Raw genomic sequence first — 114,394 nt, 5'->3', positions numbered from 1 at the left:
CCGACGGCGGTGCGGCCGAGCCGGGCAGCGAGAGGCCGAGGGCCTCGGCGACGGAGGCCATCGTGTTGGCCGTGTACATGCCGCCGCAGGCGCCCTCACCCGGCGCGATGGCGCACTCGATGCGCTTGAGGTCGGCTTCGCTCATCTTGCCGGCGAGGCAGGCGCCCACCGCCTCGAAGGAGTCGATGATCGTGACGTCCTTCTCGGTGCCGTCGCTGAGCTTGACCCAGCCCGGAGCGATCGAGCCGGCGTAGAGGAAGACGCTCGACAGGTCGAGCCGCGCCGATGCCATGAGCATCCCGGGAATGGACTTGTCGCACCCCGCGAGGAGCACCGAGCCGTCGAGGCGCTCGGCCATCATGACCGTCTCGACGGAGTCCGCGATGACCTCGCGGCTCACGAGCGAGAAGTGCATGCCCTCGTGGCCCATCGAGATCCCGTCGGAGACCGAGATCGTGCCGAACTGCAGGGGGTAGCCGCCGCCCGCGTGCACGCCCTCCTTCGCACCCTGCGCGAGCCGGTCGAGGCTCAGGTTGCACGGCGTGATCTCATTCCAGCTCGATGCGATGCCGATCTGGGGCTTGTCCCAGTCCTCGTCGCCCATGCCGACGGCACGGAGCATGCCGCGCGACGTCGTGGCCTCGATGCCGTCCGTGACGACTCGGCTGCGGGGTTTGATGTCGATCGCGTTCTCGTGCTCTGCAGACGGCTGGGGCATGATCTGCAGTCTATTCCCGCGGCGCAGACCGCCGACGCGCCAGCTCGGCGAGGAACGCCGCCATCGCCGGGATGTCCTTCACGAGCGCGCGAGCCGCCGTCGGGCCGGTTCCGACGTGCACCCCGACGTCCCGGGGCCCGAGGCTGCGCAGCGCGTCCTCGTCGGTGACGTCGTCGCCTGCGAACAGCACGGCGGTCGCGCCGGTGCGCTCCCGCAGCTCCCTCACCGCCGAGTCCTTGCCCTCGTGGCGGAAGGAGTACTCGACGATGTTGTGCCCTGTCCGGCGGCGCCAATGAGGGGCGTGGGCGGCGACGATCCGATCGACCCGGCGGTTCGCGGCGTCGGCGGACTCGGCATCCGATCGTCGCGTATGCACCCCGAAGCCGAAGGTCTTCGGCTCGATCCAGACGCCCTCCAGGTCGCTCGTCGCCTGCTCGGCCTCGCTGCGCAGGCGGTCGCGGAGCGCGACGTCGGCGGGGTCGTCTGCGGGTTCGACGGCGCCCTCGCCGGGGATCCAGAACTCGGCGCCGTGCGAGCCCGCGAGCCAGATGCGCGAGTCGTCGCCGTGCTCGGCGATGACCCGCAGGTCACTGAGGCTCCGTCCGGAGACGAGGGCGACGAAGGTCTCGGGGGTCCCGACCAGGGCCTCGACCGCATCCCGCGCCGCCGGCAGCATGCGCGCGTCCATCGGCTCGTTCTCGAGCGGCGACAGCGTGCCGTCGAAGTCCAGCGCAGTGAGAAGGACGGGCGTGCGCGCGAGCTCGTCGAGTGCGGCGCCCGAGGCATCCGTCATCCCGACGCCTCTTCCTTCGCGCGGCGCACCTCGTCGAGCGAGGCGAGGAACGAGCGGGACCAGGCCGCGATGTCGTTCTCGGTGACCTTGCGACGGAGGGCGCGCATGCGACGGCCCTGCTCGGCGGCAGGCATCTCGACAGCGCGCATCATCGCGTCCTTGAGCCCGCCGATGTCGTGCGGGTTGATCCGGATGGCGCTGCCGAGCTCGTCTGCCGCGCCCGCGAACTCGCTCAGGATCAGCACGCCGCGGTTGTCGATGCGACTGGCGACGTACTCCTTCGCGACGAGGTTCATGCCGTCGCGGAGAGCCGTGATGAGCATGACGTCGGCCGCGAGGAAGAAGGCCACCATCTCCTCACGCGGGTACGCCTGGTGGAGGTAGCGGATCGCCGTGTGGCCCACGGTGTCGTAGTCGCCGTTGATCCGCCCCACGGTCAGTTCGATCTCGTCCCGGAGCTGGATGTAGGCCTCGACGCGCTCGCGGCTCGGGCTGGCCACCTGTACGAGCGTCGCGTCCTCGACCGTCAGCCGGCCGTCCGCGAGCAGCTCGCCGAACGCCTTGAGGCGATGCTGGATGCCCTTCGTGTAGTCGAGGCGGTCGACGCCGAGGAAGACCGTCTTGGGGTTGCCGAGCCCCTCGCGGATCTCCGCCGCGCGCGCCCGGATGTCTGCTCGCGCCGCCAGCTCCGCGTACGACGAGGCGTCTATCGAGATCGGGAAGGCCTTCGCGAGCGCGAGCCGCGTCGATCCGTCGTCCTGCGGCACGCGGATGCCGGAGGCCCGGGTCTCGTAGCGCAGCTGGCGCCTGACGGCACGGGCGAAGTTCGAGGCATCCGTCACCCGCTGGAAGCCGATGACGTCGGCGCCCAGCAGCCCCTCGAGCACCTGCTTGCGCCACGGGAGCTGCGAGTACAGCCCGTATGCGGGGAAGGGGATGTGGTGGAAGTAGCCGATCGTGAGGTCGGGGCGCGCTTCGCGCAGCAGCTGCGGGACGAGCTGCAGCTGGTAGTCCTGCACCCAGACGGTGGCGCCTTCGGCGGCGACGGATGCCGCGGCCTCCGCGAAGCGTCGGTTGACGCGCACGTACGCGTCCCACCACACGCGGCGATAGCGCGGCACGGCGATGACGTCGTGGTACAGCGGCCAGATCGTGTCGTTGGAGAAGCCCTCGTAGTAGTCCTCGACGTCCTCCGCGCTCAGTGCGACGGGGACGAGGTGCGTCCCCCTCGAACTCGAACGGCTCGACTTCGATGCCGGGTTTGCCGGGCCATCCGACCCACGCGCCGTCGGCGCGGCGCATGACCGGTTCCAACGCCGTGACGAGGCCTCCCGGCGACCGTCGCCATTCCTCGTCGCCGTTGCCGGACTCGGAGACACGGTCTACGGGAAGCCGGTTTGCGACGACGACGAGATCAGCCAATGACACATTCGCTCCGGTTCCGTATGAGTGGACCCAGGCTAACAGCGGGCCCAGGAGCCGTTCGGGGCATGTCGCGGGAGGCCCGCATATGCTAGGCCACCGCCCGTCCCGGGTGAAGGGCCGAGGGGCTTCGTGCGCAGTGCCCGCCCGGCCCGCTACCGTGGACGCCATGCGCAAGTACCTGTTCGGCACGGGCCTTCTGGGCGCCATCACGGGCGGTGTCACGCTGCTGCGCGCCCTCCGCAACGACGCTCCCTTTACGTGGCGGGTGGCCCTCGCCTGGCTGTCGTGGGGCATCTCGCTCGCGCTCGCCATCGGGGCGATCATCGACGTGCGCCGGGCCGGTCAAGGCCAGATCGTGGCGCAGGACTCGCCCATCCACGGGCGCGAGGAGAAGATCCTCCGCAAGCGCGTCAACCGCTGACGCGCCCGCGCCGCCTCACCGGCCGAGCGGGATCTCGTAGTGCACGAATCCCGTCCCCGTCGCGACCCGGTCGTAGAGCGCGCGAGCGGCGGTGTTCGTCTCATGGGTGAGCCAGTAGACCTTGCGGCTGCCGGCGGCCTCAGCCCACGCGCGGACGTGCTCGATGAGCGACCGTCCCACTCCCCCGCCGCGCGTACCGGGTGAGACGAAGAGGTCTTCCAGGTAGGTGTAGGTCGAGGTCGTCCACGTCGCCGGGTGCGTGAGCCAGTGCACGATGCCGACCGCGCGGCCCTCGTCGTCGCGTGCGATCGCGCCGTGCAGGTCGTCGTCGGCGACGATGCGCGCGAACGTCGACTCGGTCACGGATCGCGAGACGGATGCCTCGTAGAACTCGAGGTAGCCGTGCCAGAGGGTGAGCCACTCGTCGTGGTCGGCGGCGGTGAGGGGCGCGATGATCGTCACGGCGACGACGCTACCGCGCCCCTCTGCCGTCTCGTCAGCGGGTGAGGATCAGCGCGTCGCCCTGACCGCCGCCGCCGCACAGCGCGACGGCCGCCGTCCCGGAGCCGCGGCGGACGAGCTCGTGCACGGCGTGCACGACGAGCCGGTTGCCGGAGGCGCCGATGGGGTGGCCGATCGCGATGCCGCCGCCGTGGATGTTGACGACATCGTCCGAGAGCCCGAGCTCAGCCTGCGAGCGTGCGACGACGGCGCCGAAGGCCTCGTTGATCTCGACGAAGTCGAGCTCGCGGGTCGAGATGCCCTGTTTCGCCACGGCCTTCTCGATCGCGCGCGCGGGCTGGGCGTGCAGCGAGTTGTCGGGCCCGGCGACCTGGCCCGCAGCGCCGACGACTGCGAGCACCCGCCAGCCCCTCTCATCGGCGTGCGAGCGGGTGGTGAGCACGACGGCGGATGCCCCGTCCGAGATCTGCGACGAGTTGCCGGCCGTGATCGAGCCGCCCTCGGCGAAGGCGGGACGGAGGCCCGCGAGAGTGTCGACCGTGGTATCGGGCCGGATTCCCTCGTCCTTCGTCAGCACGACAGGATCGCCCTTGCGCTGGGGAATCGTGACGGGCACGATCTCTCCGTCGAAGACGCCGTCGTTCTGGGCGGCGGCGGCGCGCTGGTGCGACCTCGCGGCCACGGCATCCTGAGCCTCGCGGGTGATCTCGAAGCGGTCGTTGTGCCGCTCCGTCGACGCACCCATACTCTCGCGGTCGTAGGCGTCGGTCAGGCCGTCATAGGCCATGTGGTCGAGCACCTCGATCGAGCCGTAGGCCCAGCCGTCGCGGGAGCCCATCATGAGGTGCGGAGAGCGGGTCATCGACTCCATGCCCGCCGCGACGACGACCGTCGCATCGCCCAGCTTGAGCATGCGGGCGCCGTCGATCACCGCGGTGAGGCCCGAGAGGCACACCTTGTTGACCGACGAGGAGTGCACGTCCCACCCGATCCCGGCGCCGACGGCGGCCTGACGGGCGGGGTTCTGACCTGCGCCGGCGGGCAGGACCTGACCCACGAGCACGGCGTCGACCGCCTCGGCCGGGATGCCGCCCTGTTCGAGCGCTCCTTTGATCGCGATGGAGCCGAGCTGCACCGCCGTGAGCGGAGCGAGCTGGCCCTTGAGTCGTCCCTGCGGCGTGCGCGCCGCGGCGACGATGACGACGTCGTCCTGGTTCATGCGTCCATCCTCTCTCCCACGCGCACGAGGAGCTCCGGCTCCGTCGCCGCGATGACCTCGTCGACCGTCACCCCGGGTGCGAGCTCCACGAGCACGAGCCCTTCATCGGTCACGTCGATGACGGCGAGGTCGGTGATGATGCGGTCGACGACGCCCTTGCCCGTGAGCGGCAGCGAGCACTCGTCGACGATCTTGGCGGTGCCGTCCTTGGCGACGTGCTCCATGAGGACGATGACGCGGGATGCCCCGTGCACGAGGTCCATCGCACCCCCGGGTCCCTTCACCATCTTTCCCGGGATCATCCAGTTCGCCAGGTCGCCCGACTTCGACACCTGCATGGCGCCGAGGATCGCGGCGTCGATCTTGCCGCCCCGGATCATGCCGAAGCTCGTGGCCGAGTCGAAGAACGCGGCACCCGGAAGCGTCGTGACGGTCTCCTTGCCGGCGTTGATCAGGTCCGGATCGACGTGCTCCTCCGTCGGGTACGGGCCGACGCCCAGGATGCCGTTCTCGGACTGGAGGACGACCGTCACGCCGTCGGGCACGTAGTTCGGGACGAGCGTCGGAAGCCCGATGCCCAGGTTGACGTACGCGCCGTCGCCGAGCTCCTGAGCCGCGCGGGCGGCCATCTCGTTGCGGGTGAGGGCCATGGTCATGCTCCTTCGGGAATGTCGCGGCTCATCGCTTCGGAGACCGACACCGTCCTGCGCTCGATGCGCTTCTCGATCCCGGTGCCGACCTCGACGATGCGGTGGACGTAGATGCCGGGGAGGTGGATGCCGTCGGGGTCGAGTTCGCCGGGTTCGACGAGCTCCTCCACCTGGGCGATGCACACCCGGCCCGCCATCGCCGCGAGGGGGTTGAAGTTGCGCGCCGACTTGTTGAAGACGAGGTTCCCGTGGCGGTCGCCCTTCAGGGCGTGCACGAGGGCGAAGTCCGTGACGATGGACTCCTCGAGCACGAACTCCCTCGGCTCACCGTGCAGGTCGAACGTGCGGACATCCTTCTTGGGCGAGGCGATCGCGATGCCGCCCTGGCCGTCGTACTTGCGCGGGAGGCCGCCCTCCGACACCTGCGTGCCCACACCGGTCTGCGTGTAGAACGCCGCGATGCCCGAGCCGCCCGCGCGCAGCTTCTCGGCGAGCGTGCCCTGCGGCGTCAGCTCGAGCTCGAGCTCGCCGGACAGGAACTGCCGCTCGAACTCCTTGTTCTCGCCCACGTACGACGATGTCATCTTGCGGATGCGCTTCGCGTTGAGGAGCACGCCGAGTCCCCAGTCGTCCACGCCGCAGTTGTTGCTCACGATGCTGAGATCGGTCGTCCCCTGCGCGAGCAGCGCCTCGATGAGAGCGATGGGGTTGCCCGAGAGGCCGAAGCCTCCGACGGCGAGGCTCGCGCCATCCGGGATGTCTGCGACGGCCTCCGCCGCAGACTCGACGGTCTTGTCGATCACGTGTCACTCCTTCGTCGCGCGTGCGCGCCCGCCGCTGCGCGGGGCTCCCTCCATCCTCCTCTGCGGTGCCCGTGAGGGGCTCCCAGCCGCTTGCGATGTGGATGCCGCGACGCCTAGTGTCCATATCGTGGACACCGCGAAGAACCGCAGTGTGCCGGGCGCGCAATCCGTCGCCCGCGCCGCCCGCGTCCTGCGGCTCGTGACCTCGGCGGGCGACGAGGGGCTCTCGGTCGCCGATCTCGCTCGGCGTGCCGAGCTGACCCGCCCGACGGCTCATCGACTGCTGACGGCGCTCCGCCACGAAGGCCTCGTCGATCAGGACGAGCGGACCGGACGGTGGATGCCTGGGCCCGAGCTGTACCTCATGGGGACGGTCGCGGCATCCCGATACGACATCACCGCGATCGCGCGCGACATCGTGCGCTCGCTCGCCGTGCGCACCGAGGAGAGCGCATTTCTCTCGGTCCGCCGCGGCGACGAGACGGTGTGCCTGCTGCGCGAGGAGGGGAGCTTCCCCATCCGCTCCTTCGTGCTGTCGGAGGGGGTGCGCTTCCCGCTCGGCGTGGCGTCTGCGGGACTCGCGATCCTCGCGTTCCTGCCCCCTCACGATGTGGACGCCTATTTCGAGCGGCATCCTGAGCTCGGCGCCGAGTGGGGCGCCGCGCACGCGGAGTCGCGGCTGCGCGTGCGCCTTCGCGAGACGCAGGCGCGCGGATACGCGCTGAACCCCGGGCTGATCGTGGAAGGGAGCTTCGGGCTGGGAGCCGCCGTATTCACACGGGAAGGCCATCCGCAGTGGGCGTTGAGCCTCACGGGCGTGGAGTTCCGCTTCGGTCCCGATCGCCTCGCCGACCTCGGACGAACGCTTCTGGCGCACGCGCACCAGCTCACGACCCGCGTCGCCGCGACCGCCCGCTAGACCGGTGTCGGTCGCAGGCTCGGCGCGTTTCGTCTCGCTCCGCTCGCTCAACGACCGGTGGGTAGACATCGGTCGTTGAGCGAGGGAGCGCAGCGACCGAGACGAAACGGCCCGGACCTACGAGACCGGCCGGCTGTCGACCTCGGCCCCGGCGGCGGCGAGCTCGCGGAGGATGAGCGGGGCGACGGCATCGGCTCCCTGCTCGGACATGACGATCGTGTAGTGGTTCCGATCCTCGACGCGGACGTGCTCCACGTTCGGGTGAGCTGCCAGCAGGCCTGCGAGGTGCTCGGGCGAGTAAAGCCCGGGAGGCTCGTTGCGGAGACCTCGGGGCGCCGTCACGAGAAGGGTCGGATGCCGCAGCCCCGCGAGCGCGTCGGGCAGCGTCGTGCCGGTGTTCATGTCGATCGTGTCGTCGAGGGTGGTCTGATAGCTCGTCGCGGGCCGGAGCGCACCGCCGTCGGGGACGAGGTCGTACTCGATGTAGTGCTCGAGCTCGGGCGTCCAGTCGGTGCGGAACGCGGGGTGCTCGTGCCAGAAGTCGCGGTACTCCCCCACGTCCGCGAAGCGCATGGAGAGGCGGGCGGCTGTGGGTCCGAGGATCCGGGAGACCAGCTCGTCGGGGTCGAGGCCCGCGGGCACGTCGAGAGGAAGGCCGCCGTCGATCAGGACGAGCCGTGCGACGCGGTCCGGGTGGAGGCTCGCGAACACGACCGAGACGAAGGCGCCCATCGAGTGGCCGACGACCACGATCCGGTCGATGTCGAGCGCGTCGAGCACGGCCGCGAGATCGGCGGCGTGTGCCGCCATCCCTGCGGGCCCCGCGAGCTCGTTGCTGCGTCCGCGACCGCGCAGGTCCGGGGCGATGACGCGGACGCCCGGCAGCCGGTCGACGAGGAACGGCCACGCGAGGTGGGGAGGCGGTGACGCCGTGCACGACGAGCACGTCGGCCGAGGCATCCGTCTCGGGATCCCACACGCCCACGCGCAGGTCGCCGCCCGCGACGGGCACGTCGAGAGTCCGGTACGTGTGTCCGCTCATCGCGCCGTCCATCCGCCGTCGATCGTGTACGAGGCGCCCGTGACCATGCCCGACTTGTCGGAGACGAGCCAGCCGGCGAGCGATGCGACCTCGTCGGCCTCGACGAGCCGCTTCACCGCGGTCTCGGTCAGCATGATCTTCTCGACGACCTCGCTCTCGGGGATGCCGTGCAGCTCCGCCTGATCGGCGATCTGCTTCTCGACGAGCGGCGTGCGCACGTAGGCCGGATTGATGCAGTTGCTCGTGACGCCGTGCGGTGCGCCTTCGAGCGCCGTCACCTTCGACAGCCCCTCGAGCCCGTGCTTGGCCGCGACATACGCCGATTTGAAGGCGCTCGCGCGGAGGCCATGAGCGCTCGAGATGTTGATCACGCGACCCCAGCCACGCTCGTACATCGTCGGCAGAGCCGCGCGGATGAGCAGGAAGGGCGACTCCAGCATGAGGCGCAGGATGAAGCGGAAGATGTCGGGGTCGTACTCGTGGATCGGTGCGACCTTCTGGATCCCGGCGTTGTTCACGAGGATGTCGGCGTCCAGGCTCAGGCTCTCGAGCCCCGCGGTATCGGCGAGGTCGACGACCCAGGCCTCGCCGCCGACTTCGGATGCCGCGGCCTGGGCGGCATCTCCGTTGAGGTCGGCGATCACGACGTGCGCGCCGCGGCGGGCGAACTCGTGCGCGCACGCGAGGCCGATGCCGCTCGCGCCGCCGGTCACGACGGCGCGCTTGCCGGCCAGATCCTGTTCCGTCACGACGGATCCCCTTCCTTCTCGCGGCGGGGCGCGAGTGCGTTGTCGATGAACCGCGCCATCGCGTCGAACACGGCTGGGTCGAGCTGCGCCGGCGGCCGGCCCTCGGCATCCCGTTCCCACAGGAGGAACCGCATGCCGATGAGCTCGCCCATCCCCATGAGCGCCCATGCCGCGACCTCCGGGTCGAGGCGGGGGTCGACGTCGCCGGACTGCTGCGCCGCCCGCAGGCCCGCCTCGTACCCCTCGACGATGCGGGTGTAGTGCAGGCGCAGGGTCTCGGGCGAGACGAACTCCGCCTCGCGCACGACGCGGTAGAGCGCGGGGTGCTCCGCGGTGAAGCCGAAGAACCCGGCGAAGCCGGCCCGCTCCGCCTCCAGACGCGTCGACGCACCGGCCATCGCCTCGGACATCGAGTGCCGCACCCGGCGGTTGAGATCGATCACGAGCGCCTCGAAGATCGTCTGCTTGCTGTCGAAGTAGAGGTAGAACGTGCCGAGGCCGATCCCCGCCCGCTCGGTGATCTTGACGATGGATGCCTCGTGATACCCCTGCTCGGCGAACACCGCCTCGGCGGCCTCGAGCAGTCGTCGGCGGGTCGCCTCGCCGCGCTTGGTGAGCGGGCGGCCCGTCGCCGGCGACACCAGTTCCGCCTGCTCGTCGAGCAGGTCACCGGGAACGCTCATGGTCCCCTCCTTCCCCCAGGTGGTGGAGCGCGCGTTCGCGCAGACGCGAGCGCGCGAGCTTCTCGATCGTGGATCGCGGCAGCGAGCGGACGAACTCCACGCGCGCCGGAATCTTGAAGGCCGCGAGATTGCGGCGGGCGTGCGCGAGCACCTCGTCCTCCGACAGCACTGCGCCCTCGGCGCGAACGACGAACGCGAAACCGCGCTCCCCCCACACCGGGTCGGGCACGCCGACGACCGCCGCCGCCTCGATGAGCGGGTGGAGTGTCAGCGCATGCTCGACCTCGGCCGGGGCGACGTTCTCCCCTCCCGAGATGAAGATGTCCTTCAGGCGGTCGACGATGCGGAACATGCCGTCGGCACCGCGGTGCACGAGGTCGCCGGTGCGCAGCCACTCCCCCGACATCGCCCGGGAGGAGGCATCCGGATCGTCCAGGTACCCCGCGAAGACGCTCGGGCCGCGCACCCACAGCTCGCCCGTCGCCTCGCCGTCGAGGGGAAGTCCCGTCTCGGGGTCGACGACGCTCACGGAGACGTGCGGATACGGGCGGCCGACGGATCCGGGATGTTCGGACGCCTCGCTCGCAGGAAGATGCAGGACGTTCGGCGCGGCCTCGGTGAGACCGTAGCCCTGGGTCAGCGGCACCCCCATCGCGGCCCACTGCTCCTGCAGCGCCACCGGCATCGTGGCGCCACCGACGAGGGCGAGGCGCAGGCTCGTGACGTCGGAGTGCGCCCACTCCCTCTCGCAGGCGAGCAGCGCGTACTGCGTCGGCACTCCCATCATCGCGGTGACACACCGCTCACGGATGAGCTGGAGCGCGCGGGAAGGCTGGAACGACCGTTCGAGCACGACCGTCGCACCCACCCACCACGCCAGCAGAGGCTGGCAGTTCCACGCCGCGATGTGGAACTGCGGCAGCATCGCGAGCACGACGTCGTCGTCGGTGAGTGGCAGCGCCCGTGCGAGCGCGAGGTTCGTCCAGAAGCAGTTCGCGTGGGTGAGGACGACTCCCTTCGGAGCCGCCTCGCTCCCCGACGTGAAGATGACCAGCAAGGGATCGTCGTCACGGACGTGGCGCACTCCGACGGGCTCTCGCGCGAGAGGCACCGACGCCTCGACCCCCGTCGTGCCGAGCGTGGCGACGGGCGGGGCGACGGCGATGGCGCGCAGCGCTTCGCTCGCGAGCGTGGCGTACTCGTCTTCGACGAGGAGGAGTGCCGGCTCGGAGCGCTCCAGCACGTCGGCGAGCTCCCGCGGCGTGAGCCGCCACGACAGCGGCACGAGCGCGACGCCCGCGAGGGCGCAGGCGAAGAACGCCACGACGTGGTCGGTCGAGTTGCCGGTCAGCGTCGCAAGGCGCCTGCCGGGTCCGTACCCCGCAGCGCGCAGCCCCGCGGCGAGGTCGACCGCGCGGGCCGAGAGCGTCGCGTAGTCGGTCGTGACGCCGCGGTCGTCGATGGCGATCCGGGTCGGCGATTGCGCCGCGCGATCGGTCAGCCACCGCCCGATCGTGTGCGGCTCGTCCTCGAGCAGGTGCTCCCACGTCATACGCGCACCTGGAGCTCGCTGTCGGCCGGGGCATCCGATTCCGCATCGTCCATCCCCCGGAGGGCGACCCTCGCGCGCTCTCCGCGGCGGCGGCGGAACCAGGCGTCGATCGTGCCCGCGATGCCCCCGGGAAGGAACATCACGACGAGGATGAAGAGCACGCCGAGGAGGAACAGCGGCTCGGACAGCGGGATGCGCAGGAAGTCCGGGAGGCCGGCGATGGCCTCGGAACCGGCGAGGACGGTCAGCCGCTGGTCGAGCAGCGTGTACAGCACACCGCCCACAATGGCACCCCACCGGAATCCCACGCCACCGAGCACGACCATGACGAGGATCGTGATGGTGAGGTCCGCCGAGACGGCCCTGGGCACGGTGCCCGACTGCAGCAGCATGTACGCGACGCCGGCGAGGCTCGCGAGCACCGCGGCGATGACGAAGACGACGAGCTTCGCCCGGTACGGCTGCAGTCCGAGCACCCGCACGCGCTGCTCGTTCTCGCGGGTCGCCCGAACGAGGTGCCCGAGGCGGGACGTGTCGACCCACAGCGTGACGAGGTACACGATGACGAGCACGGCGAGGGCGAACCAGTAGAGGTTCCGCGTGTTCACGACGCCGACGAGGAAGTCGGGCACCTGGTCGGTGTCGAGGCTCAGGCCCTCCTCCCCGCCCGTGACGGCGGAGTTGCGGCGCACGAGCACCGAGCCCGCCTGCGCGAAGGCGAGGGTGACCATCGCGAACGGGATGCCCGAGACCCGCATCGAGACGGCGCCCGTCAGGACGGCGATGACCATGCCGCCGATGAGGGCGACGAAGATGCCGGGCCACAGCGGCACGCCGAACCGCTCGAGGGCGATGCCGAGGCCGTAGGCGCCGGCACCGAAGTACAGGGCGTGGCCGAAGGACAGCATCCCGGCGCTTCCGAGCAGGAGGCTGTATGAGAGCGCCAGCGCGGCGAACACCATGCACAGCGACAGCAGCGCGAGCGTGCCCGGCATGTAGGTCGGCGTCGGGAGGATGCCGGGCAATGAGAGGTTCAGGAGCGGCAGGATCGCCATGAAGACGACCAGCACGGCGCCCACGAGCGCGGGGATGAACCTTGCCCATCCCGAAGGGTGTCGACCGGTCATGCCTTCCTCCCGAGGAGCCCCGAGGGCCGGACGAGCAGCACGACGGCGAGCAGGATGACGACGATGAAGTCGCCCGTGCCACCGAGGTAGAAGTTGGCGAACTGCTGCAGGACGGCGACGAGGACGGATGCGACGGCAGCCCCCGTGAGAGAGCCGAGCCCCCCGACGACCGTGACGATGAACGCGAAGATCAGGAGCGTCGACCCGAGATGGGCAGACACGAACGTCGAGTAGTGCATCGCGAGGACTCCGCCGATGCCGGCCGCGGCTCCGCCGATCGCGAAGACGACCGTGAACGACTTGCGCACATCGATCCCGAGCGCCATCACCATCGAGCGGTTCTCGACGCCGGCGCGGATGATCATGCCGTAGCGGGTCTTCTGGAGGAACAGCACGAGGGCGAGCAGCACGAGGGCCGCGGCGATCATGAGCACCCAGTATGTGTTCGGGATGCGCGCCCCGAGGACGTCCGTCGTCTGCTTCAGCCAGCCGGGCCCGGACACCTGGATCGGGTCGGTCCCCCAGATGCCTTCGAAGAGTGCCACGGCGGCGAAGGAGAGGCCCACCGTCACGAGCACCTGCTCGATGTGCCGCTCGTACAGCGGGCGGATGAGCACGAGCTCGGTCAGTGTCGCGAAGACCGCCCCGACCACCGCGCCGGCGGCGATGGAGGCGAGGAACGCCCACCAGGAGTCGGTGCCGAGAGCTTGCGCCACGATCCAGCCCAGGAACGCACTGAGCGTCAGGAACGCGCCGTGCGCGAAGTTGAGCACGTGCATCAGCCCGTAGATGAGACTCAGGCCGCTCGCGACCAGGAAGTACAGGGCGCCGAGGCCGACGCCCGTGATGAGGGTCAGAACCAGCGTGCTCACGAGTGCACCTCCGCGTGGACGCCGAGGAGCCGGCGGGTCAGCTCGTCGTCGTCGAGGATCGCCGTCGCGCGGCCGGTGTGCACGACGCGGCCTCCGCCGATGACGATGGCGTCGCCCGCGAGCCGGCGCACGACCTCGAGGTTCTGCTCGACGAGCAGGATCGGGACGGTCTTCGAAGCCTCTTCGAGCGCGTCGGCGACCTCGGTCACGATCTTCGGCGCGAGGCCCTTCGTCGGCTCGTCGACGAGGAGGATCCTGTTGTCGTTGAGGAGCGCCCGGGCCACCGACACCATCTGCTGCTGGCCGCCCGAGAGCGTTCCGGCCTGCTGGTCACGCCGTGCGACGAGGTCGGGGAACAGCGCATCGACCAGCTCACGGCGCGGGTTGCGTCCGCGCTCGGCGAGGGCGAGGTTCTCGGCGACGGTGAGCTTCGAGAAGACCTCGCGGTCCTCGGGCACGTAGCCGACGCCGCGGCGGACGATCCTGTGGGTCGGAAGCCCGTCGATCCGGTCGCCGGCGAGTCGCACCTCGCCGCGGCGATGGATGAGACCGAGGATGCCGCGGAGAGTCGACGTCTTGCCCGCGCCGTTGCGGCCGAGGATCGCCGTGATCCCCGTCGACGCGACGGAGAACGAGACGTCCTCGACGACCTGCTGTCCGGCGATCGAGCAGCGGAGGTTCGACACTTCCAGGATGCCCATCAGGCGGCGGTCCCCAGATACGCGCTCTGCACGGTCGGGTTCGCCATGACATTCTGCGGAGTGTCGAAGGCGATGATCGTGCCGAAGTACATCACGGCGACCTTGTCGACGAGGCCCATGAGCACGTCGATGTGATGCTCGACCATGAGCACGGTGCAGCCCTTCTCGCGCTGCATCTCGCGGATGCTCTCGACAAGACCAGAGACATCTCCGGACGCGACCCCGGCCATCGGCTCGTCGAGCAGCACGAGGCTCGCCTCGGTGGCCAGGAGCACGGCGATCTCGAGCTTGCGCTTGTCGCCGTGCGAGATGTCGCCCGCCAAGGCGTCGGCCTTGTGGCCGAGCCCGACGGCCTCGAGCTTCTCGCGGGCCAGGCGGGTTGCGGCATCCGTCCTCTGCGGGAAGCGGAAGAGCGAATAGTCGCCGCCGATGGAGACCTGGGCCGCGAGGCGAACGTTCTCGAGCACGGTGAGCTTCGGGAACAGGCTCGACGTCTGGAAGGTGCGCCCCAGTCCCGCCCGCGCTCGCGCCGGCACCGACGCCGACGTGACGTCACGGTCGTCCAGCAGGATGCGACCCGAGGTCGGCTTCACGAGGCCCGAGATCACGTTGAAGAGCGTGGTCTTGCCGGCGCCGTTCGGCCCGATGACGCCGACGAGCGAACCCGCGGCGACATCGAGGTCGACGTCCTGGAGGATGGTCGCTCCGCCGATCTGCAGGCCGAGTCCTTCGACCCGGAGTGCAGATCCGCGCGGCGCGGACGGGTGGGGTGCGTTCATGATGCGGTGATCCTGCGCCCGGTCACTCGGCTTCGGCGGGAGCGACGTCGTCGGCCGAGACAGTGTCGACGAGCTCCGGCGTGAAGCTGCCGCCGTCGGCGACGAGCTTGACCTGGTACATCTCCTGGAGGAGGGCGTGATCGCTCTCGCGCACCGTCATCTTGCCCTTCGGACCGTCGAACTCGAAGCCCTCGAGGGCGGCGACCATGGCGTCGACGTCACCCTTGCCCTCCTTGATCGCGTGCACGATCATGATCGCCGCGTTGAAGCCGTCGGGGCTGAACAGATCGGCGGTGCCGCCCTCGTCCTCGATGGCCTTGACCATCGCGTCGTTGACGTCGTTGTCGGGTCCCCCCGGGAAGTAGTGGTTCAGGAAGCTGATCTTCTCGGACGCCTCGCCGTAGGCGCCGAAGGTCGCCGAGTCGCCGAGACCCGTCACGACGGGGATCGCATCGAGCACACCCTGCTGGCTCATCGCCTGCCACATGGCTCCCGACGTGGCACCGGCCCACGCGACGAAGACCAGATCCGGGTTCCCCGCCAGCACCTGCTGCGCGAAGGGCGTGAACTCCGTCGCGTCCTCGGGGACGAGGACCGAGTTCACGGTCGCGCCCTTGGCGCCGAGGATCGCCTTGACGGCCGCCTCGTTGCCCGTGCCGAAGGCGTTGTTCTGGGCGAACACCGTGATGGTCTTGCCGTCGAGCTCGTCGAGGAACGTTCCGGCGGTCGCGACATCCTGCGCGCTCTGGCGTCCCGAGCGGAACGTGTAGTCGTTGATGCCGGTGATCGCGTCCGCCGCAGCGGGTCCCGAGATGTAGAGGACCTTGTTCTGCTCGGCCTGCTCGGCGACGGCGAGGGCGACGCCGGACGATGCCGTCCCCCCGATGATCTGGACGCCCGATCCGATGAGCTCCTTGACGGCGGTGACGGCCTTGTCGGGGTCGCCCGCGTCGTCGCGGTACTCGACGGCGATCTTCGTGCCGTCGACTTCGTTCGATCCGTCCGTCGCGTAGTCGAGGCCGGCCTTGAACGCGTCGAGGTACTGCTTGCCGTAGCCGGCGAGCGGTCCGGACTCGCTCGTGACGATGCCGACGGTGACCTCGGCCGGTCCGGCCTCGCCGCTCGCCGAGGGATCGCCACCCGCACCGGTCGTCGGCGCGCAGGCCGCGAGGACGAGGGCGGCCGTGGCGGCCACGGAGCCCAGGAGCAACTTCTTTGTAACCCGCATGTGCGTGCCTTTCACCATTGGAAGGAGAGGGTCTGGTGCTTATGCACCTGAAAACTGATTCAGGTATTTGCAATCTAGGAAATCCGCGTCGGTGTTGCAAGTCGGGCGGTGCCCTGGTCTACGGGTCGTTATGGAGTTGGGATGCGCGCGTACTCGTATACCGGCGGTATATACCGTAGGTATACTTATGGATGTGACCCATGACCACGACATCGAGACCCTGATCGTCGCGGCGCACGCACTCACGCGCGTGGCCGCCCTCGAGACCCGCAGCGAGACACCCTCCGCCCAGTGGCGGACCCTGACGATCCTCCGCGACCGCGGCCCGCTCCGCGTCGGCGAGCTGGCTCGGCTCAGCCGCGTGACTCAGCCCGGCATGACGCGCCTCGCCGGGCAGATGGCCGAGCTCGGCCTCATCGATCGGTCGACGGATGCCTCGGACTCCCGCGTGACGGTCGTGAGCGTCACTCCCCTCGGTCTCGAGGCCCTCGACACGTGGCTCCTGCAGCTGACCGCCGCTCTCGCACCGCACTTCGACGACCTCACCGAGGCGGAGTGGGACGCGCTCCGCACGACCGCCGCCATCCTCGCGCGCAAGACAGCTGCCGTCGAGGTGGCTCGATGAGCGCCGGCGCGGGAGTCACCGTCTGGCGGCAGCCCAAGCCGGTGTGGGCGGTCGCGTTCGCCTGTGTCGTCGCGTTCATGGGCATCGGACTGGTCGACCCGATCCTTCCCGCGATCGCCGAGTCGCTTCAGGCGAGCCCCGTGCAGACGGAGCTCCTCTTCACGAGCTACCTCCTCGTCACGGGCCTCGCGATGCTCGTCACGAGCTGGATCTCGAGTCGGATCGGTGCGAAGGCCACGCTTCTCACGGGACTCGCGCTCATCGTCGTGTTCTCGCTCCTGTGCGCTCTGAGCGGCAGCGTCGACGCGATCATCGGGTTCCGCGCGGGCTGGGGCCTCGGCAACGCCCTCTTCATCTCGACGGCGCTCGCGACCATCGTCGGCGCGGCCTCCGGCGGGAGCGGTGCGGCGATCGTGCTCTACGAGGCGGCGCTGGGGCTCGGCATCGCGATCGGGCCGCTGCTCGGCGGAATCCTCGGCGAGGTGAGCTGGCGTGGGCCCTTCTTCGGCGTCGTCGTTCTCATGGCCATCGCCTTCGTCGCGGTGCTCATCCTGCTCCGGGGCGGCGATGAGAAGCGCACGCCCGTCAAGCTGTCGGCTCCCTTCACGGCGCTTCGCCGGCCGGCGCTCGCGATCCTCGCGATCACCGCCCTCTTCTACAACATCGGCTTCTTCGTCCTCCTCGCCTTCTCGCCCTTCCCGCTCGGCTTCGGCGCGCTCGGCATCGGACTGACGTTCTTCGGCTGGGGTGTCGCCCTGGCGATCACGAGCGTCTGGGTCGCGCCGCTCCTCCTGCGCCGGTTCCGGCGCACGAGCGTCATGCTCGTGGTGCTGCCGCTCCTCGCCGTCGATCTGCTCGCGGCAGCCGTCTTCGTCGGCACAGCGGGCGCTCTCGTCGCGGCCATCATCGTCGGCGGACTCCTCCTCGGAATCATGAACACCGTCCTCACCGAGTCCGTCATGGAGGCGACGGACCTCCCCCGCTCCGTCGCCTCGTCGGCCTATTCGGCGGTCCGGTTCCTCGGCGGGGCCGCGGCTCCCCCGATCGCGGCGCTCCTGTGGCACGCCTTCGGCGCACCCGTGCCGTACGTATTCGCCGCGGCATCCGTCCTCGTCGCGACCGCGACCCTCGCGATCGGCCGGCGCGCGCTGCGGCACATCGACGCGATCGAAGCGGATGCTGCAGACGAGGCCGCCGCGGTGCTCGTCGGAGACGCCGCCTGAGGCTCCGGCACCGCCGCGAAACGCAGAAGAGCCCCGCGGAATGCGGGGCTCTTCTGCTTTGGTGCGCCCTCTCGGGCTCGAACCGAGGACCCACTGATTAAGAGTCAGTTGCTCTACCGACTGAGCTAAAGGCGCATGGTTCACACGGGGCGAACCGGAGGTCAACACTACCATCACGATCCGGTGACACGGAAATCGAGGCATCCCCCGGCCACGTATCCTTGACGACGTGACCTCCCCCGCTTCCACGACGCGATTCGACGCGCCCTTCGACGGGGATCTCAGCGCCGATCTCGCCTTCGCGCTGAGGCTCGCGGATGCCGCGGATCGCACCGCGATGGCGCGGTTCGATGCGCCCGACCTCGACGTCCGGCTGAAGGCAGATGCCTCGCACGTGACCGAGGCCGACCTCGCCACCGAGCGTGCGATGCGCACGATGATCGAGGCGGAGCGCCCCGGCGACGGCATCTTCGGCGAAGAGTACGGCTCGTCCGGCGACACAGCCCGGCAGTGGATCCTCGATCCCATCGACGGCACCGCGAACTACCTCAAGGGCATCCCGATGTGGTCGACGCTCATCGCCCTGAGCATCGACGGCGTGCCGCGGGTCGGTGTCGTGAGCCAGCCGTCCATCGGCCGACGCTGGTGGGGCGCGACGCGCCTCGGCGCCTGGACGAACACCCCGGACGGCAGCGCCCGCAGACTCGCGGTCTCGGCGGTCGACTCGATCGCCGACTCGAGTGTGAGCTTTCAGAGCATCGGCCAGTGGCGCGATGTCGGCGAGCTCGAGGCGCTCGAGCGCCTGACGTCATCCGTCTGGCGCGACCGCGGGTACGGCGACGCCTGGCCCTACATGCTGCTCGCCGAGGGCCGTCTGGAGTTCGTCGGCGAGTTCGGCGTCAAGGAGTACGACCTCGCCTCCCACGTCGCGATCATCACGGAGGCCGGCGGACGCGTGACGTCCTACGCCGGCGACGACTCGATCAGCGATCGCTCCGTCGTCGCGACGAACGGCATCCTCCACGAGGCCTTCCTCGACCTCCTCCATCCCCCCGCCCCCACGGAGAACCCCGAATGACCCGACCCCTCACGCGGATCGTCGCGACCATCGCCGTCGCCGCGACCGCGGCTCTCGTGACCGCCTGCGCACCCGCGACCGCCGAGTCCGAGCCCGAGCCGACGAAGACCGTCGCGATCGAGCCGTCGACGCCTGCGCCCCAGCCGGAAGCGTCCGCATCGTCGGATCCCGACGTCGAAGAGCCGACCTGCGACACGATCATCTCGCCGACGACGGTGAAGGACTTCGAGTCGCTGGGCTGGACGTCGCTCGCGGACAAGTTCCTCGTCGGAAGCATCGAGATCCCGGACGGCGTCCAGTGCATCTGGGGCGACTTCTCGACCGCCACCGATCACGTGCAGCTCTTCGGCTGGGCGCCGATCTCGGCGGACCAGGCCGAGTCGGCACAAACCGAGCTGGTGGCCCAGGGATGGCGCCGGGAGGATTCGCCCGAGGGCGTCTACGTCACCGAGAGCGCCGAGACGGCGAGCTCGGTCGACGAAGAGGGCTACGGTCTGACCTACCTCTTCGGCGACGGCTGGGTGAAGTACGCCGACACCAAGCAGGGCATCCTGCTCGTGGAGTGGCCCCAGACCTGACCCGCGTTACGACCGGGTAAAACCGCCCCGTCACCTCTCGCGTGTGCTCGAAGACCCGCCTATCGTCGGGCGTGCAGGGCACGTGTGCGCCCGACCGCGCTTCCGCAAGGCGGAGGGCGACCGCGGCCATCGGAAGTTCCACCGATGAAAGCAGGGGCACATCATGAACACCCGTACGCGCACCCGCCGGAGGGTCGTCCTCGCGGTCGCCGTCGCCGCGACGGCAGTCGCAGCCGGCATCGCGGCGACGGCACCGGCCGCCGCCGCGCCTGCCGGCGCAGCCGGCTACATCGTCATGCTGAAGTCGGGCACGACGGTCGATGCCGCGATCGGCAGGCTGGCCGACGTGCTGCCCGATGCCGCGGTCACCTACGCCTACACGGCGCTCGGCGGGTTCGCGGCGAACCTCACGCCCGCCCAGCTCGCCGTCGTGGAGCGCAGCGCGTTCGTCGAGGTGGTCGAGAAGGACTCGGTCGTCACCACCCAGGAGACGTGGGGACTCGACCGGATCGATCAGCCCAGCCTGCCGCTCGACGGCAGCTACACGCCGGGCCGAACCGGCGCAGGCGTTCGTGCGTACATCATCGACACAGGCATCCAGAAGGCCCACCCCGCCTTCGCGGGACGCGTCTCGAGCGGCTACTCGGCGATCGCCGACGGTCGCGGCACAGAGGACTGCAACGGGCACGGCACCCACGTCGCGGGGACGGTCGGCAGCACGACATACGGGGTTGCGAAGTCCGTCTCACTGATCGCCGTGCGGGTGCTCGGCTGCGACGGGTCGGGGTCGAACTCGGGTGTCATCGCGGGAATGGACTGGGTCGCCAAGAACGCCGTGCGACCCGCCGTCGCGAACATGAGCCTCGGCGGTGTCTACAGCTCGGCGACGAATGCGGCGGTCAAGCGCATGACGGACAGAGGCATCACGGTCGCGGTCGCGGCCGGCAACGACAGCCTGTCGGCGTGCTACTTCTCACCGGCGTCGGCGGGCAGCGCCCTCACGGTGGCAGCCACCACACGCACCGACAAGCGGGCATCGTTCTCGAACTACGGCGGCTGCGTCGACCTCTTCGCCCCGGGTCAGGACATCACCTCGACGTGGCTGGGCGGCGGGACGAACACGATCTCGGGCACCTCGATGGCCTCGCCTCATGTCGCGGGCATCGCGGCCCTCGTGCTCCAGGCGAGTCCCACCGCCAGTCCTTCCGCGGTTGCGAGCATCATCAAGGGCGACGCCGTCCGCGGCAAGGTGACGAGCGCCGGCGGCGCCTCTCCCAACCTCCTGGCGCAGGTCCCGTAGCCGGCGACCCCCCACCGTGTGCGGGCATGCGGACGTCTCGCGCGCCACACGTCAAGGGGTTCGGCCCGACGCCCGCCGATGCGTAGCGTCGGGTCATGACCGACGACGAGAAGAACCGCATCCGTGCCGACCGCGACGAGCCGGCATCGCCGCCCGCGGGCTCGGGTCTGTCCGAAGGCGATGCCGTTCGCAAGGACATGAGCTACAGCCCCGCCAGCGAGACCGAGACCGAGGCCAAGCAGGCTGACCCCCTGCCCGACACGATCGACGACGACATCGACGCCGACCATATCCTCGTCACGCCCGGCACGGGCGGGCCGGATGACGCCGGCGACGTCGAGGTGGATCCCGGCGAGCTCAACCTGCCCGGCCGTTCCTGACGCGCACCGTCAGCCGGGTCAGGCCGGCGCCCTCTGCCACGGCTCCGGCGACAGATCCGGGAGCGCGCGGGTGCCGAACTCGTGGCGCAGGGCGCTCTGCGCGGCGTACCAGCCTCCGAGGCCGTGCACGCCGGGGCCGGGAGCGACGGAGGCCGAGGCGAGATAGACGCCCGGGATCGGCGTCCGCCACGGGTCGGCGCTGATCACCGGCCGCCGCACCAGCTGCCACAGCGAGGGTGCTCCCGCCGCGATATCGCCTCCCGGGTAGTTCGGGTTGTGGCGCTCGACGTCGACGGCCGTCCGCGAGTGGGTGGCGAGGATCGTGTCGCGGAAGCCCGGCGCGAACCGCTCGATCTGCCGCACCACCGCGTCCTGCCGATCGGCGGTGCTCCCCGGCGGAACGTGGGTGTACGTCCAGAGGGTGTGCTGCCCGTCCGGCGCCCGCGATGCGTCGAACAGCGTCGGCTGCGACACGAGGACGTACGGCCGCTCGGGCAGGCGGCCGGCGTTCACCTCGTTCTCGGAATACGCGACCTCGTCGCGCGTGCCGCCGACGTGGACCGTTCCCGCGTGGCGGATCTCGGGGTTCGCCCACGGCACCGGCTCGCGCAGCGCGAAGTCGATCTTGGCGACCGCGCCGCCGTAGCGGAACGACTCGAGCGCCCGACGGTAGCGCGAGGGAATGCGCCCCTTGGCCATCCTGAGCAGGCCGCGTGGCGTCACGTCGAGGAGCGTCGCACGAGCGCGCGGAAGCTCGTCGAGGTCGGCGATCTCCTGGCCGAGCACGAGCTCGCCGCCGTGCGCCTCCAGATCGGCGACCATCGCATCGATGATCGTCTGGCTTCCGCCCACGGGAATCGGCCACCCGCGAGCGTGGGCGTACGTGCCGAGCGCGAGACCCGCGGCAGCGGCTGCGAGGCTCGGCTGCGGAAGGATCGTGTGCGCCGCGACTCCCGTGAGGAGGGCCGGCGCGGCATCCTCCCGGAACCTCGCGTCCCAGGCGACGCTTCCCTGCTCGAGAGCGCGCAGGCCGAACCCGAGCGGAGTGCGGATGCTGCGCGGCACGCGCACGAGCGACGAGCCCGTGAACTCCGCGACCTCGCCGACCCGTTCGACGAGAGGACGCATGAGCTGCTCGTACGCGCGGCCGTCGGCACCCAGTCCGTCGCGGGTCCGCGCGAGGTCGCGGTAGGCCAGCGCCGCGCGCCCGTCATCGAGGGGCTGAGCGAAGGACAGCTCCGGCGTCACGAAGGGGATGCGCTGGGCGAGCCCGAACTCCCGGAAGAAGCGCGACTCGAAGGCGAGGGGATGGACGGCCGAGCAGACGTCGTGGAGGAATCCCGGCAGAGTCAGCTCGCGTGTCGCGGCTCCGCCGCCGGCCTGATCGGCGCGCTCGTAGACCCGGACCGCAAGCCCCGCCCGGGCCAGGGTCACCGCCGCGGCGAGGCCGTTCGGGCCTGCGCCCACGACGACGGCATCGAGGTCTGCCGCGCGGGACCGCGCATCGTCGCTCACGTGTCGGCCGCTCCGTCGTCTCCGACCCCGACGCCCTCGCGTTCGGCGGTCGCGCCGGGTGAATGCCGTGCGGCTATGCCCTCCGCGAGGTACGCGAGCCGATGAAGGGTCTCCGCATTCCGCCACCGGAGCAGGATGTCCATGAGCGGCGCCGGCACGAACCTGCCCGGGCCGGAGACCGCCTCCTCCTGGATGCGCACGACACACGCCTCTCCACGATCCTTGACGTCGATCGTCACACGGGCCTCGCCGATCGGCCACCCCCGCGCGCGCATCACCATATGGCGTGGCGGGCGCCACTCCTCGACGATCGTCGCATCGTCGATCAGGACCGGCCACACTCCGAACGAGTGGTGGAGCGCCGACCCGGCCTGCGGCCAGTCGTCGCCTACCTCTCGCATTCGGGACGCGCCGACGACCCACGACGGGTAGAGCCATCCGTCGCCGAGTACGCGGAAGACGTCTTCCGGAGTGCACTGCAGCTCTCTCACGTTCCGTGACATCGTCGCCCCTCGCTCGTCCGGCCCTGCTTCCTGCGACGCTATGACGAATGGATGCCGCGGCCGAAGCGGTTGCGTCGACCGATCGAGTGTGATCCACCCGTCGACCGGTGTCGGGGTGGGTGGGTACCGTGCCTTCATGACGATCGACGCTCCGCTGCTCGACTGGCTCCTGGACTCCGACCCCGCCCTGCGGTGGCAGGTCGAGCGCGATATCGCGGGAGTCCCGCCCGAGGCGTGGCAGGCGACGCGGGCCCGTGTGGCCGAGGAGGGCTTCGGCGCGCAGCTCCTCTCGCACCAGGATCCGGACGGGCAATGGGCGGGCGGGGCCTTCTTCCCCGCCGGCTTCTTCGACAGCCCCGAGAAGGAACTGCCCGGGCAGCCCTGGGTGGCGACCACGTGGTCGCTGAAAGACCTTCGCGAGTGGGGCACCGACGCCGATCGCCTGGCCGGCACGGCCGAGAAGCTCGCCGCGAACAGTCGGTGGGAGTACGACGACATGCCTTACTGGGGCGGCGAGGTCGACGTCTGCATCAACTCCTACACGCTGGCGAGCGGCGCCTGGCTCGGCGCCGACGTCTCACGGCTCGTGACCTGGTTCCCCGAGCACCGCCTGGCCGACGGGGGCTGGAACTGCGAGGCCGAGGAGGGCGACTCGGTGCGATCCTCCTTCCATTCGACGCTCAACGCCGTGCGGGGCATGCTCGCGTACGAGCGCATCACCGGCGACACGTCGCTGCGCGACGCGCGCCACGACGGCGAGGAGTACCTGCTCAGCCGTCGGCTGATGTACCGCGCGTCGACCGGCGAGCTGGTCGGCGAGTTCGTCACGCGGTTCGTGTACCCCAACCGGCACCGATACAGCGCGTTGGCGGCACTCGACCACTTCCGCGACGCTTCGCAGCTCGAAGGCACCGCGCCCGATCCTCGTCTCGCCGATGCGGTCGACGCAGTGCGGGCCGCGCGCCGGTCCGACGGCACCTGGCTCCAGACGACACCGCTCCCCGGGCGGACATGGTTCGACGTCGACGAGCCCGAGGGCCGGCCGTCGAAATGGCTCACGCTTCTCGGCACACGGGTTCTCGACTGGTGGGATGCCGCGCACTGACCCGCTGAGCGGCACACGCCCGCCGGGGGTGGCCCGGAGGCGGACTAACCTGGAAGAGGACGCCGGTCGCGGCATCCACTCCCCCACCCACCGACGGACAGGATCCGGTTTGTCGCGCACGCCCGCCCTCGCAGCGCCCGGCTGGCGCACGTGGACGGTGTGGAGCATCGGGGTGCTCGCCTACGTCGTCGCGATCGTGAACCGCACGTCGCTGTCTTCGGTCGGCGTCGATGCGCAGGTGCGGTTCGACGCGGATGCGTCGGCGCTCTCGATGTTCGCCGTGATCCAGCTCGCGATCTACGGCATCATGCAGATCCCGGTCGGTCTGCTGCTCGACAGGTTCGGCGCGCGGCCGATCATCGCGATCGGCATGGTGCTCATGGCGATCGGCCAGGGCGTCATGGCGTTCGCCGATGTCGTCGGCATCGGCATCCTCGCTCGCGTCCTCATCGGCGCAGGTGACGCCGCGGTGTTCCCGAGCGTGCTGCGGGTGATCGCGACGTGGTTCCCGGAGCAGCGCGCCCCGCTGCTCGTGCAGCTGACGGGGATCATCGGGCAGCTGGGGCAGATCGTCGCCGTCATCCCGCTCGCCGCCCTCCTGCACGCGACGTCATGGAGCGTCGCCTTCGGAAGCCTCGCGGGGCTGGCGATGCTCTTCGCCGTGCTGACGTACGCCGTCATCCGCAACCGACCGCCCGAGCGTGCCGCCGACCCGGTCGACGTGTCGGTCAACACCGACACCGGCGCCGTGCGCGTCGTCAGATCGTCGGCCGACCTGCGTGAGGGCTTCCGCGAGTCGTGGGGTCACCCCGCGACACGGCTCGGGTTCTGGTCGCACTTCACCACGCCGTTCGCCGGCACGGCGTTCATGCTGCTGTGGGGCTTCCCGTTCCTGACGGCCGGCGAGGGGCTCACTCCAGCGGCCGCCTCGCTCGTCATGACGTCGCTCGTGATCTTCGGCATCCTCAGCGGACCCGTGATCGGCACCCTCTCGAGCCGCCATCCCACTCGCCGCTCGCGCTGGCTCGTGCTGCCGACCGTGGCCTTCCAGGCGCTCATGTGGCTCGCCGTGATCCTGTGGCCGGGCCCGGCGCCGGTGTGGCTGCTCGTCATCCTCATGTTCGCGCTCGCGACGGGCGGCCCGGCCTCGATGATCGCGTTCGACCACGCTCGCACCTTCAATCCGAGTCACCGCCTGAGTACCGCGACCGGCATCGTCAACGGTGGCGGGTTCCTCGCGGCGCTCATCGCCATCCTCCTGATCGGCCTCGCGCTCGATCTGCAGGGTGCCGGAACGCCGGAGACCTACTCGCTCGACGCCTTCCGCATGGCGTTCCTCACCCAGTTCCCGCTCTGGATCGTCGGATCGATCGCGATCATCGTCGAGCGTCGCCGCACCGTCCGCCACATCGGCGGCGTCGGCAACTTCCCGCACCGCCGCCGATAGGCTCGTTCGCTATGGCTATCGGCGCGACCATCCACACGTTCACGGTGCAGCTGGCCGACGTCGACCGGGGAGTCTACGAGGAGCTGTCGCTGCGTGTCGCGCGGCATCCTTCCGAGACGGATGCCTTCATGCTGACGCGCATCCTCGCCTACTGCCTGGAATACGACGAGGGCATCGCGTTCAGCGAAGGCGTGTCGGCGACGGACGAGCCGGCCGTGTATGTGCGAGACATGACCGGCAAGCTGGTCGCCTGGATCGAGGTCGGCGCTCCGGATGCCGCCCGCCTGCACACCGGGAGCCTGCAGGCCGAGCGGGTCTCGGTCTACACACACCGCGATCCCGCCAAGGTGTCGGCGCCGTGGTCGGGCAAGAAGATCCACCGCGCCGACCAGATCCACCTTCACAGCTTCGATCCGGGCTTCGTCGATGCGGCCACCGCCGTGTTGGAGCGTCGCAACACGATGACGCTCTCGATCACGGAGCGGCGAGCCTACCTCGACCTCAACGGCACGATGTTCGAGACGGACGTCCACGAGCAGACCGTCGCCTAGCGACGGCTGAAGGCAGGGACGGCGTCAGCCGAGCGGGTCGGTCGGCTCCCTGCTCACGCAGACATCGCGGTTCCCCACCTGTTCGAGGAGGTCGCCGAGTGTCGACCACGTGTCGTCGGCTGTCGAGCAGGCCTGCTGGCTGAGATCCATCGCATCGTCGAGCGACTCCCGGCTCGCGCTCGAGAGCGTCCACCCCAGGGGCGCCGCGATCGTCGGCGAGGTGCTCGACGAGACGATGGCGATCGGCCGGCGGCAGAGGCCGATCGAGCATCCGGCGGGCGGCTCGATCGTCTCCAGCTGGTCGGAGATCCGCTGCAGCCAGGCCTTCTCGGTGTTCTGCTGCGACGACGCCTTGACCCCGGCGAGCGGAACCAGGGCCTCGGCGGTGAGCTTCTCCACGCTCGCATCGACCTCGAAGCCGCGGTCGTTCTTGAGGTACACGACGACGGGAACGATGGGCTCGTCCCCAGCAGCGCAGTTCGCGCCGCCGCCCTTGGGACCCGAGAGGCATTCGTTGTGGGCGGCGACCAGGGTCAGCACCTCGGGGAGCAGGTCGCTGAGAGCGCCGAGCCCGGACCCCTCCGCGTAGCCGCCGTCGACCAGTTGCGCCTCAGGACCTCCGGCGCATCCCCCACCGCCTGGAACCGGCATCCGTCCGCCCGGTGTGACGAACGGGAAACGTGCGGACAGCAAGGCGACCGTCGACCACTGCAGATTCGCCGAGCACCCCGGCCATGCGGTGTCGAAGTCGATCGTGGCGCCGGCGCCCGTCGTGGGCGAGCCGCAATCGTCGAGCGACAGCGGATCCGACCCCTTCTTCGGCTCGGCACCACCCATGGGCAGCTGGATGATGGAGACCCGGCAGCCGGATACGGCGTCGGCGGAGTTCAGCAGCAGGAAGGGCCCGGTGGTGTGCTTCGTCGAGTACGGCGCGTCGAGCACCGCAGCCTGCTCCTCCCAGCCGAGCTCGAGGAGAGCCGCGCGATCCGCCCACTCTCCATCCACCGCGGGCACGCGGACCCCGGCTCCGCCCGCCACGAGGTCGCCCGCCATCATGCCCGTGACGACGCTCGCCAGCGGATCAGGTCCCGTCATGCAGGTGACGGCGGTGAGCGCCGTGCTCTCGGTCTCGCCCTCTGCCGGCTGAGCGGTCGCGCACGCGGACTCGGCATCGGCCGCGCCAGCGCTGAGCTGGTCGACCACGAGGCCGACGCTTCCCCCGCTGATGCCGCTCGCGACGAAGAGGGCCTCATCGAGGCATCCCTTCTCGGGATCGGCACGAAGTCGCGACATCCCGTCGACCGTCCAGTAGGCGGCGCGACCACCCCCTCCCTCGGCCGCCAGGAGCACGAGCGGCCACTCGTCGGATCCGGAGGTGCACCCGGCCATCCGCTTCTTCCAATCGGCGAACTCCTTGCGGAGAGCGGCGGTGAACCGATCGTCGGCGGTCGCCCGCTCAACGGCCTGCGCAGCGGATGCAATCCCGGGCGCCGCGCGGACGGCGTGCAGTGCGGCGGGATTGATGAACCACGACGTGATCAGCAGCAGACCGAGCGTCAGAGTGAGGACCGGGGTGCTGCGGAATCCGAGCTGCACGAAGACCGGAAGCGGTCGGCGCCGCTGCAACGAGAGGATGAGTCCGCCGAGGATGCCTCCCCATGCCGTCATCAGGACGACGGCGACGGCAGCGGGTCCGAGGGACGCGCCGAACGCCTGCGGGATCACGAGTGCCAGGGTCACGACGAGCGCCCAGAAGCCGACGAGGCCGACATCGACGCGACTCACCAGAGGGTCGTCGACGGGCACGCTCACGCGCGGGTCGTAGAACCTCCGGAACGCGGATGCCCCTTCCGGCGCCAGCGGCCGGATGCGAGAGCCGTGGGGTGCGAGCTGGACAACGGCGTTCCATCGCAAGAGGGCCGCAGCCGCGAGCGGCACCGCGAGCGCCGCGACACACGCGAGCACGAACACGGCGACGATGGCGGGGAGCCGGGTGCTCGGCTCTCCCACGGTCGGAAGGAGCGCTTGAGCGATCGGCCCCACGAGCGACCGGATGAGGCCCAGCGGGGCGAGCGCGAGCACGAGGACCGCGATCGCGTCGCCGACGAGCCACGTCGTCCTCACGATGCGGGTCGGCCATCCGACATCGCCGTCGCCCTCACTCGAGGCGCTCCGCACGTCCAGGAGCCAGCGGGTCATGAGCGCCGGCCGCGTGGGGACGACCCACGGCGAGGACCGCTCGGGCCTCCGCATGTAGACCACGATCTGCGACGCCAGGACGAAGAGAAGCGACGATCCGGCCACAAGCCAGAAGTAGCCCTGACTCATGTAGCGGCTCGCGCCAAAGATCAGGGCCAGAATGGCGATGACAGCGAGCACGCCGAGCGCCGCGACGAACCACCAGAAGCGTGCGGTGGTGCTGTCGTGCCTGGCCGCTCGATCTGCCAGATGCGTCGCCGCGTAGACGCCGGCTGCGCCGACGACGACCGCGAGGATCACGGTCCACGCCCCGGCGGTCGGCACCCAGCTCGCTCCCGCGGCGATGAGGGCGACGGCGAGGATCGCGCCCGGCCACGCCACCCACCACCCCAGAAGCGAATGGTCGGGCACCCACATCTCGCCCAGGGAGTGGGCGAACATGCGCTCGGTGCGCCGGCGCCCGAGGTACCAGAACAGCACGGCGGTCACGATCACGGCGATGGTCGCCCAGACGGCCTGCGTCCACGCTCCGTCGTCGAACCATTGCCGCTGGATGTCGGGCAGCTGGTCATTGACGCCCGCGACGGGCGCGAGGGCCAGGAATCCGAAGCCGATGAGGAAGAGGAACGAGAGCCGGTGCGTCCCGAGGGCGATGCCTGCCCGGATCGAACGCCGGAAGAGTCGTCCGCGGGACGCGTGGGATCCGAGGGCCCAGGCGACGGCGAGGATGAGCATGGCCCACTTCACACACGACGCGATCATGACCGCCGTCGCCCACGCCTCGGCGTGGGGAAGAGACGAGGCCGCCGTGACGAGCAGCGCGTCCTCGTACAGATCCGCGAGCACCGCGATCGCCACGAGCCCCTGCGCAACTCGGGACCCCGCGAAGAGGATCACGAACAGGCCGCCGTAGCCGATCATGAAGGCGAGGTCGGCGCCGAAGTACAGCTTCAGGAGGGGCGCGAGACCGGCCGCGAAGTCGCTCGACGCCCACACCTGCCACGCGTCCGTGTGCGCCCAGGGGGTGATGCCGGTGACGGCGCCGACCGAGGCCGTCTCGCCTCCATGAGGCTCCTGCCCGACGATCGATCCGACGAGCCGGTCGACCTCGCGCAGGGCGAGCAGACCGGCTGTCGCGAGCACGAGCAGCGTCGGGATGAGGGCGCGCTCCCACCAGCGTGCAGCGACCGGATCGGCCGGCCCCGTGAAGGGCGGATGCGCATTGACGACGACAGGCGGTAGTGGACCGACCATCGGTGCCCCCCGTTTCGAGCGCAGCGGCGGAACTGTGCTCGAGGAGGTCGCCCCCAGGCATCCTTCTCAGCCGCTTAGGAAATGGGTACCACTCGCGGGGCCGCCGGGGAAGGGCCTCCATCGCGCAGTGCGCCACGAGCCGCCCAGCGGACTCCGCCCGCGTGCACGACGGATGCCTCCGCCGGGCCGGTGCCGTGCCTTCGCCCGCCCTGCCGACCGATAGCGTCGGAGGAGCGGGCGAGAAGCGCCCGACGAGGAGCGTCGCGATGGAGCAGTTCGACACGATCGTGGTCGGGGCGGGTGTGGCCGGCCTGACCGCTGCGCGCCTCCTGGCGCAGCAGGGCCACCGAGTCGTCGTGCTCGAGGCGCGTGACCGTGTCGGCGGGCGGGTGTGGACGGTCCGCCACGAAGGCCACGTGACCGACCTCGGAGCCTCCTGGATCCACGGCATCACCGACAGCCCGGTCGCGGCCGCCGCCGAGGCGTTCGGGATGCCCACCTACGAGTTCACGGTCGGCGGCTATCAGCCCGACAGCCGGCCCATCGCGTACTACGGCCCCGAGGGGAATCGATTGACGGATGCCGCGACCCGTGCGTTCATCGACGACATCCACACCGTCGACGCAGCGCTGCAGGCCGCGGTCGCCGAGTCGGCGGCGGATGCCTCGTACCGCGACGTCACCGAGACGGCCCTGTCGGCGCAGGACTGGGACGCCGAGCGCACGCAGCGGGTGCGTGAATACCTCGAGCATCGCTCCGAGGAGCAGTACGGCGCGTGGATCGAAGACCTCGCCGCGCACGGACTCGACGACGACTCGATCGAAGGGGATGAGGTCGTCTTCCCCGACGGCTACGACCGCCTGACCGCGAGGCTCGCGGAGGGGCTCGCGGTGCGTCTCAAGCACGAGGTGGAGCGCGTCGCATGGTCGCCCGACGGGGTGTCCGTCACCACCGAGTACGGCGTGTTCTCGGCGGCTGCAGCCATACTGACGGTGCCGGTCGGAGTTCTGCAGGCGCCGGAGTTCGTCATCGAGCCCCCGCTTCCGGAGCCCGTCGCCGGCGCTCTCGGCCGACTGCGCATGAATGCGTTCGAGAAGGTCGTCCTGCGGTTCGCCACCAAGTTCTGGGACGACGGCGTGTATGCGATCCGGCAACAGGGACCGGAGGGCCGATGGTGGCACTCCTGGTACGACCTCACCGCCCTCCACGGCACGCCGACCCTCCTGACATTTGCGGCCGGGCCGGCCGCGGTCGAGACCCGCGACTGGGACGAGGAGCGCATCGCGGAGTCGGTCCTGGTGCAGCTCCGCCGGCTGTACGGCGACCGTGTCGAGGCTCCGACGCACATCCTCGTGTCGGATTGGCAGGACGACCCCTACTCGCACGGCTCCTACGCCTACATGACCGTCGGCTCGACGACCTCGGACCACGACGACCTCGCCACGCCGGTCGGCGGCGTCCTGCATCTCGCGGGTGAGGCGACGTGGACCGACGACCCCGCCACCGTACCCGCGGCGATGCTGTCGGGTCACCGTGCGGCGACGAACATCCTCGGTCGCGACATCCCGATCGAAGACCTCTGGGCTCGCGGCTGACCCGACCCGTCCCCTGCTTCGAAGCTGCGCGACTCCCCGCTACTTCGCGGGCTGCACGACCAGGGCCGTTCCTCCTCCGCGTCGCACCGGTTCCGCCACCGCGGTCAGCAGGCCGTTCTTGCCGACCTCGATCGCCGCGACCGCGCCGATCTCGGCGGAGGTCGTGAACGTATGACCGAACGGGGTCAGCAGCGCCTCATAGGCCGCTCGGAAGGCCGGCTCCGCCGCGACGGATGCCGTGTTCCGCTGCGACGCCCGGGGCGCGGCGACGGCCTCCGCCAGCGTCATCCCGAGATCGAGGCGGTTGATGAGCACCTGGGTGACCGTCGTGATGATCATCGAGCCGCCGGGCGACCCGACGACGTATCGCACGTCGCCGTCGTCCAGCACGATCGTGGGCGACATCGACGACCGCGGACGCTTGCCCGGTGCGGGAAGATTCGGATCGGTCGGGGTCGCCGGTGCGAAGTTGAAGTCCGTCAGCTCGTTGTTGAGCAGGAAGCCGCGCCCGGGCACCGTCATGCCCGATCCGCCGGTCTGCTCGATCGTGAGCGTGTAGGCGACGGCGTTCCCCCACTTGTCGACCACCGAGAGATGGGTCGTCGAGATGTTCTCCGAGTCGGGCGCCTCGGCCGCGGCAGCGGCAGCGCAGCCCGCGGCGGTGAGGGGTGCCGGTGCCACAGGCTTCACCGAAGCGTGATCCGGATCGATGACGCACGCGCGGGCATCGGCGAACTCCTGGCTGAGGAGCGTCTCTGTCGGCACGTCGACGAACGCCGGGTCGCCGACGTAGGCCCCGCGGTCCGCGAACGCATGCGCCGTCGCCTCGAAGTACAGGTGCAGGCTCTCCGGCATGTCGGCGGCGGAGAGGTCGAAGTTCTCGAGGATGTTGAGCGATTCGCCCACGGTGGTCCCGCCCGAGGAGGACGGCGCCATGCCGTACACGTCGAGGCCGTGGTAGTCGATGTGGGTCGGCGCCTGCTCGACGACGGAGTACCCCGCGATGTCCGCGGCCGTCATCGTCCCGGGGTACGCGGGGAGGACCGCGTCGGGCGTCGTCTCGGGATGCTGCACGACGTCCGCAATCTCGTTCGCGATGGCGCCGTGGTAGAACGCGTCGGTGCCCCGCAGCGCGATCTCGCGGAGCGTCCTGGCCAGGTCCGGGTTCTTGAACGTCGAGCCGACCGTCGGCGGCGCTCCGTTCGGCAGGAAGAGCTCCGCCGTCGCCGGGAACTGTGCGAACCGGGCCTGATTCGCCGCGGTCTGGTCCGCGAAGGTCTGATCGACGCGGAATCCCCGCGTCGCGACGAGGATGGCGGGCTTCAGCATCTCCTTGAGGGACTGCGTGCCGAACCGCTCGAGCGCGGTCTCCCAGGTGGCGAGCGTGCCCGGCACGCCGACGGAGAGCCCCGACGACACGGCGTCGTTGAAGGCGTAGGGCTTGCCCGTGGCCGGATCGATGAACGAGGTGGACGTCATTCCCGCGGGAGCCGTCTCGCGCCCGTCGATCGTCGACACCTGTCCCGTGGCCGCATCGAAGTAGACGAAGTATCCGCCGCCGCCGATACCGGCGCTGTAGGGCTCGGTGACGCCCAGCGCGGCGGCGGTGGCCACTGCAGCGTCGGCTGCGTTGCCGCCCTTGCGGAGCACTTCGAGGCCCGCGGCGCTCGCTTCCGCGTCGACGGATGCCACGGCACCGCCGTAGCCGGTCGAGGTCGACGGATTGGGCGGCGCGGGTCGACCGGCCGGCGCGATCGCGGTCGGCTGCGCCCCGGATGCCGGCGCCGCGAGCGCAAGGCCGCCGAGTGCGAGGACTGCGCCGAGCCCGAGGCTCAGAGCGGCGCGGACGGGACGACGTGTGACTTCGGACATGGCAAACCCCCGGACCTGGGTGGCGAGGGTCGACGCCCCTCACGGTAGCGGGAGTGCCCCCGACCGGCAACGGGGCCGGCCGGCGGGTACGTCCGGTGGGTCGGCCGGCGGGCGCCTCGGGTGCGCACGAAAGAGGGCTCGACCTCCGCACGGATGTGCGGCGGTCGAGCCCTCTTCGGTGACAACGGCTTGGTGGAGATGGGGGGAATCGAACCCCCGTCCATCGCTGAGTAACGGCGGATTCTCCGGGCGCAGTCTGTGCGAGCGTTCTGCTCGGCCCCGACCTTTGTCACAGACACCTAAGTCGACAGGCCCAGCCTGAAAAAAGTCCCGCGTGACGCTCAGGCGTCGTCACGCAGCAAGATCCCTAAATGACGCCAAGGACCGTGACGGGATCAGTCACGGATTGACGGAGTCGGGCTCGCTGCTTAGGCAGCGAGGGCGAACTCGGACTGCTTGTGTTCGGCAGTTATTGGTTTGCAGGGGGCGTTCACGAGATAACCCTGCATCCTCGGCCCGCTTCTCGCAGATTCGCAGGCGATGTCGAAACCGATCATCCCCTTGTCCTCGAATCGAGGGGTGTGCTTCTTTCGAAGCGGCCGTTGTCACGCTGTGGAGTTTTCACTGACGGATGCCGAGGCATCCGGAGCACACCAGGATACAACGGAACCGCGACATCCCGCATTCCCCGGCCGGCTGGGCTCGCCGTTACCCTGGGCGGATGGGCAGACGGGGCTGGGCCATCCTCATCGGCGTCGTCGCGATCGCCCTCGTCGGCGGATTCGTGCTCTGGGCGTTCGCGAACAGCTCCCCGCAGTCGGAGACGGCCCCTTCGGGGCATCCGACCGCTTCGGCAGCTCCCTCCTCCCCCTCCGACGGCCGCCTCCGCCTCGCTCACACCGCTCGAGCCGGTCTCCGCAGTGACGTGCGAGACGATCTCCACGGCCGAGTTCCAAGCGATGATGGCCGGCAACGGCTGGGTGTCGTGGGAGACGCAGGACCAGCAGATCGGCGCAAGGCCGTTCGACCGGTTCCCGGATGGATCTCCCGCCGGCTCGATCGTCTGCCGCTGGGGAGCGGCACCCGAGGCCGCGACGGACAACGTGATCGACCTCGCGTGGGCTCACCTTTCGTCGGCCGCCGCGGCAAGCGCGCAGGAAGCCCTCGCTGCCGAGGGCTTCGAGCGCATCGAGGCGCCGGAGGGCGTCTACCTGGCGATCAAGCCGGGCGCAGGCGACCGGGTGGACGGCGAAGGGTTCGGCGAGACCTACCTCTTCACTGCTGACGACGTCCGCTGGGCGCGCACCAAGGAGGACGTCGGCTACGTCAAAGCGCCGGACGAAGAGGGGTAGCCGCGAGCGGCTGCCGAGGCTCAGCGAATGCGAAGGCTCCGGCCGGGGTGGCTCGCGTAGAGTCGCGAGCATGAGCGACGTCGTCATCACCGTCCGTGGCGAGCACGAGGCTCGCGTATCGCCCCAGGAAGGGGTAGTACGGCTCTCCGTCCGCGCCGAGGGACCCGAGCGCGGCGGTGTCGTCGAGCGCATCTCCGCCCTCGCAGAGCCGCTGCGAACGGATCTCGCCAGCCGGCAGAAGCAGGGCGGCGTCCGCGAGTGGTCCAGCCAGCGCGTCGCCGTCTGGGCGAATCGTCCGTGGAACAGCGAGGGCAAGCAGCTCGCCCTCGTTCACTACGCATCGGTCGAGTTCACCGCGGCGTTCACCGATTTCGCCGCGCTGTCGTGGTGGGTCACCGACATCGCCGAGCGCGACGGCATCCAGGTCGACGGGATCGACTGGCAGCTCACGCGCGTGACGGCCAAGCAGGCGGAGGCGGATGTCGCGGCCGAGGCCGTGCGCGTCGCCCTCGACCGCGCGACGGCCTACGCTCAGGCGATCGGCCTGTCGTCGGTGACGCCCGTAGAGATCGCCGACGTCGGGCTGCTGAACCACAACGATCCGGCGCCGGGCCCGATGGCCCGGATGATGAAGGCCTCGTTCGCGGCCGACGCCGGCGGCGCGCCGACGGTCGAACTGCAGCCCGAGGACATCATCGTGACCGCCGCTGTCGAGGGGCGCTTCACCGCTCGCTGAGTCGTCCGGCCCCTTGCGATCCCCGACTCAGCTCCTGATTCCGCCGAGCAGCGCGCGCGCGACGAAGCGGCCACCTCCGCGCTCGTGTCGGCGTTCCTCTCCGGCCGCGCCCATCGCGCTGCTCAGGAAGCGGACGAGATCCGCACCCTCGCCGCAGCCGCCGCGCTCGGGGCCATGGCCGACGGCCAGATCGACGGCGTGATCCTCGACGACCGCACGCTGGAGCAGCTCCGCGTCGACATCTTCACCGATCTTCTGCTCACCGGGAGCCCGCAGTCGTGCTCCGCTGGTGATGGCATGGATGCGATCACCGCCCGCGTCCAGATCACGGTGCCCGTCCTCACCGCGATCGGGTCGGGTCACGAATCAGCTCTGCTCGCCGGCTACGGGCCCATCGACCCCGTTACCGCCCGTCGCCTCGCGGCAATCTGGCGCACCTGTGCAAACGGCACCACATCCTCAAGCACGAGACGTCCTGGACGGTCCGCCAGCTGGCGGGCGGCAAGCTCGAATGGACGAGCCCGACGGGGCGCGTCTACCTCGACCTCTCCGAGCCGGTCCTGCGATTCATCCCAACGCCCGACCCGGCGCGGATAGGCTTCCGCGATCCGGCGACGTGGATCCGATCGGATGAGGAAGATCCGCCCGGCTTCTGAGACGCGCGGATCACCGTGGGATGCTCCAGACCGGCGGTGGCTCGGCGAAGCGCCGCGCCGCATGGTCGTGCCGCGGCATCCGTCGCCTGTCAGGTCTATTCGCCGAGGCGGTTGCGCGAGCGCATCGCGCGCTCGGCCTCACGCTTGTCTTCGCGCTCGCGGATCGTCTGGCGCTTCTCGAACTCGCGCTTGCCCTTGGCGACCGCGATCTCGACCTTGGCGCGGCCATCCGAGAAGTAGAGCTTCAGCGGGACGAGGGTATAGCCGCCGGCCGAGATCGCGTGAGACAGCTTGACGATCTCCTCCTTGTGGAGCAGCAGCTTGCGAGTGCGCTTGGCCGAGTGATTCGTCCAGTGCCCCTGCGAGTACTCGGGGATGTTCACGGCGTCGAGGAACGCCTCTCCCCCATCGATGTACGCGTACCCGTCCGACAGGTTGGCCCGCCCCTCGCGAAGGGACTTCACCTCGGTGCCCGTGAGCACGAGACCCGCCTCGTACGTCTTCTCGATGGCGTACTCGTGGCGCGCGCGACGGTTGGTCGCGACGACCTTCTCACCGCGTTCCCTGGGCATGGCGTAATCCTGTGCTTCCTGAGGTTGTCGAAGGATGGCTGGACGGCCCGCCAGTCTATCTCAGGCCCGCAGCCACCGGCGGATCGCGAACCCCGCCGACACGGCGGCGAGTGCGATCCCGATCAGGATGAGGATCGGGATGACGGTCCAGGCATCGCCGATCCCCACCCACGTCGTGACGAAGTCGACGCGGTTGCGGAGGTACTGGTTGACGCCGAAATGCACGCCGAGCAGAACAGCGCCGCTCGCGAGGATGGACCCGATGAGTGCCGCGAACACGCCCTCGAGGATGAAGGGGGTCTGGATGAAGCCATTGGATGCCCCGACCAGGCGCATGATGCCGAGCTCACGCCTTCTCGCATACGCCGACAATCGGATGGTCGTCGCGATGAGCAGCACTGCGGCGACGAGCATGAGCGCCGCGATGCCGACCGCGATGTAGGTTGCGACTGTCAGAGCCGAGAACAGCGGTTCGAGGTACTGCAGCTGGTCCTTGACCTCTTCGACGCCGTTCATGCCGCGGAAGGCCTCGATGATCACGGCGGACTGCCGTTGGTCGACGAGGTTCACGCGGAACGTCTGATTGACCTGATCGGGCGTCACGACGCTCGCCGCCTCCTCGCCGACGAGGTCGAGAAGCTCCTGGTACGCCTGGTCGTGGTCGACGAAGTCGTACGTACGGATGAGCGGGGCGAGAGCCGCTCCATCGAGGCGGGCGCGCACCTCGTTGAGCTGGTCCTCGGTCGCCGCGCCCTCCGTGCAGGTGGCGGTCTGCGAGACAGAGGTGCACATGTAGATCGCGACCTGGGCGCGGTCGACCCAGAAGTCGCGCATCGTGCCGATCTGCATCTGCATGAGGATCGCCGCACCGACGAACGTCAGCGAGACGAACGTCACGAGCACGACCGAGATGACCATCGAGACATTGCGTCGAAGGCCGTTGAGCGCTTCGCCGAGGACGAGCCGGAGCCTCACGAGGTCGGCCCCACTTCGTCGTCGGGATCCACTTCGCCGAGTCCGAGGCGATCGGCGAGCCCCAGTTCGGCGACATCGAGCTCGAGCTCCTCGACGGTCGGAATGGGCGCCGTGCGCGGGCGCGCCGGCTCGTCGGCGGCAGTCGTCGCATCCTCCGACCTGAGCGCCGCGGTGTCGTCGATCACCAGCGGGTCCGGCATGACGATCGGAGGCGCCTCGTCGACCTTCGCCTCGGCGAGTGCCTCAGCGGCCTCCTCGATCGCCAGCTCGTTCGCGATCACCGTGTCGTCCTCGACGGCGAGCTCGGCCGACGCGGCCGCCGCCGCGACCGCGGCATCCACCGCCTCGGACTCGACCGTGCCCGTCTCGACGATCTCGCGGTGCAACTCGAGGACTGCGGTGAGCGCAGCCACCGCGGCCGCACCCTTCTCGGGCTCCGGAGCGAGGCTCGGGATGCCGGACGTGTCGCCGTAGCCGCCGTGCCGCTCATCGCGGATCATCTCGCCGTTGGCGAGCTCGATGACGCGGCGCTGCATCTGGTCGACGAAGCCCGCCTCGTGGGTCGCCATGACCACCGTCGTCCCGCCGGCATTGATGCGGGCGAGAAGCTGCATGATGTCGACGGATGTCGCGGGATCGAGGTTTCCGGTCGGCTCATCGGCGAGGAGCACCTGCGGACGGTTGACGAGCGCGCGGGCGATCGCCACGCGCTGCTGCTCGCCGCCCGAGAGCTCGTGCGGGAACCGCTTCTCCTTGCCCTTCAGGCCGACGAGCGCGAGCACCTCGGGAACGGCCTGCTGCACGAACGCGTGCGACGAGCCGATCACCTGCAGCGTGAAAGCGACGTTCTGGAAGACCGTCTTCGTCGGCAGGAGCCGGAAATCCTGGAAGACAGCGCCGATGTGGCGGCGCAGGTAGGGCACCTTCCGGTTGGGCAGCGTCTTGAGATCGCGCCCCAGCACGACGACCCTGCCGTCCGACGGCGTCTCCTCGCGGAGGATCAGCCGCAGGCACGACGACTTCCCCGAGCCCGAGGGACCGACGAGGAACAGGAACTCACCCCGGGTCACCTCGAAATCGATGTCGTGGAGGGCGGGTTTCGCGGTGCCGCGAAAGCGCTTCGTGACGTTCTCGAACCGGATCATGGCTCATCGAGCCTAAGCGCGCCGGACGAGGACCGTCCCAGCGACACCCATGGCCGCGGCATCCGTCTCCGCCCGCGCTCGCTGTGTCAGGCTGATCCCATGCAGGGGCGCAGGCGGCCGCGAGGCGGGCTCTCGTGAAGCCCCGCGCGATCGTCGTCGGGGCCGGCAGCGCGGGATCGGTGCTCGCCGCCGGTATCGCCGACCGGTTCGATGTGACGGTCCTCGAAGCCGGGCGACGGATGCCGCGCCCCCACCGCGAACAGACTGCAGACCCCGACGAGCTCGCGGTCTCCCCCGCCGTGCGGTGGGCGCTCCCCGCTCACCTCACGAGCGGCCGGCAGTGGACGGCGTCGCCCGGCCGGGTCGTCGGCGGGTCGTCCGTACCGAACGGCGGATACTTCGCCGCACCCGTCGATGAGGACCTGAAGAGATGGCACTCCGCCGGCGGCGAGGCGTGGGAGCCGGCGCGCGTCCGCGCAGCCATCGACCGCGTTGCTCGTGAACTCGGCGCCCATCCTGCACCGCAGACGCATCCCATCGCTCGGGCCTTCGCGGAGGCTTCGGCCGCAGCGGGTCGGAGCGCCGGGCTCCTCCGTCTCGACACTGTCGTGCACGACGGGTTCCCCCGCAACGTCGCCGACGTCTACCTCGACCGCGCATCCGTCGACCTGCGGACAGGCAGCCGCGCGCTGACCGTCGTCATCGAGGGAGAAAGGGTGGCCGGGGTCGATGTCGCGCACGACGACGGCTCACGGGAGGTGCTGCCCGCCGAGCAGGTCATCCTGTGCGCCGGCGGATTCGGCACGGCGCGACTGCTCCTCGCGTCGGGGATCGGGCCGGCGGCCCGTCTGGAGCGCTGCGGCATCCCCCCAAGAGTCGACCTGCCCGGAGTGGGAGCCGCCTTCAGCGATCACCCGACGGTGTGGGTGGAGTGGCGTCCGACGCCCGCGCTCGGCGGGCGGAGCGCTCGGCCGGAGTGGGAGGACGGCGCCTTCCCGGTCGCGCTCTCCGTTGGGGCCGACGGCGGACCGGGCGACGACCTCGAGATCCTGGCGTGCATCCGGCCGCCGGCCATGCCCGCCGATGACGCATCGCCGTACGGGGTCATCGTCGGGCTGCAGCGCCCGCTCTCCCGCGGAACCGTGGATGCGTCATCCGCCCACCCTTTCGCCCCGCTGCGCATCGACTACCGCTACCTCGACGACCCGCGCGATCGGGCCGCCCTGCGAACCGGCGTCCGGACGGCGGCCGCCCTCCTGACCTCGACCCAGTTCGCCCCTCTCGTCGAGAGCCTCGTCGCCCTCGACGACGGCACTCTCACGCACGACGACCTGCTCGACGACTGGATCAGGCGTCGGCTGGGCAGCGCGTCGCACACGTGCGGCACGGCCCCGATGGGGCAGACGGACGACCCGCTCGCCGTCGTCGACGGCGCCGGTCGCGTGCCGGGACTCGCCGGCCTTCGCATCGCCGACACCTCGGTGCTTCCAGCGGTGCCGTCGCGGGCACCCGGCACGATCGCGTGCGCGATCGGCGCGATCATCGCCCAGCAGCTCTGAATCGGTTCTGAACCGGGCTAGGACGCCTCGGGCTCAGTCGTCGTCTTTGCGCTTGCGCCAGCGGATGCCGGCAGCGATGAAGCCGTCGAGGTCGCCGTCGAAGACCGGCGCGGGGTTGCCGACTTCGTACCCGGTGCGGAGGTCCTTCACGAGCTGCTGCCCGTATAGGAAGTACGAGCGCATCTGGTCGCCCCAGCTCGCGGTGATCGTGCCCGCGAGCTCCTTCTTCTTCGCCGCCTCTTCCTCGCGCTTGAGGAGGAGCAGGCGCGTCTGGAGGACGCGCATGGCGGCCGCACGGTTCTGGATCTGCGACTTCTCGTTCTGCATCGAGACGACGATGCCGGTCGGCAGGTGGGTCAGCCGCACGGCGGAGTCGGTCGTGTTGACGGACTGACCACCCGGGCCCGACGAGCGGAAGACGTCGACGCGCAGATCACCCTCGGGGATGTCGACCTCGACGGCCTCCTCCATGACGGGGATGACCTCGACCGCGGCGAACGACGTCTGGCGCTTGTCGGCGGAGCCGAAGGGGCTGATGCGAGCGAGGCGGTGGGTTCCGGCCTCGACCGACAGCGTGCCGTAGGCGTACGGGGCATCGACCTCGAACGTGGCCGACTTGATGCCGGCGCCCTCGGCGAAGGAGGTGTCCATCACCTTCACCGGATACTTGTGACGCTCGGCCCAGCGCAGATACATGCGCATGAGCATCTCGGCGAAGTCGGTGGCGTCGTCGCCGCCCGCGCCCGAGCGGATGGTCACGACCGCCGAGCGGTCGTCGTACTCGCCATCCAGGAGGGTCTGCACCTCGAGCTGGCCGACGATGTCTTCGAGCTCGGCGAGCTCGCGGCGCGCCTCCTCGGCGGAGTCCTCGTCGTCCATCTCGTTCGCGAGCTCGACGAGGACGTCGAGGTCGTCGAGACGCTGCTCGATGTCGGTGATGCGCTTGAGGTCGGCTTGACGGTGGCTGAGCGCGCTCGTCACCTTCTGCGCCTTCTCGACGTCGTCCCAGAGATCGGGCGCGCCGGCCTCTTCGCTGAGCCGAGCGATGTCGGAGTTGAGCGCGTCGACGTCCACGACGGCCTTGATATCGGCGAACGTGGAACGGAGCGCTTCGATGTCGGCGGAGAGATCGAGTTCGAGCATGACACTCCAGACTAACGTGGAAGCGATGACCGACAGCGCCGAGCCGACCCGCGCGCGAGAGGTGCTCTGGCGATTCGGGCCCATGATCTACGGCCCGACCGTCCTGTTCGCGCTCGGCGAGGGCGCCGTCATCCCCCTCATCCCGGTCATCGCCGCCCGATTGGGCGCGGATGTCGCGGCCGCCGCGCTCGTCGCCTCGGCGCTCGTCGTCGGTCAGTTGTGCGGCAACATCCCCGCCGGCTGGGCCGTGGCCCGCATCGGGGAACGCCTCACGATGGCGATCGCCGGCGGCATCGCGCTGATTGGCGTGATCGCCCTCGCCTTCGCGCCCGTGCTCGGCGTGTTCGCGGCATCCGTCTTCCTCATCGGATTCTGTGCGGCGGCCTTCGGCCTGGCCCGCCACTCCTTCATGACGACGCGCGTTCCGCTCTTCTTCCGGGCGCGCGCCCTGTCGCTGCTGGGCGGGACGTTCCGACTCGGCATGTTCATCGGCCCGTTCGTCGCCGCGGCCCTGCTCGCGATCTTCGGCGACGAGCACGCCACGATCTGGTTCTTCGGCGGATGCCTCGTGGCCTGCGTCCTGCTCGTGCTTCTCGGGCCCGACCCCGAGAAGCAGGTCGCCGCCCTCGACGAGCCGCTCGTGCGCGAGGACACCGGCGAGGCGGTGTCGGGTTCGATCCCGACAGCCGAGCGCGCCGGCGTCTTCCGCACGATGTGGCGGTACCGACGCGTCCTCGGACGGCTCGGTGTGGCGGCGGCGACGCTCGCCGCCGTGCGCTCCGCGCGGCAGGTCGTCCTGCCGCTGTGGGGCGTCTCGATCGGACTCGATGCACAGACGATCGCGCTCGTCGTGGGCGTCTCCGGCGCGATCGACTTCGCGCTGTTCTACGCGAGCGGCCAGGTGATGGACCGCTTCGGGCGACTGTGGGCGGCACTGCCCGCGATGATCCTGATGGGGTCGGGCTTCGTCGCGCTGGCGTTCACGCATGATCTCGACTCGTCGGCGATCTGGTTCGCCATGTTCGCCGCCGTCCTCGGCGTCGGGAACGGGCTCTCGAGCGGCATCCTCCTCACCCTGGGCGCCGACATCGCGCCCAAGGCCGATCCGGCGCCGTTCCTCGGTTCGTGGCGGACGCTCACGGACGCGGGCGGAGCCGTCGCACCCCTCCTCGTCTCGGCCATCGCGGCCGTCTCGACGCTCGCCCTCGCGACGGGTCTGATCGGCCTCGTCGGGTTCATCGGAGCCGGCCTCTTCGCGGTCTACGTGCCGAGGTTCGTCCCGCACACGCGCCGCTCGTAGGTCACGCGTGACGCTGCCTCACACGAGCCCGAACTCGCTCGCGGAGCGCATCACCTCGCGGCGGCTGGAGAGCCCGAGCTTCGACAGCACCGCCGAGACGTGGTGGTCGGCCGTCTTCGGCGAGATATAGAGCCGCTCGGCCAGCTCGCCGTTCGTCAACCCCTGCGCGACGAGGCGTGCCACGTCGAGCTGACGGTTGGTGAGACCGGCGGGGTTGGCACGGGTGGTCCGCCGCGGCTGAACGGGAAGGGAACGGATGCCTCGCTCCGCGAGCAGCGCGCGCGCCCGCGCCGCCGTTCCGTCGACGTCGAGCTGCTGCAGCCGGGCGAGTGCCGCGATCGCCACCTCGGGGTCGGCCGCGTGCACACCGGCGATCGCGGCGTCGAACGGCGTGCCGAGTGTCAGCCAGAGGTCAGAGGCATCCGCGTGGCGACCCTCGAGCTCCAGGCGATACGGCTCGGCGACCTGGCTCGCAGTCAGCGACATCCCGGTCCGCCGGAGCCAGACGAGCAGCTCCCCGATGGCCCACGCGTTGCCCGGGATCGCTTCGGCACGCTTCACCTCTGCCTCCGCTTCGTCGAGCACGGGATGCCGCTCCCCCGTGTGCCAGGCGCGCTCGGCGTAGGCCGAGAGCACCGCGAGGAGCAGCGGCGACTCGCCGAGCTCACGGGCGTGCTCCCAGGCGAGCTGCAGGTGACGGTCGATCGGGTCGGGATCGCCGCCCTGCCGGAGCGCGAGGAGGGCGGAGAGCACGTGCGGCCAGATGAGGGCGAGCGGCGCGCCGTGATCGTCGATGACGGTCGCGGCATCCTCCCCCGACGCCGTCCACCGACCGCGCAGGAAGTGCAGGCGCGCGCGCATCCCCGTCTGCCACTGCCGGCAGATGGGGATGTCGCGCTCGATCGTCAGCGGGATCGACTCGGCGAGCACCGCCTCGGCCTCGGGCAGTCGCCGGTTCTCGATGTCGAGCGCGGACAGGTTCGAGTAGGCGGTCGTGCCGATCTCGTCGAGCGAGACGTCGATCGCCGCCGACGCCTGCAGGAGGAGCCGCACACGGCTCGCCGTGCTCCCCTCGACGAGGTCGGCGGCCGCCTCGGTGATCGCGAGGCGGCGGCGCGCGGCATCCGTCTTCTCATCCGGAGCAGTCCCGGCGATCTCGCGCGCGACCGCGGCGATGGCGCGCGCGGAGTCCAAATCCTGCCGGCGATAAGCGAGGTACGCCCGCGTCGCCTCGGCCGAGGCGGAGGCAGCGGGGCTCGCGCCTGCGTGCGCGGCGAGGTCCGCCTGCTCCTCGGCATCCCGGCGACGCGCCGAGTAGTACTCGATGACGGCCTGGCGGTCATGGGCCGCGGCGACACCGTCCGGGTCGCCCAGCCGCTCGCGGATGAGGAGCGCGGCGCGCGCCGACTCGCGCGCCTCGTCGAGTCGGCTGACCATGTACTGCTCGGTGCTCAAGAGTTCGAGGAGCTCCGCGCGCTCGGCGCCCGGCGCCGTCAGTCGGTCGAGGGCAAGGGTGAGGAAGGCGACGGACTCCGAGTGGGATCCGGTGCGCGCAGCCTCCTGGGCGGCCAGCCGTGCATAGCGGACGATCCGCCCGCCGTCGTCGGCACCCACCGCGTGGTGGGTGAGCACGGCGTGATCGGTCGAGGCCATCGACTCGAAGGCGTCGAGGATCGCCGCGTGATGCTCCTGGTCGACCCCGGGCGGCGTCCCGTCCGCGATCGCCAGCCTCGCGAGCTCGTGCCGGAAGGCGACACCGCGACGGGTCCGCAGGAGCAAGCCCGTCGACTCGAGGCGCCGCAGCGTCGGCACGTCGATGTGCAGTCGGGGCAGCAGACGATCGTCGAGCGCGTCGGGGGCAGCCGCGATCAGCTGGAGCAGCCGGATGTCCTCAGGCGCGAGGCCGGAGGTGCTCGCAACCACGGCGTCGCGAACGGTCGGCGGCAGTCGCTCGCCCGGATGCCGCGCGATCTCCGTGACGAAGAAGGGATTGCCGCCGGTCAGCTCGTGCACGCGCTGCGCGTCGAGTCCCGCATCGCCGACGATCCCGCGGACCGCCTGAACCGACAGCGGGGCGAGTGCGAGGTGGGTCGCGTGCTCGCTGCGCGCGATCTCGCCGAGGAGCGGGAGGAGTGCGTGGCCGAGCCCGACGTCGCCGTCGCGGTAGGTGACAACGAGCAGGACGGGAAGCCTCTCGATGCGGCGCACCAGGAACCGCAGCACCTCCACCGAGGCCGCATCGATCCACTGGGCATCCTCGACGACGAGGACGGTCGGCTCCTGGCCGAGAAGGTCGACCAGCCGGGTCTCGACGTCCCCGCCCACCGACCCGAGCACATCGCGGATGGGACCGAGGGGGCGCGGCGTTCCGAGCGGGTCGCAGAGCCCTCGCAGGACGCGCGGCCCGATCGCGGGCAGAGAGTCGGCGGACAGTCCGGTCTGCTCGCTCCCGAGGACGGCGGCGACCAGCGCCGTCTTCCCGGACCCGGCGTCGCCGGTCACGGTGACGGTGCGACCACCCTCTCCCAGGCTCTCGAGCTCGGCGCGGAGCTTCGCCGCCTCGAGCTCGCGCTCGAACAGCCCCATGGCGACATGGTAGGCGCCATGGGGCTGTTCGGCGCGGGTCGCGGAGCGAGTCCGCACGTCAGACGGCCGGCCTTCCGGCGAGCAGCCGCGTGCGCTCGGCCCGCGCGCTCAGAAGGTCGCGTGCTCGCTGGGCCTCGCGCGAGACCGAGACCGCCTCGTGGGTCAGCCGTCGGCGGTCCCGGCGGAAGCGCTCGAGGCGCTCGCGCAGCACCCGCCCGAGGCCGTCGGTGAGGCGTCCGATTCCGCCCAGGTAGTGCTCGGCCTGCGCCCCCGGTGATGCGAATGTCGTCAGGGTCGCGGTGCTCATGCCGCCTCCTGCGCCGTCTGAGGCCCGAACTCGGCGACGACCTCGCTGACGAGGTTGGCGGGGAAGCCGCCGCGCCGCGCGTGCTCGCGCACGCTCTCGGGGCTGTCGGTCTGGTGCAGGCAGTAGAGCTTGTCGCCCGCGACGTAGGTGGTGACCCACGTATACGGGATGCCGAGCGAGTCGACCGCTGCGTTCGACGTCTTGGCGATCTCCGCGAGCTCTGCGTGGCTGAGCTTCGAGGCGCCCGGGACTTCGCGTTCGATGAGGAAGGTCTTCATGATGGATCCGTTCTGGGAAGGACCGGTGTTCACCGGAGTGGATCCATGGTCGTTTCCGACCCCCGCCCCTCACATCGGGGGCGGTTCCCCATATTCGCCTCGCTGACCTCCCTACGTGGGTGGGCTGGTCAGCGCAGTGCGGTGCGGCTGGTCGCGGTCGCCTGCAGCGCGACGCCGTCCGGGACGAAGACGGTGAGGACGGGTGGATGCCACGTCCCCGCGACCGTGACGCGCGCCGAGACGCCGTCGGGCGTCGAGGCCGAGAGCAGAGCCGCACCAGCGCCCACGTCGCCGACGAGCTCCAGCGCCTGCGCGCGCACCTGATCGGAGGTGAGCTCGGCTCGCGGCTCCCCGCCCACCACCGACAGCGTGAAGCCGTCCGCGCCGGCGAGGGCGGCGGCATCCGCGAGTGCGTCAAGGCGCTTCTGCGCCAGATACAGGCTCGTCGCATCGACGCAGATCAGCACGGCGACGAGAGCGAGGATCGCGTAGCCGAGCGTCAGCAGCAGGACGCTGCCCTCGTCGTCCGCGGCGTCCGCACGCCGAACCGCCCTCGCCCACCGCCGAGTCACTCGGACCCCCAGAAGCGTGAGACCTTCTGCGCCGCGGTGGCTTCGACGGGGATGCTGGCGAGGTCGTCGAGCCCGAGGACAGGTGGGATGAGCGGCAGCGCCACGCGGGTGCGCAGCGTCACGATGAGCGTGGCGCCGGGTTCGGGGCAGGGGGCTCCCGCGGGCACACACGTGAGAGAGAGGTCGACGGATGCCTCGTCCATCGCGTACTCCTCGATGACCGCCGCGAGGATCCGGTCGGCCCTTCCTCGCGCCTCGTCCGCGCCGTCCGCGGTGGAGATCGCGCGCGCCACGTGCCGCGCCCCTGCCTCGGCGCCGAGCGCCTGCCCCTGGATCAGGCCCAGAGCCACGACGAGATACACGAGCGGCACCAGCATCAGGAGGCCGACGAGGATGAACTCGAGCGGAGCCGATCCGCGCTCCGGATCGTCGACCGCCGGCGGCTCACTCGAAGGACTCGAGCGGTGCATCGGCGCTCACCTCCAGCATCCGCGGCGCTCCGAGCAGTCCGACGAGCGGGAACGGGCAGCGCACGGTGATCCGGACCGATGGATGCCCCAGCACCGCCGTCTCATCGACCTCGACCTCGGAGGCGTACTCATCGCCGACCGTGCGACTGACGATCTCGGCCGTTCGACGCGCGCCCTCCGCCGGCGAGACGTCGGCGAGGGCGGCGTGGTACGCGCCTTCGACGGCGGCGTCGTGGACGACGTTGCGGACGTAGATCGCAAGTCCGAGCTGCAGCACGCCCAGAGTGAGAACGGTCAGGAGGGTGCCGACCAGCACGAACTCGACGGGGCTGGCGCCGGTCTCGTCGTCGAGGACGGCATCCAGCCGCTCTCGAACGCGAACGACCCGGCGCACGGCGTCAGAAGCCCGAGACGCGCTCGATCGCCTGCTGGAACAGGTCGGCGAGAGCCGGGCCGGCGAGCGCCCAGATCACGACGACCAGTCCCGCGGTCATGAGCGTGATGAGCACCCACCCGGGGACGTCGCCGCGCTCGTCGTCGATCGTGACGGCGAGCCGCGCGCGGAGGCGATGGGCGAGGGAGCGGAACATGGGTTTCTCCTTCCGGCTGGGTCAGCCGATTCCGAGTCGAAGCATGAAGATCCCGGGGAAGACGGCGAAGAGCACGCTCAACGGGAGGATGAGGAAGACGAGCGGAACGAGCATGAAGATCTCCTTGCGACCCGCACGCTCGATGAGGCGCCGCTTGGCGTCCTCGCGGGCGTCGAGCGCCTGCGAGTGCAGCACGTGGACGAGCGGCGCACCGCGGTCGAGCGCAGCGACGAGCTGATCCACTGCGCGGGCCAGTGCCGGGATCTCCAGCCGGGCCGAGAGCCGTGCGAGCGACTCGGACAGCGACGACCCCGTGCCGACGGCGACGACCACCCCTCGCAATTCGCCGGTCAGTTCGCCCGCGCCGACCTCGGATACGCGACGCACGGAGTCGAGGATGTTCTCGCCCGCCGACAGGCAGAGCGCGAGGAACTCGAGCACTGTCGGAAGCTCCTCCTCGATGCGTCCGACCCGGGCGGCGGCGGCGCGCGTGAGCGCGAAGTCGTACAGGCTCGCCGCCGCGAACGCGGCGACCGGCGGCAGAATCGCGAGCCCACCCGAGCCGCGTCCGAGGAGCACCAGCACGACGACCACCCCGCCGCCGACCGCGACGCCGAAGACCGCCCACGCGAGCTGACGAGCGCGGAAGGAGGCGGCATCCGTCGTCCTTCCCGTCTGACGCAAGCGGCGCTCGACGGACTCGGAGCCGCCCATCGCCCGCGCGGCGCGATCGATGCCGGCCCGGGACAGGCCGCGCAGGTCGGTGACCGGGATGCCGGACGCCGGCGTGAGTCCTCGCGGGTCGGTCACGTCCCGGATGTACGGAGCGATCCGCCGCGCGAGCGTCGGAGCGCCCCAGCGCGGTGCGAGCGAGAGGATGAAGCACACGCCGAGCCCGAAAGCGGCGCCGAGCACGACCGCCAGGGCCGCGTCGGTCGTGAACAGAGTCATCCGAACCACCGCCGCGGCTCGGGAAGCCGGCCCAGCCGGAGCATGATGCGGTAAGCCACGAACGACACGGCCGCACCGGCGACGACGAGCGCGATGCCCTCGGGGCTCGCGTACGCCTCGGCGCCTTCCGGCCGCATGGCGAGCATCGCGAGGATGACCCAGGGCGCTGCGACGCCGAGGACGGCGGCTCCGCGGATCCACGACTGCCGCGCCTCGACCTCTGCGCGGAGCGTCGCATCCGCGCGGACCGACGCCGCGAGCGCGCGGAGGACCGGCGTCAGCTCAGTACCCCCGACCTGGCGGGCCATCCGGAGAGTCTCGACGATGCGGTCGGCCACGGGATCGCCGAGGGTGGTCTTGAGTCGCCGGATGCTCGAGTCGAAGTGGCCCGATGCGGCGAGGTCGCGGCTGAACGACGCGAAGGCGGGCCGCAGCGGCGACGGCGCCGAGTCGGCCAGCGCGGCGACCGAGTCCGGCAGCGACATCCCGGCCCGGACGGATGCGATCAGCAGGTCGCAGACATCCGGCCACAGCGCGCGCCGGCTGCGGACGAGCCGAGCCCTGCGCGCGCGCAGCCATACGAACGGCGCGAGGGCTCCCGCGCTCGCCGCGACGGCGACGATGGCCGCAACCGGCACCACGAGCCACGCGACTGCGGCCGCGAGCACTGCCACGCCGGCCGACGCCCCGACGACGATGCCGGGGGCGACGTGTGCGAGGCCCGCCTCCTCGAGCAGCCGCGCGAGCGCGCCGGTCGCCCGCGACGGGCGTCCGCCGTGACGCGCGGGCCAGACCCACGGCGAGATCGCGAGCAGGATGCCGGCCGCGAGCACCGCGCCCCACACGACGGTCACGCCGGCGCTCCGCGGTAGAGGGTGCGCGCCTCGATGCCCGACGGTCCGATGGTCGTCGGCTCGACGATCTCGACGACGCGCCGGCGGCCCGAGGCGTCGCGCTGACAGTGGGCCACGAGATGGACGGATGCAGCGACCGCCGGCTGCACGAAGCCCGCGTCGATGTTGCGCCCCGCCAGGAGCGGCAGCGCGGCGAGCTTGCCGAGCGCTTCGCGCGCGGAGTTGGCATGGATCGTCGCGGCGCCTGGCACGCCGGTGTTGAGCGCGAGCAGCAGGTCGAGCGCCTCGGCATCACGGACCTCGCCCACCACGAGGCGGTCGGGGCGCATGCGGAGCGCTTCCTTCACGAGGCGACGGAGCGTCACCTCGCCCGTTCCTTCGAGGCTCGGCTGGCGGCCTTGCAGGGCGACGAGGTCGGGCGCGTCGACCGCCAGTTCGAACGTCTCCTCCACCGTCACGATGCGGTGGTCGCGCGGCGCGGCGGCGATGAGCGCGGCCAGCAGGGTCGTCTTCCCCGCATGCGTCGCGCCGGACACCAGGATGCTGCGGCCCTCCCCCATCGCGCGACGGAGGAGATCGGCACCCTCCGGCGCGATCGACCCGGCCCGGACGAGGTTGTCCAGGTCGCGGTAGGCGGGAAGGAACTTGCGGATGTTGACGGCCCAGTGCCGTCGGGTGATGTCGGGGATGACGACGTGGAGGCGGCTGCCGTCGGGAAGCGATGCGTCGACGAACGGCTGACTGAGGTCGACGCGGCGGCCGGTGGCGTGCAGCATCCGCTCGACGAGGTCGCGTACCTGCGTGTCGGTCAGTGCGAGCGGCACGCGTTCGGAGACGCCGCCGCGTGCGATGAAGATCCGATCCGGCGCGTTGAGCCAGACCTCTTCGACCGTCGGGTCGTCGAGGTAGGCCTGCAGCGGGCCGTAGCCCGCGACCGTCGCGAGCACCTCGCGCACGCAGGCGGCTTCGTCGTCGACAGGTGCGAGGCCTCGGGCGAGGGCGAAGTCGTTGTGCCGCCGCACTTCGGCGCGCACCACCTGCGCCGCGAATTCCGGGTCCCGCGCGGGGTCGGCGCGCTCGGCCCGGAGCCGCTCGCGCACCCGCTCGGCCACGACCGCGGCGGGAGCGGTCGCGACGGGGAGAGGCACCGAAGCATCCTCGCAAGCGCCGCCCGCGGCATCCCGAAGTTATCCACAGCGCACACCGATCCGCTGTGGCGCAACCCATGACACTCCCGCCGGAGGAGTGACACGATGGGGACAACCGCGGAAGGACCAGCCATGACCTCTTACACGAAGAACCTCGCCACTCCTTCGCCCCGCCCCGAGCCGGGAACCCGCACCGAGCCCGGCACCCGCTTGGCGCAGGGCGCCGGCGCCCTCACGTCCGTGAAGGTTGCGGCCATCCCACTCCGCGTCGGCGGCGTGATCCTCGGGCTCGTGCAGTTCGCCTTCGCCTTCCTCGCCGCCTGGGACCTCGCCCAGCGCGATGCCGACGACGTGCGTGGACCCAAGCTCGCGTGGGTGCCGGCGCTCTTCATCAACTGGATCGGTCCTGCCGCCTACTTCCTGTTCGGCATCCGCCACAGCAGGCGCTGAGCACGCGCACCAGGGCTACTCGGCCGACAGTCCGAGCACGGGATACATGACGCGGAACCCGATCTCAAGGCCGCCGGGCAGCGCCGGCCCGACGTGCCCGGCCCCGGGGATCGTCTCGTAGGTCACCGCCATGCCCGCGGCCTTCGCGGCGTCGGACACGGTCTGCGCAGCCTGAACGTACGTCGGGTCGTCCGCGCCGGCCGTGAACACCGCCGTCATGCCGTCGTACGCACCGGGGTGGGCCTTCATGATGTTGACGGGCTTGGATGCCTCGAACGCGGCCTGATCGCCGCCGTAGACGGTCTTCGTCACGGCGTCGGGATCTTCGGAGCCGGGGAACGGCTCGCCCGAGACGTCGATGATGTTCTTCCACATGTCGGGGAAGCTCGTGCCGTACTTGATGGCGCAGCCTCCGCCGTTCGAGTAGCCGGCGATGACCCACCATCGGGGGTCGTCGATGATGGGCAGGTTCTGGCGCGCCCAATCCACGACGTCCTTCGTGATGTAGGTCTCGGCCTTGCCGTACGCCGCGGAATCGGCGCACGCCGGGTCGTTGCCGGATGCGCCGATCTGGTCCGCGACGATGACGATCGGCGCCAGCCCGTTGTTCTTGGCGGCATAGCCGTCGAGCACGGATGCGATGTACGACGGGTCGGGATCGCCGGGGAAGCCCATCATCATGATGACGAGCGGGAGGTCCGGGGCATCCTTCGTCAAGGCGGCCGGCGGGAGGTACAGACCCGCCGGACGCGCATCGAAGCCGGACTGGGCCGTCGGGATGACCTGGGTGCCGACCTTTCCCTGCGTGGGCATGCCGGCGGGAGGCTTCCACGTCTCATACAGCGGCTTCGCCGGAGCCTTCCCCGTCGCCGTCGCGGTGGGAACCGCGATCGGGTGGCTGCCCGAGACGCCGAACACGTCGCCGAGGGTGGGGTCGAGGCCGTAGAACGCGTTGATGCCGATCGCGGCGGTGAGGGGGGAACACGACGATCCCGACGACCGCGACGACCTTCCGCCACACCTTGGGCTCCCAGAGACTCGCGATCGCGAGGCCCGTCGCGGCGAGGCCCGCCATCGCCCACCACAGCACCTCCAGGGGAAGCGGATCCCCGAAGGCGCTCGTCGCATTCGCGACGAGGAAGATCGCCAAGGCCGCAACGGCGCCCGCGAGGGCTCCGATGAGGATCCGCACGATCCAGCGCCCGGTGGGCCTGCGGACGAGCAGGGCGATCAAGGTGCCGAGCGAGAGGATGCCGAGGATCCACGGCACCGGCCCGTCGATGACGGGCAGGTCGAGCAGAGCGTCCACGTGGTCCTCCCACGGCGTCGTCGACGAGGGCGGCGCCCCCCGCGCATGCCGTCACTGTAACCCGAGGACGATTCGAGCGGGAGGACCTCCCTGAGAGCGGGGGCTGTCCCCCTCAGCCCGCGTACAGATCGCTCAGTAGACTGAGTCCACTTGCGGGAGTGGTGGAATTGGCAGACACGCAGGATTTAGGTTCCTGTGCCTCCGGGCGTGTGGGTTCAAGTCCCACCTTCCGCACGGCGTCGCCGGGTCCTGGGCCCGCATTCCGCCCTTGACCGCCGACCGCTCGACCGACGGGAACTCCCTTGCAGCACATCGCGCTCATCCCCTGGCTCGACCCCGAGACGATCATCGCCGCGGCGGGCCCGTGGGCGCTCCTCGTCGTCTGCTTCATCGTCTTCGCCGAGACCGGTCTGCTGATCGGATTCCTGCTTCCCGGTGACACTCTGCTGATCATCTCGGGCCTGCTCTCGCACCCGACGGAGGCCGCACCCAACGGCGTCTTCGGGATCAGCGTGTGGTGGGTCGCCCTGCTGATCGGGCTCGCGGCTTTCGTCGGTGGAGAAGTGGGATACCTCATCGGCTACAAGGGCGGGCCGGCCGTGTTCGAGCGCAAGGAATCGGGCATCTTCAGCGTCAAGAACGTGGAGCGCACGAACGCCTTCTTCCTGAAATACGGCGGCCTGACGGTCATTGTCGCCCGGTTCGTGCCGATCGTGCGCACCTTCGCCCCCGTCGCCGCGGGTGTCGGGAAGATGCACAAGGGCCGCTACACGATCTACAACTTCATCGGCGCGGTCCTGTGGGGCTTCGGCCTCACGATGTTCGGCTACGCGATCGGGTTCATCCCGGTCGTGGGCGAGCTCGTCGCCGAGTACATCGACCTGATCCTCCTCGCCGCCGTCGGGGGAACGCTGATCGTCACGCTGTGGCACTACTTCCGCGAGCGCTCCAAGGCGCGCAAGGAGGCCGCTGCGGGCCACGACGTCGTGACCGACCATGACGAGGCCCGCCACCTCGTCCTCGACCCCGAGATCTTCGAGCGCGGCCGGGAGCACCAGCCCCGCCGCGACGAGAGCACTCCCCCGCCGCCGACCGCGTGAGCGCCGGGCGAGGCGCCTAAGAGGCCTTCGAGGCCTTCTTGGCGGGCGTGGTCTTCTTCGTCGTCGTGCTCTTCTTCGCGGCCGGCTTCTTGGCCGGGGCCTTCGAGGTCTTGCGGGGCGCGGCATCCGTCGCCTTCTCATCCGCGCCACCGGAGCGAGCCGCGCGCGAGCGCTCCACCGACGCGCGCAGAGCCGCCATGAGGTCGATGACCTCGCCGCCGGCCTCCTCCTCCTGCTCGCCGAAGGTCTCGGCCGTGTCGACCGCGTCGCCGTTCTCGAGCTTCGCCTCGATGAGCGTGCGCAGCTCCGCCTGGTACTCGTCGGTGAACTGCTCGGGATCGAAGTCGCTCGCGAAGCTGTCGACGAGGGATGCCGAGAGCTCGAGCTCCTTCGCGGAGATGCGCACCGTCTCGTCCAGCGCCGGGAAGTTCGCCTCGCGCACCTCGTCGGCCCACAGCAGCGTCTGCAGCACGAGGACGTCGCCACGGACGCGGAGGGCGGCGAGCCGGGTCTTCTGCCGCAGCGAGAACCGCACGATGGCGGTGCGGTCCGTCTGCTCGAGCGTCTTGCGCAGCAGCACGTACGCCTTCGGCGACGCCGAGTCAGGCTCCAGGTAGTACGCGCGGTCGAGCGTCAGCAGATCCACCTGCTCACTCGGCACGAACTCCACCACGTCGATCTCGCGGCTCCGCTCGGCTGGCAGCGACGCGAGGTCCTCCTTGGTGAGCACGACCGTCTTGTCGCCGTCGTCGTATGCCTTGTCGATGTCCTGGTACGGAACCACCTCGCCGTCGATCTCGCACACCCGCTGGTAGCGGATGCGTCCGCCGTCCTTGTTGTGCACCTGGTGCAGCGAGACGTCGTGATCCTCCGTCGCGGCATACACCTTGACGGGCACGTTGACGAGGCCGAAGGTCAGGGCGCCCTTCCAGATCGCTCTCATCACACCAGTACACACCGGCCACAGCCGTCACGGCTAGGTCTTGACGGGCTTTCCGGCCGCTAGGCCGTCACCTCGATCTGCACGACGAACTCGTTCTCGTTCGCGCCGTCCTTCGCGCTGACGTCGAAGGCGGCGACGTCGTAGAAGCCCGGCGGAAGATCGGCAGGGAGCGAGAGTCGCGCTGTGAACTGCGACTCGACGCAGCACTCCTCTGCCGTGACGGGCATCGTCATGATCGTGCGGCTGGAGTCGCGCAGCTCCACCGTGAACGACGCCTCGAACAGTTCCGCCGTTCCGGCCAGGATGATGAGCCCGCCCGGTTCGAAGCGATCACCGCACCGCGGGCTCGTGAGGATGATCTTCGGCCGGTCGGGCGAGATCGTGAGCGGCTGCTCGACGAGGTTCGCCATCGAGCCGTCCTGCGCGCTGAGAGTGTAGGCGCGCAAGGTGACCTCCAGGGTGTCCTCCTCCGGCGGGAAGGCCAGCGTCCCCTCCCACGTGCCCCGGGTGCCGCTGCCCGACGTCGCCATGAGATGGCGCACGCACGCCTGCATGCCCGAGGCATCCACGGCGTCGATGGTGAGCGCCGCTTCGAAGACATCCGCCGATCCACTGACCACGAACGGCACCGACACCGTCTTACCCCCGGATGGCCGATCGATCGTGATCGCGGCTCGGGCCGCGGGCTCCTCCGCCGAGGGAGAGGCCGGGGAGGGTTTCGCCGGCGCGGACGACGCGCCGGTGTCAGCGGGCGTCGGTTCGGGCGCGGCGGAGGCGCACGCCGTCAGCGCCAGCAGTGCGGTGAGGACCATGGGCCCGAGCATGCGTCGGATGAACATGCGAAAACGCCTCTTGACGCCGCATTTTACGCCCGTTGACTGCTGTTTTCGAGGTGCCGGGAGTGGTCCAGACGGCAGGATGGTGCCATGCCCGGCGATGAACAGCTCGTGAGGATCGGTGGCAGACGCCTGCGCCTCACGAATCTCGGCAAGGTGCTGTACCCCGAGACGGGCACCACGAAGGCCGAGGTCATCGACTACTACACGCGCATCGCGCCGACGATGATCCCCCATGTCATCGGCCGGCCCGTCACCCGCAAGCGCTGGCCGGACGGCGTCGGCACCGAGGAGCATCCGGGACAGCCGTTCTTCGCGAAGGACCTCGAGCGCGGCGCCCCCGACTGGGTCCGGCGCCTGCCGATCCCCCACTCCGGCGGGCCCAAGGACTACCCCATCGCCGGGGACGTGCCGACGATCGTGTACCTCGCCCAGGTGGCGAGCCTCGAGCTGCACGTTCCGCAGTGGCGCTTCACCCCGACCGGCGACAGGGGCGACGCGGACCGGCTCGTGCTCGACCTCGACCCGGGACCCGGCGCGGGGCTGCCCGAGTGCGCCCAGGTGGCGCGGTGGGCACGCGACATCCTGACCCACATGGGGCTCGACCCCTACCCGGTCACGAGCGGGAGCAAAGGCATCCAGCTCTACTCCGCGCTGCCGCCAGGGCAGTCGAGCGAGCAGGCGTCGGCGCTCGCGCACGAGCTGGCCCGCGCGATCGAGGCCGATCATCCGGATCTGGTCGTGAGCAGCATGAAGAAGGCGATCCGCGGCGGCCGCGTGCTGATCGACTGGAGCCAGAACAACGGCTCGAAGACGACGATCGCGCCGTACTCGCTGCGCGGCCGGCCGCATCCGACGGTCGCCGTGCCCCGCACGTGGGACGAGCTGGACGACCCGGGACTCAGGCACCTGCTGTTCGGCGAGGTGCTGGACCGCGTCGACGAGATCGGCGATCCCCTCTCGCCGCTCGGCTTCCACGCGGGCGGGCGCGAAGCCGACGAGGGACCCCTCAGCACCTACATCTCGATGCGCTCGTCCGATCGCACACCCGAGCCGGTCCCGTCGAACCCCGCGGCGGCCGTGCGGCCGGCCGATGAGCTGCCCACCTTCGTCATCCAGGAGCATCACGCGACGGCGCTGCACTGGGACTTCCGGCTGGAGCGGGACGGAGTGCTCGTCAGCTGGGCCGTGCCGCGCGGTGTCCCGCACTCGTACAAGCGCAACAACCTCGCGATCCAGACCGAGGACCACCCGATGGAGTACGCCTCGTTCGAGGGCACGATCCCGATGGGCGAGTACGGCGGCGGGAGCGTGACGATCTGGGACGACGGCCGCTACGAGCTCGAGAAATGGCGCGATGACGAGATCATCTTCACCGCCGAAGGCCGTCCAGGTGGCCCTCTCGGCCGCGTCCGTCTCGCGCTCATCCGCACGGAGGGCGAGGGGGAGAAGTCCAGCTGGCTGCTGCACCGGATGAAGACGGATGCCGAGGGCAGCGTGCAGCCGGATGGCATCCCCGTCGAGCCGTCGCCGCAGGCCGACGAGCCGCGGCCGACCGCCCGTCGGCGCCGCACACCGGCCCCGGCCGCCGCGGTGGAGGCCCCCGCCTCCCTGGGCGGCAAGAAGGGCGGGAAGAGGGGTCGGAAGAGCGTCGACGAGCTTCTGGCGGAAGCCCCGCCGGCGAGCTGGCCGCCGGATCCCGCCGACCTGAAGCCGATGCTCTCGACGAGCGCGTCCGCCGACCGGGCGCGGGCCGATGCACGGCAGTGGGGCGAACCGGCCTGGGCCGAGGCGAAGTGGGACGGCATCCGCGCCGTCGGCGTGTGGGACGGCACGTCGCTTCGGCTGTGGGCGCGCAGCGGGAACGAGAGCACCGTGAAGTATCCCGAGATCACCGGCAGCGATCCCGGCCTCGGTGCCGAGCCGTGCGTCGTCGACGGCGAGCTGGTCGCGCTCGACAACGGCCGACCGAGCTTCCCGCTGCTGCAGACGCGGATGAACCTCGTCGGCGCCGGCGACATCGCCCGCCTCGCCAAGCGCACGCCTGTCCACTACTACCTCTTCGACGTCCTCGTCGCCCGGGGGAAGGACGTCACGGGCCTCCCCCTGACGGAGCGCCGGCGAATCCTCGAAGACGTCGCCGCCCGCAGCATCCCCTCGATCGTCGTTCCGCCCGTCTTCGACGACGTGGATGCCGCACTCGACGCCAGCCGCCGGTTCGACCTCGAGGGGATCGTCGTCAAGGACCCCCGCTCGGTCTACCGCCGGGGCGTGCGGTCCGACTCCTCGCTCAAGGTGAAGCTCACCCGGACGCAGGAGGTCGTCGTCGCCGGGATCCGCCCGGGTCAAGGTGCGCGCGCCTCGACGTTCGGTTCGCTGCTCCTCGGCATCCCCGGACCCGACGGCCTCCAGTACGCGGGCCGCGTCGGCACGGGGTTCAGCGATTCGGTGCTGCGTGCCCTGCAGAAGCAGCTCGCGCCGCTCGAGACGAATGAGAACCCCCTGGTCGGCGTGCCGTCGCTGGATGCCCGAGGGGTTCAGTGGGTGCGGCCGGAGGTCGTCGCCGAGGTGGAGTTCGGCGAGTTCACGCCCGGCGGCATCCTCCGTCACCCGCGCTGGCGCGGACTGCGCCCCGACAAGCGACCAGAGGAGGTCGTGCGCGAGAGCTGATGGTCACAGGTGCGCGTCGTGCTCGACGTGCCCCGCCGGCTCGAGTTGGAACGTCGAGTGCTCGACGTCGAAGTGCGTGCTGAGGCATCCCTGCAGCTGCTCGAGCATCTCGCCGGATCGCCCGTCCCGCAGCGTCTCGGGGTCGACGACGACATGCGCGGTGAACACCGGCGCGCCGCGCGTGAGCTGCCACACATGCACGTCATGCACGTCGACCACGCCGGGGGTCGAGACGATGTGCTGGCGGATCTCGCGGACATGCACGTTCTCGGGCGACGACTCCGCGAGCACCGAGACGACCTCGCGCAGCAGTCCGATGGCTCGCGGCACGATCATCGCGGCGATGAGGAGGGATGCCACGGCATCCGCCTGCATCCAGCCCGTCGTGAGGACGACGATCGCGGCGACGATCACGGCGGCCGATCCCAGCATGTCGCCGAGCACCTCGAGATACGCCCCGCGCACGTTGATGCTCGTGCGCTGGGCGGCGCTCAGGACCCACATCGAGATCGAGTTCGCGACCAGGCCGACGATCGCGACCGCGAGCATGAGGCCCCCGGCGATCTCGACCTCCGACGGCTGCATCAGGCGGCGGACGGCCTCCACCGCGACCCACACCGCCAGGACGATGAGGATCACACCGTTGACGAGCGCACCCAGCACCTCGGCGCGCTGATAGCCGAACGTGCGCCGGTCGTCCGGGGGCCGTGCCGCGACGGACGAGGCGATGAGCGCGATCACCAGGGCCGCGGCATCCGTGAACATGTGCGCGGCGTCGGCGAGGAGCGCGAGCGATCCGGACAGGACCGACCCGACGATCTGCACGAGCATGACGATCGCGGTGATGCCGAGCGAGATGGCGAGGAGGCGGCGGGGGCCGGCTCCGCGGATCCCCGCCGGGACACCGTGGGCATGGTCGTGCATGGCCCCAGGCTACGACTCGGTGCGACCCGCCCGCCGCGATCGGCGCAAGTCGGGAATGAGTGTGATTCTCAGGCTCAGAGGGCCTCTAGGAGCGGCACGAGGGCGCGGAACGCGCGGGCGCGGTGGGATGCCGCGTTCTTCTCGTCGGCGGTCCACTCCCCGACGCTGCGCTCGTCGGCGGTCGGCTGCTCGTCCGGGACGAAGATCGGGTCGTAGCCGAAGCCGCCCGACCCCGCGGCGGCACTCGCCAGGCGGCCCGGCCAGACGCCCTCGACGACGTGCTCGCCGGCAGCGCTTCCCGCCGCGCCGGCGGGAACGACGAGCGCGATCGTCGACACGAACTGCGCCGAGCGGTGGGGATCGCGGATGTCGGAGAGCTGGTCGAGCAGGAGGTTCAGGTTGGCCGCGGCATCCTTGGCATGTCCTGCCCAATAGGCCGAGAACACCCCCGGCGAACCGCCGAGCACGTCGACGCAGATGCCCGAGTCGTCCGCGAGGGCGGGGAGGCCGGTGTGGGCCGCCGCGGCGCGGGCCTTGATCAGGGCGTTCTCGGCGAAGCTGGTGCCGTCCTCGACCGGCTCAGGGCCGTCGTAGCCCACGACCTCGAGGTCGGGACGCGTCGCGGCGACGATCGCCTGGAATTCCTCGACCTTGTGCGGGTTGTGCGTCGCGAGCACGACCTGAGGCACAGTCAGACGCCCGGCGCCAGGGCGGCGGCCTGCAGGTCGCGCAACTCCGCGCAGCCGTTCACCCCGAGCTCGAGAAGGCGATCGAGCTCGCGCTTGTCGAACGGCGCCCCCTCGGCCGTGCCCTGCACCTCGACGAAGAGCCCGCGGCCCGTCACGACGACGTTCATGTCTGTCTCCGCGCGGACGTCCTCGACATATGCGAGGTCGAGCATCGGCTCGCCGTCGATGATGCCGACCGAGACGGCGGCGACCGAGTCGATGAGCACCTGCGACCTCTGACCGACGAACTTCTTCCCGCGCGCCCACTCGATCGCGTCGGCGAGGGCGACATAGGCCCCCGTGATGGCTGCTGTGCGCGTGCCGCCGTCGGCCTGCAGCACGTCGCAGTCGATGACGATCGTGTTCTCGCCCAGCGCCTTCGTGTCGACGACCGAGCGCAGCGCACGGCCGATCAGGCGCGAGATCTCGTGCGTGCGACCGCCGATGCGCCCCTTGACCGATTCGCGGTCGTTCCGCTCGTTGGTCGCGCGCGGCAGCATCGCGTACTCGGCCGTGACCCAGCCCTTGCCCTTGCCGGTGAGCCACCGCGGCACGCCGTTCGTGAACGACGCCGTGCAGAGCACCTTCGTGTTCCCGAACGAGATGAGCGCCGACCCCTCGGCCTGGCTGCTCCACCCCCGTTCGATGACGACGGGACGGAGCTGGTCGACGGAACGGCCGTCGGCCCGGAGAGTGGTGCTGACGAGGTCGGTCATGAGTTTCCCTTCACGAGGTCGATGGCACCGGTCTGCACGAGGCGGACGTCGGTCACCTCGCGGCCCATCAGGCGGTGTGCGAGGCGGAGGAATTCGTCGGCGGAGGCGCCGGTGGCTTCGTAGACATGGCGGGGCGCGGCATCCCGGCCCGCGAGCAGGTCGCGGGAGACCAGCTGCCGGTACACGTCCTTCGCCGTCTCGGTGTCGCTCGAGACGAGCGAGACCTCGGGGCCCATGACGTAGCTGATGGCGCCCTCGAGGAAGGGATAGTGCGTGCAGCCGAGCACGAGGGTGTCGACGTCCGCGTGGCGGAGCGGCGCGAGGTACTCCTCGGCGACCGCGAGCACCTCGGAGGACTCCGTCACGCCGGCCTCGACGAACTCGACGAACCGCGGGCACGCCTGGGCGAACACGGTGAGGCGCTCGTTGACCTCGAGCATGTCCTGGTACGCCCGCGAGCCGATCGTGCCCTCGGTGCCGATCACGCCGATCCGGCCGTTGCGGGTCGTCGACATCGCCGTGCGGACAGCCGGACCGATGACCTCGACGACGGGCACGTCGTAGCGCTCCCGCGCATCGCGGAGCATGGCAGCCGACGCCGTGTTGCACGCGATCACGAGCATCTTCACGCCTTCGTCGACGAGCGTGTCGAGCACCTCGAGCGCATAGCGCCGCACGTCGGCGATGGGCTTGGGGCCGTAGGGCGAGTGCGCCGTGTCGCCGATGTAGAGCATCGACTCCCGCGGCAGCTGCGCCGAGATCGCCCTGGCCACCGTGAGACCGCCGACTCCGGAGTCGAAGATGCCGATCGGAGCGTCGTTCACGATGGTCCAGCCTACGCCAGCCTCTCGCGGGGCCTGGCTAGGCTGACGCCCATGAGCACGCCCCGGAGCACCGCGCTGCACACCGACCGCTACGAGCTCACGATGCTCGACGCGGCCCTTCAGGACGGGACGGCCCAACGGCGCTGCGTCTTCGAGCTGTTCGGTCGGCGCCTCTCCGGAGCGCGCCGATTCGGCGTCGTGGCAGGCACGGGCCGGCTGCTGTCGCTCATCCGCGACTTCCGGTTCGGCGACGACGAGCTGCGCTTCCTCCGTGACCAGAGGGTCGTGGATGCCTCGACCCTCGACTTCCTCGAGGGCTACCGGTTCACGGGATCGATCACGGGCTACCGGGAGGGCGAGCTGTACTTCCCGGGCTCTCCCCTGCTGACGATCGAGGGCACGTTCGCCGAGGCGGTCGTGCTCGAGACGCTGGCGCTCAGCGTGCTCAACCACGACTCCGCGGTCGCGACGGCCGCTGCGCGCATGAGCGTCGCAGCGGGCGAGCGTCCACTGGCCGAGATGGGCTCCCGCCGTGCGGGCGAGGAGTCCGCCGTCGCGGCCGCGCGCGCCGCGTACATCGCCGGGTTCGGCGCGACCTCGAATCTCGAGGCGGGGCGGCGGTGGGGCATCCCGACCATGGGCACCGCCGCGCACGCGTGGACGCTCCTGCACGACACGGAGGAGGACGCCTTCCGCGCGCAGATCGAGACGCTCGGGACCGACACGACGCTCCTCGTCGACACCTACGACATCCGCGAGGGCGTGAGGACCGCGATCCGGGTCGCGGGGACGGGGCTCGGCGGCGTGCGCATCGACTCCGGCGATCTGCCGACGGTCGCGGCCGAGGTGCGCGCGCTCCTCGACGAGCTGGGCGCCACAGGCACGAAGATCACCGTGACGAGCGACCTCGACGAGTACGCGATCGCGGCGCTCGCGGCATCCCCTGTCGACTCCTACGGGGTCGGCACGTCGGTCGTCACGGGCTCCGGCACGCCGACCGCCGGCATGGTCTACAAGCTCGTCGCCCGGCAGGCGTCGGACGGCTCCTGGGTCGCCGTGGCGAAGGCGTCGACCGACAAGGGCTCGAAGGGCGGGCGCAAGGCCGCTTTCCGCACCCTCGAGCGCGGCGTCGCGACGAGCGAGCTCATCGCGGTCTCGGACGGCTTCGAGGCGGTCGAGACGGAGCTTCAGCATCCGGATGCCCGAGCGCTGCAGGTGCCGTTCGTCGTCGAGGGCGACATCGACACGGCCTACGAAGGAGCGCAGGGTGTCGAGCTCGCCCGCGAGCACCACGCACGCGTGCGGGAGGAGCTCCCCGTCCGGGGGCTCGCGCTCAGCCGTTCCGATCCGGCGATCCCGACGGTCTACGTCGACGCCGTCGCGTGACCCGCCTCAGCCGTTGAGCGACTCGTAGATCTCTTTGCAGGTCGGGCACACCGGGAACTTCTCGGGGTCGCGGCCCGGCGTCCACTTCTTTCCGCACAGTGCGCGCACCGGCTTGCCCGTGATCGCCGACTCGAGGATCTTGTCCTTCTTCACGTAATGCGAGAAGCGCTCGTGGTCGCCGGGTTCGATCGACTCTTCGCGGATGAGCTCTTCGAGCTCTCGGTCGAGGGTGGCGAGACCGCCGGTCCCCTCCTGACCCGGGCCTTCGACGGGGGTGCTCATAGTCGGTCAGTTTACCGCGCGGTCGCCCCCGCGGGCCGGGGAACGGGATGCCGCGGCACGCGTCAGGTGGACTCGGCGAACTCCATGATCCGGCCTTCGCGGCGGCGGAAGACGACGGAGCCGACGGCGATGCCGGCGATCAGGACGAAGAGCCCGATGCCCACGCCGCCCCACAGCGCCGTCTCGGCGTAGCGAACGTCCCGGGTCAGCGCGAGCCACGCCCACCACAGCGCCGGCGCGCTCAGCACGACGGCGCCGAGCATGACGAACGCCTGTGTGAGGGCGCTTCCCGATCCGGTGCGCTGAGGCTGCTGGAAGGGGCTCTCGCCCGGCCGTGTGACGGCATACGGCCAGGCTGCCGACGAGATGCTCGAGAGGCCGAGGCCCGTCAGGAAGAGCGACGCGCAGACACCCGCCATCGCCGGCAGGACCGCCCAGCGCCCGTGCAGCGAGATCGCGAACGGGATCGAGATCGCGAGCACGAACGCGCCGATGAGGAGGACGGGGACGAGCCGGCCGATGCGATCGGACGCACCGCGGATGCCGCTCGCGATGTGCATCCAGACCGCCGTCGAGTCGTAGGCGACGTCGTTGTGCGGCAGCCAGCCGAGAAACAGCGCGGCGAGGGGCACGGGGACGAGGGCCACGACGGCGGGCGGCACGCCGGCGATGAGGAGCGGCACGACCGACAGGGCGGCCGCGATCGGGATGATGACCATGTTCGCGATGTACCGCCGGTCGCCGAACCAGTACAGGAGGCTGCGGGCGGCGACCGCCCCGCCGGGCGTGCCCGGGGCGACGGCGAACCAGCCGAGGCCGCCGCGCTCGCGAGACGCGACCGGACGCTCAGTAGTGGTCAGCACGCGGTGGACGGCCCAGACCCAGACGAGACCCAGGACGATGATCGTCGCGAACGACACCAGGAGGCTGAGGATCGCTTCCGAGGCGCCGGTCGCGAGAAGACCGGGGAACGCGAGAGCCGCGCCGAGCGGCGTGAGCGCCAGGGTCTCCGCCGCCTCGGTCAGCTGCGTCGGCACGACGCCGCCCCACTCCAGCGACGCCAGGAAGACACCAACCGGCACGACGACGACGAGGATCGCGAGGACGAAGAGTCCGGACAGCTCACGCGACCGGCGCTCGTCGAGGAACATCGACGTGATGGCAATCGACACCCGGGCGAGGAGCACGCACGTGACCACCTGGAGCACCGCACCCAGGGCGGCGGCCGGCCACGGCACGTCATGCGCCGTCCACACAATGGCGACGCAGGCGCAGACGGCCGCGAGCACGAAGGTCGGTACGCTCACGAAGCCGACGAGAGCCAGGGCGCCGGCGAGCCGGAGGGGCGGCAGACCGAAGACCGTGAACCGGCGGGGGTCGAGCGGATCGCTGACGCCGACGATCAGCGGGGCGAGGACGTAGCCGAGCGTCACACCCGACGCGCCCAGCACCGTGACGACGAAGAGGACGCTGTCGGGCGAGTCGTCGAGCGACAGGATGCCCCAGCATGCGGCGGCCGTGGCGACGACGAGGATGACGAGGCCCGAGACGACACGCGCGATGTGGCGTCCGTCGCCGCGCAGCGTTCCGAAGAGGATCCCCAGCCTCAGTCGGAGAACGTGTGCAGCCACTCGAGGCCCTCCACGTCGCTCAGACCGCCCGCCAGCTCGATGAAGCGCTGCTCGAGCGTCAGCTCGCCGCGCACCTCGTCGACCGTGCCCTCGGCGAGCACCTGTCCCGCGACCATCACCGCGACGCGCGAGCAGACCCGCTCGACGAACTCCATGCCGTGGCTCGACAGGATGACGGTTCCGCCGTGCGCGACGTACGCCGAGAGGATGTCGAGGATCACGGCGCTGGACACCGGGTCGACCGCCTCGAACGGCTCGTCGAGGACGAGGAGGCGCGGGGAGTGGATGAGGGCGCCCGCCAGCATGACCTTTTTGAGCATGCCCGCGGAGTAGTCCGCGACGGTGCGGCCGAGTGCGTCGGTGAGATCGAAGGCCCGGGCGAGGTCGGCGATGCGGCTCTCGACCGTCGCCGACGGCAGGCCGCGCAGCACGCCGTAGTAGTAGAGCAGCTGCCGCCCCGTGAGCCGATCGAAGGTGCGCAGGCGGTCGGGAAGCACGCCCATCAGGCGCTTGGCCTGCGTCGGGTGGGCTCCTGCGTCGACACCGGCGACCTGGATGGAGCCACGGTCGGGTCGGAGCAGCCCCGCGATGAGCGACAGGGTCGTGGTCTTGCCGGCGCCGTTCGGGCCGACGAGACCGTAGAAGGTCCCGGCGGGTACGGTGAGGTCGACCCCGTCGACGGCTCGCGTGTCGCCGAACGCCTTCGTCACGCCCCGGAGCGTGAGGGCTGCCGTCGCCGTTTCCGGCGCGCCGTCGAGGACGACGGATGCCGCGAACGGGTCAGGCGCGTCGCTGTCGGCGACCGCTGCGGGTTCTTCTGGCGCGGATGCCGAGGGCTCGACTGGTTCTTCTGGCGCGGATGCCGGGGGCTCGACGACCTCGGGGGCGACGACCGCCAGGTCGTTGACGACCTCAGGTTCGGCGACGACCTCGGGCTCTGGCTCGGCGGCGACGACCTCGGGCTCAGGCTCCTGAATGACCTTGTGCGCGGCTTCGACCACCTGCGACTGCGGCGTTTCGGGAGCCGCGGGAAGCGGTGGCTTCGGCGGGATCGTCAGATCTTCCGGCAGCGCCGGAACCGGCGGCACCACGGGAGCGTCGACGAGGTCGGGCGGCAGCGGGGGCGGCGGTCCGGGATCGGCGACGGCCGGCTTCTTCGTGCGTCCGTGGGACGGCCGACGCGGCTTCTTGCCCCGCCCGGACGGCCGCGGGCGAGGTGCATCTGCGCCTGACGGGAGCGGAACGACCGGGGCGGCCCGACCCTCGCCGGTCGCACCCTCCGGATCGTCCGGGAAGGCGTCGCGTGGCACCGGCATAGAGGCTGTCACCGGTCAAACGTATCAAGCCCGCGTCCGAACACGGCCTCGGAGAGTCCGTACCGTGTCCTGATCGAGTCCCGGGAGTTATGTCACGAAACGACAACGGCGGCGCCGTATTATGCACCCTCCCAGGCGGTCTGGATAGCATGTAGCAGGCACGAGGGAGTGTCGGTTCGGTTAATCGACCGTGCACAATCGCACTCCAGGAGCAGATCTTGACTCTTCAGACCGTCATTCTCGCGGCCGGCATGGGCTCACGACTGGGCCGCAGCCTGCCCAAGCCCCTCACCGAGCTGAGCGACGGCCGCAGCATCATGCGGCAGCAGCACGACAACATCCGCGCGGCTTTCGGCGCCGAGGCCCGCATCACGACTGTCGTCGGCTACCGCGCTGAGACCATCGTCGAGGCGTTCCCCGACGTCGACTACGTCTACAACGACCGCTACGACCAGACCAACACGTCGAAGAGCCTCCTCCGCGCGCTCACCACGACGGGCCGCAGCGGCGTGCTGTGGATGAACGGCGACGTCGTCTTCGACCCGCGCGTCCTGGGGCGGGCCATCGCCCTCATCGAGCGCGATCAGTCCTTCGTGACGGTCAACACGTCGAAGGTCAGCGACGAAGAGGTCAAGTACACGACGTCGCCCGAGGGCTTCATCCGGGAGCTGTCCAAGACGGTGGTCGGAGGCATCGGCGAGGCCGTCGGCATCAACTACATCTCGAGCGCCGACAAGAAGGCGTTCATCCGCCAGCTCACGCGCGTCGACGACCAGGACTACTTCGAGCGCGGCCTGGAGCTCGCGATCGTCGAGGACGGCCTGCGTCTGCAGCCCCTCGACATCTCCGACCTCTACGCCGTCGAAGTCGACTTCGCGGAAGACCTCGAGCGCGCCAACCTCTTCGTCTGACACGCGTCAAGCCCCAGTCTCCGCGCAGCGCACCCTCGTAGGATCGGCCTGATGGCCGACAAGGTGCACCGCATCCACTCGCTCCCCGACGGCGCCCCCTGGGACGGCGGGCTCCCACCGGTGGGTTCGGACGAGCATCCGCGCACCGTTCGCACGCTCGACCGCGTGCTGGCGATCCAGCGGCCGGTCGTGCTGGCGCACCTGCGCAGCATCCGGCTGCGGCATCCCTCCGCGTCGACGGCCGAGATCGTCCGGATCCTCGAGCGACGCTATCTCGCCGCCGTCACGACCGGAGGCGCCGCCGTCGGCGCGACGGCCGTCGTGCCGGGGATCGGCACCGGCATCACCCTGACGCTGAGCGGCGTCGAGACCCTCGGATTCCTCGAGGCGACTGCTCTGTTCGCGCAATCGGTCGCCGAGGTGCACGGCATCCCGATCGAGAATCCCGACCGCGCGCGGGCGCTCGTCCTGACCCTCATGCTCGGCAAGGAGGGCGTCGATCTCGTCTCGCAGCTGGCGGGCCAGGCCGCCGGCCGGGGCGTCACGCGCGACAAGTACTGGGGCGAGATGGTCACCAAGACGATCCCCCGTGCCGCGGTCGGACCCATGGTTGATCAGCTGAAGAACATCTTCATGCGGCACTTCGCCGTGCGCGGCGGCGCCTCGTGGATCGGCAAGGCGCTGCCCTTCGGCATCGGAGCCGCCGTCGGCGGCGCGGGGAACAACATCCTCGGCCGCCGGGTGCTGGTGAGCTCCCGGCGAGCGTTCGGGCTTCCGCCTGTGCGCCTCCCCGAGGAGCTCGAGCCCCGCCCCGGGGCGACGCGGATGGAATACGCGGCCGGCCGGGGCATCAGGCGCGCCGGAGGGGCCGTCGTCGGCGGCGTGACGCGCAGCGTCCAAGCCGCGGGCAGCGCCGGGAAGCGGGTCGGCGGAGCCCTCACACGACGCAAGAAGCCTGAGATCACCACGGGAGAGGACTGAGCATGGGTCTTTTCACTCAGCGCCCCGAAGAGAACGAGGAGTGGGCGGGCCTGCCGTCGGAACCGGCGCGCGCCGAATCAGCCGCGGAGAGGCTGCCGGATGCCCCGTCCCCCGGGGCCGGCGGGATCGACCTTCTCTTCGGCGCGGGGTCGGTCGTCATTCCTGTGACGCCCGTTGTGGAGCAGTCCGCCGACCGCGACGACGCCGACCCCGGACCCGACCCCGACGCAGGCGCGCAAGACTAACCACCTCGGGCGAAGGCATCAACCCCGGCGAGGGAGGATGACGCTCGGCCCGGCGTCGCAATAGTGTCGAGGTATGGACAGCACGTTGGCGTGCCTCGCCGCGTGGATGCCGCGGCAGCGCTGGTATGCGGCGAAGGCGAGGCTCCCGAGCCTCCGGCTCGCCGCATGGTGGGACCTGCCCGCAGAGGACTGCACGGTGCGGACGTTCCTCGTCGCCGACGAGGGGGCGCTGCCGGTCGTGCTCTACCAGGTGCCGGTCGTGGCACGAGCGACGTCGTCGGTCGACGCGAATCCGGATCACATCATCGGCAGCCCGGAGCCCGGCACGACGTTCATCGACGGCCCCTTCGACCCGGCTTATTCGACGGCACTCCTCGCGCTCATCTCGAACGGCGGACGCGCGGGCGGACCCGGCACGGTGGTGACGGGCCATCCCTCCCACCAGCTCGACCTCAGCAGCACGCGTTCCGCGACCGTCCTCGCCGGCGAGCAGTCCAACACGTCGCTCATCTATCGCGCCGACGACGGCTCGACGCCGATCATCGCGAAGGTCTTCCGACAGCTGCATCCCGGGCTCAACCCCGACATCGAGCTCACGACGGCTCTCGCCGCAGCGGGCTCCCCACACGTTCCGCCCGCGGTCGGATCCGTCGAAGGCGAGTGGCCCGACGGCGCGACGTCCCACGGCACGACCCGCGGCTCGCTGGCCTTCGCGCAGGAGTTCCTGCCCGGCGTCGAGGATGCCTGGCGCGTCGCGCTGCGCGCCGCGGCGAGCGGCGAGGACTTCGCGGACCGCGCGCACGCCCTCGGCGAGGCCACCGCGAACGTGCATGTCTCGCTCGCTCAGCTGTTCCCGACGCACGACCCGCAGACCGCCGACCGTGAGGCGACGGCCGCAACCTGGCGACGGCGCCTCGCGATCGCGATGGCCGAGGTGCCGGCCATCGCCGAGCGGAAGCATGCGATCGAGGAGGTCTACGAGCGGGCGTGGGATGCCTCATGGCCGCCGCTGCAGCGGATCCACGGCGACTACCACCTCGGCCAGGTGCTGCACGACCCCGTCCGTGGCTGGGTGCTCCTCGACTTCGAGGGCGAGCCCCTGCGTCCCATGGCGGAGCGGACGCAGCCGGATCTGGCGCTTCGCGATGTCGCCGGCATGCTCCGGTCGTTCGACTACGTCGCCGGGTCCATCCGCCTGGACCACCCCGACCGCTCCCCCGAAGCGGTCGCGGAGTGGGTTCGCGCCGCGCGGCAGGGCTTCGAGGAGGGATATGCGGGCGTGTCCGGCGTGGACCTCGCCGAGCAGCGCGACCTCCTGAGCGCCCTCGAGCTCGACAAGGCGGTCTACGAGGCGATCTACGAGTCGCGCAATCGGCCGACCTGGGTGACGATCCCCCTGCGGGCGATCGCACGCCTCGTCGAGCGGTCGGCGGTCGGCTGAGCGGCTCGGCGCCGGGTCCGGGGCCGATCAGTCGTCGAGCTCGGCCTCTTCGTCCGCGTCGTCGTCCGGCTCGTCGGCAGCGGTGCGGGCGTGCCACGTCTCCCAATCGGCCATGAGACGGGCGATGGCCTCATGGAAGCGTCGGGTGGCGGCACCCGGCGTCGTGTCGCCGAAGTAGTAGGTCACCCACTCCGTGAGCCGCGCCGCAGCTTCGGGATCGCGGATCACTCGCTCGGTCTCTTCGACGATCCCCGGCGCATCTGACGCGTCGAGCCATTCGCACGACGAGAGGTACCCGTGCGTGTCGACGATAGCCTCGGGATCGACGGGGCGCGTGATCAGCAGGGGCTTCCCTGCCGCCAGGCGGTCGTAGACCATCGCCGAGATGTCGACCACGGCGACATCGGCCGCAGCGAGCTGCCAGCCGAGTTCCGGCCCGTCGTCGTAGACGTGCTCCGCACCCGGGTCGGAGCGGTTCGCCGCCGCGAGGGCGGCGATGATCCGCTGGTTCGCAGCGCCGTATTCCGGGTCGACCACACCCGAGCGCGGGTGCGGGCGGTACACGACGCGATGACGTCGCGTCTCGAGCAGCGCCTTCACGAGCGCTTCGCCGTGCGTCCGCACCGATCCGTAGTGCGCCGAGGGCCGGTCGCCCTCCCACGTCGGCGCGTAGAGCACGACCGTCCGGTCATCGGGCGTGTACGGCAGAGCCCCGGAGTAGTGGTCCGCCTGCGGGCGGCCGATCTGGATCGTGCGCGTGTCGAGGTCGAAGTCCCACAGCACGCGCGACAGACGCTCGCGAGCGGCATCCCCCGCGATGAAGGCGAAGTCGTACGCCTTGTACTGGTTCGTCGTCATGTACATCTTGTCGGACTCGCCGTGGTTGATGAACACGTGCCAGCGCCGGCCGTACCGGAACATCTGGAAATTGCGGGTGTTCTGATTGACGTAGAGCACGACGCGGATGTCCTGCGTGACGAGGAACGCCTCAAGATCGCGCACCGTCGGCACGAACTCGACCGGCGGAGCGTCCTCGGCGAGAAGTGCCTGCGCACCCGTGGCCGAGCGGCTGAGCACCACGACGGGCCACAGCTTCGAGAGCTCGGCGAGCGGCTTGTACCACTGCCGCATCTGGTACATGTTGACCGCGCCGTCGGCGAAGTACACGGCCACCTTGTAGTGGTGCTCGGGATGCTCCGGCCGCACGTCCAGAGTCCTTCGGACGTCTCGCACCGCTGTCCGGTTGGCGAGCGCCTTGCGGAGGAGTGCGGTGGCTGTGCGCGCATCCGAGACCAGTCCCACGCCTTCAGCCTACCGGCGGGCGCGCATGCCATGATCGACGGGTGCAGTCGTCAGAGCCCGGGCGCAAAGACGCGCCCGTCGTGCCGGACGACGCGGGCGTGACGTTCGTCATGCCCGTGCTCAACGAGCGGGCCTACCTGCGCCGGGCTGTCGAGACGGTGCTCGCGCAGGAGGTCGACGGGCCCTCGGAGCTCATCCTCGCGCTCGCCCCCTCGACCGACGGCACGAATGCGCTCGCGGAGGAGCTCGCGGCGACCGACGACCGCATCGTGCTCGTCGACAACCCTGAGGCCGACATCCCCGTGGGGCTCAACCGTGCCATCCGCGCGGGGCGGTATCCGACCGTCGTGCGCGTCGACGCGCACTCCGAGCTGCAGGCGGGTTACACGCTGAAGGCACTCGCCACCCTCGCCCGCGTACGTGCGGCCAACGTCGGCGGCGTCATGCGGGCCGAGGGGCGCTCGCCCTTCCAGCGCGCCGTCGCACGCGCCTACAACTCGCCCGTGGGCCTCGGCGGCGGGGCGTATCACGGCGGGCACGACGAGGGCGAGGCCGAATCCGCCTATCTCGGGGTCATGCGCCGGGCGGTGATCGAGGAGGTCGGCCTCTTCGACGAGACCATCCGCCGCGGCGAGGACTGGGAGCTCAACCTGCGCATCCGCCGAGCGGGCTACCGCGTGTGGTTCGATCCCGACCTCTCCGTCACCTACTGGCCGCGCGAGAGCTGGGCGCGCCTCGCCCGGCAGTTCCACGCGACGGGGCGGTGGCGCGGCGAGCTCGTGCGGCGATTCGGGCGCGGCAATTCACTGCGGTTCTTCGCGCCGCCGGCGCTCGTCGTGGCGCTCGTCCTCGCCGTCCTGGTGGGAGCGCTTCAGCTCACGGGAGTGCTGACCGGATGGTGGGCGGTCGCGGCATCCGTCGTCTATCTCCCCGTGATCGCGTACGTCCTGCTCATCGCGGTCTGGGCGATCGGCCCGGGCGGCGGCAGAGGATGGCGCGACAAGCTGTGGACCGCGGCGGTCCTGCCGACGATGCACCTGTCGTGGGGCACCGGTTTCCTCGCCGGCGTGGCGCGCGGAGCGCACGACACGGTCGACACGTCTCGGCTGGGCGACCGCAACACGCCCCTGCCCTGAGCGTCGCTAGTCGCTGGACGCGTCCCGCTCGAGAAAGCCCTGATCGAAGATCCGGTCGACCACGCGCTCGGCGGCGCGGCCGTCGTCGCGCGGGTTGAACTTCTGGCGCCACCGGTCGTACCGCGCCGCGAAGCGGGCGGGGTCGCCCTCGCGCAGCTCGCGCACGAGCTCCGCCTGGGACCGGATGACCGGTCCCGGCGCGTGGGCCACGAGGTCGAAGTAGAAGCCGCGCAGCTCCCCGCGATAGTGCTCCATGTCGGGCACGAGGAAGTACATCGGCTTGCCGGTCACGCTGAAGTCGAACATGACCGAGGAGTAGTCCGTGACGAGGGCGTCGGCGGCGAGGAGCAGGAGCGACGTGTCGGGGAACCCGGTGACGTCGACGACGCGGGGGCCCGCGGCATCCTTCCCCGGCAGCAGCGTGCGCGAGTGGCCGCGCACGAGCACGACGGCGTCGGCCTCGCCCGCCAGGGTGACGGGATCGACGAAGTCCACCATCTCGTCGCGGTCGTCGCGCCACGTCGGCGCGTAGAGGATCACCCGGTCTTCGGGACGGATGCCGAGCGCCCGCCGCGTGGCGGCACCGTCACCCGTGGTCAGCACGTCGTTGCGCGGGTAGCCCTCGACCCAGATCGGCCGGGTCAGGAAGGCATAGGCCTTGCCGAGGATGCGGGCGGCGTAGGGGTTCTGGGCGAGGAGGATGTTCCACCGGCGGGATTCCCGGACGACGGCGGCCATCCGGCGCGGATCGAAGCCGGGCCGGTGCAGGGCGAGCCGCTTCAGCGGGGTGCCGTGCCACGTCTGGAGGACGACCTGTCCCGGACGCCGGGCGAAGCGCCGTCGCAGCCAGTCGTTCACGACGAGCAGGCGGGCCGACCCGCGGGCGCGCCACCACTCCGGGCTTCCCTCGACCACCGGGACGGCGCCCTCGGGAACCTGGACGGAGAGGTCGACGACGCTCCAGTAGCGGGTCACGCCGGGAACCCGTCGCGCGATGACTCGGTCGATCGCGAGCGGGTTGCAGCTCGCATTCCGGCCGTAGAAGCTCTCGAAGAAGGCCGCGTTCTCGAGGCCGCCCGGACGCGTCGCGTAGCGGCGCTCGAGGGCCGCCTGCCCTTCACCGGAGTCGTAGGCGGGATCGATCGGGGGGCCGATGCGGACCACGCCGCCGTCGAGCGACGCGCGCAGCGTGCCCAGCTGCACGAGCGGCAGGGGCGCGGGCGGGTCGACGGGCGCCGAGTCCGCCGCCGTCTCGATCACGAGGGCGTATTCGCCGGAGGGCAGCGGAAGCTCCGGTCCGCCCCACCGCGCCGCGCGCAGCGGCAGCACCGCGCGCCATGTCTTGCCGCGGCCCGTGACGGCCCCGGTCACGCGGGCGCGCGCGCCGACGATCTCGACCGAGGCCGGTCGGGGGCCGTCGCCCGAGAGGACGAGAGCCGCACCGGACTCGGTGGTGAAGCGGGCGTCGGTCATCCTCGTCCTTCCTCGCGGCCGGCGGCCGGGGTGTTCAGGGGGCGGCCGAGTCCGGCCAGGATCGCACGGTACACCCTCGTGGTGTTCCGGCCGTCGCGGAAGTCGTGCACGCGGTTGTCGAGTGCGCGCGAGCGTTCCAGCGCGGCGGCGGCGACGTCGGGATCGCCGAGGAGAGCGTCGAGGCGGCGCGCCGCGGCGGACCAGTCGTGCGCCCAATCGTCTCCCGCGACGTCGGCGTACGTGCCGTAGAAGCCCCGGCGACGGGCGTACGAGTCGACGTCCGGCGCCAGGTAGACCACGGGCAGGGGCACGAGCGCCGCGTCGAACATGAGCGACGAGTAGTCCGTGACGAGCGCGTCGAGCCCGGGCAGCAGGGGCGTGACGTCGGCGAGGACATCGCTGCCGAGCCCGCGCACCCGCTCCGTCCCGAGCGGCGGCGCGTACTCCCCCGCTCCCAGCGGATGGGAGCGCACGAGGAGGACGGCGTCGTGACGCCTCAGCACATCGACGATCGCGCGCCACTCGGCGGCGGTCGGGATCGCGGGGTCGGTCTCGCCGTCGCGCCACGTCGGCGCGTAGAGGACGAGCCGCGAGGACGGGTCGAGTGGCCCGGCGAGCTCGCCGATCCGCTCCCGCGCGCTGCCGCTTCGCTCGGCGACCGTGCCGCGCGACAGCACGTCGACCCGCGGCTCGCCGGTCACCGGGACGCGGTCGTCGGGCAGACCGAAGGCCGATTCCAGGCGACCGCGGACCACGTGGGAGGCGGCGGGCACGAGGCGGATCCCTCGGGCCGTGCGCCGGTAGAGCAACCCGAGCGCGCGCCGAGCGAGGCCGGCGAGCGGGCCCCGCGCGAGCGCAGCGGGCGGGCGCAGCGTCTCGGGTGAATCGAGGCCGATGCGCTTCAGCGGGATCCCATGCCACAGCTGCACGACGAACGCGCCGTGCGTCGCATAGCGGTTGACGTCGCCGAACCCGTGCGTGACGACGACCACGCGGGCCCGGGCCGTCGCCCAGAAGCCGCGCAGCGAGTGCTTGCGAATGCTCGGGATGCCTCGGGCCGAGGCATCCCGAGCCTGAGACGTGGTGGCGACCAGCCACACGGCGCGCTCTCCGTGCGTCGCTGCGACCTCCCACAGAGCCAGCGCGCCGTCGGCGATGCCGACGGCGCAGCCGAAGACCCAGAGGTCCCGCGAGCGCGGTACGAGAAGGGTGACGAGGCGTCCGGCCGCGTACACCGGGAGGCGGGCCAGCTTCGCCGCGTTGCCCGCGCCGAAAGAGAAGGACGCCACCCCGCGAGCCTATCGCGGGGTGGCGTCCTGGCCCTGAGAGGGGCACTGCTGGAAGGACTACTTGCCGAGGGTTCCGAGGGTCACCGTGACGGTCTTCGAGTCGCCGCCGCGGACGTACGTGAGCTTCGCGTCGCTTCCGCCTGCCGCCGCCCGCACCTGCGCAGTGAGGTCGGTCGCGTCGGTCACGGGGACGCCGTTGAACTCGGTGACGATGTCGCCCTTCTGGAGGCCGGCGGCCCCGGCCGCTCCCCCGCCGACGATCTCGGCGATGTAAGCGCCGGTGATGGTCGAGCCCTCGACGGATGCCGCGTCCTGGACGCTCGCGCCGAGGAGGCCGTGGGTCGCCTCGCCGTTGTCGATGATCTCACCGGTCACGCGCTTGACGATGTCGGACGGAATCGAGAAGCCGACGCCGATCGAGCCGGACTGGCTGCCGCCCGACGAGCCCGCCGAGGCGATCGCGACGTTGATGCCGATGAGCTTGCCGGTGTCGTCGACGAGCGCACCACCCGAGTTGCCGGGGTTGATCGCGGCGTCGGTCTGGATGACCGAGATCGAGATCGACTCGGTCGGCTGCTGGGTCTGGCCCTGGCCGAAGTCGAACTGGAAGGGGCTCTGCCCGCCCTGGTCGGGGGTTTGGCTCTCGCTGTCGGAGTCGCCCTCGGGCGCGGCCGACGAGGCGATCTGGATCGAGCGGTTGAGCGCGCTCACGATGCCGGTCGTCACGGTGTTCGACAGGCCGAGGGGCGCGCCGACCGCGACGGTCTCGTCGCCGACATTGAGCTTGGACGAGTCGGAGTACTCGATCGGGGTCAGGCCCGAGGCATCCTCGAGCTTGATGACCGCGAGGTCGTACGTCGGGTCCGTGCCGACGACCTTCGCGTCGTAGACCTTTCCGTCAGACGTCGTCACCTTGATCGCCGCGTCGGCGGTCGCGCCGTCGAGCGTCACGACGTGCGTGTTCGTCACGACATAGCCGTCGTCGGTCAGGATGACGCCCGACCCGGTGCCGCCGGCCGAGTCGCTCGTCGCCTGGATCGTGACGACGCTCGGGACGACCTTGGCCGCGATCGCGGTGGTCTGGTTGACCGACCCGGTGTCGTTGACCGTGACGGTGGTCGGGCCGGCCGCCGGGCTGCCGCCGTCGGTGCCGAAGACGTTGACGCCCGCATATGCGCCGCCGAGGCCCGCGGCACCGCCGACGATGGCGGCGGCGACGATGAGGCCCACGACCTTGCCGGCGCCGGACTTCTGCTTCGGAGCGGTCTTGGTAGGCACCGCGCCGGTCGCGGGGGCGCCGAGCGGAGTCGTCGGCTGCGTCTGATTGGCAGCGGAGCCGAAGGACGACGCGTACGGCTGACCCTGGTAGGGCTGGCCGGGGTGGGCCGGCTGGCCGGGGTGGGCCGGCTGGCCGGGCTGGCCCGCCTGCGGGCCGTAGCCCTGGGGGCGCGGAGCACCGTAGGGCTGCTGCTGCGGGTAGCCGGGGTACGCGGGACGCTGCTGCTGTCCGGGCGCCTGCCAGCCGGCGGGAGCCTGGGGCTGCGGCGGGACGGTGTGCGAGGCCGGGTACGCGGCTGGCTGCTGCGGTGCCGCGTTCGTCTGGGGTGCCTGAGGGGCCTGAGCGGCAGCGGGCTGCGCGGTCGGAGCAGGCGGGGTCTGCGGAACGGCGTTCTCGGGGTTCTGGTCGGCGGGGCGGTCGCCCGTGGTGTCGCTCATGGATGCTCCTTGTGGACAAGTGATCTCACTGTGCCCTGCGAGTCTGTGGATTTCTTATGCCCACGTTGGGACTCGACTATGCGAGTAGCGTGAACCCGATGCGAGACATTCCAGGTGCCTGGCGCCGGGCCGTTGCAGGCGCCGGGCTCATCGGCTCCGACGGGATCGTACGTCCCACCATCTTCGCCGAGATGAGCGCCCTCGCGGCCGAGACGGGTGCCGTCAACCTCGGCCAGGGCTTCCCCGACGAGGACGGCCCGGCGGCGGTGCTCGACACAGCGCGCGAGGCCATCGCCCACGGGGTCAATCAGTATCCGCCGGGGCGCGGCATCCCGGACCTGCTCTCCGCCGTCGCGGAGCACCAGCAGAGGTTCTACGGCCTCACCCTCGACCCTGCCCGGAACGTGCTCGTCACGGCCGGGGCCACAGAGGCGATCGCCGCGACGCTCCTCGCGCTCGTGACGGCGCCGGACGACGAGGTCGTGGTCTTCGAGCCGTACTACGACGAATATGCCGCCGTCGTCGCGCTGTCGGGCGCGCGGCTCGTGACGGTGCCTCTGCGGTGGCCCGACTTCCAGCCGGATCTCGACCGGCTTCGGGATGCCGTGACCGACCGCACCCGGGCCATCGTGGTCAACGACCCCCACAATCCCACGGGCGTCGTGTTCACGGCCGAGGTGCGTTCGCTCGTCGTCGAGCTCGCGGCGCGGCACGACGCCTTCATCGTGACCGACGAGGTGTACGAGCACCTCGTGTTCGACGAGAAGCACGTGCCCATCGCGACGCTTCCGGGAGCGTGGGACCGCACCATCTCGATCTCGTCGGGCGGCAAGACCTTCTCGACGACGGGCTGGAAGATCGGCTGGGTCACCGGCCCCGCCGACCTCGTCGATGCGGTGCTCGCGGTGAAGCAGTGGCTCACGTACGTCAACGGCGCGCCTTTTCAGCCGGCGATCGCCACAGGGCTGCGTCTCCCCGACTCCTACTTCGAGGCCGCCGCGAGCACCCTGCGCGCGAAGCGGGACCTGCTCGGTGCCGGGCTGCGTGCGGCCGGGTTCGACGTGTCGATGCCGTCGGGCTCCTACTTCACGGTCGCGGATGCCGCGCCGCTCGGTGCCGTGGATGCCGCGGACTTCTGTCGCGCCCTCCCCCACCGCGCGGGGGTCGTCGCGATCCCGCTGACCGCATTCGTCACGCCCGAGCGCCGGGCCGAGTACGCGACGCTCGTCAGGTTCGCGGCCTGCAAGCGCGTCGAGGTGCTCGAGGACGCGGCATCCCGCCTCGCGAGCCTGGCCGGCTGAGCAGGATCAGTCCCGGGGCACCACGCGGAATCGCCGGAGGGCCACCGAGGGATTGACGCGCCGAACCCGTTCGACGACATCGGGATCAAGGTGCGCCACGACCACGTCGGTCGCGGTGCCGATGGCTGCGAGCTGCACCCCCAGCGGATCGACGATCGCCGACAGGCCGACACCGAGGGGCGGCGGGTGATCGGCGGCGGCCACGAACACGGTGTTCTCGATGGCGCGGGCCTGGAGGAGGGTGCGCCAGTGGTGCTCCTTGAGGGGCCCGCGCACCCACTCCGCGGGAACCAGGAAGGCGTCGGCGCCGGCATCGACGAGGAGCCTCCCGACCTCGGGGAACCGCAGGTCGTAGCACGTCATGAGCCCGAAGCGCAGGCCGTCGACCTCGAACGTCTCGGGCTCAGCGAGCTCTCCCGGCTGCACCCAATCGGACTCGCGCTGACCGAAGGCGTCGTAGAGGTGGAGCTTGCGGTAGCGGGCCACCACCCCGGAGGCGTCGATCGCCACCACCGTGTTGCGCACACGTCGTCCATCGCCCGCCCGTTCGAGCAGCCCCGCGACGACCACGATGCCGTGCTCATCGGCGAGCCGCGTGAGCGCCTGGGTGAACGGCCCGTCGACCTCCTGCGCGTGTGCTGCGAGCGACTCGTCGAAGGGGTCGATGAAGTAGCTCGAGTACTCGGGGAACACCACGACGCGGGCACCGCGCTCCGATGCCGTGCGCACGAGACTCGCGATGAGCTCGACGTTGACCGCGGCATCCGTCGTCGGCGAGAACTGCGCGACCGCGACCCCGACCGTCATCGCCCCTCCTCCCGGCGTCCGCGGACGCGCATGATGGTCGGCACGACGATCCAGAGGACGACGAGGAGAGCGCCGAGCACGATCGCGACGACGGTCGATGCCGCGTCGCTGACGACGACGTCGAACACGAAGGACACCACCCCGACCACGAGAGCGGCCACCGTGACCAGTGCGGTGGACAGCGCCGCATGCCCGTAGGCCACGACGCGGCGCTTGAGGCGCTGCTGGAAGAGGATGCGGTGCAGGGCCACCGGCGCGAGCGCGAAGATCGTGCTGAGGCCCGCGAGCACGACCAGGACGAGGTAGAAGGTCCGCTGCCCGTCGGTCAGATCCGCGAACGTCGGCTGGAAGGCGAGGGCCAGCAGGAAGCCCGTGAGGATCTGGGTTCCGGTCTGAAGGACACGGAGCTCCTGGAGCACCTCGCCCCAATTGCGATCGGCGCGCTCCGTCGGGGTCTCGTCCCGGCCGTCCCGACGGTCGTCGAGCGGGTCGGTGTCGGCGTCCGGCATGGTGCAATCCTCGCGCGCCGTGCGCGTGCGGGGCAAGCGAGCCTGGCCGCGTGCGAGACCCCCTCGAAATCCGTGTTAGGCTCGTTCTTGTGCCGCGGGGTGGAGCAGCTCGGTAGCTCGCTGGGCTCATAACCCAGAGGTCGCAGGTTCAAATCCTGTCCCCGCAACAAATGAAGAAGGCGTCCCCGTCAGGGGGCGCCTTCTTCTTTTGTTTCGTGGACCGTTGTCTTGAAGCTGCCCGCAGGCGGTCCCGCGCCGCAGAGGCTCCGCGAAGCGCGCAGCGATTCGTGGAGGGCGGCGTGGCCAAATCCTGTCCCCGCAACAAAACGAAGAAGGCGTCCCCGTCAGGGGGCGCCTTCTTCGTTTCATTTCCGGGACCGTTGTCTTGAAGCTGCCCGCAGGCGGTCCCGCGCCGCAGAGGCTCAGTCGCGGGGGTCGATCGCGTCGCTCAGCTCCAGGAGGAAACGGGTCACCACGCGCAGCTCGTCCTCGTCGAAGCGCTCGGCGACCAGGCGCATCGTGCGGAGGCGTTCGCTGAAGTGCTTGTAGAACTCGTCTCGCGAGGCCTGGGTGAGGACTACAACGCGTGCGCGGCGATCCTTCGGGTGCGGCCTGCGCTCCAGGTGACCGGATGCCGTCAGCCGGTCGAGCAGCTTCGTCGTGGAGGCGGTCGAGATGCGCAGATGCCGGGCGACGTCGTGCGGGCTGACCGACTCGCCGCGCTGCTCGCGCACGATGAGCATGCGGAGGGCCGCGACGTCGGAGGCGTTCATCTCCATGTCGCCCTTCATGCCGCTGTGCATCCGGTCCATCGCATCGCCGAGCGCGCGGATACCCTTGAGCACATCCATGACGGCGTGATCACGGGCTGTCTGCGGAATCCATCGCTCCTGCATCTGTGGACACACCTCCTCACCCTATGTATCATCGACCACACGAGATTGCTAGATAAACTAGCGAATTTATAGGAGGACCCATGACCGATACCGATCACGTCGTCCTCTTGGACGATGACGGGCGAGAGATCGGCACCGCGCCGAAGAGCAGCGTTCACGGCACGGAGACGGCCCTGCACCTCGCATTCTCGTGCCACGTCGTCAACGATGAGGGTCAGGTGCTGGTGACACGCCGGGCACTGGGCAAGACCACGTGGCCGGGCGTCTGGACGAACTCCTTCTGCGGCCACCCCCGTCCCGCGGAACCCGTGATCGCCGCGGTCCGCCGCCGCGCCGAGTACGAGCTCGGCATCACCCTCACCGAGATCGATCTCGCGCTCCCCCTCTTCCGCTACCGCGCGGTCGATGCCAACGGCATCGTCGAGCACGAGCTGTGCCCCGTGTACACGGCCCGCACGCACGACGAGCCCGTGCTCAACCCGCTCGAAGTGGTCGACGCCCGCTGGGTCGACCCGGCCGATCTCGCGGCATCCCTCACCGCGACGCCCTGGGCGTTCAGCCCCTGGCTCGTGCTCCAGGCCGAGCAGCTGCACCTGTTCGACACGACGCAGCCGCGCGAACGACGACGAGCGTCATGATCGCCCTCGCGCCGGCCCCCGCTGCGGCCATCGACGACGCGATCGACGACGCCCTGTCCCGCATCCGCGGCCGCGCCGACGCACTCGGCGAAGGCTTCAGCGAGCTCGGCGGTGCGATCGCCCGGGCCGCCGCGGGAGGCAAGAGGTTCCGCCCGGCCCTTGTCGCGGCATCCTTCGAGGCGTTCGGGGGAACGGTCGCGGACGCGCCGGGGCTGTATTCCGTCGCGGCCGCCTTCGAGCTCCTCCACACCGCCTTCGTCGTGCACGACGACGTCATCGATCACGACACGGTGCGCCGCGGCAGCCCGAACGTGGCGGGAGAGTTCCGCCTGCGGGCGCAGTCGCGGGGAGCGGATGCCTCGGGTGCCGCGCTCCTCGGCGACGCCGCCGCCATCCTCGCCGGCGACCTCCTGCTCCACGAGGCGTGCCGGCTCGCGGCCCTGGCGGACGTCGGGACGGCGCACCGCGCGGCCCTGCTGACGCTCATCGACGACGCCGTCTTCGTCTCGGCGGCGGGCGAGCTCGCCGACGTCGAGAACGCGGTCTCGGCCGACTACGCCGACTCCGAGGCCCTCCTCGCCGCAGCCCACGACAAGACGGCCGTCTACTCGTTCACCGCGCCGCTCTCCGCGGGAGCCGTCCTCGCCGACGCGTCCCCCGCCGCGATCGCCGCCCTCTCCGACGCCGGGCGTCACCTGGGCCTCGCGTTCCAGCTCGCCGACGACCTCATCGGCGCCTTCGGCACGCCCGATCAGGCGGGGCGGGACTCCGGCGGCGATCTGCGCGAGGCGAAGCGCACGCCGCTCATCGGACTCGCGCGCGAGACAGATGCGTGGTCCCGGGTGCACGAGGCGATCTCGGTCGCCCACACGGGTCCCATCGCCGTACGCGAGGCGCAGCGCATGCTCGACGAGAGCGGCGCGCGCGCCCGGCTCGTGGCGCTCGTCGACGAGTCGCTCGGCGACGCCCGGCGCGCGGCATCCGATCCCGCTCTTCCGCCGAACGTCGCCGAACTCCTGACGACCATCGCGGCGAAGATCGCGCGGAGGGTCCCGTGAGCGGCCGGCGCGACGACGAAGCGACCGGCCTCGCTCTGTACGACCGGACGGCTCGGGATGCCGCGGCCGCCGTGATCGCGGCCTATTCGACGTCCTTCGGGCTCGCCAGCCGTATGCTCGGGCCCCGCGTGCGGCCGCACGTGCGCAACGTCTACGCCCTCGCGCGCATCGCGGACGAGATCGTCGACGGCCCGGCGAGCGCTGCCGGGTTGGACGCGGAGACCGAGCGACGCATCCTCGACGATCTCGAGAGTGAGACGCTGGCGGCGATCGGCCGTGGCTTCAGCTCCAATCTCGTCGTGCACGCCTTCGGGCAGACCGCGCGGGAGTGCGGCATCGGCGAGGACCTGGTGCGTCCTTTCTTCACCTCGATGCGGACCGATCTGACGACGGCTCAGCACGACGGCGCCTCTCACGATGCCTATGTCTACGGATCCGCGGAGGTCATCGGACTCATGTGCCTGCAGGCTTTCGTCAACGCGGGCGAAACGACCCCGCGCGAGCCCGCGCCCGAACTGGTCGACGGCGCGCGGCGGCTCGGCGCGGCCTTCCAGGACGTCAACTTCCTGCGCGACGCCGACCACGACGCGGGTGAGCTCGGTCGCGACTACCTCGGCTCGGCGAGCCGCGAAGAGGTGCTCGCCCGCATCGAGGCCGACCTCGGCGCGGCCGCGGCCGTCATCCCGCTCCTGCCGACCGACTGCCGGCGGGCCGTGACGGCGGCGCACGACCTCTTCGCGGCCCTCGCCGTGCGGCTGCGCCGCGAGCCGGAGCCTCAGAAGCGGGTCCGCGTGCCCGACCCGGTCAAGGCGGCCGTCGCCGCGCGCGCCTGGCTGGGCTTCGCACCGCGGAGCGCACGGGCATGAGCCGGGCGAAGACGCCCCGCGTGCCGGGGACCGCCGCCGTCGTCGGCGGAGGCATCGCCGGCCTCGCGACCGCCGCGCTGCTCGCCTCCGAGGGATGGAAGGTGCGGCTCTTCGAGGGCCGCGACGATGTCGGCGGCCGGGCGGGATCGTGGGAGCGCGAAGGATTCCGCTTCGACACCGGCCCGAGCTGGTACCTCATGCCCGAGGTGTTCGAGCACTTCTTTCGCCTCCTCGGCACGACAGCGGCCGACGAGCTCGACCTCGTCCCCCTCGACCCGGCTTACCGGGTCTACACGGAGGGCGCGGCTGAGCCGCTCGACATCGTGTCTGGCCGGGATGCCGCGACCTCGCTGTTCGAGAGCATCGAGCCCGGTGCGGGAGCGAAGCTCGACGCCTACCTCGATTCCGCCGCCGATGCCTACGAGCTCTCGGTCTCACGATTCCTCTACGACCCGTACGAGACGACGGCCGGGCTGCGCGACCCGCAGCTCCTCCGCCGGCTTCCGCGACTCGCACCGCTGCTCACCCGGCCCCTCGCCTCGTACATCGAGCAGCGATTCACCGACCAGCGGCTCCGGCAGGTGCTCGGCTATCCGGCCGTGTTCCTCGGCGGTTCGCCATACGGCGTGCCCAGCCTGTACCACCTCATGAGCCACCTCGATCTCGACGAGGGCGTGCTCTACCCCCGCGGCGGCTTCACCGAGGTGATCCGCGCGATCGAGCGGCTCGCCCGCGCGCGCGGGGTCGAGATCGAGACGGGCGCCGACGTCGTCGCGATCCAGACGACGGGTGCCGGGAAGGATGCCTCGGCCACCGGCATCCTCCTCTCCGACGGGCGTGCGATCGCCGCCGACCTCGTCGTCTCGACGGCCGATCTGCACCACACCGAGACGGCGCTCCTGCCGCCGGAGCTGCAGACCTACCCCGAGTCGTGGTGGCAGAAGCGGACTCCGAGCCCGGGTGCGCTCCTCCTGCTCCTCGGCGTCCGAGGAGAGCTCCCGCAGCTGGCCCATCACACGCTGCTCTTCACGAAGGATTGGCGCGAGAACTTCGAGCGGATCTTCGGGGCGCATCCCGGCATCCCGGATCCCGCGTCGCTCTACGTGTGCCGGCCCAGCGCGTCGGACCCGAGCGTCGCGCCCGCGGGGTACGAGAATCTCTTCGTGCTCGTCCCCGTCCCCGCCGATCCGTCCCTCGGGCACGGCGGCGAGGACGCCGATGGCGACCCGCGGATCGAGCAGGCCGCCGACGCCGTCATCCGGCAGCTGTCGTCGTGGTGCGGCATCCCGGATCTGGCGGACCGCATCGTCGTCCGACGCACGATCGCGCCCGGCGACTTCGCGGCGGATCTGAATGCCTGGCGCGGCAACGCGCTCGGACTGGCGCACACGCTCGGCCAGAGCGCCGTGTTCCGGCCGCGCAATGCGTCGAAACGCGTCGATCATCTCCTCTACGCGGGCGGTTCGACGCTCCCCGGCATCGGGTTGCCGATGTGCCTCATCTCGGCGGAGCTCGTGGTCAAGCGGCTGCGGGGCGACCGCTCCCCCGGCCCTCTGCCCGAGCCCGTCGCGGCGAGGGCGTGACGTGCCGGGCCTGTACCTCGTCGCGATCCTCGTCTCACTCGCCGGCATCGTGCTGCTCGATCTGCGGTTCCGGCTCGCCCTCCGCCCCGCCCCGGGGCGAACGGTCGCGGCGGTCGCGATCGGCACGGCGTTCTTCCTCGCGTGGGATCTCGTCGGCATCGCCGCGGGCGTCTTCGTGAAGGGCGAGAGTCCCCTGTTCCTCGGTGTCGACCTCGCACCGCACCTCCCCCTCGAAGAGCCGGTCTTCCTCGCGTTCCTCAGCTACCTCGCGCTGGTCACGTGGGCAGCCGGGATGCGCGTGCTCGCGCGCCGGACGGATGCCCCGGCACGATCGGAGGCGGAGTGACTTACCCCCTCATCCTCGTGCCGTTCATCGTGGTCACGATCGCGGTCACCCTCGCGACCCTGGGTCGGCCGCGGTTCGGCCGGCGGATGGGCGCCTCCGGGATCGCCGCCGCCGTCCTCGTCGTGCTCACAGCCGTCTTCGACAACCTGATGATCGCCGCCGGCCTGTTCGCGTATCCGGCCGAGCACATCAGCGGCCTGCGCATCGGCATGGCGCCGCTCGAGGACTTCGCGTACCCCGTCTGCGCAGCCTTCCTCGTGCCGGCCGTGTTCGTCCTCCTGCCGGCGCGCAGCGCCGCGGAGACGCCGGCATGAGCGCCGCCGTGCCTCTCCGCGCGGGAACCGTCGCGCGGCAGCTGTTCGTGGCATCCCGTCCCGTCAGCTGGATCAACACGGCGTACCCGTTCGCAGCCGCCTATCTCCTCACGACGCGCGAGATCGACCCGGTGCTCGTCGTCGGCACCCTCTTCTTCCTGGTGCCGTACAACCTCGCGATGTACGGCATCAACGACGTGTTCGACTACGAATCGGACCTGCGGAATCCCCGCAAGGGCGGCACGCACGGTGCGGTGCTGGACCGGCGGATGCACCGCATCACGCTGTGGGCGGCGGGGCTGTCGTGTCTTCCCTTCGTCGTCTATCTCGTGCTCATCGGCTCGCCGGCGTCCTGGATCGTGCTGGCGCTGAGCCTCTTCTTCGTCGTGTTCTACAGCGCTCCGCCGCTGCGCCTCAAGGAGCGGCCGTTCGCCGACTCGGTCACGAGCAGCATCCACTTCTTCTCCCCCGCCGTCTACGGGCTCGTGCTCGCGGGGGCGGTCTGGACGTGGCAGCTGGCGGCGATCATCCTCGCCTTCGCCCTGTGGGGTGTGGCATCGCACGCCTTCGGAGCGGTTCAGGATGTCGTGGCCGACCGTGAGGCGGGCATCTCGTCCATCGCCACGACGCGGGGAGCGCGCTGGACGGTGTGGTTCGCTCTCGCGTGCTACGCCGCCGCGGGGCTCGTCATGCTCACGACGGCGTGGCCGGGACCGCTGGCGGCGATCCTCGCACTTCCGTACCTCGCGACGGTGTGGCCGTTCCGCTCGGTCACCGACGAGACGGCTGAGACGGCGACCCGCGGGTGGGACCGATTCCTGTGGCTCAACCAGATCGCCGGGTTCGGCGTCACGCTCCTGCTGATCTGGTTCTGGCTCCTCACGAGCTGAGGCCGGGCGATCGCCCGCCCGGCCTCAGTTCGTATCCGCTTCGTGCGGCGGCTCAGCCGCCGAGGTCGATGAGCTTCTGCACAGCTTCGGTCAGTCGCGCGTCTGCCTCGCCGTAGGCCGCCCAGTCGCCGGCCGTGAGCGCCGTCTGGCGGTCGATCATCGCCTGCTGAGCCTCCTGCAGCGCCGCCTGGTAGTCGTCGGCCGGCACGGACGGCGAGGGCTGCGGCGTGGGCTCGGTCGTCGGGCCCGGAGTCGGCTCGGGGCTCGGCCCCGGAGTCGGGGTCACCTCGTTGTCGCCGGCCTCGGCTCCGGAGTCGCCGCCGAACAGCGCGTCCAGCGCCTCGGTGAGGGTGTCCTCGAAGGCGACCTTGTTGCCGAATGACACGAGCACCTTCTGCAGCGTCGGAAGCTTCGTGGCTCCCGAGGACTGCACGAACACGGGCTGCACGTAGAGCAGACCACCGCCGACGGGCAGCGTCAGGAGGTTGCCGTTGAGGACATCGGACTGCCCCTGTCTCAGGATGTTGATGAAGGCAGAGACCTGTGGATCGGCGTCGAAGGTGTTCTGCACCTGACCCGGTCCGGGGACGCTCGTGTCGGCATCGATGACCAGCATCCGCAGCTTGCCGTAGTCGTCCGCCTTCACACCCTTCTCATTCCCGGCGTTCGAGTCCACCGCGAGATAGCCCATGAGCACGTTCCGGGTGTTCTCACCGCCCGGGATGAAGCTCGTGAACATCGAGTACGACGGCGCCTCCTGGCCCGGCATCTGCATGGTCAGGTAGTACGGCGGCTGCAGCTGGTTCTGGTTCTGCGGGTCGTTCGGGGTCGTCCACGCGTTGTCGCGCTGGTAGAACGACTGCGCGTCGTCGACGTGGTAGACGCCCAGCATCGCGCGCTGGGCCTTGAACAGGTCGGTCGGGTAGCGCACGTGGCTCATGAGGTCGGCCGACATGTCGGAGATCGGCTTGAGCGTCGACGGGTAGACCTTCTGCCACGTCTTGAGGATCGGGTCCTTCTCGTCCCATGCATAGAGCGTGACCGAGCCGTCGTATGCGTCGACCGTCGCCTTGACCGAGTTGCGGATGTAGTTGACGTTGTCGAGCGCGACGCGGGGCGCCTCGTTGTTGGCGTCGGCGATCGCCTGCGAGAGGCTGACGAGGGTCGAGTACGGGTAGTCGTCGCTCGTCGTGTAGCCGTCGATGATCCAGACGATGCGGCCGTCCACGATGCTCGGGTACGGGTCGCTGTCGAGCTCCAGGTACGGTGCGATCTTCTGCACGCGCTCACGGGGGTCGCGGTCGTAGAGGATCTGCGAATCCTCGTTGAGGTAGTCCGAGAAGAGGATCTGCTCGGACTGGAACTTCAGCGCGTAGAGGAGTCGGTTGAAGACGTTGCCGACGCTCGGGCCGCCGTTGCCCTCGAACGTCGTCTTCGTCTCGGTCGCGCCGTCCTCACCCGCCGGGTAATCGAGCTCGATGGGCGCGGTCCCCTGCGGAGCGCCCACGATCGAGTACGTCGGAGAGTCCTCGCCGAAGTACACGCGGGGCTCGAAGTCCTCCTGGTCGGTCAGGACGCCCGAGACGGGGATGCCGCGCTCGATGAAGACCGGGTTGCCGTCGGTCGTGCGGTCGTTGCCCTTCGCGGCGACGAGACCGTAGCCGTGCGTGTAGACCAGCGTCGAGTTCTGCCAGGATGCCGCGTTGCCGAGCTGGCTGACGTCGAGCTCGCGCACCGAGACCACCGTGTCCTGAGACACGCCGTCGATCTCGTAGCGATCGACGTCGAGCGGATCGGCGAACTGGTAGTACGAGCGGAACTGCTCGAGCTGACGGACCGTGGGGCTGATGATGGCCGGGTCCATGATGCGGATCTGGGCCGTCGTGGCGGCGTCCGCCCGCAGCTGGCCGGGCTCGGCATCCGTCGTCGCGGCGTAGTCGCTCTTCTCGAGACCCGAGATGCCGTAGGCGTCCTTGGTCATGTCGATGTTGCGCTGGTAGTACTCGCCCTCGAGCGCGAGCTGGTTGGGCCGCACCTGGAAGGTGTTGAGCACCCAGGGGTAGCCCACGCCCAGCACGATCGCCGAGACGATGAGGAGCGCCGTCGCGATGAGCGGGTAGCGCCACCGCCCGATGACGGCCGTGACGAAGAAGAGCACGGCGACCAGGACAGCGACGATCGAGAGGATCGTGAGTCCCGGGATGACCGCGTGGGTGCCGACGTACCCGGGGCCGACGATCCGATCGCCCGGCTCGACGAGCGTCTTGTACCGGTCGAGCCACAGGCTCGCCCCCTGCACGAGGAGGTAGAGCCCCGCGATGACCGCGAGCTGGATGCGCGCAGCCTTGGAGATCCGCAGCTCGCGCTGGCCGACGCGGACCGAGCCGTAGAGGTACGAGACGAGCGCCGTCATGAGCAGGCAGATGAGCAGCACGGCCGAGAGGAACCCGAGCAGCGAGCTGTAGAACGGCATCGCGAAGAGGTAGAACCCGGTGTCGAGATGGAACTGCGGGTCGGTCTTCGCGGTCGCCACGCCGTTGATCCACATCCACGTCGTCTCCCACTGCGCCGAGGCGGCGAAGCCGGCGAAGAAGCCGAAGAAGACCGGGATGCCCCACATCGCCAGGCGGCGGAGTGGCTCGACGACCTCCTGATAGCGGTCCAGCTGCGAGCTGAGGCGCGCATAGACGGGGCGCAGGCGGTAGGCCAACTGGATCGCGAGCCAGACGGGCACGGCCATGCCGAGGAATCCGACGGCGAACATCACGATCCGGGCGAGCCACTGGGTGACGAGCACCTCCTGGAAGCCGAGCTGGTCGTACCAGAGCCAGTCGGCGTACAGGTTCGCGAAGATGAAGAACGCCACCACGAGGGCGGCGATGATCGCGAGGGTGATGGCGATGATCCGCCGGGTTCGGGAGGGCGTGGCCTGGTTCGGCGCTGACGTCGTGGTCACTGTCTCATCCTAGGCGTGGCGTTCTGGAGGAACGCCGAGTCCGCGCTCGGCGAACTCTCGGAGTTGCGCGCACTCCGACGGGTGCCCGGGGAGAGGATCGCGCAGGGGGCTCACGACCGGTCGGCGGCGTCCGCGGTGCACGTCGGGAGGGCGTCGAGATCGCCCTTCTCGCGGATCGCGCTCAGCGCGTCGAGGGAGTCGTCGAGCGTCTCCACGGAGAAGACCCGCAGGCCGGGCGGGATGTGGCCCACGACCTCGTCGCAGTTCGCCGCGGGGGCGAGGAACCAGTCGGCGCCGGCGCCCACGGCGCCCCACATCTTCTGCTGGATGCCCCCGATCGGCCCCACGACGCCGTCGGCCGTGATCGTGCCGGTGCCGGCGACGTTCTGGCCTCCGTTGAGCTCGCCGGGCGTGAGCGTGTCGATGATCCCGAGCGCGAACATCATCCCCGCGCTCGGGCCGCCGACGTTGTTGAGCTGGATCGTCACGTCGATCGGGAACTCGTAGTCGTTGAGGAGCGTGATGCCGAGCAGCCACAGCGTCTGCCCGTCGATCTCGGCTTCGCGCGGCGTGACGGTCACGTTCATCGCCGCGCCGCCGCGGTCGATCGTGAGGTCGACCGGCGCGCCGTCGCCCGCGTTGACGATGTCCCGCAGCTGATCGCCGCTGGTGACCTGGGTGCCGTTCGCCGCCAGGATGACGTCGCCCTCCTCGAGCACTTCTGCCGCCGCCGAGTCCTCCGTGAACGAGTGCACCGTGAGCTGCGGCACGACGTCGTACCCGAGCTCGCTCAGGGCGGCCGCCGTCGCCTCCTTCTGGGAGTCGATCATCATGGCCGAGCTCTCGGCGTTGCGCTCCTCGCTGCTCTGGTCGGCCGGGAAGACGGCGTCGATCGGGAGGACGGCCTTGGTGGGGTCGAACCACGCCGTCGCAAGCTCGACCCAGTTCGGGGTGCGCTCGCGGTTGCCGACGACCTGGACCGTCAGCAGGTCGAGGGCTCCCGAGGTCGGGTAGGTGTCGGCGCCGTCCACCGAGATGAGGGGCACCTCCTCGCCGTCCGATGACGCGGCCGTCCCGAGGGTGTTGTAGACGGGGCCGGGACGCTGGATGACGTACGCGGTGGGGAGGAACGTGAGCACGAGGAGGATGACCATCGCGATCGCGAGCGCCCAGACACCCGCGAGGGCGCTGCGGGTCATCCGCCGCCGGGGAGCAGGCGTGAGAGTGACGTTCTCGTCGAACAGCGCCACGGGCGGACCTTTCTTGCGGTGAATCGCGTGTCGTTCGCGACCGGCGTACAGCGTGAAGGTCCGGGCCGGGGAGCGCGAGGATGCGTGCGACTAGCGTAGAGCGCAAGCTCATCACCCGGCTGAAAGGCGGCTGAAGTGGCAGACGACGATCGCAGCCCCGAAGAGGAGTTCCAGGAGCTGATCCGTCAGCTGTTCGGCGGAGGTGCCGACGGCATCGACCCCGAGCAGCTGTCGCGCCTGACCGGCATGGGCATCGACCCGGCCATGATGCAGACGATCATGCAGAACCTCCAGGGCGCCTTCGCGGGCAACGGCGAGATCTCGTGGGACCTCGCTCAGCGTCAGGCGCTGCACATCGCGAACCAGGACGGACTCGGGGTCACCGCCGGTCAGCGCACCGACCTCGATCAGGCGTTCGCCCTCGCGACCCTGTGGCTCAGCGAGGCGACGACGATCTCGGAGCTCGCGACCGCTCCCCGAGCGCTGACCCGTGGCGGCTGGGTCGAGGCGACCCTCCCGGTGTGGCAGGAGCTCGCCGAGCCCGTGGCGACGAGCATCGCCGACGCCCTCACCGACGCGCTGCGCGACCAGGCGCCCGACGACATGCAGAGTCTCGTCCAGGGTGCCGGCCGCTTGATGCGCACCGTCGGCGGATCGCTCTTCGCGACGCAGCTCGGCCAGGTGGTCGGGCGGCTGTCCCTCGAGGTCGTCAGCGGCGGCGATGTCGGCATCCCGCTGCTCCCCGGCGGCGAAGCCGTGATCCTGCCGCAGAACTTCGCCGACTTCGGCCGTGACCTCGAGATCCCCGAAGACCAGCTCGCGCTGTACATCGCGACCCGTGAGCTCGCGCACGCGCGGCTGTTCCGGCACGCGCGGTGGCTGCGCCTGCACGTCATCTCGCAGATCACCGAGTTCGCCCGGGGCATCCACGTCGACACCGAGGCCCTCGAAGAGCTCGCCTCCCGCTTCGACCCCTCCGAGCCGGAGGAGCTTCGCAGCGCCCTCGAGAGCGGCGCGCTGCTGCCGGCCCGGTCCGAGGCGCAGACCGTCGCACTCACGAAGCTCGAGAACCTCCTCGCGACGATCGAGGGATGGGTCGACGTCGTGACCGCCCAGGCGACGAGCCGTCTCCCCTCCGCGGAGCGCATCGCCGAGGCCGTGCGCCGACGCCGCGCCGTGGGCGGACCGGCTGAGCAGGCGCTCGGCTCGCTCGTGGGGCTGGAGCTGCGCCCGCGGCGCATGCGCGAAGCCGCTGCGATGTGGCGGGCGGTGACGGATGCCGTGGGCGTGAGCGCCCGCGACGCCCTGTGGGACTACCCGGACCTCATGCCGACATCCGAGGACATCGACGATCCCTCGGCCCTCGTCGCGCGCCTGCAGGCGCGAGCCCGCGGCGAGGAGCCCGTGCGCGATGCGCTGGACGACGCTCTCGAGCAGCTCCTCGCGCGCGAGCGCGGCGACAGCGCCCCGCAGCCCGACCGCGATGCCTCGTCGCCCGACGGCGATGCCTCGTCGCCCGACGGCGAAGAGCGGCCCGAGTCGGGCGGGCCCGAGGACCAGCGACCGGTCTGAGTCCTCTCCTCCCCAGGCCCCGCGGCTCGGCCGCAAGCGGTGCGCGCGCTGTGGATACGAGGCGACCTCGCGCCGATGGACGTGATGATCGAGGGATGCTGCGCCTCGATCCCGCACATCCGCCGCTGTGGCGGGATGCCTCGACCCTCCAGTTCGGTCTCGACGCGGTGGCCATCGTCGACCACGTCGAGCCGTGGCAGGAGCGGCTCGTCCGGGAGCTCGAGCACGGTCTTCCGCCCGCCGCCCTCGACGCGGTGGGGACCGCGATGGGCGCCGCGAGCGGCGAGGCGGCGCTGTTCGTCGAGCGCATCGGCCGAGCCCTCGCGAAACCCCCGTCGACGAGCCGGCGCGACGTCGTGCTGCAGGTGTCCGACGGCATCTCCCGCGAAATCGTCGACGGTGTCGCTCAGGCGCTGGCTTCCGCCGACCTCGAGGTGTCGGCGGCCGAACCGTGGTCGGGGGTCCTCGGCGCGACGAGCGACACCCGCACGCCGGTCGTGATGCTCGCCCAGCACGTCGTCGAGCCGCGTCGCGCCGCCGTCGTCCTGGGCCGCGACATCCCCCACCTGCCCGTGGTGTTCGGCGGCGGCAGTGTCGAGATCGGGCCGTTCGTCCGCCCCGGCGAGACGCCCTGCCTCGCATGCGTGGCTGCGCATCGCATCGACGCCGATCCGGCGTGGCCGCACCTGGCGGCCCAGCTGCTCGGACGACCGGCCCCGGCCGTCGAGGAGGCGCTCGTGTGGGAGGCGGGCCTCGCCGCGGCGCGGCTTCTCAGCGACGCCGAGCGTCACCGCGCGCGGCAGACGTCGCGGTCGCTGTCGATCCGCGCCGTGACCGGGGCTCGGATGACGCGGTCCCATCGACCGCACGAAGCGTGCCGCTGCCGATCTCTCGCAGGAATCGGGAGGGCGCCCGTCCGCGAAGCCCCGGCGACCACGACAGTGAGAGCGTACGCGCGGCCCGCGTGATGCCGACGTACGCGAGGCGCCGCTCCTCGTCGACCTGCTCGAACGTCGTCGCGTAGCCGATCGGCAGCAGCCCCTCGGCGAGCCCGACGAGGTGGACGTGATCCCACTCCAGCCCCTTCGCGGCGTGGAGCGTAGCGAGGGTCACCGTGCGCAGCGCCGGCTCGTCCTGCGCCTTCGCGCGCGCGACCAGATCGTCACTGAACGAGCGGAGGGTCGTCCCGGGCGGCGCCTCCTCCGCGAGTCGCAGAAGCGCGGCACGAGCCTCCCACGCGTCGCGCAGGGCCCCGCCCGCCTCCGGGGCCTCGTTCGTGAGGCCGAGGTTGCGGAGGACGTCGCGCACGCTGTCGAGGAACGCCGTGTCGATGGGCGCGACGGCTGCCGCCCGCAGCGCCATGACAGCCTGGCGGACTTCAGGGATGTCGAAGAAGCGCCGGCCGCCGAGGACGCTCGTCGCGATCCCCGCGTCGGCGAGGGCTTTGACGATCTCGGCCGATTGCGCGTGCGCGCGGTAGAGCACGGCGATACGCCGGGGATCGGTTCCCGCGTCGAGCCGGCGGCGAATGGCGTCTGCGACGCCCCGCGCTTCGGCGACGTCATCCGCGTACGCCGTGGCTGTCGGCGGTTCGGGTGCCATATCGGGAGTGGGCTCGCGGGCCGCGGTCAGCACGAGCGCGCCGGGACGATCCCGCATGAGCGCATTCGCGACCGCCAGGATCGAGGCATCCGACCGGTGATTCTTCTCCAGCCGCACGACCCTCGCGCCGTCGTGGCGACTCTCGAAGTCGAGCAGGAACCGGGCGTCGGCTCCCGCGAACGAGTAGATCGTCTGGCTCGCGTCGCCGACGACGCAGAGGTCCTTGCGGTCGCCCACCCACAGCTCCAGCAGGCGGTGCTGCAGAGGCGACACGTCCTGGAACTCGTCGACGGTGAAGTGCCGGTACTGCTCGCGCACGGCCATCACCACCTTCGGCTCGGCCTCGAGCATTCCGCAGCACGCGAGCAGCACGTCTTCGAAGTCGAGCTGCCGGCGCTCGTCCTTGAGCTTCTCGTACGCCCGCTGCAGATCGGCCACGCGGCTCGCCTCGAGACGCCCCACGCCGTGGGGTCGGACGGCGAGGTACGCCTCGACGCTGCGGAGCGTGACCTTGCGCCACTCGATCTCGCTCGCCACGTCGCGGAGCGTCGCGACGTCGGGATCGATGCCGAGGCTGTCAGCAGCGTGTGCGAGCAGTCGCACCTTGTTGTCGACGATCGACGGCGCCGTGTCGCCCGTGAGCGTGGGCCAGAAGAAGTTGAGCTGCGCCAGCGCGGCGGCGTGGAACGTGCGCGCGGCGACACCCTCCACGCCGAGCGCGCGCAGACGTCCGCGCATCTCGCCCGCGGCCTTCGCCGTGAAGGTCACGGCCATGACGCGGCTCGGTGAGTAGGCGCCCGTGTCGACGCCGTGCGCGATGCGACGCGTGATGACCCGGGTCTTGCCGGTGCCGGCGCCGGCGAGCACGACGACGGGTCCGCGCAGCGTGGACGCCGCCTCCCGCTGTCGCTCGTCGAGTCCTTCGAGCGCGCGGTCGGTCATGCCGCCCCCGCGTGCCAGCCCGAGATGAGCCGATGCGCGATCGAGGCCCGGCCGGGCAGGAGCAGATCGCCCTCGCCGGCGAGGGATGCCCCGATCTCTGCGCGCGTGAACCACCGGACGGCCGCGATCTCGTCGCCGTCGGCCTCGGCGGCCGCGTCGTCGATCGCCGTCGCGAGGAACCCGACCATGAGCGACCGCGGGTAGGGCCATGCCTGCGAGCCGCGGTACCGGAGGTCGCGGACCACGACGCCGGACTCCTCGCGGACCTCGCGCACGACCGCCGACTCGAGGGACTCTCCCGCTTCGGCGAAGCCGGCGAAGCACGAGAAGCGGTTCGCCCCCCACAGGGCGTTGGACCCGAGCAGGAGCGCGTCGGGGTCGGTCGCGCTCGTGATCGCCACGATGACCGCGGGGTCCGTCCGAGGGAAGTGCTCGCGGCCGCAGTTCGGGCAGTGCCGGGACCAGCCGGCGTTGCGCAACTCGGTCAGCGTGCCGCATGCCGGGCAGTACGGTGCGTCGAGGAGCCATCGTCCGAGGCTGAGCGCCTCGACGAAGACGCCGGACTCTGCGGGCGACAGATCGCCGCCGACGACCCGCAGTCCGCCCCAGCCGCTGGGTGCCTCGAAGGGCGGCTCCGCGTCCTGCGGGAAGACGGCGCCGAGGATCGCCGCGCCGGCCGCATCGCGCCCCAGGAACGCCCAGCGGGCGCCGTCCGGAACGTCCGCCGCCGCGACGAAGTGGAGGGATGGATTCCGCTCCCCGGCCCCATCGAACGGACCGAGGGGCGCCGCATCGCCATGCAGGACGAGCACTCGGGACGAGGCATCCATCCGCGCACCGTCGAGCAGCCCGTCGGTCGAGCGCTCCTCGGCGGCGCGGTCGATGCCGGAGTCGGTGAGCGCGGGATGCAAGCCGTCGGGCGTCGTCATCCAGCACCTCTCTGCGTCGTCGGAAGCCACGATGCGACGGTCGTCGGCGGGGTCCGGCGTGCCAGGGCGTGGCGTGGGGGTTCGCGGCGGGGCCCGACCTACCCTGGGCACATGGCACGCTCTCCCTTCACTCTAGCCGCGTCCGTGACGTCGGCTCTGCCCCGGGTCGGCGTCGTCGGGGCCGGTGCCCTGACCGAGGGCGCAGCGGGTCGTTACGACTCCGCCCTGGCCCAGCTCGACGACGGGCGGCGTGTCGTCGTGCGCGCTCCGGCCGACTCCGAAGCGGCCGACGAACTGGCCGCCCAGGTGCGCGCGCTCCGCGCGCTGACCCCCGGCGTCCGGGGCCTGCTCCCCTTCCGCGCCCCCGAGTTGCTGGGCGAGGCGGGTCTCGGCGATGCGCGGGTCGTCGTCGTCGACTTCCTTCCCGGCTATCGGGTCGATGCCGGTCACCTTCCCCCGGGACGTGGAGCCGCGACTTCCGTGGGCGAAGCCCTCGCGGCTCTGCACGCCCTGCCGCTCTCGATCGTCCGCACCGAGGGACTGCCCGTCCGCACCCCGCAGCAGATCCGCGACGACGCCCGGCGTCTGGTTGATCGAGCGCGTGCGACCAAGGCCGTTCCATCGGCTCTGCTCGAACGCTGGACACGCGCCATCGAGTCCGACGTGCTGTGGCGCTTCGAGTCGGCGGTCGTGCTCGGCGGGGCGGGCGCCGCCTCCTTCCTCTTCGACGACGTCGACGGGGTGCCTCGCGTCACCGGGCTGCTCGAGTGGCACGGACTCCAGGTGGGCGACCCCGCGACCGACCTCCAGTGGCTCGCATCGGCCCCGGCCGCGGCCGACGACGTCTACGCCTCCTACGCCGCGACGACGAGCAGGGCACCGGACCGCCTCGTGCGTGAGCGCGCGCGCCTGTATGCCGAGCTCGAGTTCGCGAAGTGGCTCGTGCACGGCCACGAGGCCGGCCGCGACGACATCGTGAGCGACGCCGTGGGCCTCCTGGAATCGCTCGCCGACGGAGTGCGGGGCGACGACCTCGTACCCGACGGCGATCTGGACGTCGACAGCGCGATCGCGCTTCTCGGACGGGTGCCGGAATCGACGCCTGCCGTGGACACGTCGATGCAGACCGACGCGTACGACCCCGAAGAGCTCTCGCTCTGGCTCGCGACGGAAGACCAGGACGCGTCCACGGATGCCTCGGCGGACGTGCGCGTGGAGCTGCAGCCCGAGCGCGAGCCCGTCGCCGCCGGGGTCTACGACGACGTGTCGACCGCACCCATCGAGGTGTCGGTCGCCCCGTCGCTCGTCGCGGCCGACGTGGACGAAGAGGTCGAGGCCGAGCGCGCTTCGCGCGCGGCGTTCCAGCGCTGGACGAGCTCCTCCTCGGAGTAGACCCGGTCCGAGCGGATCACGAGGTTCGCGCCGACGTAGTACAGCGCGACGTCGATTTCTTCGAGGGGCACGCCGTGCCGCTTGTGGTAGGCGAGCCGGTAGAGGGCGAGCTGCAGCATCCGCTCCTCGCGGTCTGCCGCCGAGGTCGGCGGCCGGCCCGTCTTCCAGTCGACGATCTCGATGCGGCCGCCGCGGTCGGTGCGGCGGTAGACCGCGTCGAGCTTGCAGATGACGTGGCCGAGCTGCTCCGCGCCCGCGAGAGTGATGTCGATCTCGGTCTCGACCTCGATCGGCTGGAGCGGGCCCCACTCCGAGGCCTCGAACGTCGCCTTGAGCTGCGCGAGCGCGTGCTCCTCCTCGATCGACACCTCGGTCTCGGGCACGTCCTCATCGAGCTCCCACAGGGCGTCGTCGAGCGAACCGCCTCGGCCGGCGATCCCGGATCGCTGCTCCACCCACGCGTGGAACAGCGTGCCGCGGAGCGTCTCGCCGTAGGGGCGCTCGGGGAGCGGCCTCGCGATCGCGCGCACAGTCGCCCCGTAATCCCCCACGAAGTCTTTGAACCGCGAGGCGCCGATGCGAGCCGGCGCCTCGGCGGTCTGGCCGCGACGACGACGCTCGGCTTCGCGGAGCAGAGGCTCGAGCACGGCGTCGGGCTGCGGTGAGCGCTCTGCCGCGGCGGCGACCTCCGCGGCGGCGCGCTCGACCAGCGGGCAGCGATCGCCGAGCGGGTCGAGCGGCCAGCTGAGGATGCGGCCCCCCTGCTCGAGGTAGGGATTCTCGCCGGGGTCCGAGGCGTCGATCTCATCGCGTCCGAGGGCGACGAGCATGTCCTGCAGATAGCGGCTGGGCTTGCGAGCCGACTGCTGGCCGGCCCAGTGCGCACCGGTGAGGAGCAGATCGGATCGAGCGCGCGTGACCGCGACGTAGGCGAGGCGGCGCTCCTCCCGCTCCTGATGGGCGCGGTCCGCCTCCCGGAACGCCTCGATGGCCGGCGCGAGATCGACGTCGTCGTCGGCGTGATCCCATGCGAGCCGGGGAAGCGCATCACGGTCGCCGCGGAGTGCATAGGGCAGCACGCCGAAGCCGAGCCATCCCGCCACCGTCCGGGGCGCCTTCGGGAGCTCCTGCTCGACGAGGCGCACGACGGCGACGGCGTCCCACTCGAGACCCTTCGACCCGTGGATCGTCAGAAGCTGGACGACGCCCGGCTCGGGCGGTTCCGGCCGCGGCATGAGCTCGTCCGTCTCTTCCGCGTGGTCGAGCCAGGCGAGGAGGCTGCCGATCGAACCGCGGTCGTCGGCGAGGAGGAAGGAACGGACTTCGTCGAGGAACGACCGCAGCCGGGACGACGCGATCCGGGCGGGCCCACGGCTCTCGTTCGCGGCGAGCTCGATGTCGAGGCGCAACTCCAGTTCGATCATGCGGATGAGGTCGGGGATCGGCTGGCCGACGGCGCGACGAAGGCGCTCGAAGAGCTCCCCCGCCTCGCGGAGGCGCGCGCGACCCTCCGGCGAGATGTCGGCGAGGAGCCGGTATTCGTCCGCCGCGCGCCGGACGAATTCGAGCGCGTCGATGATCGAGACCTGCTCGTCGGCGCCTGCCGAACCGCGGATGCGCTGCGCGAGCTCGTCGTCGAACGGCGTGAGGGTCGCATCGCGGCGGGCGAGTGTCTCGGCCAGGGCGTGGAGTGCCGCGAGGTCGGGGACGCCGATCGAGAACCGCGGTCCCGACAGGATGCGCAGGAGCGCCGACCCTTGGGACGGGTCGTGCACGACCCGCAGCGCCGAGATGACGTCGACGACCTCGGGGGCGGAGAGCAGCCCGCCGAGGCCGAGGATGCGGTTGGGCACGCCCGCCCGGTTGAGGGCGTCGGAGAAGAGCTGCATGTGGCGCTTGGTGCGGAAGAGGACGGCGCCGGAGTGCGGGGCATCCGTCGTCGCAGCGTGCTCGGCGCGCACGCGGGCGAACCAGTCCGCCACCTCGCGGGCTTCGTCGTCGACCGAGGCCGCGAAGACGTGGGCGACGCGTCCCTCGCGGGCGCCGGGACGCGCGGCGAGCCGCTCGACGCCGACGGTGCCCGCGGCGCCGCCCGCCAGGATCGCGTTCGCCGCCGTGAGGATGCCCAGGTCGTTGCGCCAGCTGATCATCAGGCCGTGCCGGCTCGCGGCCGTCGTGCGCGCGAAGGCCCGCGGGAACGCCGCGAGGTTGTCGGCGGATGCCCCGCGCCAGCCGTAGATCGACTGCTGCGGGTCCCCGACCGCCATGACGGCGGTGTCGTGGAAGATCGCGGCGAGAAGGTCGGTCTGGATGACGGAGGTGTCCTGGTATTCGTCGAGCAGGACGACGCGGTACTGGTCACGAAGCTCGGCCGCGACATCCGGTGCCGCTTCGACGATCTGAAGCGCGCCGGCGACCTGATCGGCGAAGTCGAGCGTGTCGTCGGCGTGCTTGCGCGTCGCATAGTCGGCGATGAGTCCCGCGAGGACCGGAAGGCCGCTCAGGTTCTTGCGTGCGCCGGCGACGAGATCCTGGTGCTTCTTGAGGCGGCATGACACATCCGCGAGGCGGCCGGCCCAGCGCTCCCCGAAGGCGGCGAGCTCGTCGAGGTCGACCCGATTGTCGAGCACCTCGCCCGCGAGACGATGAACGGCGTCGACGACGGTCGAGAACGCCTCTTCGCGCTCGGCGAGCCGCTCGTCCTGCGACCCGATGACGACCCTGCGCGCCAAGAGCCACGAACCAGACTGACTCAGCAAGGCGGAGTCGGGGTCGCGGCCGATTCGCGCACCGTGCTCGCGGACGATCGCGTCGGCGAAAGAGTTGTAGGTCGAGACGCGCGCGCGCTGCAGCAGGTCGTCGGCCGTGCTGCCGGAGCGCACGGCGGTGCCGAACTCGACCGCGAGGCCGTCGAGCATCGCGCCGAACGCGGCCTGGCGGTCCCGCGGAGGCGTGCCGGCGTGCTGGTCCCAGAAGCGCGCGAGATCTCCGCGCTCCTCGATGCGCTCGAGGTGGGGCAGCAGGCCGCGCCGCTCGTACTCGCCGATCGTCGAAAGCCGCTTCTGGATGCGCTCCGCGAGCTCACCCGCCGCCTTGCGCGTGAAGGTGAGGCCGAGCACCTCGTCGGCGCGGACGTGGCCGTTGGCGACGAGCCACACGACGCGCCCCGCCATCGTCTCGGTCTTGCCGCTGCCGGCGCCCGCGATGACGATCGCCGGTGCGGGAGGCGCCTCGATGACGGCCGCCTGATCGGCGGTGGGCCGCGGGAGGCCGAGTGCGACCGCGATGACGGCGGCCGGAATGGTGAGCGGGCCGCTCCAGGACGGCTCCGCGTCGAACTCCTCCAGCTCGTCGAGGGCGAGCACGCTGGTCATGATGCCGACACCGCCTTCACGGCATGCAGCGCGCACACGCCGAAGCGGGAGGTCGCGCAATGCGCGTCGATCGGCGCGTCGAACCGCTCGGACGCCATGGCATTCGCCGCCGTTGAGATCGCTCCGAGGAACGCCGCTCTCGCATCGTCGGTCATCGGCGCTTGACGGGCGAGCCGGTAGTGCGGCTCCTTCTGAGTCGTCTTGGACAGCACGATGAGCCGTGCCCCCGCATTGACCGCGCTCTCGGCGCCCGGCACGAGGCCCTCCAGGAAGGCGAGCTGGTAAGCCGCGAGCTGAGGGTCGTCGCCGACCTTGTCGTCACTCACCCGCGCCTCGGACCGGCCGGTCTTGAGGTCGACGATCACAACCCGCTCAGACCCCGGCGCCGTGTCGTCGAGAGCCAGCGCCTCGCCGCGGCCCGAGGGATAGACCTCGACGCGGTCGATGGACCCGCTCAGCAGGGCCCAGCGCCCGTCGCCCACCCGAGCCCCGTCTTCGACGACGCGGACGGGCGGGACGCCTCCGGCCTCGGCATCCATCCCGACCGCGAGACGGAACCGCGCCTCGGCGCCGATCGTCCGCCCCTCGTGGGAGTGGAAGGAATGCAGGTAGCGGTGCAGACGCTCGACCAGTGTCTCGGCCCATGCGCGCTCCTTGCGCGAGAGCCATTCCGCCTCGAACTCGAGCTCGCCCCAGCGGTCGTCGACGATGGCGCGCAGCTCTTCGAGGTCGCCGGACGGCACCTCCTCCATCGCCGCGTGGAGGATCGTCCCCGCGCCGGCCGACCATGTCCGCGTGTCGCCGCCGAGCGCCCGGATGGCCCAGTCCAGGCCGCACTCGCTGAAGGTCTTGAGCTTCGACGGCGAGACGGGCACGGGACCGCGCTCCGGATCGCGCAGCGGCCCCACCACGGACGGCTGAGCCACGCCGAACCATTGGCGGGGCGCCGCTCCGGTCACGCCCTCGCGAGCGAGCACCGCGAGCTGTTCGGCCGCGTGCTCGCGCGCCGCCGCGGCCGGGGACGTCGTGAGTGTGCGGCGGTGCTGCGCCACGAGACCCCGCAGAGTGAGCGGATGCTGCACCTCGGCCTTCTCGAGAGCGCCCTCGTCGGGCTCGGGAAGGAACGAGAACAGCGGGCTCGGCCCGCGGTCGTCGTCGTCGACGGCCGTCACGGCGAGCCGCGTGCGGGCGCGCGAGATGGCGCGGACGAAGAGCCGCAGCTCATCGTGCAGGGCCTCCCGGCGGCGATCCAGCGCCGCCGGCGCGACGGGAGCCTCGCGGCCCGCGCGCCACGCCTCGATGTCGTCGGCGAGGCGCCAGGCGCCGAGGGTGCCGCCGCGGGGGCGGAGGTTCGGCCAGACGCCGTCCTGCATCCCGGCGATGACGACTCCCTCGAATTCGGCGCCGAGGGCTGACGCCGGGGTGAGGATCGACACGGACTCGGAGCGGTCGGGCGCCGTCAGGATGTCTTCGGGCACGGCGCTGTCGACGATGCGACGCAGGAACACGGCCGGATTCTCGCGCGGCGCGCGCTCGACGAAGCGCTTGGCCGCATCGAACAGGGCGACGAGGGCGTCGAGGGCTCGGTTGGCCTCGGCGGAGAAGACGCCGGGGGCGCCGGCGACTTCGCTCCACACGGCGGACAGCGGACGGCCGGAGATGTCGCGCGCACGCTCCCAGACGGTCCACAGCAGTGCGTGGACGTTCGCACCCCGTTCGGCCGCCTCATTGAGCTGCGCGAGGGTCGTGGCCACCCGCTCCGCCGAGCGGGCTTCTGGCGAATCCAGGTCGACGAGCCCGAGCGGGTGCTCCATCGCCTCGCACAGGAGTTCGCGCGCCACTCGCGGGGGCGCAGAGTCGGGCTGTTGCGCCCGCCGCAACTCGGCGTGGCGCAGTCGTGCGCGGAGGCGGCGCAGGCTCACGGCATCCAGTCCCCCGAACGGCGAGAGCAGCGCCGTCGTGAGCTCCTCGTACGACCTTTCGGCGGGCGGTGCGATCCCGAGCAGCACGAACTCGACCAAGTCGCGCACGACCGCTTCGCCGCCGAGCGGACGCGAGAGCGCGCCGGCCCGGGTCGGCACCTCGCGGGCGGACAGCTCGATCTCGAGGTCGGCGACCTGGCGCGTGTCGTGGGCCACGACGGCCAGGCGAGCCCACGGCACGCCGTCGAGAACGTGCCATTCGCGCAGCAGCCGGGCGATGCGGTCGATCTCTTCGAACGGCGAGGGCGCGACGACCGCGACGACGGACCCGTCGTCGGGCATCGCGGGTCCGGGCGGCCGTCGGTGCACGACGGTGCCGGACGCTCCGATCGCCTCGGTGACGCTGCGGGTGAGCCGCGTGAGGCCGGATACGGCCCGGTGCGGCTCCTCGAGCACGCACGTGGGGCCGAGCGTCTCTGCCAGGTCGGCGAAGAGGGTCGGGCTCGCGCCGCGGAAGGCGCCGGATCCGATGTCGGGGTCGCCGAGGGCGATGACGGCCACGCCGCGCGCCCGGAACGCTCGCACGAGGCTCACACCGCCCGGCGTCAGCTCCTGCGCATCGTCGACGAGCACGGCCTTGAGTCGCGCCGCAGGCCCGAGCGTGCGCTCGGCCTCGTCACCGAGCGGTGCTGCGGCGAGCAGCGCGGCGGCCTCGCGCACGAGGTCGGCCGGGTCGCGGTGCGCGGACCGCATCGACCCCAGCACATCGCGGTATTCCCGGAGGAAGGAGGCGGCCGCGACCCAGGCGGGACGGTCGTACGCCCGCCCGACCGCCTCGAGCTCGTCGGGCGCGATTGCGCGCTCGCTGCACTCGGCCGACAGCGCGCGCAGCTCGGCCCGGAACTGCCGCGAGGCGCGCAGCGCGGGGCCGATCCCCTCCGGCCAGCGGTCCCGGCGGCCGGCCGCGGCATCCTCTTCGTCGCCGACGAGCAGCTCGGCGACGATGCGGTCCTGATCGCCAGCCGTGAGGAGCTGCGGAGGCGCGGCGTGCGCAGCAACCGCCGACGCCCGCACGAGCTGGAAGGCGAAGGAGGCGACCGAGCGGGCGAGCGGGCCGGGCGTCGCCAGATCGAGCCCCGCGCCGAGCAGGTCTCGCAGCGCCGTGGCCGTCTGCCGCGTGGGCGTGAGCACCAGCACCTCGTCGGGGCTGAGACCCCCCTCGACCAGCAGGCGCCCGACCCGGGCGACGACAGCCGTCGTCTTGCCGGTACCGGGCGCGCCGACGACCGTTCCGGACGCCCCGACGGGGAGATCGACCACCAAGCGCTGTGCGGCGTCGAGGTCGAAGGGGGGCGTCACACCAGCACGGTAACCCGAACCGCCGACACTCGACGTCGACCTCGGCGGCGCGCCTCGGACCGTTCGCCGAGAGCGAGCGACACACCGGCCGAGGGGGTGCGGGCCCTGCCGTAGAGTTGCCATGCGCCCGGGAGTCCGGCGCGCGCGCAGAGGAAGAAAGGCAGTCACGTGGAGATCCGCATCGGCATCGCCAACACCGGCCGTGAGCTCAGCTTCGAGACGAGCGAGGCGGCCGACGCCGTCAAGAAGTCGGTCGCGGGAGCCCTCGACTCGGGCGCGACGCACCTCACCTTCAACGACTCCAAGGGCAACTCGTACATCGTGCCCACGGCTGGTCTCGCCTACATCGAGTTCGGCAGCGAAGAGTCGCGCCGCGTGGGCTTCGTCGCCTAGGACTCGCGATGCAGATCATCCTCGCCTTCATCGTCGGGGCCGTCGTCGGCCTCGCCGTGCACTACCTGGCCGGCGGACGTGACACCCGCGGCGCCGCGCTCGCTCCCGTCATCGGGGCGTTCCTCGCGGGTCTGGTTTGGGCGATCCTCACGTGGGCGGGCCTCGGCCTCGACAGCGCGTGGCTCTGGCTCTCCCCCCTCGTCGTGGCCTGGCTCGCGTGGCCGATCGTCGCGCTCCTGGCGCGCACGCGGCGCGCGCACGATCTCGAAGAGCGCAAGCGCCTGCGCATCGTCTGACTTCGCAACACGACGGATGCCTCGTCCCGGCTGGGACGAGGCATCCGTCGTCTGACAGGCGGTCGTCCTAGGCGGCGAGCCCCATCGCGTCCATGCGGCGCGAGTGAGCGGCCATCAGCTCGGTGAAGACAGGTTCGACCTTCTCCTCGTCGGCGATCCGCAGGGTCGTCGGGCGGAGGGCCGCACGCGCGATGAGGAGCGTGTCGCCCACGAGGCGCCGGCCCCACAGGGCGAGGAGCGACTTCCACTCCGGGTCGCTCCCGATCGTCTCGGTGATGATCTGGACGATCGCCTGGCGGTCGTTGTCGCCGCGGAGCACGCGGGCCACCCGCCGGCCCGTGTCGCCGTAGCTCGCGGACAGCGCAAGGTAGAAGTCGTCGAGCATGCCCGCCGTGATGTGCACGGACAGCATCGTCTCCTGCGGACGTACGCCGTGCGTCGCCGTGCGGAACGCGTCGAGCGGCTCGCGGAAGGGCAGCATGAGGGCCGTCGGGTCGTCGCCGCGCTCGCGGATCAGCTTGACGAGCTCCTCATGCTTGGTGAGAGCGGCCCCCGCCGCGCGCGAGAGCGCATCCTTCTTGGAGAGCTCGGGGGTGAGCGCGATGAGCTCGCTCAGCGTCTCGAAGAAGCCGAGCTGGAGGTAGGCGGCCTGGCCCAGGAAGGTGTTGATGTCCGGCGCGAGCTCCTCGAAGTCGACGCGCGTCGCCGTGCTCAGCTCGTCGCGCGAGCGCAGGCGCAGCGACCGCGATTCACGTCGCGAGCCGCCGAGGAGCCAGTCGAACACGCAGTACAGCCTAGGGCCGCGCCATCACGCCCACGAGGCGACGCCCTGGGGCGGCACGCCGCTCCGGTATCCTTGTCTGGTCCCCGGCGACGGATCGGGGCCCCCGCGCCTGCGGCTGAGTGAAGGGCGTGGATCCTCCTCAACAGGCGGTCATCTCCCGCCGGACAGGCTCATATCGTGACGACCTTCGCCGACCTCGGCGTCGATCAGGACATCATCGACGCCCTCGCCTCCAAGGGCATCGTCGACGCTTTCCCCATCCAGGAACAGACCATCCCCCTCGGCCTTCCCGGCCAGGACATCATCGGCCAGGCCAAGACCGGCACCGGCAAGACCTTCGGCTTCGGCATCCCGGTCGTCCAGCGTCTCGGTCCCGACCCGGCACCGGGCGTCAAGGCCCTCATCGTCGTGCCGACGCGCGAGCTCGCCGTGCAGGTCTACGAAGACATCGACATGCTGACGCAGAACCGTCCGACGAGCGTCGTCGCGATCTACGGCGGCAAGGCCTACGAGGGCCAGATCGAGCAGCTCAAGGCTGGTGCCCAGATCGTCGTCGGCACCCCGGGACGCCTCATCGACCTCTCCAACCAGCGTCTCCTCGACCTCTCGCACGCGGCCGAGGTCGTGCTCGACGAGGCCGACAAGATGCTCGACCTCGGCTTCCTCCCCGACATCGAGAAGATCTTCCAGAAGGTGCCCGCGGTTCGGCACACGCAGCTCTTCTCGGCCACGATGCCCGGGCCGATCGTGGCGCTCGCGCGCCGGTTCATGTCGAACCCCATCCACATCCGGGCGACCGACCCCGACGAGGGCCTCACGCAGGCCAACATCGAGCACCTCGTCTACCGCGCGCACTCGCTCGACAAGGACGAGGTCATCGCCCGCATCCTGCAGGCCGACGGCCGCGGGAAGACCGTCATCTTCACGCGCACGAAGCGCGCCGCCCAGCGGCTCGTCGATGAGCTCGGCGACCGCGGCTTCAATGCCGCCGCCGTCCACGGCGACATGAGCCAGGAATCGCGCGAGCGCTCGATGGCCGCGTTCAAGGCCGGCAAGCGCGATGTGCTGATTGCGACGGATGTCGCGGCTCGCGGCATCGACGTCGACGACGTGACGCACGTCATCAACCACACGATCCCCGACGACGACAAGGCCTACCTCCACCGCGCCGGCCGCACCGGCCGCGCCGGCAAGACGGGCATCGCGGTGACCTTCGTCGACTGGGAGGACCTGCACAAGTGGGCCCTCATCAACCGGGCGCTCGAGTTCGGCAAGCCCGAGCCCGTCGAGACCTACTCGTCGAGCCCGCACCTCTTCAGCGATCTCGGCATCCCCGAGGGCACGAAGGGCCGCATCGCGACCGCCCCCAAGACCCAGACCGTGAAGACGCAGCCCGCGGCCCGTGCGGCGGACGCCGCCGCCGAGGGCACCGAGGAGGGCGGCACGACCCGTCGCCGTCGCCGTCGCTCGCGCGCCGCGAGCGGCATCGGATCCACCTTCGCCGAGGGCGTCTCGCCCGACGGTCAGGGCGGATCGACGGATGCCTCGTCCTCCGCCGACCGTTCGGCCGAAGGCGCCGGTACCCACGACGGCCAGGGCAAGGAGCACCACGACGGCAACCCCGGAGCGGCGCGCCGCCGCCGCCGTCGTCGCCGCCCCAGCGCCCCGACGACGGGCGCCTGACCGGCGCCTGACCGGCACGGCGGTAGGAGAACGCACGAGCGTAGGACGATCCCCGCCGGGACGTCCTACGCTCGCTCCGTCTCCTCCCCCTGTGGCGCCGTCGCGTCGGTCGCGGCGTCCTCCTCGAGAGGCGTCGGGGGTCGCGGCGGGTAGACGAGGGTCACGAGCACGACCGAGATGATCATCAGCAGGAACCACGAGGCGAGCTTCGACAGCGCGACGGGGTGCCACCCGTCCACCTGATCGGGGTAGCTCCACGCACCCGCCCACGTGCCGATGTTCTCGGCCAGGTAGATGAACAGCGCGACGCCCGCGAAGGCGGCGAGCTGAGGCATCCGCAGCACCCTCCGCCAGATGCGGGCGTACATCGTCGTGCGCAGCCACAGCAGCACGACGGCGGCCAGGAGCACCCATCGCAGGTCGATCCAGAAGTGGTGGGTGAAGAAGTTGATGTAGATCCCGGCCGCCACGATCACCGTGAGCCAGCGCCGCGGGTAGCGCGTGAACCCGAGATCGAAGAGGCGGTAGACGCGCACCATGTACGAGCCGACGGCGGCGTACATGAAGCCGCTGAACAGGGGCACTCCCCCGATCCGCAGCACGCCGTCGGCGGCGTAGGCCCACGAGCCGACGTCGGTCTTGAAGAGCTCCATGACCGTGCCGGTCAGGTGGAACAGCACGATGACCCACAGCTCCCGGCCCGTCTCGAGCCGCGCGGCGACCATGACGATCTGGATGACGATCGCCGCGATCGTCAGGAAGTCGTTGCGTGCGAGCACCGCATCATCGGGGTACCAGAGCCGCGCTGCGACGATCACGACGAGGAGCGCCGCGCCGAAGATGCACGCCCAGGCCTGCTTGAGCACGAAGACCGCGAACTCGACGAGTCCGGCGCGCACTCCCCGCTCCGACGCATCGCGCAGCAGGACGTGCGCGACCGCGTCGATGCGCCTCTCGAGCGGAGTGGAGTTGCGCACGCGACGACGGTAACCCAGAGCGGGCGATGCCGACGCGAACCGCCGCCTGACAGTCGTCTGCGAGCCTGGCGGGAGCGCTAATGTGTGGCCAGCGGCACCCTCGCCGCCTCCCTTTCGAAAGAGGCATTCATGTTCGGCAACTTCTGGGACATCGTCTGGTGGTTCCTGTGGGCGTTCTTCTTCGTCGCCTACCTGTTCGTCCTGTTCGCGATCATCTCCGACCTGTTCCGCGACCACAAGCTGAACGGCTGGCTGAAGGCGCTGTGGATCCTGTTCCTGATCTTCCTGCCCTTCCTTACGGCGCTCGTCTACCTCATCGCGCGTGGACGCTCCATGGGCGAGCGCTCGCAGGCCGAGGCGCGGAAGTACCAGGCCGCGCAGGCCGAATACATCAAGTCGGTCGCGGGCGGCGGCGGAGCGAGCCCCGCCGACGAGATCGCCAAGGCCAAGGCGCTCCTCGACGCCGGCACGATCTCTCAGAGCGAGTACGACGCCATCAAGGCCAAGGCGCTCGCCTGAGCCGTCGGCGACACTGACATCGCCCCGGTCCGCTGCGTGCGGGCCGGGGCGTTCTCGTCGATGGATGCCGCTTCCTCGCGCGTCAGGGATACACCGGCCGGCTGCCGGTGCCGAGGGCGATGATGCGCTCGACCATCTCGTCGCGCGTCGTGTTCTCACCGGGCACGTTCGGCTTGCCCAGGCCGTGATAGTCGCTGGACCCCGTGACGATCAGGTCGTGCTTGTCCACGAGTCGCCGCAGGATGCGCTTGCCCTCCTCGGTGTTCTCGCGATGGTCCAGTTCGAATCCCGCCAGCCCCCGGCCGATGAGCTGCTCGAGGAGCGGGAGGGGCATCATGCGCGCCCGCCCGGACGGCGTGGGGTGCGCCACGACAGGCGCGCCTCCGGCCGCCACGACCAGATCCACCGCCCTCTCGACGTCCGGGGCGTAATGACCCTCGTAGTACCCCTCGCGCGGATGCAGGATCGTGTCGAAGGCCTCGCCGCGCGAGCCCACGAGGCCCCGTGCCACGAGAGCGTCGGCGATATGCGGGCGACCGACGGTCGCCCCGTCGCCCGTCTGCTCCATCACGTCCTCCCACGTGAGCGGGTAGTCGCGCCCGATGCTCCGGACGATGCGCTCGGCGCGGCCGACCCGGTCGTCGCGGATCCGCTCCATCTCGGCACGCAGACCCGGATCGTCGGGGTCGAAGAGATACGCGAGCAGGTGCACGGACCGCCATTCGTTCCGGGCCGACAGCTCCATGCCGGGGAGGAACGTCATGCCGAGCGAGGTGGCCGCCTCAGCGGCCTCCGCCCAGCCCGACGTGGTGTCGTGATCGGTGAGGGCGACCGTCCGCAGCCCCCTGCTGTGCGCCGCGGTCATCACTCGCGCAGCCGATTCGGTGCCGTCGGAATGGACCGAATGCAGGTGCAGGTCGCTCGGTCCCTCGAAGCGCCTGCCACCAGCCATCCCTCGAGCGTAGCGCCCGCTTCCGGTCGCCTGCGGGCAGGCACTTCTCAGCCTGCTGACATAGAGTCACGGTCGTGCTGCGCTTGCTCGGGATCATCCTTGCGGTGCTCAGTGCCCTGATCGCCGCGGTGCTCACCTGGCCTTCGTTCTTCCGCGTCGATCAGCTCTTCCCGGTCGCTCAGGCAGTGGCTTTCCGCACGATCCTGCTCGTCGTCGTGGGGGCTGTCGCATTCGTCGCGCTGCTCCTCGCCCTCATCCGCCCGATGCGCCTCTTCGCGCTCTCGATCGCAGTAATCGCGATCCTCGCCGTCATCGCGAACGGCGTGATCGTGACGTCCCGCGGCCTCGGCACCGATTCGCTCCCCGAGAAGACCGCGGGGGCGGTCCGCGTCATGACGTGGAACACCGCGGGCTCGGCGACCTCGCCCGAGTCGGTCGCGCAGATCGCGGTCGCGATGGATGCCGACATCGTCACGCTCCCCGAGACCACCATCGAGACGGGCGAGGCGGTCGCCGTCGCGATGCGCGACCTCGGGCATCGGATGTGGGCCTACCACGCCGAGTTCGGCGAGGACGGATGGGACGCCCGCTCGACCACTCTGCTCATCTCGCCCGCACTCGGCGACTACGCCGTGATCGAGTCGTCGGTCGAGGGGACCACCAACACCTCCACGGTGCCGAGCGCCGTCGCGATGCCGGTCGACGGCGACGGGCCCATCGTCGTCGCCGCGCATGCCGTCGCTCCGCGTCGCGCGTACATGGGGCGGTGGCGCGACGACCTGAAGTGGCTCGCCGATCAGTGCGGCCAGGACGAGAACGTCATCCTCGCGGGCGACTTCAACGCCACCATCGACCACATGGGTCGGCTCGGCATCGACGGCGGAACGCTCGGCCACTGCCACGACGTCGCCTCCGAGACGGGGAACGGCGCGGTCGGCACGTGGCCGACGAGCCTCCCGGGGCTTCTCAGCGCGCCGATCGATCACGTGATGGCATCGGAGGACTGGGTGCCGACCGGCTCGATCGTGCTGCGCTCGCTGGACGGCTCGGGCAGCGACCACCGCCCGCTCATCGTGCAGCTCGAACCGGCCGGCTGACGCGATTCGGGAACCTGCTGCCCGCGAGTCTTCGCCGGGGTGGATGACCCCGTTCCGCGGCCGGCTGGTCGTGCGACACTGGACGCATGAGCACCTCAGGCGAGAGCGACACGATCGCGACCGACACCCCCGCAGAGGCCCCCGAACGGCCGTCGACGTCGACGAACCGGCGTCAGCCCTACGGATCGGGCTTCCTCGACACGATCTCGACCGGATGGGCAGACCGCCCCGAGCTCGCTCCGCCGCAGCGTGCTCAGGCCGTGTACGCGGCCGCGCGCCGCGAGAGGCTCTCGGCGGCGTTCCCCGGCAAGCGCCTGGTCGTCCCGGCCGGCGGGCTCATGCAGCGCAGCAACGACACCGACTACCCGTTCCGCGCGCACTCCGCCTTCTCCCACCTGACGGGGTGGGCCTCCGACAGCGAGCCCGACTCGGTGCTGGTCTTCGACCCGCGGGACGAGGGCGGCCACGACGTCACGCTCTTCTTCCGTGAGCGCGCCGACCGCACGACGAGCGAGTTCTACGCGGATGCCTCGATCGGCGAGTTCTGGATCGGTCCCCGACCCGCCCTCTCCGGCGTCGCGGGCGACCTCGGTCTCGGGACGGCCCACATCGACGACTTCGGCTCGACCGACGACGACCTCGTTGTCGGCGACGACGAGGCGCTCACCCGCGCGGTGTCCGAGCTGCGCCTCATCAAGGACGAGTACGAGATCGCACAGATGCGCCTCGCCGTCGACACGACCGCCAAGGGCTTCGATGACATCATCCGCGAGCTGCCCCGCGTCATCGACCACCCGCGCGGCGAGCGCATCGTCGAGGGCGTCTTCCACCAGCGCGCCCGCAGCGACGGGAACACCGTCGGCTACGACACCATCGCGGCGTCCGGCCCCCACGCGTGCTACCTGCACTGGACCCGCAACGACGGCGCCGTGGTGCCGGGCGACCTCATCCTCATCGACGCCGGCGTCGAGGTCGACAGCCTGTACACGGCGGACATCACGCGCACCCTCCCCGTGAGCGGGCGCTTCACGCCGGTGCAGCGGAAGGTCTACGAAGCGGTGCGCGAAGCCGCGGACGCCGCGTTCGCGGTGGCGAAGCCCGGTGTGAAGTTCCGCGCCGTGCACGAGGCGGCCATGAAGGTGATCGCCGCGCGCGTCGCCGAGTGGGGCCTCCTGCCCGTCACGGCCGAGGAGGCGCTGGATGCCGAGCACGGCGGCCAGCACCGCCGCTACATGGTGCACGGCACGAGCCACCACCTCGGCATCGACGTGCACGACTGCGCCCAGGCGCGCCGCGAGATGTACTACGACGGCGAGCTGCAGCCCGGCATGGTCTTCACGATCGAGCCGGGCCTCTATTTCCAGATCGACGACCTCACGGTTCCCGAGGAGCTGCGCGGCATCGGCGTGCGCATCGAGGACGACGTCCTGGTGACCGCGGACGGCGTCGAGAACCTCTCGGCGGCGATCCCTCGCACGGCCGACGAGGTCGAGGACTGGATGCTCCGGCTCGGCATCGGCGCCTGAGGTCCGCGTCGCCGTGACCTTCACTCCCCCTCCGGCCTTCACGACACGTCCGACGCTCGAGGGCAGCTTCGGCATGGCCGCCTCGACGCACTGGCTCGCCACCGCGACCGCCCAGGCCGTCCTCGAGCGGGGCGGGAACGCGTTCGACGCCGTCGTCGCGGGCGGCTTCGTGCTCCACGTCGTCGAGCCGCATCTGAACGGCCCCGGCGGAGACCTCGTGGGCGTCTTCGCGACCGCGGACGAGCCCGGCACCCCCGTCGTGCTCATGGGTCAGGGCCCCGCGCCGGTGCGGGCGACGATCGAGCACTACCGCTCAGAGGGGCTCGAGCTCGTGCCGGGCGCGGGCGGCCTCGCCGCAGCCGTCCCCGGCGCCGTCGACGCGTGGCTCGTCCTGTTGCGCGACCACGGCACGTGCGAGCTCGCCGAGATACTCTCGTACGCCATCCACTACGCCCGAGAAGGGGCACCCCTCCTCGCTCAGGCGGCGACGACGATCCGTCGGGTCTCGGGCCTCTTCCAGGAGCACTGGACGACGTCCGCGGACCTCTGGATGCCGGGCGGCGAGGTCCCCGAGGCGGGCACGATCGTGCGCAACCCCGCGTATGCCGACGTGCTCGACCGGCTCGTGCGCTCCGGACACTCCGTGCGCGACGAGGGGCCGATCGGACGTGCGGCGCGGATCGATACGGCGCGCCGCGAATGGAAGACGGGACTCGTCGCGGGCGCCGCATCCGACTTCCTCGCCCGCCCGCACCGCCATTCGGCCGGCGGCGACCACGCAGCCGTCATCACGACGGACGACTTCGCGACGTTCGATGCGGGATACGAGGATGCCGCGACCGCCGAGTTCCGCGGCCACGTCGTCGCGAAGGCCGGCGCGTGGACCCAGGGCCCCGCCCTCCTCGAGGCGCTCCGGATCCTCGAGCCGCTCCCCGACGACGAGCTCGACCCTTCGACGGAACGGGGTGCGCACACGCTGCTCGAGACGATCAAGCTCGTGCTCGCGGACCGGGACGCCCACCTCGGCGACGGCGCACGGCTCGACGCCCTCCTCTCGGACGCGTTCACCGCTGAACGCCGGGCACTCCTCGGCGAGACGGCGGCTCACGAATGGCGGCCGGGCGCTCTGGCGGGCGCCGAGCCGTTCCGCCCGCCGCTGCGCACAGACCCTGACGCGCTGCCCGGATCGCAGGAACCGACGATCAGCCGGACGGGACAGACCCGCGGCGACACGTGCCACATCGACGTCGTCGACCGCTGGGGCAACATCGTCGCGGTGACGCCGTCGGGAGGCTGGCTGCAGTCCTCCCCTGTGATCCCCGAGCTCGGGTTCCCTCTCGGCACCCGGCTGCAGATGATGTGGCTCGATCCCGCGTCGCCCGGCGCGCTACGCCCCGGCGCGCGCCCGCGGACGACGCTCACCCCCACGCTCGTGCTGCGCGACGGCCGCGCCGTCATGGCTCTCGGCACGCCGGGGGGCGATCAGCAGGAGCAGTGGCAGCTCCCCGCTCTCGTCAGGATGCTCGTCGGCGGGTACACGGCCCAGCAGGCGATCGATGCTCCCACCTTCCACTCGATCGCACTCGTGGACTCGTTCTGGCCGCGGACGTGGCATCCCTCGGGCGCCTTCGTCGAGGATCGCCTCGGCGACGACGTCATCGCCGGGCTGGAGCGCCGCGGCCACACGGTCGTCCGGGCGGGAGACTGGGCGCTGGGTCGCATCTCGGCCGTGGGCATCGACCACGCGAAGGGCACCGTGTGGGCTGCGGCGAACCCGCGCGGCATGCAGGGCTACGCGGCCGGTCGCTGAGCCTCAGCTGCGACCGCGGATCCACTCCGCGACGATCGGCGCGAGCTCGGCGGCGATCTCGTCAGCCGGTCGCTTGCGCCCCTTCACCTCGAAGGAGTGGCCCCCGCCCTCGATCCAGTGCAGGGTCGCATCCCGGCATGAGGCGACGGCCTCTTCGAGCTGCTCGTGCGGATCGACGAACGGATCGTTGGTCCCCTCCACGAAGAGCTGCGGCGGAGCGACGTCCGGAAGGTGCGCGACGCGCGGCTTCGCAGGGTCGCCGGGCGGGTGGAGCGGATAGCCGAGATACACGAGGCCCGCGGGGGCGATGGCGCCCTCGGCCGCCGCCATCGACGCCATCCGGCCTCCGTACGACTTGCCGGTCGCCCAGAGCGGGAGGCCGGGCGCGCGCTCGGCGATCCACGCCTCGACCGCGGCCCACGTCGTGACGGCGTGCGCGGCGGGACCAGGCATCCGTCGTCCCGCCTCGGAGTACGGGAAGTTGAAACGAAGGGTCGCGAAGCCCTCTGCCCGAAGTGCCCTCGCGAAACCGGAGAGGAACGGATGCGGGTAACCCGTGCCGGCCCCATGCGCGATCGCGACGACCGCTGTCGCGCCGTCGGGGACGGCCCATGCGGCCGAGACGTCGACGGCGCCCGAGGGAAGGGCGACGGGGATCCGGACGTCGACCTCGCCCGTCACGGCGATGCGGGGTACGTCGCGTCGGGCCCGTTCGCGGCATCCGTCGACTCGTCCTGCGCGGCACCGGCGGCCGTCTCGGTCTGCGGCGCGACGACCCGCTCGCCGTAGCGCGGCGGCTCGTCGTCGTCTGCCGGCGGGGCGGCGGGCTCCGCCGGTGCGGCGGGCGCCGTCGGCGTCGCAGGGGGCGCGGCCGGGGGTTCGGGCGACCCGAGCACCTGTCGGGCGCGATGGATGCTGGATGCCCCGACCGTCACCTCGTAGTGGTCGGCGACGACCTGCATGACCGAGGCGTAGTCCCGACGGCGGCGCACGAACGAGTACGCGACGATGCTCATGAGCATGCCGATCGCGATGCCGACGAAGAGGACGCCGACGAATGCCTGAATCGGCACGGACGGCGATCCGAGCACGAGGATCGCTGAGAACAGCAGGCCCAGGAGGAGGCCGTTGATGGCGCCGGTGCGCGCGGCCGCGGCGTAGCCGAGGCGTCCGGTGACGCGCTCGATCGAGCGGAGGCCCTGGCCCACGATAGCGATGTCGCGCGCGGGGATGTCGGCGGCGATGAGCGTCGAGACGGCCTTCTGCGCGTTCTCGTACGTGGGGAAGGACGCGACGGTCTGCCCGACCTCGCCGGCGCCCTGCGCGCTCCTGCCGCCTATCATGCTCATGTCCTCATCCTCCCATGCGGGCGGGGCTACGCTGGATCCGTGAGCCAGCAGAGGGTATTCGTCGCGCGCCTGGCCGGCTGCGCGGTCTTCGACCCCGCGGGCGACCGTCTCGGCAAGGTCCGCGACGTCGTCGTCATCTACCGCAAGGACGATCCCCCTCGCGTCATCGGGCTTGTGGTCGAGATCCCCGGCCGGCGCAACGTGTTCGTGTCGATCGGGCGCGTCACGTCGATCGCGACGGGCCAGGTCATCACGACGGGGCTCATCAACGTCCGCCGCTTCCAGCAGCGCGGCGGCGAGGTGCGGGTCATGGCCGAGCTCCTCGGACGCA

105 protein-coding genes, 3 tRNA genes, 1 other RNA gene and 1 pseudogene (2 of these 110 cut by a window edge) are annotated in these 114,394 nt (G+C 70.9%); 44 read left to right on the top strand and 66 right to left on the bottom strand.

The annotated features are described in order from the left end of the window. From ilvD to G5T42_RS13630, 3 genes and pseudogenes are all read right to left on the bottom strand, one after another. Positions 1-718: the start of a dihydroxy-acid dehydratase gene (gene ilvD, locus G5T42_RS13640; RefSeq protein WP_165129308.1), read on the bottom strand. Its footprint begins 1,001 nt before the window's first position; only the first 718 of its 1,719 coding nucleotides appear in the window; it begins with the start codon at positions 716-718; the stop codon falls past the left edge of the window. Positions 719-728: 10 nt separating this feature from the next. Continuing rightward, a complete protein-coding gene (gene otsB, locus G5T42_RS13635) occupies positions 729-1,511 on the bottom strand; it encodes a trehalose-phosphatase (protein ID WP_165129306.1) in 783 nt (260 codons plus the stop codon). Next, a pseudogene (locus G5T42_RS13630) lies at positions 1,508-2,939 on the bottom strand (trehalose-6-phosphate synthase). The gene otsB and the pseudogene G5T42_RS13630 overlap by 4 nt, the downstream one beginning before the upstream one ends. Before the next feature lie 163 nt (positions 2,940-3,102). On the opposite strand from G5T42_RS13630, the gene G5T42_RS13625 reads away from it, so the two are divergent. Beyond that, positions 3,103-3,357: a hypothetical protein gene (locus tag G5T42_RS13625; protein WP_165129304.1), complete on the top strand. Its 255-nt coding sequence runs from the start codon at positions 3,103-3,105 to the stop codon at positions 3,355-3,357. 15 nt (positions 3,358-3,372) lie between these two features. Here the strand turns inward: G5T42_RS13625 and G5T42_RS13620 are convergent, their stop codons facing one another. From G5T42_RS13620 to G5T42_RS13605, 4 genes are read right to left on the bottom strand one after another with little or no spacing between them, the layout of a single operon-like run. Next, positions 3,373-3,819, bottom strand: a complete 447-nt coding sequence (locus tag G5T42_RS13620; protein WP_165129302.1) for a GNAT family N-acetyltransferase — start codon at positions 3,817-3,819, stop codon at positions 3,373-3,375. A gap of 34 nt (positions 3,820-3,853) precedes the next feature. Then, the gene (locus tag G5T42_RS13615; RefSeq protein WP_165129300.1) at positions 3,854-5,038 is read right to left on the bottom strand and encodes an acetyl-CoA C-acetyltransferase; all 1,185 of its coding nucleotides are present in this window, start codon (positions 5,036-5,038) and stop codon (positions 3,854-3,856) included. Continuing rightward, positions 5,035-5,688 (bottom strand): CoA transferase subunit B, encoded by a 654-nt coding sequence (locus G5T42_RS13610; RefSeq protein WP_206535775.1) that lies wholly within the window; start codon positions 5,686-5,688, stop codon positions 5,035-5,037. The genes G5T42_RS13615 and G5T42_RS13610 overlap by 4 nt, the downstream gene beginning before the upstream one ends. A gap of 2 nt (positions 5,689-5,690) precedes the next feature. Continuing rightward, positions 5,691-6,491: a CoA transferase subunit A gene (locus G5T42_RS13605; protein ID WP_165129298.1), complete on the bottom strand. Its 801-nt coding sequence runs from the start codon at positions 6,489-6,491 to the stop codon at positions 5,691-5,693. A gap of 127 nt (positions 6,492-6,618) precedes the next feature. On the opposite strand from G5T42_RS13605, the gene G5T42_RS13600 reads away from it, so the two are divergent. Next, positions 6,619-7,410: an IclR family transcriptional regulator gene (locus G5T42_RS13600; RefSeq protein WP_165129296.1), complete on the top strand. Its 792-nt coding sequence runs from the start codon at positions 6,619-6,621 to the stop codon at positions 7,408-7,410. Positions 7,411-7,527: 117 nt separating this feature from the next. Here G5T42_RS13600 and G5T42_RS13595 read toward each other — a convergent pair whose 3' ends face one another. The 9 genes from G5T42_RS13595 to G5T42_RS13555 all read right to left on the bottom strand — a co-directional run bounded on the left by G5T42_RS13595 (position 7,528) and on the right by G5T42_RS13555 (position 16,143). After that, positions 7,528-8,370: an alpha/beta hydrolase gene (locus G5T42_RS13595; protein ID WP_241245831.1), complete on the bottom strand. Its 843-nt coding sequence runs from the start codon at positions 8,368-8,370 to the stop codon at positions 7,528-7,530. A gap of 78 nt (positions 8,371-8,448) precedes the next feature. Beyond that, positions 8,449-9,201: a 3-hydroxybutyrate dehydrogenase gene (locus tag G5T42_RS13590; protein WP_165129294.1), complete on the bottom strand. Its 753-nt coding sequence runs from the start codon at positions 9,199-9,201 to the stop codon at positions 8,449-8,451. Continuing rightward, positions 9,198-9,884: a TetR/AcrR family transcriptional regulator gene (locus G5T42_RS13585; RefSeq protein ID WP_165129292.1), complete on the bottom strand. Its 687-nt coding sequence runs from the start codon at positions 9,882-9,884 to the stop codon at positions 9,198-9,200. The genes G5T42_RS13590 and G5T42_RS13585 overlap by 4 nt, the downstream gene beginning before the upstream one ends. Next, on the bottom strand, positions 9,868-11,436 hold the full coding sequence (locus tag G5T42_RS13580) for an AMP-binding protein (protein ID WP_165129290.1): 1,569 nt from the start codon (positions 11,434-11,436) through the stop codon (positions 9,868-9,870). The genes G5T42_RS13585 and G5T42_RS13580 overlap by 17 nt, the downstream gene beginning before the upstream one ends. Next, complete coding sequence (locus G5T42_RS13575) at positions 11,433-12,563, bottom strand: branched-chain amino acid ABC transporter permease (RefSeq protein ID WP_165129288.1); 1,131 nt, start codon at positions 12,561-12,563, stop codon at positions 11,433-11,435. Before G5T42_RS13575 ends, G5T42_RS13580 begins: the two co-directional genes overlap by 4 nt. After that, entirely contained in the window at positions 12,560-13,435 is an 876-nt protein-coding gene (locus G5T42_RS13570) for a branched-chain amino acid ABC transporter permease (RefSeq protein ID WP_165129287.1), read from the bottom strand. The genes G5T42_RS13575 and G5T42_RS13570 overlap by 4 nt, the downstream gene beginning before the upstream one ends. After that, a complete protein-coding gene (locus tag G5T42_RS13565; RefSeq protein ID WP_165129285.1) occupies positions 13,432-14,136 on the bottom strand; it encodes an ABC transporter ATP-binding protein in 705 nt (234 codons plus the stop codon). The genes G5T42_RS13570 and G5T42_RS13565 overlap by 4 nt, the downstream gene beginning before the upstream one ends. Beyond that, entirely contained in the window at positions 14,136-14,915 is a 780-nt protein-coding gene (locus G5T42_RS13560; RefSeq protein WP_165129283.1) for an ABC transporter ATP-binding protein, read from the bottom strand. The genes G5T42_RS13565 and G5T42_RS13560 overlap by 1 nt, the downstream gene beginning before the upstream one ends. 22 nt (positions 14,916-14,937) lie before the next feature. Beyond that, the gene (locus tag G5T42_RS13555) at positions 14,938-16,143 is read right to left on the bottom strand and encodes a substrate-binding domain-containing protein (protein WP_165129281.1); all 1,206 of its coding nucleotides are present in this window, start codon (positions 16,141-16,143) and stop codon (positions 14,938-14,940) included. A gap of 193 nt (positions 16,144-16,336) precedes the next feature. On the opposite strand from G5T42_RS13555, the gene G5T42_RS13550 reads away from it, so the two are divergent. After that, positions 16,337-16,768 (top strand): MarR family transcriptional regulator, encoded by a 432-nt coding sequence (locus G5T42_RS13550; RefSeq protein WP_165129279.1) that lies wholly within the window; start codon positions 16,337-16,339, stop codon positions 16,766-16,768. After that, positions 16,765-17,991, top strand: coding sequence for an MFS transporter (locus tag G5T42_RS13545; protein WP_165129277.1), 1,227 nt, complete (start codon positions 16,765-16,767; stop codon positions 17,989-17,991). The genes G5T42_RS13550 and G5T42_RS13545 overlap by 4 nt, the downstream gene beginning before the upstream one ends. A 59-nt stretch (positions 17,992-18,050) precedes the next feature. Here the strand turns inward: G5T42_RS13545 and G5T42_RS13540 are convergent. Continuing rightward, positions 18,051-18,126: transfer RNA gene (locus G5T42_RS13540), tRNA-Lys, on the bottom strand. A gap of 94 nt (positions 18,127-18,220) precedes the next feature. Between G5T42_RS13540 and G5T42_RS13535 the strand changes: the two genes are divergently transcribed. From G5T42_RS13535 to G5T42_RS13520, 4 genes are all read left to right on the top strand, one after another. After that, positions 18,221-19,069 carry an inositol monophosphatase family protein gene (locus tag G5T42_RS13535; RefSeq protein ID WP_165129275.1) on the top strand — a complete coding sequence of 283 codons (849 nt, stop codon included), beginning with the start codon at positions 18,221-18,223 and terminating at the stop codon, positions 19,067-19,069. Then, complete coding sequence (locus tag G5T42_RS13530; protein WP_165129273.1) at positions 19,066-19,647, top strand: hypothetical protein; 582 nt, start codon at positions 19,066-19,068, stop codon at positions 19,645-19,647. The genes G5T42_RS13535 and G5T42_RS13530 overlap by 4 nt, the downstream gene beginning before the upstream one ends. Positions 19,648-19,810: 163 nt before the next feature. Further along, positions 19,811-20,947: a S8 family peptidase gene (locus G5T42_RS13525; protein WP_165129271.1), complete on the top strand. Its 1,137-nt coding sequence runs from the start codon at positions 19,811-19,813 to the stop codon at positions 20,945-20,947. 95 nt (positions 20,948-21,042) lie between these two features. Then, positions 21,043-21,327, top strand: coding sequence for a hypothetical protein (locus G5T42_RS13520; protein WP_206535643.1), 285 nt, complete (start codon positions 21,043-21,045; stop codon positions 21,325-21,327). 18 nt (positions 21,328-21,345) lie between these two features. Here G5T42_RS13520 and G5T42_RS13515 read toward each other — a convergent pair whose 3' ends face one another. Next, positions 21,346-22,842 (bottom strand): NAD(P)/FAD-dependent oxidoreductase, encoded by a 1,497-nt coding sequence (locus G5T42_RS13515; protein ID WP_165129269.1) that lies wholly within the window; start codon positions 22,840-22,842, stop codon positions 21,346-21,348. After that, positions 22,839-23,345, bottom strand: a complete 507-nt coding sequence (locus G5T42_RS13510; RefSeq protein WP_165129267.1) for an SRPBCC family protein — start codon at positions 23,343-23,345, stop codon at positions 22,839-22,841. The genes G5T42_RS13515 and G5T42_RS13510 overlap by 4 nt, the downstream gene beginning before the upstream one ends. Before the next feature lie 136 nt (positions 23,346-23,481). Here G5T42_RS13510 and G5T42_RS13505 point away from each other — a divergent pair, with 136 nt between their 5' ends. The 3 genes from G5T42_RS13505 to G5T42_RS13495 all read left to right on the top strand — a co-directional run bounded on the left by G5T42_RS13505 (position 23,482) and on the right by G5T42_RS13495 (position 26,448). Beyond that, a complete protein-coding gene (locus G5T42_RS13505; RefSeq protein ID WP_165129265.1) occupies positions 23,482-24,450 on the top strand; it encodes a squalene cyclase in 969 nt (322 codons plus the stop codon). Between the two features lie 109 nt (positions 24,451-24,559). Next, positions 24,560-25,897 (top strand): MFS transporter, encoded by a 1,338-nt coding sequence (locus tag G5T42_RS13500; RefSeq protein ID WP_241245830.1) that lies wholly within the window; start codon positions 24,560-24,562, stop codon positions 25,895-25,897. A gap of 11 nt (positions 25,898-25,908) precedes the next feature. After that, a complete protein-coding gene (locus G5T42_RS13495) occupies positions 25,909-26,448 on the top strand; it encodes a YaeQ family protein (RefSeq protein ID WP_165129261.1) in 540 nt (179 codons plus the stop codon). 24 nt (positions 26,449-26,472) lie between these two features. Here the strand turns inward: G5T42_RS13495 and G5T42_RS13490 are convergent, their stop codons facing one another. Further along, positions 26,473-29,901 (bottom strand): hypothetical protein, encoded by a 3,429-nt coding sequence (locus G5T42_RS13490; RefSeq protein ID WP_165129259.1) that lies wholly within the window; start codon positions 29,899-29,901, stop codon positions 26,473-26,475. Positions 29,902-30,167: 266 nt separating this feature from the next. Between G5T42_RS13490 and G5T42_RS13485 the strand changes: the two genes are divergently transcribed. After that, entirely contained in the window at positions 30,168-31,496 is a 1,329-nt protein-coding gene (locus G5T42_RS13485; protein WP_165129257.1) for an NAD(P)/FAD-dependent oxidoreductase, read from the top strand. 39 nt (positions 31,497-31,535) lie between these two features. Here G5T42_RS13485 and ggt read toward each other — a convergent pair whose 3' ends face one another. Both ggt and ssrA read right to left on the bottom strand, forming a co-directional pair. Continuing rightward, positions 31,536-33,368, bottom strand: coding sequence for a gamma-glutamyltransferase (gene ggt / locus G5T42_RS13480; RefSeq protein WP_165129255.1), 1,833 nt, complete (start codon positions 33,366-33,368; stop codon positions 31,536-31,538). Between the two features lie 190 nt (positions 33,369-33,558). Continuing rightward, positions 33,559-33,929: a transfer-messenger RNA gene (ssrA, locus tag G5T42_RS13475) on the bottom strand. Positions 33,930-34,288: 359 nt separating this feature from the next. Here ssrA and G5T42_RS13470 point away from each other — a divergent pair. Next, positions 34,289-34,720 carry a hypothetical protein gene (locus tag G5T42_RS13470; protein ID WP_165129253.1) on the top strand — a complete coding sequence of 144 codons (432 nt, stop codon included), beginning with the start codon at positions 34,289-34,291 and terminating at the stop codon, positions 34,718-34,720. Between the two features lie 70 nt (positions 34,721-34,790). Then, entirely contained in the window at positions 34,791-35,456 is a 666-nt protein-coding gene (locus G5T42_RS13465; protein ID WP_165129251.1) for an SIMPL domain-containing protein, read from the top strand. A 27-nt stretch (positions 35,457-35,483) separates the two neighbouring features. On the opposite strand, the gene G5T42_RS13460 is transcribed toward G5T42_RS13465, so the two are convergent. The 4 genes from G5T42_RS13460 to ftsE form a co-directional block, all read right to left on the bottom strand. Continuing rightward, the gene (locus G5T42_RS13460; protein ID WP_165129249.1) at positions 35,484-35,819 is read right to left on the bottom strand and encodes a hypothetical protein; all 336 of its coding nucleotides are present in this window, start codon (positions 35,817-35,819) and stop codon (positions 35,484-35,486) included. A gap of 388 nt (positions 35,820-36,207) precedes the next feature. Continuing rightward, the gene (gene smpB / locus G5T42_RS13455) at positions 36,208-36,684 is read right to left on the bottom strand and encodes an SsrA-binding protein SmpB (protein WP_165129247.1); all 477 of its coding nucleotides are present in this window, start codon (positions 36,682-36,684) and stop codon (positions 36,208-36,210) included. A 60-nt stretch (positions 36,685-36,744) separates the two neighbouring features. Continuing rightward, positions 36,745-37,659 (bottom strand): permease-like cell division protein FtsX, encoded by a 915-nt coding sequence (gene ftsX / locus G5T42_RS13450; RefSeq protein ID WP_165129245.1) that lies wholly within the window; start codon positions 37,657-37,659, stop codon positions 36,745-36,747. Then, positions 37,656-38,804 carry a cell division ATP-binding protein FtsE gene (ftsE, locus tag G5T42_RS13445; RefSeq protein WP_165129243.1) on the bottom strand — a complete coding sequence of 383 codons (1,149 nt, stop codon included), beginning with the start codon at positions 38,802-38,804 and terminating at the stop codon, positions 37,656-37,658. Before ftsE ends, ftsX begins: the two co-directional genes overlap by 4 nt. A gap of 134 nt (positions 38,805-38,938) precedes the next feature. On the opposite strand from ftsE, the gene G5T42_RS13440 reads away from it, so the two are divergent. After that, positions 38,939-40,363, top strand: coding sequence for a GMC oxidoreductase (locus G5T42_RS13440; RefSeq protein ID WP_165129241.1), 1,425 nt, complete (start codon positions 38,939-38,941; stop codon positions 40,361-40,363). Between the two features lie 33 nt (positions 40,364-40,396). Here the strand turns inward: G5T42_RS13440 and prfB are convergent, their stop codons facing one another. Further along, the gene (gene prfB / locus G5T42_RS13435; RefSeq protein ID WP_165129239.1) at positions 40,397-41,506 is read right to left on the bottom strand and encodes a peptide chain release factor 2; all 1,110 of its coding nucleotides are present in this window, start codon (positions 41,504-41,506) and stop codon (positions 40,397-40,399) included. A gap of 25 nt (positions 41,507-41,531) precedes the next feature. Here prfB and G5T42_RS13430 point away from each other — a divergent pair, with 25 nt between their 5' ends. Further along, entirely contained in the window at positions 41,532-42,806 is a 1,275-nt protein-coding gene (locus G5T42_RS13430; protein ID WP_165130253.1) for an MFS transporter, read from the top strand. Between the two features lie 18 nt (positions 42,807-42,824). Here G5T42_RS13430 and G5T42_RS13425 read toward each other — a convergent pair whose 3' ends face one another. From G5T42_RS13425 to G5T42_RS13380, 10 genes are all read right to left on the bottom strand, one after another. Then, complete coding sequence (locus G5T42_RS13425; protein ID WP_165129237.1) at positions 42,825-45,392, bottom strand: LuxR family transcriptional regulator; 2,568 nt, start codon at positions 45,390-45,392, stop codon at positions 42,825-42,827. A gap of 58 nt (positions 45,393-45,450) precedes the next feature. Continuing rightward, complete coding sequence (locus G5T42_RS13420; RefSeq protein ID WP_165129235.1) at positions 45,451-45,699, bottom strand: hypothetical protein; 249 nt, start codon at positions 45,697-45,699, stop codon at positions 45,451-45,453. Further along, positions 45,696-45,977: a DUF4242 domain-containing protein gene (locus G5T42_RS13415; protein WP_165129233.1), complete on the bottom strand. Its 282-nt coding sequence runs from the start codon at positions 45,975-45,977 to the stop codon at positions 45,696-45,698. The genes G5T42_RS13420 and G5T42_RS13415 overlap by 4 nt, the downstream gene beginning before the upstream one ends. A 128-nt stretch (positions 45,978-46,105) precedes the next feature. Further along, positions 46,106-46,549 (bottom strand): pilus assembly protein TadG-related protein, encoded by a 444-nt coding sequence (locus G5T42_RS13410; protein WP_241245829.1) that lies wholly within the window; start codon positions 46,547-46,549, stop codon positions 46,106-46,108. Continuing rightward, entirely contained in the window at positions 46,546-47,019 is a 474-nt protein-coding gene (locus G5T42_RS13405; RefSeq protein WP_165129231.1) for a TadE family protein, read from the bottom strand. Before G5T42_RS13405 ends, G5T42_RS13410 begins: the two co-directional genes overlap by 4 nt. After that, entirely contained in the window at positions 46,994-47,413 is a 420-nt protein-coding gene (locus G5T42_RS13400) for a TadE/TadG family type IV pilus assembly protein (RefSeq protein ID WP_241245828.1), read from the bottom strand. The genes G5T42_RS13405 and G5T42_RS13400 overlap by 26 nt, the downstream gene beginning before the upstream one ends. A gap of 4 nt (positions 47,414-47,417) precedes the next feature. Further along, positions 47,418-47,609, bottom strand: a complete 192-nt coding sequence (locus G5T42_RS13395; RefSeq protein ID WP_165129229.1) for a hypothetical protein — start codon at positions 47,607-47,609, stop codon at positions 47,418-47,420. 21 nt (positions 47,610-47,630) lie between these two features. Continuing rightward, positions 47,631-48,560, bottom strand: coding sequence for a type II secretion system F family protein (locus G5T42_RS13390; RefSeq protein ID WP_165129227.1), 930 nt, complete (start codon positions 48,558-48,560; stop codon positions 47,631-47,633). Beyond that, positions 48,557-49,414 (bottom strand): type II secretion system F family protein, encoded by an 858-nt coding sequence (locus tag G5T42_RS13385; RefSeq protein WP_165129225.1) that lies wholly within the window; start codon positions 49,412-49,414, stop codon positions 48,557-48,559. Before G5T42_RS13385 ends, G5T42_RS13390 begins: the two co-directional genes overlap by 4 nt. Next, positions 49,411-50,562, bottom strand: coding sequence for an ATPase, T2SS/T4P/T4SS family (locus G5T42_RS13380; RefSeq protein WP_165129223.1), 1,152 nt, complete (start codon positions 50,560-50,562; stop codon positions 49,411-49,413). The genes G5T42_RS13385 and G5T42_RS13380 overlap by 4 nt, the downstream gene beginning before the upstream one ends. 132 nt (positions 50,563-50,694) lie before the next feature. Here G5T42_RS13380 and G5T42_RS13375 point away from each other — a divergent pair, with 132 nt between their 5' ends. Next, a complete protein-coding gene (locus G5T42_RS13375; protein WP_165129221.1) occupies positions 50,695-51,012 on the top strand; it encodes a PLD nuclease N-terminal domain-containing protein in 318 nt (105 codons plus the stop codon). A 15-nt stretch (positions 51,013-51,027) separates the two neighbouring features. On the opposite strand, the gene G5T42_RS17775 is transcribed toward G5T42_RS13375, so the two are convergent. Together G5T42_RS17775 and G5T42_RS17770 are read right to left on the bottom strand one after the other, a co-directional pair. Next, positions 51,028-51,825 carry an alpha/beta hydrolase-fold protein gene (locus tag G5T42_RS17775; protein WP_241245827.1) on the bottom strand — a complete coding sequence of 266 codons (798 nt, stop codon included), beginning with the start codon at positions 51,823-51,825 and terminating at the stop codon, positions 51,028-51,030. A 22-nt stretch (positions 51,826-51,847) separates the two neighbouring features. Beyond that, entirely contained in the window at positions 51,848-52,321 is a 474-nt protein-coding gene (locus G5T42_RS17770; protein ID WP_241245826.1) for a hypothetical protein, read from the bottom strand. A gap of 152 nt (positions 52,322-52,473) precedes the next feature. Here G5T42_RS17770 and G5T42_RS13365 point away from each other — a divergent pair. Both G5T42_RS13365 and G5T42_RS13360 read left to right on the top strand, forming a co-directional pair. After that, positions 52,474-52,555 (top strand) — tRNA-Leu (locus G5T42_RS13365). A 68-nt stretch (positions 52,556-52,623) separates the two neighbouring features. After that, positions 52,624-53,421, top strand: coding sequence for a DedA family protein (locus G5T42_RS13360; RefSeq protein WP_165129219.1), 798 nt, complete (start codon positions 52,624-52,626; stop codon positions 53,419-53,421). Between the two features lie 16 nt (positions 53,422-53,437). Here the strand turns inward: G5T42_RS13360 and G5T42_RS13355 are convergent, their stop codons facing one another. Then, positions 53,438-54,364, bottom strand: coding sequence for a Ku protein (locus tag G5T42_RS13355; RefSeq protein ID WP_165129217.1), 927 nt, complete (start codon positions 54,362-54,364; stop codon positions 53,438-53,440). A gap of 59 nt (positions 54,365-54,423) precedes the next feature. Then, a complete protein-coding gene (locus G5T42_RS13350) occupies positions 54,424-55,203 on the bottom strand; it encodes a Gmad2 immunoglobulin-like domain-containing protein (protein ID WP_165129215.1) in 780 nt (259 codons plus the stop codon). Between the two features lie 87 nt (positions 55,204-55,290). On the opposite strand from G5T42_RS13350, the gene G5T42_RS13345 reads away from it, so the two are divergent. Continuing rightward, positions 55,291-57,870 (top strand): ATP-dependent DNA ligase, encoded by a 2,580-nt coding sequence (locus G5T42_RS13345; protein ID WP_165129213.1) that lies wholly within the window; start codon positions 55,291-55,293, stop codon positions 57,868-57,870. A gap of 3 nt (positions 57,871-57,873) precedes the next feature. Here G5T42_RS13345 and G5T42_RS13340 read toward each other — a convergent pair whose 3' ends face one another. The 4 genes from G5T42_RS13340 to murI all read right to left on the bottom strand — a co-directional run bounded on the left by G5T42_RS13340 (position 57,874) and on the right by murI (position 61,062). Next, positions 57,874-58,794 (bottom strand): cation diffusion facilitator family transporter, encoded by a 921-nt coding sequence (locus G5T42_RS13340; RefSeq protein WP_165129211.1) that lies wholly within the window; start codon positions 58,792-58,794, stop codon positions 57,874-57,876. A 74-nt stretch (positions 58,795-58,868) separates the two neighbouring features. Beyond that, positions 58,869-59,483, bottom strand: a complete 615-nt coding sequence (gene rdgB / locus G5T42_RS13335) for an RdgB/HAM1 family non-canonical purine NTP pyrophosphatase (protein ID WP_206535642.1) — start codon at positions 59,481-59,483, stop codon at positions 58,869-58,871. A gap of 2 nt (positions 59,484-59,485) precedes the next feature. Then, positions 59,486-60,238, bottom strand: coding sequence for a ribonuclease PH (gene rph, locus G5T42_RS13330; protein WP_165129209.1), 753 nt, complete (start codon positions 60,236-60,238; stop codon positions 59,486-59,488). After that, complete coding sequence (gene murI / locus G5T42_RS13325) at positions 60,235-61,062, bottom strand: glutamate racemase (RefSeq protein WP_165129207.1); 828 nt, start codon at positions 61,060-61,062, stop codon at positions 60,235-60,237. The genes rph and murI overlap by 4 nt, the downstream gene beginning before the upstream one ends. Before the next feature lie 51 nt (positions 61,063-61,113). On the opposite strand from murI, the gene G5T42_RS13320 reads away from it, so the two are divergent. Beyond that, positions 61,114-62,448 carry a nicotinate phosphoribosyltransferase gene (locus G5T42_RS13320; protein ID WP_165129205.1) on the top strand — a complete coding sequence of 445 codons (1,335 nt, stop codon included), beginning with the start codon at positions 61,114-61,116 and terminating at the stop codon, positions 62,446-62,448. Positions 62,449-62,454: 6 nt separating this feature from the next. Here the strand turns inward: G5T42_RS13320 and G5T42_RS13315 are convergent, their stop codons facing one another. The 3 genes from G5T42_RS13315 to G5T42_RS13305 form a co-directional block, all read right to left on the bottom strand. Then, on the bottom strand, positions 62,455-62,730 hold the full coding sequence (locus G5T42_RS13315; RefSeq protein ID WP_165129203.1) for a DUF3039 domain-containing protein: 276 nt from the start codon (positions 62,728-62,730) through the stop codon (positions 62,455-62,457). Between the two features lie 62 nt (positions 62,731-62,792). Continuing rightward, complete coding sequence (locus G5T42_RS13310; RefSeq protein ID WP_165129201.1) at positions 62,793-64,361, bottom strand: hypothetical protein; 1,569 nt, start codon at positions 64,359-64,361, stop codon at positions 62,793-62,795. Next, positions 64,337-65,671, bottom strand: a complete 1,335-nt coding sequence (locus G5T42_RS13305; protein ID WP_241245825.1) for an ATP-binding cassette domain-containing protein — start codon at positions 65,669-65,671, stop codon at positions 64,337-64,339. The genes G5T42_RS13310 and G5T42_RS13305 overlap by 25 nt, the downstream gene beginning before the upstream one ends. A gap of 224 nt (positions 65,672-65,895) precedes the next feature. On the opposite strand from G5T42_RS13305, the gene G5T42_RS13300 reads away from it, so the two are divergent. From G5T42_RS13300 to G5T42_RS13285, 4 genes are all read left to right on the top strand, one after another. Further along, complete coding sequence (locus tag G5T42_RS13300; protein WP_165129199.1) at positions 65,896-66,588, top strand: NTP transferase domain-containing protein; 693 nt, start codon at positions 65,896-65,898, stop codon at positions 66,586-66,588. Between the two features lie 51 nt (positions 66,589-66,639). Beyond that, a complete protein-coding gene (locus G5T42_RS13295) occupies positions 66,640-67,569 on the top strand; it encodes a hypothetical protein (protein ID WP_165129197.1) in 930 nt (309 codons plus the stop codon). A gap of 2 nt (positions 67,570-67,571) precedes the next feature. Further along, positions 67,572-67,814: a hypothetical protein gene (locus G5T42_RS13290; RefSeq protein ID WP_165129195.1), complete on the top strand. Its 243-nt coding sequence runs from the start codon at positions 67,572-67,574 to the stop codon at positions 67,812-67,814. Positions 67,815-67,887: 73 nt separating this feature from the next. After that, positions 67,888-69,255 carry a phosphotransferase gene (locus G5T42_RS13285; RefSeq protein ID WP_165129193.1) on the top strand — a complete coding sequence of 456 codons (1,368 nt, stop codon included), beginning with the start codon at positions 67,888-67,890 and terminating at the stop codon, positions 69,253-69,255. A 27-nt stretch (positions 69,256-69,282) separates the two neighbouring features. On the opposite strand, the gene G5T42_RS13280 is transcribed toward G5T42_RS13285, so the two are convergent. Beyond that, a complete protein-coding gene (locus tag G5T42_RS13280) occupies positions 69,283-70,557 on the bottom strand; it encodes a CDP-glycerol glycerophosphotransferase family protein (protein WP_165129191.1) in 1,275 nt (424 codons plus the stop codon). A gap of 110 nt (positions 70,558-70,667) precedes the next feature. Between G5T42_RS13280 and G5T42_RS13275 the strand changes: the two genes are divergently transcribed. Next, positions 70,668-71,693 carry a glycosyltransferase gene (locus G5T42_RS13275; protein WP_165130248.1) on the top strand — a complete coding sequence of 342 codons (1,026 nt, stop codon included), beginning with the start codon at positions 70,668-70,670 and terminating at the stop codon, positions 71,691-71,693. Between the two features lie 6 nt (positions 71,694-71,699). On the opposite strand, the gene G5T42_RS13270 is transcribed toward G5T42_RS13275, so the two are convergent. From G5T42_RS13270 to G5T42_RS13260, 3 genes are read right to left on the bottom strand one after another with little or no spacing between them, the layout of a single operon-like run. After that, complete coding sequence (locus tag G5T42_RS13270; RefSeq protein ID WP_165129189.1) at positions 71,700-73,166, bottom strand: CDP-glycerol glycerophosphotransferase family protein; 1,467 nt, start codon at positions 73,164-73,166, stop codon at positions 71,700-71,702. Further along, on the bottom strand, positions 73,163-74,455 hold the full coding sequence (locus G5T42_RS13265; RefSeq protein WP_165129187.1) for a CDP-glycerol glycerophosphotransferase family protein: 1,293 nt from the start codon (positions 74,453-74,455) through the stop codon (positions 73,163-73,165). Before G5T42_RS13265 ends, G5T42_RS13270 begins: the two co-directional genes overlap by 4 nt. 57 nt (positions 74,456-74,512) lie before the next feature. After that, on the bottom strand, positions 74,513-76,171 hold the full coding sequence (locus G5T42_RS13260) for a trypsin-like peptidase domain-containing protein (RefSeq protein WP_165129185.1): 1,659 nt from the start codon (positions 76,169-76,171) through the stop codon (positions 74,513-74,515). A gap of 98 nt (positions 76,172-76,269) precedes the next feature. Between G5T42_RS13260 and G5T42_RS13255 the strand changes: the two genes are divergently transcribed. Continuing rightward, on the top strand, positions 76,270-77,472 hold the full coding sequence (locus G5T42_RS13255; RefSeq protein WP_165129183.1) for an aminotransferase class I/II-fold pyridoxal phosphate-dependent enzyme: 1,203 nt from the start codon (positions 76,270-76,272) through the stop codon (positions 77,470-77,472). Positions 77,473-77,478: 6 nt separating this feature from the next. Here the strand turns inward: G5T42_RS13255 and G5T42_RS13250 are convergent, their stop codons facing one another. After that, the gene (locus G5T42_RS13250; RefSeq protein WP_165129181.1) at positions 77,479-78,279 is read right to left on the bottom strand and encodes a carbon-nitrogen hydrolase family protein; all 801 of its coding nucleotides are present in this window, start codon (positions 78,277-78,279) and stop codon (positions 77,479-77,481) included. Next, a complete protein-coding gene (locus G5T42_RS13245; RefSeq protein ID WP_165129179.1) occupies positions 78,276-78,788 on the bottom strand; it encodes a DUF6328 family protein in 513 nt (170 codons plus the stop codon). Before G5T42_RS13245 ends, G5T42_RS13250 begins: the two co-directional genes overlap by 4 nt. A 93-nt stretch (positions 78,789-78,881) precedes the next feature. On the opposite strand from G5T42_RS13245, the gene G5T42_RS13240 reads away from it, so the two are divergent. Next, positions 78,882-78,955, top strand: a tRNA-Met gene (locus G5T42_RS13240). Between the two features lie 255 nt (positions 78,956-79,210). On the opposite strand, the gene G5T42_RS13235 is transcribed toward G5T42_RS13240, so the two are convergent. After that, on the bottom strand, positions 79,211-79,639 hold the full coding sequence (locus G5T42_RS13235; protein WP_241245824.1) for a MarR family transcriptional regulator: 429 nt from the start codon (positions 79,637-79,639) through the stop codon (positions 79,211-79,213). A gap of 125 nt (positions 79,640-79,764) precedes the next feature. On the opposite strand from G5T42_RS13235, the gene idi reads away from it, so the two are divergent. From idi to G5T42_RS13200, 7 genes are read left to right on the top strand one after another with little or no spacing between them, the layout of a single operon-like run. Further along, on the top strand, positions 79,765-80,322 hold the full coding sequence (gene idi, locus G5T42_RS13230; protein ID WP_165129177.1) for an isopentenyl-diphosphate Delta-isomerase: 558 nt from the start codon (positions 79,765-79,767) through the stop codon (positions 80,320-80,322). Next, on the top strand, positions 80,319-81,380 hold the full coding sequence (locus G5T42_RS13225; RefSeq protein WP_165129175.1) for a polyprenyl synthetase family protein: 1,062 nt from the start codon (positions 80,319-80,321) through the stop codon (positions 81,378-81,380). The genes idi and G5T42_RS13225 overlap by 4 nt, the downstream gene beginning before the upstream one ends. Next, on the top strand, positions 81,377-82,246 hold the full coding sequence (locus G5T42_RS13220) for a squalene/phytoene synthase family protein (protein ID WP_165129173.1): 870 nt from the start codon (positions 81,377-81,379) through the stop codon (positions 82,244-82,246). The genes G5T42_RS13225 and G5T42_RS13220 overlap by 4 nt, the downstream gene beginning before the upstream one ends. Then, positions 82,243-83,829: a phytoene desaturase family protein gene (gene crtI / locus G5T42_RS13215; protein WP_165129171.1), complete on the top strand. Its 1,587-nt coding sequence runs from the start codon at positions 82,243-82,245 to the stop codon at positions 83,827-83,829. The genes G5T42_RS13220 and crtI overlap by 4 nt, the downstream gene beginning before the upstream one ends. A gap of 1 nt (position 83,830) precedes the next feature. Beyond that, positions 83,831-84,175, top strand: a complete 345-nt coding sequence (locus G5T42_RS13210) for a lycopene cyclase domain-containing protein (protein WP_165129169.1) — start codon at positions 83,831-83,833, stop codon at positions 84,173-84,175. Next, positions 84,172-84,489, top strand: coding sequence for a lycopene cyclase domain-containing protein (locus G5T42_RS13205; protein WP_165129167.1), 318 nt, complete (start codon positions 84,172-84,174; stop codon positions 84,487-84,489). Before G5T42_RS13210 ends, G5T42_RS13205 begins: the two co-directional genes overlap by 4 nt. After that, positions 84,486-85,379: a prenyltransferase gene (locus G5T42_RS13200; protein ID WP_165129165.1), complete on the top strand. Its 894-nt coding sequence runs from the start codon at positions 84,486-84,488 to the stop codon at positions 85,377-85,379. Before G5T42_RS13205 ends, G5T42_RS13200 begins: the two co-directional genes overlap by 4 nt. A 52-nt stretch (positions 85,380-85,431) precedes the next feature. Here G5T42_RS13200 and G5T42_RS13195 read toward each other — a convergent pair whose 3' ends face one another. Together G5T42_RS13195 and G5T42_RS13190 are read right to left on the bottom strand one after the other, a co-directional pair. Further along, on the bottom strand, positions 85,432-88,335 hold the full coding sequence (locus G5T42_RS13195; protein ID WP_165129163.1) for a UPF0182 family protein: 2,904 nt from the start codon (positions 88,333-88,335) through the stop codon (positions 85,432-85,434). 110 nt (positions 88,336-88,445) lie between these two features. After that, positions 88,446-89,585, bottom strand: coding sequence for a S16 family serine protease (locus G5T42_RS13190; protein ID WP_206535641.1), 1,140 nt, complete (start codon positions 89,583-89,585; stop codon positions 88,446-88,448). A gap of 135 nt (positions 89,586-89,720) precedes the next feature. On the opposite strand from G5T42_RS13190, the gene G5T42_RS13185 reads away from it, so the two are divergent. Beyond that, positions 89,721-91,157, top strand: coding sequence for a zinc-dependent metalloprotease (locus G5T42_RS13185; RefSeq protein ID WP_165129161.1), 1,437 nt, complete (start codon positions 89,721-89,723; stop codon positions 91,155-91,157). Positions 91,158-91,928: 771 nt separating this feature from the next. Here G5T42_RS13185 and G5T42_RS13180 read toward each other — a convergent pair. From G5T42_RS13180 to G5T42_RS13165, 4 genes are all read right to left on the bottom strand, one after another. After that, a complete protein-coding gene (locus tag G5T42_RS13180; protein ID WP_165129159.1) occupies positions 91,929-93,701 on the bottom strand; it encodes an ATP-dependent helicase in 1,773 nt (590 codons plus the stop codon). Continuing rightward, on the bottom strand, positions 93,698-94,630 hold the full coding sequence (gene nudC, locus G5T42_RS13175; protein ID WP_165129157.1) for an NAD(+) diphosphatase: 933 nt from the start codon (positions 94,628-94,630) through the stop codon (positions 93,698-93,700). Before nudC ends, G5T42_RS13180 begins: the two co-directional genes overlap by 4 nt. Positions 94,631-95,883: 1,253 nt before the next feature. Then, on the bottom strand, positions 95,884-99,396 hold the full coding sequence (locus G5T42_RS13170; protein WP_165129155.1) for an ATP-dependent DNA helicase: 3,513 nt from the start codon (positions 99,394-99,396) through the stop codon (positions 95,884-95,886). Next, positions 99,393-102,677, bottom strand: coding sequence for an ATP-dependent DNA helicase (locus G5T42_RS13165; protein ID WP_241245823.1), 3,285 nt, complete (start codon positions 102,675-102,677; stop codon positions 99,393-99,395). The genes G5T42_RS13170 and G5T42_RS13165 overlap by 4 nt, the downstream gene beginning before the upstream one ends. A 168-nt stretch (positions 102,678-102,845) precedes the next feature. Here G5T42_RS13165 and G5T42_RS13160 point away from each other — a divergent pair, with 168 nt between their 5' ends. Both G5T42_RS13160 and G5T42_RS13155 read left to right on the top strand, forming a co-directional pair. Continuing rightward, positions 102,846-103,070 carry a DUF3107 domain-containing protein gene (locus G5T42_RS13160; protein WP_165129151.1) on the top strand — a complete coding sequence of 75 codons (225 nt, stop codon included), beginning with the start codon at positions 102,846-102,848 and terminating at the stop codon, positions 103,068-103,070. Positions 103,071-103,078: 8 nt separating this feature from the next. Beyond that, a complete protein-coding gene (locus G5T42_RS13155) occupies positions 103,079-103,366 on the top strand; it encodes a hypothetical protein (protein ID WP_165129149.1) in 288 nt (95 codons plus the stop codon). A 67-nt stretch (positions 103,367-103,433) separates the two neighbouring features. Here G5T42_RS13155 and G5T42_RS13150 read toward each other — a convergent pair whose 3' ends face one another. Further along, positions 103,434-104,150: a ferritin-like fold-containing protein gene (locus tag G5T42_RS13150; RefSeq protein WP_165129147.1), complete on the bottom strand. Its 717-nt coding sequence runs from the start codon at positions 104,148-104,150 to the stop codon at positions 103,434-103,436. 177 nt (positions 104,151-104,327) lie between these two features. Here G5T42_RS13150 and G5T42_RS13145 point away from each other — a divergent pair, with 177 nt between their 5' ends. Continuing rightward, entirely contained in the window at positions 104,328-105,833 is a 1,506-nt protein-coding gene (locus G5T42_RS13145) for a DEAD/DEAH box helicase (RefSeq protein ID WP_165129145.1), read from the top strand. 65 nt (positions 105,834-105,898) lie between these two features. Here G5T42_RS13145 and G5T42_RS13140 read toward each other — a convergent pair whose 3' ends face one another. Then, positions 105,899-106,810, bottom strand: coding sequence for a DUF817 domain-containing protein (locus G5T42_RS13140; RefSeq protein WP_165129143.1), 912 nt, complete (start codon positions 106,808-106,810; stop codon positions 105,899-105,901). A 129-nt stretch (positions 106,811-106,939) separates the two neighbouring features. Between G5T42_RS13140 and G5T42_RS13135 the strand changes: the two genes are divergently transcribed. Continuing rightward, complete coding sequence (locus G5T42_RS13135) at positions 106,940-107,329, top strand: SHOCT domain-containing protein (RefSeq protein ID WP_165129141.1); 390 nt, start codon at positions 106,940-106,942, stop codon at positions 107,327-107,329. An 82-nt stretch (positions 107,330-107,411) separates the two neighbouring features. Here G5T42_RS13135 and G5T42_RS13130 read toward each other — a convergent pair whose 3' ends face one another. Then, entirely contained in the window at positions 107,412-108,281 is an 870-nt protein-coding gene (locus G5T42_RS13130; RefSeq protein WP_165129139.1) for a PHP domain-containing protein, read from the bottom strand. A gap of 74 nt (positions 108,282-108,355) precedes the next feature. Here G5T42_RS13130 and G5T42_RS13125 point away from each other — a divergent pair, with 74 nt between their 5' ends. The 3 genes from G5T42_RS13125 to G5T42_RS13115 all read left to right on the top strand — a co-directional run bounded on the left by G5T42_RS13125 (position 108,356) and on the right by G5T42_RS13115 (position 112,714). Further along, complete coding sequence (locus G5T42_RS13125) at positions 108,356-109,378, top strand: endonuclease/exonuclease/phosphatase family protein (RefSeq protein ID WP_165129137.1); 1,023 nt, start codon at positions 108,356-108,358, stop codon at positions 109,376-109,378. A gap of 86 nt (positions 109,379-109,464) precedes the next feature. Beyond that, positions 109,465-110,904 (top strand): aminopeptidase P family protein, encoded by a 1,440-nt coding sequence (locus tag G5T42_RS13120; protein ID WP_165129135.1) that lies wholly within the window; start codon positions 109,465-109,467, stop codon positions 110,902-110,904. A 13-nt stretch (positions 110,905-110,917) separates the two neighbouring features. Continuing rightward, a complete protein-coding gene (locus tag G5T42_RS13115) occupies positions 110,918-112,714 on the top strand; it encodes a gamma-glutamyltransferase (RefSeq protein WP_165129133.1) in 1,797 nt (598 codons plus the stop codon). A gap of 3 nt (positions 112,715-112,717) precedes the next feature. Here the strand turns inward: G5T42_RS13115 and G5T42_RS13110 are convergent, their stop codons facing one another. Both G5T42_RS13110 and G5T42_RS13105 read right to left on the bottom strand, forming a co-directional pair. After that, the gene (locus G5T42_RS13110) at positions 112,718-113,395 is read right to left on the bottom strand and encodes an alpha/beta family hydrolase (RefSeq protein ID WP_241245822.1); all 678 of its coding nucleotides are present in this window, start codon (positions 113,393-113,395) and stop codon (positions 112,718-112,720) included. Then, complete coding sequence (locus tag G5T42_RS13105; protein ID WP_241245821.1) at positions 113,392-114,063, bottom strand: general stress protein; 672 nt, start codon at positions 114,061-114,063, stop codon at positions 113,392-113,394. The genes G5T42_RS13110 and G5T42_RS13105 overlap by 4 nt, the downstream gene beginning before the upstream one ends. A 39-nt stretch (positions 114,064-114,102) precedes the next feature. Between G5T42_RS13105 and G5T42_RS13100 the strand changes: the two genes are divergently transcribed. Then, positions 114,103-114,394: the beginning of a CBS domain-containing protein gene (locus G5T42_RS13100; protein ID WP_165129131.1), read on the top strand. 1,001 nt of this gene lie beyond the right edge of the window; the window shows 292 of its 1,293 coding nt (coding positions 1-292); the start codon lies at positions 114,103-114,105; its stop codon lies beyond the right edge, outside the window.

The sequence above is a fragment of the Microbacterium sp. 4R-513 genome (assembly GCF_011046485.1).
Taxonomy (GTDB): Bacteria; Actinomycetota; Actinomycetes; order Actinomycetales; family Microbacteriaceae; genus Microbacterium.
Note: the sequence above shows the minus strand (reverse complement) of the source record. Positions and strands in the feature narration are given on the sequence as shown.

Coding starts and splice junctions, on each gene's coding strand:
- G5T42_RS13565 (WP_165129285.1), bottom strand. CDS start 14,136: ATGGGCATCCTGGAAGTGTCGAACCTCCGCTGCTCGATCGCCGGACAG.
- crtI (WP_165129171.1), top strand. CDS start 82,243: ATGAGCCGGGCGAAGACGCCCCGCGTGCCGGGGACCGCCGCCGTCGTC.
- G5T42_RS13520 (WP_206535643.1), top strand. CDS start 21,043: ATGACCGACGACGAGAAGAACCGCATCCGTGCCGACCGCGACGAGCCG.
- G5T42_RS13405 (WP_165129231.1), bottom strand. CDS start 47,019: ATGCACCGCTCGAGTCCTTCGAGTGAGCCGCCGGCGGTCGACGATCCG.
- G5T42_RS13245 (WP_165129179.1), bottom strand. CDS start 78,788: ATGCCGGACGCCGACACCGACCCGCTCGACGACCGTCGGGACGGCCGG.
- G5T42_RS13135 (WP_165129141.1), top strand. CDS start 106,940: ATGTTCGGCAACTTCTGGGACATCGTCTGGTGGTTCCTGTGGGCGTTC.
- G5T42_RS13345 (WP_165129213.1), top strand. CDS start 55,291: ATGCCCGGCGATGAACAGCTCGTGAGGATCGGTGGCAGACGCCTGCGC.
- G5T42_RS13320 (WP_165129205.1), top strand. CDS start 61,114: ATGAGCACGCCCCGGAGCACCGCGCTGCACACCGACCGCTACGAGCTC.
- G5T42_RS13555 (WP_165129281.1), bottom strand. CDS start 16,143: ATGCGGGTTACAAAGAAGTTGCTCCTGGGCTCCGTGGCCGCCACGGCC.
- idi (WP_165129177.1), top strand. CDS start 79,765: ATGACCGATACCGATCACGTCGTCCTCTTGGACGATGACGGGCGAGAG.
- G5T42_RS13545 (WP_165129277.1), top strand. CDS start 16,765: ATGAGCGCCGGCGCGGGAGTCACCGTCTGGCGGCAGCCCAAGCCGGTG.
- G5T42_RS13485 (WP_165129257.1), top strand. CDS start 30,168: ATGGAGCAGTTCGACACGATCGTGGTCGGGGCGGGTGTGGCCGGCCTG.
- G5T42_RS13420 (WP_165129235.1), bottom strand. CDS start 45,699: ATGAGCACCGCGACCCTGACGACATTCGCATCACCGGGGGCGCAGGCC.
- G5T42_RS13275 (WP_165130248.1), top strand. CDS start 70,668: ATGCCCGTGCTCAACGAGCGGGCCTACCTGCGCCGGGCTGTCGAGACG.
- G5T42_RS13585 (WP_165129292.1), bottom strand. CDS start 9,884: ATGAGCGTTCCCGGTGACCTGCTCGACGAGCAGGCGGAACTGGTGTCG.
- smpB (WP_165129247.1), bottom strand. CDS start 36,684: ATGCCCAGGGAACGCGGTGAGAAGGTCGTCGCGACCAACCGTCGCGCG.
- G5T42_RS13155 (WP_165129149.1), top strand. CDS start 103,079: ATGCAGATCATCCTCGCCTTCATCGTCGGGGCCGTCGTCGGCCTCGCC.
- G5T42_RS13525 (WP_165129271.1), top strand. CDS start 19,811: ATGAACACCCGTACGCGCACCCGCCGGAGGGTCGTCCTCGCGGTCGCC.
- G5T42_RS13465 (WP_165129251.1), top strand. CDS start 34,791: ATGAGCGACGTCGTCATCACCGTCCGTGGCGAGCACGAGGCTCGCGTA.
- G5T42_RS13625 (WP_165129304.1), top strand. CDS start 3,103: ATGCGCAAGTACCTGTTCGGCACGGGCCTTCTGGGCGCCATCACGGGC.
- rph (WP_165129209.1), bottom strand. CDS start 60,238: ATGACCGACCTCGTCAGCACCACTCTCCGGGCCGACGGCCGTTCCGTC.
- G5T42_RS17775 (WP_241245827.1), bottom strand. CDS start 51,825: ATGCCCACGCAGGGAAAGGTCGGCACCCAGGTCATCCCGACGGCCCAG.
- G5T42_RS13180 (WP_165129159.1), bottom strand. CDS start 93,701: ATGACCGACCGCGCGCTCGAAGGACTCGACGAGCGACAGCGGGAGGCG.
- G5T42_RS13355 (WP_165129217.1), bottom strand. CDS start 54,364: ATGAGAGCGATCTGGAAGGGCGCCCTGACCTTCGGCCTCGTCAACGTG.
- prfB (WP_165129239.1), bottom strand. CDS start 41,506: ATGCTCGAACTCGATCTCTCCGCCGACATCGAAGCGCTCCGTTCCACG.
- G5T42_RS13415 (WP_165129233.1), bottom strand. CDS start 45,977: ATGAAGACCTTCCTCATCGAACGCGAAGTCCCGGGCGCCTCGAAGCTC.
- G5T42_RS13315 (WP_165129203.1), bottom strand. CDS start 62,730: ATGAGCACCCCCGTCGAAGGCCCGGGTCAGGAGGGGACCGGCGGTCTC.
- G5T42_RS13130 (WP_165129139.1), bottom strand. CDS start 108,281: ATGGCTGGTGGCAGGCGCTTCGAGGGACCGAGCGACCTGCACCTGCAT.
- G5T42_RS13340 (WP_165129211.1), bottom strand. CDS start 58,794: ATGCACGACCATGCCCACGGTGTCCCGGCGGGGATCCGCGGAGCCGGC.
- G5T42_RS13200 (WP_165129165.1), top strand. CDS start 84,486: ATGAGCGCCGCCGTGCCTCTCCGCGCGGGAACCGTCGCGCGGCAGCTG.
- G5T42_RS13430 (WP_165130253.1), top strand. CDS start 41,532: ATGACCGACAGCGCCGAGCCGACCCGCGCGCGAGAGGTGCTCTGGCGA.
- G5T42_RS13375 (WP_165129221.1), top strand. CDS start 50,695: ATGACCTCTTACACGAAGAACCTCGCCACTCCTTCGCCCCGCCCCGAG.
- G5T42_RS13170 (WP_165129155.1), bottom strand. CDS start 99,396: ATGACCAGCGTGCTCGCCCTCGACGAGCTGGAGGAGTTCGACGCGGAG.
- G5T42_RS13350 (WP_165129215.1), bottom strand. CDS start 55,203: ATGTTCATCCGACGCATGCTCGGGCCCATGGTCCTCACCGCACTGCTG.
- G5T42_RS13120 (WP_165129135.1), top strand. CDS start 109,465: ATGAGCACCTCAGGCGAGAGCGACACGATCGCGACCGACACCCCCGCA.
- G5T42_RS13580 (WP_165129290.1), bottom strand. CDS start 11,436: ATGACGTGGGAGCACCTGCTCGAGGACGAGCCGCACACGATCGGGCGG.
- G5T42_RS13250 (WP_165129181.1), bottom strand. CDS start 78,279: ATGACGGTCGGGGTCGCGGTCGCGCAGTTCTCGCCGACGACGGATGCC.
- G5T42_RS13295 (WP_165129197.1), top strand. CDS start 66,640: ATGGCCGACAAGGTGCACCGCATCCACTCGCTCCCCGACGGCGCCCCC.
- G5T42_RS13290 (WP_165129195.1), top strand. CDS start 67,572: ATGGGTCTTTTCACTCAGCGCCCCGAAGAGAACGAGGAGTGGGCGGGC.
- G5T42_RS13260 (WP_165129185.1), bottom strand. CDS start 76,171: ATGAGCGACACCACGGGCGACCGCCCCGCCGACCAGAACCCCGAGAAC.
- G5T42_RS13615 (WP_165129300.1), bottom strand. CDS start 5,038: ATGAACCAGGACGACGTCGTCATCGTCGCCGCGGCGCGCACGCCGCAG.
- otsB (WP_165129306.1), bottom strand. CDS start 1,511: ATGACGGATGCCTCGGGCGCCGCACTCGACGAGCTCGCGCGCACGCCC.
- G5T42_RS13495 (WP_165129261.1), top strand. CDS start 25,909: ATGGCTATCGGCGCGACCATCCACACGTTCACGGTGCAGCTGGCCGAC.
- G5T42_RS13285 (WP_165129193.1), top strand. CDS start 67,888: ATGGACAGCACGTTGGCGTGCCTCGCCGCGTGGATGCCGCGGCAGCGC.
- G5T42_RS13390 (WP_165129227.1), bottom strand. CDS start 48,560: ATGACTCTGTTCACGACCGACGCGGCCCTGGCGGTCGTGCTCGGCGCC.
- G5T42_RS13530 (WP_165129273.1), top strand. CDS start 19,066: ATGACCCGACCCCTCACGCGGATCGTCGCGACCATCGCCGTCGCCGCG.
- G5T42_RS13235 (WP_241245824.1), bottom strand. CDS start 79,639: ATGGATGTGCTCAAGGGTATCCGCGCGCTCGGCGATGCGATGGACCGG.
- G5T42_RS13225 (WP_165129175.1), top strand. CDS start 80,319: ATGATCGCCCTCGCGCCGGCCCCCGCTGCGGCCATCGACGACGCGATC.
- G5T42_RS13270 (WP_165129189.1), bottom strand. CDS start 73,166: ATGACCGACGCCCGCTTCACCACCGAGTCCGGTGCGGCTCTCGTCCTC.
- G5T42_RS13490 (WP_165129259.1), bottom strand. CDS start 29,901: ATGGTCGGTCCACTACCGCCTGTCGTCGTCAATGCGCATCCGCCCTTC.
- nudC (WP_165129157.1), bottom strand. CDS start 94,630: ATGACGACGCCCGACGGCTTGCATCCCGCGCTCACCGACTCCGGCATC.
- G5T42_RS13575 (WP_165129288.1), bottom strand. CDS start 12,563: ATGACCGGTCGACACCCTTCGGGATGGGCAAGGTTCATCCCCGCGCTC.
- ggt (WP_165129255.1), bottom strand. CDS start 33,368: ATGTCCGAAGTCACACGTCGTCCCGTCCGCGCCGCTCTGAGCCTCGGG.
- G5T42_RS13505 (WP_165129265.1), top strand. CDS start 23,482: ATGACGATCGACGCTCCGCTGCTCGACTGGCTCCTGGACTCCGACCCC.
- G5T42_RS13610 (WP_206535775.1), bottom strand. CDS start 5,688: ATGGCCCTCACCCGCAACGAGATGGCCGCCCGCGCGGCTCAGGAGCTC.
- G5T42_RS13560 (WP_165129283.1), bottom strand. CDS start 14,915: ATGAACGCACCCCACCCGTCCGCGCCGCGCGGATCTGCACTCCGGGTC.
- G5T42_RS13510 (WP_165129267.1), bottom strand. CDS start 23,345: ATGTCACGGAACGTGAGAGAGCTGCAGTGCACTCCGGAAGACGTCTTC.
- G5T42_RS13255 (WP_165129183.1), top strand. CDS start 76,270: ATGCGAGACATTCCAGGTGCCTGGCGCCGGGCCGTTGCAGGCGCCGGG.
- G5T42_RS13395 (WP_165129229.1), bottom strand. CDS start 47,609: ATGTTCCGCTCCCTCGCCCATCGCCTCCGCGCGCGGCTCGCCGTCACG.
- ftsE (WP_165129243.1), bottom strand. CDS start 38,804: ATGATCCGGTTCGAGAACGTCACGAAGCGCTTTCGCGGCACCGCGAAA.
- G5T42_RS13105 (WP_241245821.1), bottom strand. CDS start 114,063: ATGAGCATGATAGGCGGCAGGAGCGCGCAGGGCGCCGGCGAGGTCGGG.
- G5T42_RS13425 (WP_165129237.1), bottom strand. CDS start 45,392: ATGGGGCTGTTCGAGCGCGAGCTCGAGGCGGCGAAGCTCCGCGCCGAG.
- G5T42_RS13595 (WP_241245831.1), bottom strand. CDS start 8,370: ATGCCTCGGCCGACGTGCTCGTCGTGCACGGCGTCACCGCCTCCCCAC.